Annotated in this window: 105 protein-coding genes (2 of these 105 only partly in view); 49 read left to right on the top strand and 56 right to left on the bottom strand. The window is 68.9% G+C overall.

What is annotated here, in order from left to right; all coding sequences use genetic code 11:
- From KEG38_RS26095 to KEG38_RS26070, 6 genes are all read right to left on the bottom strand, one after another.
- A protein-coding gene (locus KEG38_RS26095) for an acyl carrier protein (RefSeq protein ID WP_272422618.1) crosses the window boundary here: on the bottom strand, positions 1-20 show its start. The gene continues 232 nt to the left of window position 1, outside the view; 20 of the gene's 252 nt are visible here — the first part of the coding sequence; it begins with the start codon at positions 18-20; its stop codon lies beyond the left edge, outside the window.
- A gap of 3 nt (positions 21-23) precedes the next feature.
- On the bottom strand, positions 24-908 hold the full coding sequence (locus KEG38_RS26090; RefSeq protein WP_272422617.1) for a class I SAM-dependent methyltransferase: 885 nt from the start codon (positions 906-908) through the stop codon (positions 24-26).
- Positions 908-2,674 carry a fatty acyl-AMP ligase gene (locus tag KEG38_RS26085; protein ID WP_272422616.1) on the bottom strand — a complete coding sequence of 589 codons (1,767 nt, stop codon included), beginning with the start codon at positions 2,672-2,674 and terminating at the stop codon, positions 908-910. The genes KEG38_RS26090 and KEG38_RS26085 overlap by 1 nt, the downstream gene beginning before the upstream one ends.
- A 207-nt stretch (positions 2,675-2,881) precedes the next feature.
- Positions 2,882-6,262, bottom strand: coding sequence for a hypothetical protein (locus tag KEG38_RS26080; protein ID WP_272422615.1), 3,381 nt, complete (start codon positions 6,260-6,262; stop codon positions 2,882-2,884).
- A complete protein-coding gene (locus tag KEG38_RS26075; RefSeq protein WP_272422614.1) occupies positions 6,259-7,437 on the bottom strand; it encodes a hypothetical protein in 1,179 nt (392 codons plus the stop codon). The genes KEG38_RS26080 and KEG38_RS26075 overlap by 4 nt, the downstream gene beginning before the upstream one ends.
- Positions 7,438-7,502: 65 nt before the next feature.
- Complete coding sequence (locus KEG38_RS26070; protein WP_272422613.1) at positions 7,503-7,988, bottom strand: hypothetical protein; 486 nt, start codon at positions 7,986-7,988, stop codon at positions 7,503-7,505.
- A 240-nt stretch (positions 7,989-8,228) separates the two neighbouring features.
- Here KEG38_RS26070 and KEG38_RS26065 point away from each other — a divergent pair, with 240 nt between their 5' ends.
- From KEG38_RS26065 to KEG38_RS26055, 3 genes are read left to right on the top strand one after another with little or no spacing between them, the layout of a single operon-like run.
- Complete coding sequence (locus tag KEG38_RS26065) at positions 8,229-9,248, top strand: MBL fold metallo-hydrolase (RefSeq protein WP_272422612.1); 1,020 nt, start codon at positions 8,229-8,231, stop codon at positions 9,246-9,248.
- Between the two features lie 52 nt (positions 9,249-9,300).
- Complete coding sequence (locus tag KEG38_RS26060; RefSeq protein WP_272422611.1) at positions 9,301-10,845, top strand: benzoate-CoA ligase family protein; 1,545 nt, start codon at positions 9,301-9,303, stop codon at positions 10,843-10,845.
- 50 nt (positions 10,846-10,895) lie between these two features.
- Positions 10,896-11,789 carry a formylglycine-generating enzyme family protein gene (locus KEG38_RS26055; RefSeq protein ID WP_272422610.1) on the top strand — a complete coding sequence of 298 codons (894 nt, stop codon included), beginning with the start codon at positions 10,896-10,898 and terminating at the stop codon, positions 11,787-11,789.
- Between the two features lie 3 nt (positions 11,790-11,792).
- On the opposite strand, the gene KEG38_RS26050 is transcribed toward KEG38_RS26055, so the two are convergent.
- Positions 11,793-12,581 (bottom strand): hypothetical protein, encoded by a 789-nt coding sequence (locus tag KEG38_RS26050; RefSeq protein ID WP_272422609.1) that lies wholly within the window; start codon positions 12,579-12,581, stop codon positions 11,793-11,795.
- Positions 12,582-12,778: 197 nt separating this feature from the next.
- Between KEG38_RS26050 and KEG38_RS26045 the strand changes: the two genes are divergently transcribed.
- On the top strand, positions 12,779-13,627 hold the full coding sequence (locus KEG38_RS26045) for a metallophosphoesterase (RefSeq protein ID WP_272422608.1): 849 nt from the start codon (positions 12,779-12,781) through the stop codon (positions 13,625-13,627).
- 12 nt (positions 13,628-13,639) lie between these two features.
- Here the strand turns inward: KEG38_RS26045 and KEG38_RS26040 are convergent, their stop codons facing one another.
- The 4 genes from KEG38_RS26040 to KEG38_RS26025 all read right to left on the bottom strand — a co-directional run bounded on the left by KEG38_RS26040 (position 13,640) and on the right by KEG38_RS26025 (position 18,974).
- On the bottom strand, positions 13,640-14,371 hold the full coding sequence (locus KEG38_RS26040) for a TPM domain-containing protein (protein ID WP_272422607.1): 732 nt from the start codon (positions 14,369-14,371) through the stop codon (positions 13,640-13,642).
- Positions 14,372-14,380: 9 nt separating this feature from the next.
- Positions 14,381-15,004, bottom strand: coding sequence for a LemA family protein (locus tag KEG38_RS26035; RefSeq protein ID WP_272422606.1), 624 nt, complete (start codon positions 15,002-15,004; stop codon positions 14,381-14,383).
- Positions 15,005-15,087: 83 nt separating this feature from the next.
- Positions 15,088-17,802 (bottom strand): MYXO-CTERM sorting domain-containing protein, encoded by a 2,715-nt coding sequence (locus KEG38_RS26030; RefSeq protein ID WP_272422605.1) that lies wholly within the window; start codon positions 17,800-17,802, stop codon positions 15,088-15,090.
- 47 nt (positions 17,803-17,849) lie between these two features.
- Positions 17,850-18,974 carry a glycosyltransferase gene (locus tag KEG38_RS26025; RefSeq protein WP_272422604.1) on the bottom strand — a complete coding sequence of 375 codons (1,125 nt, stop codon included), beginning with the start codon at positions 18,972-18,974 and terminating at the stop codon, positions 17,850-17,852.
- A gap of 229 nt (positions 18,975-19,203) precedes the next feature.
- On the opposite strand from KEG38_RS26025, the gene KEG38_RS26020 reads away from it, so the two are divergent.
- The 9 genes from KEG38_RS26020 (at position 19,204) to KEG38_RS25980 (ending at position 27,409) form a co-directional block, all read left to right on the top strand.
- Positions 19,204-20,136 (top strand): hypothetical protein, encoded by a 933-nt coding sequence (locus tag KEG38_RS26020; protein ID WP_272422603.1) that lies wholly within the window; start codon positions 19,204-19,206, stop codon positions 20,134-20,136.
- Positions 20,137-20,211: 75 nt separating this feature from the next.
- Positions 20,212-20,571: a hypothetical protein gene (locus KEG38_RS26015; RefSeq protein WP_272422602.1), complete on the top strand. Its 360-nt coding sequence runs from the start codon at positions 20,212-20,214 to the stop codon at positions 20,569-20,571.
- On the top strand, positions 20,568-21,746 hold the full coding sequence (locus tag KEG38_RS55625; protein WP_272422601.1) for an ABC transporter permease: 1,179 nt from the start codon (positions 20,568-20,570) through the stop codon (positions 21,744-21,746). The genes KEG38_RS26015 and KEG38_RS55625 overlap by 4 nt, the downstream gene beginning before the upstream one ends.
- Before the next feature lie 2 nt (positions 21,747-21,748).
- On the top strand, positions 21,749-22,429 hold the full coding sequence (locus tag KEG38_RS26005) for an ABC transporter ATP-binding protein (RefSeq protein WP_272422600.1): 681 nt from the start codon (positions 21,749-21,751) through the stop codon (positions 22,427-22,429).
- 391 nt (positions 22,430-22,820) lie between these two features.
- Positions 22,821-23,918 (top strand): hypothetical protein, encoded by a 1,098-nt coding sequence (locus tag KEG38_RS26000; RefSeq protein WP_272422599.1) that lies wholly within the window; start codon positions 22,821-22,823, stop codon positions 23,916-23,918.
- A complete protein-coding gene (locus tag KEG38_RS25995) occupies positions 23,915-24,628 on the top strand; it encodes an SDR family NAD(P)-dependent oxidoreductase (protein WP_272422598.1) in 714 nt (237 codons plus the stop codon). Before KEG38_RS26000 ends, KEG38_RS25995 begins: the two co-directional genes overlap by 4 nt.
- Positions 24,625-25,185 carry a hypothetical protein gene (locus KEG38_RS25990; protein WP_272422597.1) on the top strand — a complete coding sequence of 187 codons (561 nt, stop codon included), beginning with the start codon at positions 24,625-24,627 and terminating at the stop codon, positions 25,183-25,185. The genes KEG38_RS25995 and KEG38_RS25990 overlap by 4 nt, the downstream gene beginning before the upstream one ends.
- Positions 25,158-26,669, top strand: a complete 1,512-nt coding sequence (locus KEG38_RS25985) for a radical SAM protein (protein ID WP_272422596.1) — start codon at positions 25,158-25,160, stop codon at positions 26,667-26,669. The genes KEG38_RS25990 and KEG38_RS25985 overlap by 28 nt, the downstream gene beginning before the upstream one ends.
- A complete protein-coding gene (locus KEG38_RS25980) occupies positions 26,666-27,409 on the top strand; it encodes an SDR family NAD(P)-dependent oxidoreductase (RefSeq protein ID WP_272422595.1) in 744 nt (247 codons plus the stop codon). The genes KEG38_RS25985 and KEG38_RS25980 overlap by 4 nt, the downstream gene beginning before the upstream one ends.
- A gap of 13 nt (positions 27,410-27,422) precedes the next feature.
- On the opposite strand, the gene KEG38_RS25975 is transcribed toward KEG38_RS25980, so the two are convergent.
- The 5 genes from KEG38_RS25975 to KEG38_RS25955 are packed head-to-tail and all read right to left on the bottom strand — an operon-like array spanning position 27,423 to position 30,348.
- Positions 27,423-27,827: a phosphopantetheine-binding protein gene (locus tag KEG38_RS25975; protein WP_272422594.1), complete on the bottom strand. Its 405-nt coding sequence runs from the start codon at positions 27,825-27,827 to the stop codon at positions 27,423-27,425.
- Between the two features lie 19 nt (positions 27,828-27,846).
- Positions 27,847-28,803 carry an aldo/keto reductase gene (locus KEG38_RS25970; RefSeq protein ID WP_272422593.1) on the bottom strand — a complete coding sequence of 319 codons (957 nt, stop codon included), beginning with the start codon at positions 28,801-28,803 and terminating at the stop codon, positions 27,847-27,849.
- A complete protein-coding gene (cutA, locus tag KEG38_RS25965) occupies positions 28,769-29,140 on the bottom strand; it encodes a divalent-cation tolerance protein CutA (protein WP_272422592.1) in 372 nt (123 codons plus the stop codon). The genes KEG38_RS25970 and cutA overlap by 35 nt, the downstream gene beginning before the upstream one ends.
- Positions 29,141-29,143: 3 nt before the next feature.
- Complete coding sequence (locus tag KEG38_RS25960; RefSeq protein ID WP_272422591.1) at positions 29,144-29,353, bottom strand: hypothetical protein; 210 nt, start codon at positions 29,351-29,353, stop codon at positions 29,144-29,146.
- Positions 29,350-30,348: an aldo/keto reductase gene (locus tag KEG38_RS25955; RefSeq protein WP_272422590.1), complete on the bottom strand. Its 999-nt coding sequence runs from the start codon at positions 30,346-30,348 to the stop codon at positions 29,350-29,352. The genes KEG38_RS25960 and KEG38_RS25955 overlap by 4 nt, the downstream gene beginning before the upstream one ends.
- A gap of 94 nt (positions 30,349-30,442) precedes the next feature.
- Here KEG38_RS25955 and KEG38_RS25950 point away from each other — a divergent pair, with 94 nt between their 5' ends.
- Positions 30,443-30,985: a GNAT family N-acetyltransferase gene (locus KEG38_RS25950; RefSeq protein ID WP_272422589.1), complete on the top strand. Its 543-nt coding sequence runs from the start codon at positions 30,443-30,445 to the stop codon at positions 30,983-30,985.
- Positions 30,986-30,988: 3 nt separating this feature from the next.
- Here KEG38_RS25950 and KEG38_RS25945 read toward each other — a convergent pair whose 3' ends face one another.
- The gene (locus KEG38_RS25945; protein WP_272422588.1) at positions 30,989-32,353 is read right to left on the bottom strand and encodes a M20/M25/M40 family metallo-hydrolase; all 1,365 of its coding nucleotides are present in this window, start codon (positions 32,351-32,353) and stop codon (positions 30,989-30,991) included.
- 86 nt (positions 32,354-32,439) lie between these two features.
- Here KEG38_RS25945 and KEG38_RS25940 point away from each other — a divergent pair, with 86 nt between their 5' ends.
- From KEG38_RS25940 to KEG38_RS25915, 6 genes are read left to right on the top strand one after another with little or no spacing between them, the layout of a single operon-like run.
- A complete protein-coding gene (locus KEG38_RS25940; RefSeq protein ID WP_272422587.1) occupies positions 32,440-33,030 on the top strand; it encodes a hypothetical protein in 591 nt (196 codons plus the stop codon).
- A 20-nt stretch (positions 33,031-33,050) separates the two neighbouring features.
- Positions 33,051-33,257: a hypothetical protein gene (locus tag KEG38_RS25935; RefSeq protein ID WP_272422586.1), complete on the top strand. Its 207-nt coding sequence runs from the start codon at positions 33,051-33,053 to the stop codon at positions 33,255-33,257.
- Positions 33,254-33,772 carry a 4-vinyl reductase gene (locus KEG38_RS25930; RefSeq protein ID WP_272422585.1) on the top strand — a complete coding sequence of 173 codons (519 nt, stop codon included), beginning with the start codon at positions 33,254-33,256 and terminating at the stop codon, positions 33,770-33,772. Before KEG38_RS25935 ends, KEG38_RS25930 begins: the two co-directional genes overlap by 4 nt.
- Positions 33,772-34,425: a V4R domain-containing protein gene (locus tag KEG38_RS25925; RefSeq protein WP_272422584.1), complete on the top strand. Its 654-nt coding sequence runs from the start codon at positions 33,772-33,774 to the stop codon at positions 34,423-34,425. The genes KEG38_RS25930 and KEG38_RS25925 overlap by 1 nt, the downstream gene beginning before the upstream one ends.
- A complete protein-coding gene (locus tag KEG38_RS25920) occupies positions 34,422-34,814 on the top strand; it encodes a hypothetical protein (protein WP_272422583.1) in 393 nt (130 codons plus the stop codon). The genes KEG38_RS25925 and KEG38_RS25920 overlap by 4 nt, the downstream gene beginning before the upstream one ends.
- Positions 34,815-34,823: 9 nt before the next feature.
- Complete coding sequence (locus KEG38_RS25915; RefSeq protein WP_272422582.1) at positions 34,824-35,738, top strand: STAS domain-containing protein; 915 nt, start codon at positions 34,824-34,826, stop codon at positions 35,736-35,738.
- A 17-nt stretch (positions 35,739-35,755) separates the two neighbouring features.
- On the opposite strand, the gene KEG38_RS25910 is transcribed toward KEG38_RS25915, so the two are convergent.
- On the bottom strand, positions 35,756-37,903 hold the full coding sequence (locus KEG38_RS25910; protein ID WP_272422581.1) for a hybrid sensor histidine kinase/response regulator: 2,148 nt from the start codon (positions 37,901-37,903) through the stop codon (positions 35,756-35,758).
- Between the two features lie 283 nt (positions 37,904-38,186).
- Between KEG38_RS25910 and KEG38_RS25905 the strand changes: the two genes are divergently transcribed.
- Together KEG38_RS25905 and KEG38_RS25900 are read left to right on the top strand one after the other, a co-directional pair.
- A complete protein-coding gene (locus KEG38_RS25905; RefSeq protein ID WP_272422580.1) occupies positions 38,187-38,573 on the top strand; it encodes a hypothetical protein in 387 nt (128 codons plus the stop codon).
- Positions 38,574-38,631: 58 nt separating this feature from the next.
- On the top strand, positions 38,632-39,480 hold the full coding sequence (locus KEG38_RS25900) for a response regulator (protein ID WP_272422579.1): 849 nt from the start codon (positions 38,632-38,634) through the stop codon (positions 39,478-39,480).
- A gap of 6 nt (positions 39,481-39,486) precedes the next feature.
- On the opposite strand, the gene KEG38_RS25895 is transcribed toward KEG38_RS25900, so the two are convergent.
- The 7 genes from KEG38_RS25895 to fabZ are packed head-to-tail and all read right to left on the bottom strand — an operon-like array spanning position 39,487 to position 46,089.
- The gene (locus KEG38_RS25895; protein WP_272422663.1) at positions 39,487-40,119 is read right to left on the bottom strand and encodes a nitroreductase family protein; all 633 of its coding nucleotides are present in this window, start codon (positions 40,117-40,119) and stop codon (positions 39,487-39,489) included.
- 29 nt (positions 40,120-40,148) lie between these two features.
- On the bottom strand, positions 40,149-40,904 hold the full coding sequence (locus KEG38_RS25890) for an SDR family NAD(P)-dependent oxidoreductase (RefSeq protein WP_272422578.1): 756 nt from the start codon (positions 40,902-40,904) through the stop codon (positions 40,149-40,151).
- Complete coding sequence (locus KEG38_RS25885) at positions 40,901-42,091, bottom strand: beta-ketoacyl synthase N-terminal-like domain-containing protein (RefSeq protein WP_272422577.1); 1,191 nt, start codon at positions 42,089-42,091, stop codon at positions 40,901-40,903. Before KEG38_RS25885 ends, KEG38_RS25890 begins: the two co-directional genes overlap by 4 nt.
- Positions 42,088-43,365 (bottom strand): beta-ketoacyl-[acyl-carrier-protein] synthase family protein, encoded by a 1,278-nt coding sequence (locus tag KEG38_RS25880; protein ID WP_272422576.1) that lies wholly within the window; start codon positions 43,363-43,365, stop codon positions 42,088-42,090. Before KEG38_RS25880 ends, KEG38_RS25885 begins: the two co-directional genes overlap by 4 nt.
- Positions 43,365-44,429, bottom strand: a complete 1,065-nt coding sequence (locus KEG38_RS25875; protein ID WP_272422575.1) for a beta-ketoacyl synthase N-terminal-like domain-containing protein — start codon at positions 44,427-44,429, stop codon at positions 43,365-43,367. The genes KEG38_RS25880 and KEG38_RS25875 overlap by 1 nt, the downstream gene beginning before the upstream one ends.
- On the bottom strand, positions 44,420-45,607 hold the full coding sequence (locus KEG38_RS25870; protein WP_272422574.1) for a beta-ketoacyl-[acyl-carrier-protein] synthase family protein: 1,188 nt from the start codon (positions 45,605-45,607) through the stop codon (positions 44,420-44,422). Before KEG38_RS25870 ends, KEG38_RS25875 begins: the two co-directional genes overlap by 10 nt.
- A gap of 14 nt (positions 45,608-45,621) precedes the next feature.
- Positions 45,622-46,089 carry a 3-hydroxyacyl-ACP dehydratase FabZ gene (gene fabZ / locus KEG38_RS25865; protein ID WP_272422573.1) on the bottom strand — a complete coding sequence of 156 codons (468 nt, stop codon included), beginning with the start codon at positions 46,087-46,089 and terminating at the stop codon, positions 45,622-45,624.
- A gap of 77 nt (positions 46,090-46,166) precedes the next feature.
- On the opposite strand from fabZ, the gene KEG38_RS25860 reads away from it, so the two are divergent.
- Both KEG38_RS25860 and KEG38_RS25855 read left to right on the top strand, forming a co-directional pair.
- Complete coding sequence (locus tag KEG38_RS25860) at positions 46,167-47,888, top strand: radical SAM protein (protein WP_272422572.1); 1,722 nt, start codon at positions 46,167-46,169, stop codon at positions 47,886-47,888.
- Entirely contained in the window at positions 47,885-48,628 is a 744-nt protein-coding gene (locus KEG38_RS25855) for an SDR family NAD(P)-dependent oxidoreductase (protein WP_272422571.1), read from the top strand. Before KEG38_RS25860 ends, KEG38_RS25855 begins: the two co-directional genes overlap by 4 nt.
- Here KEG38_RS25855 and KEG38_RS25850 read toward each other — a convergent pair whose 3' ends face one another.
- Complete coding sequence (locus tag KEG38_RS25850) at positions 48,629-49,486, bottom strand: STAS domain-containing protein (RefSeq protein WP_272422570.1); 858 nt, start codon at positions 49,484-49,486, stop codon at positions 48,629-48,631. It abuts the gene before it with no gap.
- A 49-nt stretch (positions 49,487-49,535) separates the two neighbouring features.
- Here KEG38_RS25850 and KEG38_RS25845 point away from each other — a divergent pair, with 49 nt between their 5' ends.
- Together KEG38_RS25845 and KEG38_RS25840 are read left to right on the top strand one after the other, a co-directional pair.
- Complete coding sequence (locus KEG38_RS25845; RefSeq protein ID WP_272422569.1) at positions 49,536-50,108, top strand: hypothetical protein; 573 nt, start codon at positions 49,536-49,538, stop codon at positions 50,106-50,108.
- A gap of 11 nt (positions 50,109-50,119) precedes the next feature.
- A complete protein-coding gene (locus tag KEG38_RS25840) occupies positions 50,120-51,166 on the top strand; it encodes an arginase family protein (protein ID WP_272422568.1) in 1,047 nt (348 codons plus the stop codon).
- A gap of 167 nt (positions 51,167-51,333) precedes the next feature.
- Here the strand turns inward: KEG38_RS25840 and KEG38_RS25835 are convergent, their stop codons facing one another.
- From KEG38_RS25835 to KEG38_RS25820, 4 genes are read right to left on the bottom strand one after another with little or no spacing between them, the layout of a single operon-like run.
- Complete coding sequence (locus tag KEG38_RS25835; protein ID WP_272422567.1) at positions 51,334-52,080, bottom strand: hypothetical protein; 747 nt, start codon at positions 52,078-52,080, stop codon at positions 51,334-51,336.
- Positions 52,081-52,125: 45 nt separating this feature from the next.
- Complete coding sequence (locus tag KEG38_RS25830) at positions 52,126-53,310, bottom strand: iron-containing alcohol dehydrogenase (RefSeq protein WP_272422566.1); 1,185 nt, start codon at positions 53,308-53,310, stop codon at positions 52,126-52,128.
- A 16-nt stretch (positions 53,311-53,326) separates the two neighbouring features.
- Positions 53,327-53,629, bottom strand: a complete 303-nt coding sequence (locus KEG38_RS25825) for an antibiotic biosynthesis monooxygenase (protein WP_272422565.1) — start codon at positions 53,627-53,629, stop codon at positions 53,327-53,329.
- Positions 53,630-53,641: 12 nt separating this feature from the next.
- Complete coding sequence (locus KEG38_RS25820; protein ID WP_272422564.1) at positions 53,642-54,145, bottom strand: hypothetical protein; 504 nt, start codon at positions 54,143-54,145, stop codon at positions 53,642-53,644.
- A gap of 219 nt (positions 54,146-54,364) precedes the next feature.
- Between KEG38_RS25820 and KEG38_RS25815 the strand changes: the two genes are divergently transcribed.
- Positions 54,365-55,732: a serine/threonine-protein kinase gene (locus KEG38_RS25815; protein WP_272422563.1), complete on the top strand. Its 1,368-nt coding sequence runs from the start codon at positions 54,365-54,367 to the stop codon at positions 55,730-55,732.
- Between the two features lie 295 nt (positions 55,733-56,027).
- Here the strand turns inward: KEG38_RS25815 and KEG38_RS25810 are convergent, their stop codons facing one another.
- A complete protein-coding gene (locus KEG38_RS25810) occupies positions 56,028-56,717 on the bottom strand; it encodes a hypothetical protein (RefSeq protein ID WP_272422562.1) in 690 nt (229 codons plus the stop codon).
- Between the two features lie 90 nt (positions 56,718-56,807).
- Between KEG38_RS25810 and KEG38_RS25805 the strand changes: the two genes are divergently transcribed.
- Both KEG38_RS25805 and KEG38_RS25800 read left to right on the top strand, forming a co-directional pair.
- Positions 56,808-57,830 carry a tetratricopeptide repeat protein gene (locus KEG38_RS25805; RefSeq protein WP_272422561.1) on the top strand — a complete coding sequence of 341 codons (1,023 nt, stop codon included), beginning with the start codon at positions 56,808-56,810 and terminating at the stop codon, positions 57,828-57,830.
- Between the two features lie 16 nt (positions 57,831-57,846).
- The gene (locus KEG38_RS25800) at positions 57,847-59,397 is read left to right on the top strand and encodes a hypothetical protein (RefSeq protein ID WP_272422560.1); all 1,551 of its coding nucleotides are present in this window, start codon (positions 57,847-57,849) and stop codon (positions 59,395-59,397) included.
- 32 nt (positions 59,398-59,429) lie between these two features.
- Here the strand turns inward: KEG38_RS25800 and KEG38_RS25795 are convergent, their stop codons facing one another.
- The 3 genes from KEG38_RS25795 to KEG38_RS25785 all read right to left on the bottom strand — a co-directional run bounded on the left by KEG38_RS25795 (position 59,430) and on the right by KEG38_RS25785 (position 62,969).
- Positions 59,430-61,019, bottom strand: coding sequence for a hypothetical protein (locus KEG38_RS25795; RefSeq protein WP_272422559.1), 1,590 nt, complete (start codon positions 61,017-61,019; stop codon positions 59,430-59,432).
- A 75-nt stretch (positions 61,020-61,094) separates the two neighbouring features.
- Positions 61,095-62,054 (bottom strand): PEGA domain-containing protein, encoded by a 960-nt coding sequence (locus KEG38_RS25790; protein ID WP_272422558.1) that lies wholly within the window; start codon positions 62,052-62,054, stop codon positions 61,095-61,097.
- A 21-nt stretch (positions 62,055-62,075) separates the two neighbouring features.
- A complete protein-coding gene (locus KEG38_RS25785; protein WP_272422557.1) occupies positions 62,076-62,969 on the bottom strand; it encodes a flagellar basal body-associated FliL family protein in 894 nt (297 codons plus the stop codon).
- Positions 62,970-63,165: 196 nt separating this feature from the next.
- Between KEG38_RS25785 and KEG38_RS25780 the strand changes: the two genes are divergently transcribed.
- Entirely contained in the window at positions 63,166-65,718 is a 2,553-nt protein-coding gene (locus KEG38_RS25780) for a DEAD/DEAH box helicase (protein ID WP_272422556.1), read from the top strand.
- Positions 65,719-65,760: 42 nt separating this feature from the next.
- Positions 65,761-67,170, top strand: a complete 1,410-nt coding sequence (locus KEG38_RS25775) for a DUF6986 family protein (protein ID WP_272422555.1) — start codon at positions 65,761-65,763, stop codon at positions 67,168-67,170.
- Positions 67,171-67,229: 59 nt separating this feature from the next.
- On the opposite strand, the gene uraH is transcribed toward KEG38_RS25775, so the two are convergent.
- The 9 genes from uraH to KEG38_RS25730 form a co-directional block, all read right to left on the bottom strand.
- A complete protein-coding gene (uraH, locus tag KEG38_RS25770; protein ID WP_272422554.1) occupies positions 67,230-67,580 on the bottom strand; it encodes a hydroxyisourate hydrolase in 351 nt (116 codons plus the stop codon).
- Entirely contained in the window at positions 67,577-68,077 is a 501-nt protein-coding gene (gene uraD, locus KEG38_RS25765; protein ID WP_272422553.1) for a 2-oxo-4-hydroxy-4-carboxy-5-ureidoimidazoline decarboxylase, read from the bottom strand. The genes uraH and uraD overlap by 4 nt, the downstream gene beginning before the upstream one ends.
- Positions 68,078-68,087: 10 nt before the next feature.
- A complete protein-coding gene (gene alc / locus KEG38_RS25760) occupies positions 68,088-69,083 on the bottom strand; it encodes an allantoicase (RefSeq protein ID WP_272422552.1) in 996 nt (331 codons plus the stop codon).
- A 14-nt stretch (positions 69,084-69,097) separates the two neighbouring features.
- Positions 69,098-70,462 (bottom strand): allantoinase AllB, encoded by a 1,365-nt coding sequence (gene allB / locus KEG38_RS25755; protein ID WP_272422551.1) that lies wholly within the window; start codon positions 70,460-70,462, stop codon positions 69,098-69,100.
- Positions 70,462-71,010 carry a DUF1232 domain-containing protein gene (locus KEG38_RS25750; protein ID WP_272422550.1) on the bottom strand — a complete coding sequence of 183 codons (549 nt, stop codon included), beginning with the start codon at positions 71,008-71,010 and terminating at the stop codon, positions 70,462-70,464. Before KEG38_RS25750 ends, allB begins: the two co-directional genes overlap by 1 nt.
- A gap of 22 nt (positions 71,011-71,032) precedes the next feature.
- On the bottom strand, positions 71,033-72,205 hold the full coding sequence (locus tag KEG38_RS25745; RefSeq protein WP_272422549.1) for a dipeptidase: 1,173 nt from the start codon (positions 72,203-72,205) through the stop codon (positions 71,033-71,035).
- A 1-nt stretch (position 72,206) separates the two neighbouring features.
- A complete protein-coding gene (locus KEG38_RS25740) occupies positions 72,207-73,505 on the bottom strand; it encodes a serine/threonine-protein kinase (RefSeq protein WP_272422548.1) in 1,299 nt (432 codons plus the stop codon).
- A gap of 134 nt (positions 73,506-73,639) precedes the next feature.
- Positions 73,640-76,726 carry an SUMF1/EgtB/PvdO family nonheme iron enzyme gene (locus KEG38_RS25735; RefSeq protein ID WP_272422547.1) on the bottom strand — a complete coding sequence of 1,029 codons (3,087 nt, stop codon included), beginning with the start codon at positions 76,724-76,726 and terminating at the stop codon, positions 73,640-73,642.
- 64 nt (positions 76,727-76,790) lie between these two features.
- The gene (locus KEG38_RS25730; RefSeq protein WP_272422546.1) at positions 76,791-78,251 is read right to left on the bottom strand and encodes a serine/threonine protein kinase; all 1,461 of its coding nucleotides are present in this window, start codon (positions 78,249-78,251) and stop codon (positions 76,791-76,793) included.
- A gap of 267 nt (positions 78,252-78,518) precedes the next feature.
- Between KEG38_RS25730 and KEG38_RS25725 the strand changes: the two genes are divergently transcribed.
- A complete protein-coding gene (locus KEG38_RS25725) occupies positions 78,519-79,259 on the top strand; it encodes a hypothetical protein (protein ID WP_272422545.1) in 741 nt (246 codons plus the stop codon).
- Positions 79,260-79,370: 111 nt separating this feature from the next.
- On the opposite strand, the gene KEG38_RS55620 is transcribed toward KEG38_RS25725, so the two are convergent.
- Complete coding sequence (locus tag KEG38_RS55620) at positions 79,371-81,881, bottom strand: lytic transglycosylase domain-containing protein (protein ID WP_272422544.1); 2,511 nt, start codon at positions 81,879-81,881, stop codon at positions 79,371-79,373.
- Positions 81,882-81,989: 108 nt separating this feature from the next.
- Between KEG38_RS55620 and KEG38_RS25715 the strand changes: the two genes are divergently transcribed.
- Complete coding sequence (locus tag KEG38_RS25715; RefSeq protein ID WP_272422543.1) at positions 81,990-83,165, top strand: urate hydroxylase PuuD; 1,176 nt, start codon at positions 81,990-81,992, stop codon at positions 83,163-83,165.
- A gap of 427 nt (positions 83,166-83,592) precedes the next feature.
- Here KEG38_RS25715 and KEG38_RS25710 read toward each other — a convergent pair whose 3' ends face one another.
- On the bottom strand, positions 83,593-84,144 hold the full coding sequence (locus KEG38_RS25710) for a DUF4276 family protein (protein WP_272422542.1): 552 nt from the start codon (positions 84,142-84,144) through the stop codon (positions 83,593-83,595).
- Positions 84,141-85,313, bottom strand: a complete 1,173-nt coding sequence (locus tag KEG38_RS25705) for an AAA family ATPase (RefSeq protein ID WP_272422541.1) — start codon at positions 85,311-85,313, stop codon at positions 84,141-84,143. The genes KEG38_RS25710 and KEG38_RS25705 overlap by 4 nt, the downstream gene beginning before the upstream one ends.
- 104 nt (positions 85,314-85,417) lie before the next feature.
- Here KEG38_RS25705 and KEG38_RS25700 point away from each other — a divergent pair, with 104 nt between their 5' ends.
- The 3 genes from KEG38_RS25700 to KEG38_RS25690 are packed head-to-tail and all read left to right on the top strand — an operon-like array spanning position 85,418 to position 87,434.
- Complete coding sequence (locus KEG38_RS25700; RefSeq protein WP_272422540.1) at positions 85,418-86,533, top strand: radical SAM protein; 1,116 nt, start codon at positions 85,418-85,420, stop codon at positions 86,531-86,533.
- Positions 86,530-87,033 (top strand): hypothetical protein, encoded by a 504-nt coding sequence (locus tag KEG38_RS25695; protein ID WP_272422539.1) that lies wholly within the window; start codon positions 86,530-86,532, stop codon positions 87,031-87,033. The genes KEG38_RS25700 and KEG38_RS25695 overlap by 4 nt, the downstream gene beginning before the upstream one ends.
- Positions 87,030-87,434: a hypothetical protein gene (locus tag KEG38_RS25690; protein WP_272422538.1), complete on the top strand. Its 405-nt coding sequence runs from the start codon at positions 87,030-87,032 to the stop codon at positions 87,432-87,434. Before KEG38_RS25695 ends, KEG38_RS25690 begins: the two co-directional genes overlap by 4 nt.
- Positions 87,435-87,440: 6 nt before the next feature.
- Here KEG38_RS25690 and KEG38_RS25685 read toward each other — a convergent pair whose 3' ends face one another.
- Positions 87,441-87,869: a hypothetical protein gene (locus KEG38_RS25685; protein WP_272422537.1), complete on the bottom strand. Its 429-nt coding sequence runs from the start codon at positions 87,867-87,869 to the stop codon at positions 87,441-87,443.
- 69 nt (positions 87,870-87,938) lie between these two features.
- On the opposite strand from KEG38_RS25685, the gene KEG38_RS25680 reads away from it, so the two are divergent.
- Positions 87,939-88,349 (top strand): hypothetical protein, encoded by a 411-nt coding sequence (locus KEG38_RS25680; RefSeq protein WP_272422536.1) that lies wholly within the window; start codon positions 87,939-87,941, stop codon positions 88,347-88,349.
- A 368-nt stretch (positions 88,350-88,717) separates the two neighbouring features.
- On the opposite strand, the gene KEG38_RS25675 is transcribed toward KEG38_RS25680, so the two are convergent.
- A complete protein-coding gene (locus KEG38_RS25675) occupies positions 88,718-90,034 on the bottom strand; it encodes a LysM peptidoglycan-binding domain-containing protein (protein WP_272422535.1) in 1,317 nt (438 codons plus the stop codon).
- Positions 90,031-90,507: a coiled-coil domain-containing protein gene (locus tag KEG38_RS25670; protein ID WP_272422534.1), complete on the bottom strand. Its 477-nt coding sequence runs from the start codon at positions 90,505-90,507 to the stop codon at positions 90,031-90,033. Before KEG38_RS25670 ends, KEG38_RS25675 begins: the two co-directional genes overlap by 4 nt.
- 98 nt (positions 90,508-90,605) lie before the next feature.
- Here KEG38_RS25670 and KEG38_RS25665 point away from each other — a divergent pair, with 98 nt between their 5' ends.
- The 7 genes from KEG38_RS25665 (at position 90,606) to KEG38_RS25635 (ending at position 97,210) form a co-directional block, all read left to right on the top strand.
- Entirely contained in the window at positions 90,606-91,148 is a 543-nt protein-coding gene (locus KEG38_RS25665; protein WP_272422533.1) for a hypothetical protein, read from the top strand.
- The gene (gene ruvA, locus KEG38_RS25660; protein WP_272422532.1) at positions 91,145-91,756 is read left to right on the top strand and encodes a Holliday junction branch migration protein RuvA; all 612 of its coding nucleotides are present in this window, start codon (positions 91,145-91,147) and stop codon (positions 91,754-91,756) included. The genes KEG38_RS25665 and ruvA overlap by 4 nt, the downstream gene beginning before the upstream one ends.
- Before the next feature lie 158 nt (positions 91,757-91,914).
- A complete protein-coding gene (locus KEG38_RS55615) occupies positions 91,915-92,955 on the top strand; it encodes an FHA domain-containing protein (RefSeq protein ID WP_272422531.1) in 1,041 nt (346 codons plus the stop codon).
- A 61-nt stretch (positions 92,956-93,016) separates the two neighbouring features.
- Positions 93,017-93,415, top strand: a complete 399-nt coding sequence (locus KEG38_RS25650) for a (deoxy)nucleoside triphosphate pyrophosphohydrolase (protein ID WP_272422530.1) — start codon at positions 93,017-93,019, stop codon at positions 93,413-93,415.
- Positions 93,416-93,583: 168 nt separating this feature from the next.
- Positions 93,584-95,554: a cytochrome C peroxidase gene (locus tag KEG38_RS25645; protein WP_272422529.1), complete on the top strand. Its 1,971-nt coding sequence runs from the start codon at positions 93,584-93,586 to the stop codon at positions 95,552-95,554.
- Positions 95,554-96,486 (top strand): hypothetical protein, encoded by a 933-nt coding sequence (locus KEG38_RS25640; RefSeq protein ID WP_272422528.1) that lies wholly within the window; start codon positions 95,554-95,556, stop codon positions 96,484-96,486. Before KEG38_RS25645 ends, KEG38_RS25640 begins: the two co-directional genes overlap by 1 nt.
- A gap of 49 nt (positions 96,487-96,535) precedes the next feature.
- On the top strand, positions 96,536-97,210 hold the full coding sequence (locus KEG38_RS25635) for a glutathione S-transferase family protein (protein ID WP_272422527.1): 675 nt from the start codon (positions 96,536-96,538) through the stop codon (positions 97,208-97,210).
- On the opposite strand, the gene KEG38_RS25630 is transcribed toward KEG38_RS25635, so the two are convergent.
- Genes KEG38_RS25630 through KEG38_RS25620 form a run of 3 tightly spaced genes read right to left on the bottom strand, consistent with a single transcriptional unit; the run spans position 97,207 to position 99,660 of the window.
- Positions 97,207-98,190 carry a FecCD family ABC transporter permease gene (locus KEG38_RS25630; protein WP_272422526.1) on the bottom strand — a complete coding sequence of 328 codons (984 nt, stop codon included), beginning with the start codon at positions 98,188-98,190 and terminating at the stop codon, positions 97,207-97,209. The two genes, KEG38_RS25635 and KEG38_RS25630, sit on opposite strands and share 4 nt — an antisense overlap.
- Positions 98,187-98,987, bottom strand: a complete 801-nt coding sequence (locus tag KEG38_RS25625) for a type III pantothenate kinase (protein ID WP_272422525.1) — start codon at positions 98,985-98,987, stop codon at positions 98,187-98,189. The genes KEG38_RS25630 and KEG38_RS25625 overlap by 4 nt, the downstream gene beginning before the upstream one ends.
- Positions 98,988-99,018: 31 nt before the next feature.
- Positions 99,019-99,660, bottom strand: a complete 642-nt coding sequence (locus tag KEG38_RS25620; protein WP_272422524.1) for an O-methyltransferase — start codon at positions 99,658-99,660, stop codon at positions 99,019-99,021.
- Between the two features lie 127 nt (positions 99,661-99,787).
- Here KEG38_RS25620 and KEG38_RS25615 point away from each other — a divergent pair, with 127 nt between their 5' ends.
- Positions 99,788-100,408 carry a hypothetical protein gene (locus tag KEG38_RS25615; protein WP_272422523.1) on the top strand — a complete coding sequence of 207 codons (621 nt, stop codon included), beginning with the start codon at positions 99,788-99,790 and terminating at the stop codon, positions 100,406-100,408.
- A 19-nt stretch (positions 100,409-100,427) separates the two neighbouring features.
- Here KEG38_RS25615 and KEG38_RS25610 read toward each other — a convergent pair whose 3' ends face one another.
- Positions 100,428-101,048, bottom strand: a complete 621-nt coding sequence (locus KEG38_RS25610; protein ID WP_272422521.1) for a hypothetical protein — start codon at positions 101,046-101,048, stop codon at positions 100,428-100,430.
- A gap of 279 nt (positions 101,049-101,327) precedes the next feature.
- Here KEG38_RS25610 and KEG38_RS25605 point away from each other — a divergent pair, with 279 nt between their 5' ends.
- From KEG38_RS25605 to KEG38_RS25590, 4 genes are read left to right on the top strand one after another with little or no spacing between them, the layout of a single operon-like run.
- Positions 101,328-102,050, top strand: a complete 723-nt coding sequence (locus tag KEG38_RS25605; protein WP_272422520.1) for a hypothetical protein — start codon at positions 101,328-101,330, stop codon at positions 102,048-102,050.
- Between the two features lie 48 nt (positions 102,051-102,098).
- Complete coding sequence (locus KEG38_RS25600; RefSeq protein WP_272422519.1) at positions 102,099-103,148, top strand: NAD-dependent epimerase/dehydratase family protein; 1,050 nt, start codon at positions 102,099-102,101, stop codon at positions 103,146-103,148.
- A 48-nt stretch (positions 103,149-103,196) separates the two neighbouring features.
- Positions 103,197-105,440, top strand: coding sequence for a glycosyltransferase (locus KEG38_RS25595; RefSeq protein WP_272422518.1), 2,244 nt, complete (start codon positions 103,197-103,199; stop codon positions 105,438-105,440).
- Positions 105,437-106,825: a DUF362 domain-containing protein gene (locus tag KEG38_RS25590; protein WP_272422517.1), complete on the top strand. Its 1,389-nt coding sequence runs from the start codon at positions 105,437-105,439 to the stop codon at positions 106,823-106,825. Before KEG38_RS25595 ends, KEG38_RS25590 begins: the two co-directional genes overlap by 4 nt.
- Here KEG38_RS25590 and KEG38_RS25585 read toward each other — a convergent pair.
- The 3 genes from KEG38_RS25585 to KEG38_RS25575 form a co-directional block, all read right to left on the bottom strand.
- Positions 106,742-107,767: a lysylphosphatidylglycerol synthase domain-containing protein gene (locus KEG38_RS25585; protein ID WP_272422516.1), complete on the bottom strand. Its 1,026-nt coding sequence runs from the start codon at positions 107,765-107,767 to the stop codon at positions 106,742-106,744. The two genes, KEG38_RS25590 and KEG38_RS25585, sit on opposite strands and share 84 nt — an antisense overlap.
- 40 nt (positions 107,768-107,807) lie before the next feature.
- Positions 107,808-109,778 (bottom strand): ATP-binding protein, encoded by a 1,971-nt coding sequence (locus tag KEG38_RS25580; protein ID WP_272422515.1) that lies wholly within the window; start codon positions 109,776-109,778, stop codon positions 107,808-107,810.
- An 84-nt stretch (positions 109,779-109,862) separates the two neighbouring features.
- Positions 109,863-112,129, bottom strand: partial view of a PAS domain S-box protein gene (locus KEG38_RS25575; protein WP_272422514.1) — the 3' portion only. 766 nt of this gene lie beyond the right edge of the window; only the last 2,267 of its 3,033 coding nucleotides appear in the window; the start codon falls outside the window, past its right edge — the gene reads right to left on this strand; it ends in the stop codon at positions 109,863-109,865.

Here is a 112,129-nt window from a genome sequence, read left to right as displayed (position 1 = left end):
AGATCGCGCTTCTCACTCATGTCTCAGCCAATCCTCTCGAGCTCCATCTGGACGAGGGAGCTGTAGTGGATGTCGAATGCGCGGACGCAGGTGGAGAGGTACCGGTCGTAATCCTCGAAGACCTTGTCGCCCCACTTCGCCCGGATCGTGGTCTCGTTCAGGCGGAGGCGCCGGAGCCACTCCGCCGTCGTGCGCTGGTAATGCTCGCGCCGCGTGTGGAGCGTCTTGACCTCCCACCAGGGATTGATGGCCTGGATGAGCTCCTCCAGCCGCGGATTCAGGCCGTTCGGGAAGATCTCCTTCGACGAGAACGAGAAATCTTCGAGGTCCTTCCGCGTATCGGCGGCGAGCGCGCCCCAGGGCCGCATCTTCGGCGTGCGATTGCGCAGGATCGCCTGGAAGCCGAACGAGGAGCCCGGCTTCGTGAGCTTCCAGCACTTCTCGAAATAACGCCGGTAGATGTCGACGGCCTTGCCCTGCCGCGCCTCCTCGAGCGAGCAGAGATGGTCGATCATGCAGATCGAGATGAGGCCGTCGAATGTCTCCGGCGTATCCCATTGCATGAAATCGGCCGCGACACACTCGACGCCCGGGATGTTCCGTTGATTGACCTCCGCGGCCATCGCGCGCGAGAGCGTGATCCCCACGGCACGGTCGACCTTGCGCGTCGTCGCGAGGTACTCGACACACGCGCCCCAGCCGCAGCCGATGTCGAGCACGGTCTTGCCCGGGCCGGCTTTCGCGAAATCGCTGAGGATGTGCAGCTTGTTGAGCTGCGCGGCTTCGAGTGATTGATCGGGCGACTCGAAGACGGCGCACGTGTAGTTCATGCGCTCGTCGAGCCAGAGGCGGAAAAACTCGTTGGAGACGTCGTAGCTGACCTCGACGTCCGCTTGGCTGGATCCCATCAGAGAGCTCCTCGGGTTTCGGTCTCCCGGGCGGGCGCGCGGGGAGAAGGGACGGCGGGGGAATCGAACGACGCGCTCGGGTCCTCGCCCTGCTCCCCCACGAGCTCGAGCTGCCCGTTTTCGAGACGCATCTTCGTCTCGCGGCGGCGCACCTTGCCGCTCGACGTCTTCGGTAGCGTGCCGCGCTTGATCAGCACGACCTCGGCGAGCTGCACGCCGAGCTCGGCCCGCACCGCGTGCGTGACCGCCTCGATGAGCGCGCGTTTCGCCTCGCCGAGGCGCCGCGACTCCGCCACGAGCACGGCTTCCTCGGCGCCGCTCGCGCCGCGCCGCGCGAAGGCCACGCATTGCCCGTCGCGGATGCCGTCGACCGTGGAGGCCACGCGCTCGATGTCCTGCGGGTAATGGTTTTTCCCGTTCAGGATGATGAGGTCCTTCGAACGGCCGCAGATGTAGACATTGCCGTCGGCACGGTATCCGAGGTCGCCCGTGCGCAGGTAGCCCCCGCCGAACGTCTCGCTCGTCGCCTCGGGATCGCCGAAATACCCCGCGGTCACGCTCGGCCCGCGCAGCCAGATCTCGCCGACCTTTCGTTCGCCGAGCGGCGCGCCGTCGGGGCCCGCGATCAAAAGCTCGTGCCCGGGGAAGGGGCGCCCGCACGAGACGAGCTCGAGCGCAGGCGTCTCGTCTTTCACGGGCTCGGCCTTGCCGTTTTTCATGGTGGCGAGGTCGATCCGGTCGGTTGCGAGCGGCTTGCCGAGATCGTGGAACGTCACGGCGAGCGTCGCCTCGGCCATGCCGTAGCAGGGCAGGATGCTCTCGGGCGAGAGGCCGTTTTTCGCGAACCGCGCGAGGAAGGCGCGCAGCACGTCGGCCTGGATCGGCTCGGCACCGCAGCCGAGCGCGCGCATACACGAGAGATCCCAGTTACCAGCCTGGCTGTCGGTCACGGCGCGTGTCGCCAGCGCGAAGGCGAAGTTCGGCGCGAACGTGATGGTGCCGCGGAAGCGGTGAATCGCGTCGAGCCAGAGCGAGGGCCTGCGGATGAAGGACATCGTCGGCAGGAACATCACCTGCACGAGCGCGTAGACCGGCGCGATCACGAAGCCGATGAGGCCCATGTCGTGGTAGAGCGGCAGCCACGAGACGCCGCGATCCTCGGGCGTCGAGCGCAGCCCGTCGAACATGATCGCGTGGCTGTTCACGCTCAGGTTCTCGTGCGTGACCATCACGCCCTTGGGGCGCGAGGTCGAACCCGAGGTGAACTGGAGGAACGCGAGATCCTCGCCGCGAACGTCGGGCAACGTGGCGTGCGCCGAGCCCGGATCGATCGCGCCGAGCTCGCGCTCCAGCACGAGCCGCGTGTCCGCGCTCTGCGTGCCGAGCAGGTGCTCCTGGATGAGCGGGCGCAGCGCGTCGTTCGTGACGACCACACGCGCGCCGGACGCCGCGAGCACGTGACGCACGGTGTCGCCGTAGGCTTCGAGCTTGGCGAGGGTCGCGGGCGGGTACATCGGCACGGCGACGAGGCCTGCCGTGAGGGCACCGATGAAGGAAAGGACGAACTCGTCGGGCTCCGGGAGGATCAGCGCGACGCGATCCCCCTTCGACAGGCCGAGCGCCTGGAGCGCGCGGGCGCGGCGGCTCGCCTCGGCCCAGAGCTCCGGATACACGACGCGGCGCTCCTGGCCGTTCGTGCGCACGAAAGTGACCGCCCGGTCAGCATGGACCGTGTTTTCGCGGAGAACATCGATGAACGTGCGCATGGCCCAGGAGGTACGTCCTGGCTACCCGGTCATGAATCGCCGGAAAGCCGAGACGCAGGCATAAGCGAATCCCGGACCAAATCAACCAGAAACGATAAATGCTGGAAATCGAAAGGAAATCCAGTGCTCGTTCGGGGTGGGTGTGTCGGATTTTCGACAGGTGCGATGCGTCAGAGAAAATCTGTTCGCGTATGCCAGTGCACCGAATCAGGGGGCCCAGACGTAGGTGCCGGGCTGGCTGTCGATGCCTTCGGGCACCTTGGCGGCTGGATCGAATCGGCAGGTCATCGGGCGGTACTCGATCGCGAGGGTCTGCGGCGGCGCGGGCTTGCCAGCGGTCGGGCTCGGCGGAGGCTTCGGCGTCGCGGGGCGGAAGACCCAGCTCTGCGCGAGGTTGCCCCCGAGGACGGCGATGGTCGGGATGCGACCGAGGCCGATCGCCTCCCACGCCGCGACACACGGCGATTCTTTGGTGCCGTGGAGGACGACGCCCGCCGTGAGCAAGGTCATGGGCTCGGTGAGCGGGGGTTTTCGTTCGGAGGATTCGCTTACGAGGACGGCGTGGCGCCGACCGGGGTACATGGGCTCGCGGCCGAGGAAGGCGTGCGCGGCGAAGCGGGGCGTGGTGCGGCGCTCGTCGGGTTTGCAGGCGCGCGGCAAGTCGGGGAGGTCGAACGGCGTGGGGATGGCGATGGCCGGGCCGAACGTGCCGTCGTTGCGGAATGCGTGGAACGAGGCCGCGGCGAAGCCCGCGCGCGGCTCGCTGTACACGACGAGGTCGCCGAGCGTCGTGCTGCCGATGTAGCTCCAGTCGCTCCGCGCGAGGCGCTCGCCGTCGGGCGACGTGCCCGGCGCGAGGGACATCCCGTTCGCGGACCAGGTGCCGCCTTCTCCCTGGCGCGCGAGGAGGAAGGTGAGGGGACCCGCGTCGTCATCGGAGAGCGTGGCGACGGCGAGGGGCTTGCCATCGGCGAGCACGGCATCCATGCGGAAGTCGGTGACGCCCTTCGGCAGAAACGTGGACCAGGTGGGATAGGGAAACGTCTTCTGTTTGCCCTTCGGATCGAGCAGGAACGTGAGGTCCTGGCGCGACTCGGGCGCGTGCGGCCGGAGGAACAGCGCGCCCGGCGTGACGGAGATGAGCGCCGTGTCGAGCTGCCACCGCGCGCCGTCGGCCTTGACGTCGCCGCTCGTGAACGCGCCCGCGTCGGGGAGGCGAACCTTGGCGGTCGTGCCCTCCATGAAGTTCTCCCACGCGAGCTCGACATCGCGCATGGGGCCCGTGGCGCGTGGACCTTCCGGCGATTTCGGCGGCGGCAAGCGCACGCGGGCGACGGCGTATCCTTCCGTCTGGTGCGAGACCTCCATCGCGACCTCGGCGCCTTGAGGCGCAGGTCCGAGGAGCGGACGCGTGATCACGCGCGCCTCGCCTTCGCCGCGCTCGGGGCCGAGCGCGGTCGTCACAGTCACGGCGTTCGTGCGTGGATCGAACGAGAGCACGGACCAGAGCGAGCGTCCCCGCGCGAGCTGATCCACGCCGGGGAGCCCGAGCGCGTGGATCGGATCGACGTCCTCGATGCGGGTCCAGTTCACGCGTGGATCGAGCTCGCAGACGATCGGCGTGCGCGGCGATGGCACGCGATGCGGCTCGGGCGGGCCCGCGGGCGGCGTGGTGAAGGGCTCGGCCTGCCCGTTCCAGCCGACGCGGCTCATCGTGTCGCCGACGAGGCAACCGGCGCCGCTGCACACGAGCGTCAGCGGGCCCGCTGCGATCTCGCGCGTGAGGCTTTGCGTCGCGGGGATCTCGGTCCACGTCGTGCCGCCGTCGAGCGACTCCCACGCGCCCATCGTCTGCTCGCCGTGCGGCCTGTCGGAGATGACCGAGAACGCGACCGCATGCCGGCCCGCGCCGCCGACGAGCCCCGGATCCGAGGGCGGTCGCGCCACGCCGAGCAAACGACCGTCGTCGTCCGTCGTGACATACGCGAGCCCGCGCGGCGTGAGCAGCGTGAGCCCCACAGTGCCATCGTCGCCCGGCCTGAGCGCGGCTTGATCACGCGGATCGAGGTCCGCATCGGCCTCCTCCGCGGGCACCTCGTCGCCCTCCTCGAACGAAGGTCCGTCATCGCGACGCGCGCGCGACACGTCGAGCGTGCGCTCGCTGAACGTCTCGCCGCCATCGTGCGACACGTAGAGCGCGAGCCTCTCGTCCTTGCCGCGCCGCGCGAGAAAATATGCCGAGCGGCCGTCGACGGAGAACGCCGGCGAGACCGGCGCGCCCGAGAGCGAAGGCGTCTCGGCGACCGTGGCCACGAGCTTTGCGCCCTCGCGGCGCACGAGCAGCGGAGAAGAACCCGTGCATCCGTTCGATGTCGCCGCGGCCCCGTGGGCCTTGCAGGCGCCCGCGACGAGTGTGCTTCCGTCGCTCGACACCACGAGCGAGGTAGACGCCTCGCCCGTCGAGAGCACGAGCGGATCGCTGAAGTGCGCGCCGTCGTCGTGGCTCGTCCGCACCTCGACGATGCCGCTGTCGTCGTCGCTTCGCTTCATGCAACCGAGCGCGACGTGTTTCTCGCGCGCGCCGAGCTTCAAGCTCGTGCATCCGCTCGTACCGGGCAGGCGCTTCTGCGCGAGCGGACCCTCGAGCGGACCCGTCAGCAAGGTGTAGTCCTCGCCGTCTTCGGGGAGCACCACCTCGAGGTAACGATCGCCGTCGAGCACCGCGCGACCTTCGAGCACCGAGCTCGCGGACGGCGCGTACGAAATCTCGAGCGCGATCGAACCCGGCCCCGTCTCGACGACCGCGTCCCGCCGCGTGAACGTCGCGCTCGTTCGTGGATCCCACACGAGCGTGCCCGTCATTCCTTGCGCGGCGAGATGTCCTTCCGCGGTGCGGCCGACGCGACGCGCGCCGATGGGCGCAGCACTGCTCGCCCGTTGAAACGTCTTCCCATCATCGCTCGTGAGCAGCGCCTCGGGCAGCGCGAGCGCGAGCGCCTGCCCGTCGTCCGACACGGCGACGTCGAACACGCGCTCCACGATCGCCACGCGCTTCCACGTCGGCCCCTCATCCAGATGGAACAGCTCTCCGCTCGCCGTCGCGCCGAGCACCGTGCGGCCTCCGCTCGCGACCTGCACGAACCGCGCGGGCGCGGCGATCGTTCGCTTGATCGGCGCGAGCGGACCTTCGGCCTCATAGATGCGCCCGCTCTGCCCCACGAAGAGCCACGACGCCTTTCCTTGCGGCGTGATCCCCACGATCGCCTCCGGGGCCACGTCCGGCGCGGCTTCGGCGCGCCCGCGGCACGTCGTCACGGCGCCGTCTTTCGTGGCCCGCGCCGCGCGGAAGCGATGTCCTTCCGCGGTGGTGATCAAGCAGCCGCCGTCCTCGAGCGCGAGCGTCGCCGTGGCCGACGCGGGCATCGGCGGGTGAAACGACCAGTGCGCGGGAGAGGCGACCTGCGGCGGCGCTTCGGCGGCGGGCGGTGGGGGCTTGGGGCGTGCGGCGTGCGGCGGCTCGCCGGCTCCGCATCCCGCGGCGAGGAGGCTTCCGCCGAGGAACGTGAAGGCGCGCGAGCGGACGGTCATTTCTCGGCGTCGACCCAGCGGGCCACGAACACGTTCGTCTCGCCGGGCGTCGTGCCGAAGCGGTTCGAGGCGAACACGAGGTACTTGCCGTCGGGCGAGAACATCGGGAACCCGTCGAACCCGTCGTAGAACGTGATCCTCTCGCTCGCGGGCGCGCCCGTCGTGGTCGCGGGCCCCTCCGAGTCGACCATGTAGAGCTCGAAGTTCGGCGCGCCGCGCAGCTCCGGCGGCGAGTCCATGTTCGACGAGAAGATCACGCGGCGCGAGTCGGGCAGGAAGTACGGCCCGAAGTTCGCGCGACCGTTCTTCGTGATGGCGCGCGCGTTCTGCCCCTCGAGGCCGCCCACGTAGATCTCGAGCTTCGTCGGCCGCACGAGCCCCTTCCCGAGGAGCGCGCGGAAATCTTCGAGCTCCTTGCCTTCCGGCCGGCTCGCGCGCCAGACGAGCTTCGTCGAGTCCGGCGAGAAGAACGCGCCGCCGTCGTAGCCGGGCGTGTTCGTGATCCGGCGGATGTCGGTCCCGTCCGGCTTCATCGTGTAGAGCTCGAGATCGTTGTCACGGCTCGACGTGAACACGATGCGCGAGCCGTCGAACGCCATCGTCGCTTCGGCGTCGTAGCCCGGACCGCCGACGAGGAGCTTCAGATTGGAGCCGTCGGGGTTCGCGACGTAGATGTCATACGGATCGAGCGGCCAGACGTAGCCGAGCGAGCGATCGGGCTTCTGCGGGCACGCGGCGCCTGCGGCCTCGGTCGTGCTGTAGAGGATCTTGTCGCCCTTCGGGTAGAAGAAGTACCCGCACGTCGTCCGGCCCTTGCCGCTCGACACGCGCTTCGTCTCGCCCGACTCGAGGTCGAGCACGAACTGCTGATCGCAGGCCGCGCCGTCGCGCGTCGACTGCAGGATCAGCTTCTTGCCGTCGGGCGACCAGTACGCCTCGGCGTTCTCGCCGCCGAACGTGAGCTGCCTGAGGTCGGCGAGGTGTTTTTCGCGTGGATCACTCTCCACGGGTTTTCCCGCGCGGATCGCGAAGGGGATCCACTCGGGCTTGGCCGTCGTGGTCGCGCTCGGGATCTGGCCGAGCGGCTCCTTCGGCTGCGGCTCGGGCGTGCAGGCCGCGGAAAACGCGAGGGTTACGGCGAGGAGGGGGAGGAGGGATCGGATCGTCGGGGTCACGGCGGCGCGCACTCTAGCGCGCTTTCGTGACGAGGGTGGGTGAGGATCGTGCGCCCCGCGCCTCGTCACGACGCGTGCGCCTGGACTTTTAGGCGCGCGGTGTCTACGGCGTTCCGGAGCTGATGGGCGCCGATCTCCGGCGCGAGCCATGCGCCGGCCGCGTCGAGGGAATGGAACACCCGGTGGGGGAACGGCAGCTTCGCCATCGTTTGCAACCCCGTCGCCACGCCCCGCACGAGCGAGCCGCGGAATCCCCCGCCCTCGAAACACACCGCCGACCGCCGCAGCCGTTTGCCCGCGGCGCCCACGGCCAGCGAGGCCAGCGCGTCCCGCGCCTCCTGCGAGGGCAAGGGCGCGTTCTCCGCCACGATCGTCAGGCACGTGATCCCGTCCGGGTATTTCCGCTCCAGCAAATCGAGCGCCCGCCGACAGGCCGCCACGGCCGAGAGGGTCGTCTCGCGCTCGAACACGAGGATCAGGATCCGGTTGAAGACGGCGACGACGTGATCCTTCGTTGCCTCGACGGTGATGATCGACAGCCCGTCCCGCATCAGGTTTGTCTAAGGGTATCGCCTGCGCGCCGCAACCCCGAGGTCGATTCACCGTGCGCAGAGCACGTACCAGGCACGATTTCGACCGTGGCAACTCTCGGTACCAGGGCCTCGCCTGCTGGCGTTTTCCCCCACCTTCGCGCAAGATCCGGGCATCCTATGCCCCGAGCTTCCCTTCCGTGCGAAACGACCGCGACCTCCGACCTCGCCCACGAGCGCGCCTATACGCGCCGGGCGCGCATGGAGAGAGCTCCCCACTTCATCGACGGCCGCTTCGTGAACCCGGCCGTCCTGCGCTCGCCGCGCGTCGAGTTTGGCGTCCTGCGCGAATTCCTCGCCCCCCGCGTCTCCCGCAGGCCGCCCGCGCCTTTGCCCATGGTCTCGCCGCTCGACGGCTGGCGCGACCCTCCGCGGACCGGCCTCCGCACCGCTTGGCTCGGCCATTCCACCGTCCTGCTTGAAATCGACGGCGCGCGGATTCTCACCGATCCCGTCTGGGCCGATCGCGCCTCCCCCACGCGCCTCGCCGGCCCCAAGCGCTTCCATGAGCCCCCCGTCGCCATTGCTGCGCTCCCGCCGCTCGACGCCGTCCTCGTCAGCCACGACCATTACGATCACCTCGACGCCGCTGCCGTCCGCCTCCTCGCGAGCACCACCCAGGCGCATTTCGTCACCGCGCTCGGTGTCGGCGCGCGCCTCGAAGGGTTTGGCGTGCCACACGAGCGCATCACCGAGCTCGACTGGTGGGAAGAGACCCTGATTCCCGGCACCGACGTCGCCATCGCCGCCACCCCCGCGCAACACTTCTCCGGCCGCGGCCCCTTCGATCGCAATACGACCCTCTGGGCGAGCTACGTCTTCCGCGGCCCTCGCCACCGCGTCTTTTTCTCCGGCGACACCGGCCCCGAGCCCACGCTCCCGCTCATTCGCAAGAAGTTTGGCCCGTTCGACCTGATCCTCCTCGAAGTCGGCGCTTTCCATCCTGCCTGGGGCGACATCCACCTCGGGCCCCAGCAAGCCATGGAGGCGCACCGCGCGCTCGGCGGCGGCCCCTTCTTGCCCGTCCACTGGAGCACGTTCGATCTCGCGCTGCATACGTGGGACGAACCCATTGTCGTCCTCGAAGAAGGCGCGCGTGACGGCGGCTTCGACCTTCCGCTCGTCGCCCCGCGAATCGGCGAGGTCCGCGACGTCCTCGACCCGGACGAAATCCGCCGCTCGCTCGCGCGCCTCGACGCGTGGTGGCGCGAGGTGCGGTAGAACCTGCGAAAGCGCTTGCTTGCCCGCGCCTCCTCGTCGCACCATCCCGCGCATGGAGCGACCCTTCGAGATCCCCGAAGACCTCAACATGGCCGACTGGTTCCTCCGCGCGCGCCTGCGCGAGGGCCACGGCGATCGTGTCGCCATCCTCGCGGGCGATCGGCGCCTCACGTACGCCGACGTCGATCGCCTCGCGGCTCGTTTTGGCCATGTTCTCCGGAGGCTCGGCGTTCATCCCGAAGAGCGCGTCATCGTCGCCCTCCCCGACATCCCCGAGTTCGCCGGCGCCTTCTTCGGCACGCTCGCCATCGGCAGCGTCGTCGTCATGGTGAATTGCCACCTCAAGACCGACGAAATTGCCTATTTCTACGAATACTCCCGCGCTCCCGTCGCGGTCGTCCACGCCGAGCACCTCGATGCGTTCGTCGAGGCCTCGAAGGGCGCGCGGCATCTCCGCCACATCCTCGTCGTCGGCGCTGAAAACCCGGCCCCGCATGCCTCGTTCGAGGCCCTCGCCGCGGGCGTACCGGACACGATCGACCTCTTCCCGAGCCACCGCGACGACGCCGCGATATGGATCTTCTCCGGCGGCACCACCGGCCGGCCCAAGGCTGCCGTCCAGACGCACGCCTCGTTCGTCAACACGACCGAGCTCTTCGCCAAGCGTGTCCTCGGATATGGTCCCGACGATCGCACCCTCTCCGTCCCGAAGCTTTATTTCGGGTATGCCACCGGCTGTAACCTCCTCTTCCCGTTCTCCGTCGGCGGGAGCTCGATTCTCTTCCCCGAGCGCTGTACCGCCGAGGCCCTCTTCCAGCAGATCCAGAAGCACCGCCCGACCATTCTGATCAACGTCCCCACCATGGTGAACCACATGGTCTCGCACCCCGACGCGGCCGCGCAGGACCTCTCCTGCCTGCGCGTCGCCACCTCCGCGGGCGAGGCTCTGCCGGTCGAGCTCTACGATCGCTGGAAAAAGGCCTTTGGCGTCGAGCTTTGCGATGGCCTCGGCACCGCCGAGATGTGGCATATTTTCATGACGAACCGCCCCGGCGAGGTTCGTCCGGGCACACTCGGCAAGGTCGTCCCCGGCTTCGAGGTCAAGGTCGCGGACGACGACGGCCGCGCATTGCCCGACGGCGAGGTCGGCTGGCTCTGGGTGCGCGGAAATTCCCGCGCGATCGGCTACTGGCACGAGATGGAAAAGACCAAACGCGCCTTCCGCGGCGAGTGGTACGTCTCCGGCGACATGCTCCGCCGGGACGCGGACGGATATTTCACCTACTGCGGCCGCGGCGACGACATGCTCAAGGTCGGCGGCAAATGGCTCGCGCCCGCCGAGGTGGAGAATTGCCTGCTCCGCCACCCGGCCGTCGCGGAGTGCGCCGTCGTCGGCGTCGCCGACGAGAATGGGCTGACGAAGCCGCACGCGTACGTCCTCCCGCGGGACAAAAGGCCGGGGCTCGAGGAGGAGCTCAAAACGTTCGTGAGGGAAAAACTCGAACCGTACAAGGCCCCGCGCGAGGTCTTCCTCGTCGACGCTTTGCCCCGCACCCACCTCGGCAAGATTGATCGCGGCAAGCTCCGTCGCGCCTGAACCGCGTCGTTTCCTTCGCACCCGGGGTGTGTTACACCACCCGCGCCCCGATGCCCCTCCTCTCGTCCGCGTACAGCCGAAGGCTCCATCCCCGCTTTGCGCCGCTCGCCTCGCGCGAGGGCCTCGATGCGCTCCAGCCCGACGCCCGGCTCGCCCTCGCATCCGAGATTGCGCGGGCCCTCGGACCTACCTTCGCGCCGGTCTCGCAGCTCATCGGCGCCGCGGGCCTGCCCTCCTTGCTCCACGGCCCCACGAAGATGCAATTCGTGGCCGTCCCCGGCGGCACGTTCGTGATGGGTTTGTCCGAGGCCGAGATTGACGAGATCGCCGCCCTGTATGCCCCCCTCGGCCGCGCCGACGAGGCGCGCGCGCTCGTGCGCTGGTCGACCCAGCCCCCGCGCCGCGTCCGCGTCCAGCCCTTCCTTTGCGCGCTCGAGCCCGTCACGGATCGCCTCGCCCACGCGCGGCTCGCGGATATGTATCCCGACGAGGACGAGGGATACGTCCCCTCGGATGCGCCCGTCCCGTTCGCCCCGCGCCTCGCCGCCGAGCTCCGCGGCGTCCTCGGCTTCCGGCTGCTCTCCGAGGCCGAATGGGAGTGGATTGCCCGCGAGGGAGGCGCCCGATCCTGGCTCCGCGAGCCACCGACATCCATCTCGCTCGCGCTCGATCCCGCCCGTGATCCCTCGCCGCACCCCAATGCTTTCGGCGTCGACCTGCTCCAGGCCGGCCTCGAATTCGTCGCCGACGCCTGGCACGAGGGGTACGCCGGCGCGCCCGCGGACGCGATCGCCTGGCAACCGCGCGCCATTCCCGACAACACGCGCGGCTGCCATGGTGGTTTTCAGGACGAAATCGAGGCCGTCCGCCTCCACGCCGGCGTCCGCGAGGGCCGGCACGGCGACGACCCGGCCGCCGTGCGATTCGCGATCGACCTTCCCTGAGGCTCAGGGCTTCACTTCGAGCGCCTGCACCATCCCGTCGAAGAACCGCTCGGGCGTACATTCCATCCCCGTGTAGAACTCGACGAACGTCGTTTTCACGTGGTGGATCTTCCAGTCCCCCACCTGCATCGTCCCGCCGCTCGGGATTTGCTCCTCTTGATTGCCGGAGACGGCGCTCACCGAATACAGCGTCCGGTACTCCGTCTCCGGACAATCTTTCTTCTGCTGATTCACACATTCGACCAGGATCGATAGCTCCGGCCCGCCGCCCGGGATCGGCGGCAACGTCGCCGGGACCTCTGCATTCGCGTACCGCATCGCCACGGCCTGCCCTTTCGCGCCGCTCACGAGGTACGATTGATTCTCCTGTTTGGCCGTCACCACATCCCCCACGGCGAACACCTCCCCGAGATTCGCGCCTTCCCAGGCGAACCGCGCGGGCATCCCTCCCGCATCGAATGCGAGCTCCATTCCGAGCGCATCCACCGCCGCCACCGTCGCCTGCGCGCCGCTCGTCAGATCCGGCGTCGGATCCTCGAACCCGAGCCACGGCCACGATCCGAGCACGAGCTCGTCCTGCTCCATCGTGCACGCCGGCCCCATCATCCCGCCGCCCGCGCCGCCGCTGCCGCCCGCGCCGCCGCTGCCGCCCGCGCCGCCGTTTCCGTCTCCGCCCGCGCCGCCGCTGCCGCCTGCGCCGCCGCTGCCGCTCCCGCCGCCGCCTCCGCAGGCCGCGAGGCACGTCGCCGCCGCAACCACGAGCCCTGCTGCCCAAGAAAATCGTCGTTCCATGACCCATGAGGGGCATGCAATACAAGCGGCGTCAATCCCTCAGAGGGTGTTCCACAGGCTGCTGCGCGGCTCGATGCGTCGGTCGGCCTCCCTAGCCTCGAGCCGCTCGCGACGCCTGTGGAACACCCTCTCAAAACTCCACCGAAGCGCCACCGTCCCTCCCCCCGACCTCCCGGGACGCGTGGTCTCCTCGGCGCATGCACACAGCCCCCGCCGGCCGCGGCCTCCATTACTCTGCTGCGCGTGGGGCCGTGGAATCGGCGCTCCGCGTCCTCTTCCGCGGCGATTGGCCTGCGCGCGCCTGGGGCCGCTTGCCCATCGCCTCCTCCGTGCGTGTCGTCCACCGCCGCATCCCGCTCCCCGCGCCGCGCCCTTCTCCCTTGCGCATCGCATTCGCCTCCGACCTCCACCTCGGGCCCACCACCTCGCCGCGTACCCTCGACGAGGCCTTTCGCCTCCTTTGCGCCGCTCGGCCCGACGTCCTCCTCCTCGGCGGCGATTACGTCTTTCTCGACGCCACGCCCGCCCGCGCCCGTGAGCTCGAAGCCCGCGTCCGCGACGTCCCTGCGCGCCTCAAGGTCGCCGTCCTCGGCAATCACGACCTCTGGACGAACCATTCCCTCCTCGAAGACGCCCTCGCCCGCGCCGGCGCCACCGTCCTCGTCAATGCCGCAGCCCGCATGGGCGACCTCGCCGTCGTTGGCCTCGACGACCCCTGGACCGGCATTCCCGACGGCGACCGCGCCTTTGCCGCGACCGAGGGCGCCGCGCTCGTCATTGCCGTTTGCCACGCGCCCGGCGGCTTCCGTCATGTCCGCGGCCGCGGAGCTTTGCTTTACCTCTGCGGCCATACCCACGGCGGCCAGGTCGCACTCCCCGGCGGCATTCCCGTCGTCGTCCCGGGCGGCCGCCTCGCGCGCCGATTCCCGCACGGCGTGCATGAAGTCGAAGGCACCACCCTCTTCGTCTCCCGCGGCGTCGGCGGCGTCGAGATCCCGTTCCGCGCCTTCGCGCCTCCCGATATCGGCATCTTCGACATCGGCTGATTCTCCACGAATTCACCAGCCGCCCCGCGCCCCGCCGCCTCCCGAGCGACCTCCGCCGCCGGAGAATCCGCCTCCGTCGCCTCCGCCGCCACCACCGCGACCTCCGCGCATGATGAACCACAAAATGGTGAGCGCGAGCGACGGATTCACCGCGAACAATACCAAAAAAACCGCGGCCACGATGCCGAGCCAGATGAGCTCATGCCCCCGCCGCGCCTCCGGCTGCGTCGTGGGCCCGGGCGCGGGCACGAAGGCGTGCCCCTCGATGGCCTCGAGCAATGCGGACACGCCCGCGTCGACGGCTCCGTTCGGATCGCCGGCCTGGAGCCGCGGGGCCATCACCTCCCGGATGACCCGCGAGGCGATCGCGTCCGGCACGCGATCTTCCAGGCCATATCCCACTTCGATGTCGATCTTCCGATCCTTGGCCAGGACGAACATCACGAGCCCGTCGTCGAGCCCCTTCCGCCCGACCCCCCACGCCTCGAACGTCCGCACCGCCCAATCCTCGAGCGCCGCGTCCCCGATTGTATCCCCGATCCACACCACGACCTGGTGGCCCGTCTGCCGCTCGTATTGTTCCAGGCGTTCGTCGAGCCGATTCCGCGTCTCGGGCGACAGGAACCCGACGGTATCCGTGACGTGGCGGGTGGGCGCCGGGGGAATGGGCGCGGCCTGCCCCCGCGCGAGTCCGACGAACGTCAGCCACGCGGCGAGGACGAGGAACGTGACGGCGCGAATCATGTTCGCCGATCAGAACTGCACGGCGGGCGGCCTGTCGGCGCCGACCGTGGCCCGGAAATACATCTTCTCGTCGAAGCGATCGCCGAACATGTCGGCGATGAGGGTCGTCGGGAAGCGATTGCGCGTGGTGTTGAACTCCCGCGCCGCCTCGTTGTAACGCATGCGCTCGACGGCGATCCGGTTCTCCGTCCCCTCGAGCTGCGCCTGGAGATCACGGAAGTTCTGCGTCGCCGAGAGCTCTGGATATCGCTCGACGACCACGAACAGGCGACCGAGCGCCGACGAGAGTTGATCCTGCGCGGCCTGGAATTGCGCCATCGCGGCGGGATCCTCCGTCGCATGTTCGTCCCCGGCCGCCGCCTGCGCGCCGCCGCCCGTCACGGCCTGGGCGCGGCTCCTCGCCTCGGCCACCTGGATGAACGTATCCCGCTCGAAATTCGCCGCGCCGCGGACGGTCTCGACGAGGTTCGGCACCAGATCGAGGCGCCGCTGGTAGACGTTCTCGACCTGCGCCCATTGCTGATCGACGGATTGATCGAGCGTGACGAGCCGATTGTACGTGCTGATCCCTGCGGCCGCGACGACGACCACCAGGATGAGGACGCCTGCGAGGACGAAAAGCGCCTGCTTCATCGAGACCCCCGTGCACACGGCCCATGCCGCGCCGCACGGGGGGATGCACGGATCGTGCTGGGCGCCCTTCTCGAAAAGACCGGTCAGCCCCTCCGCCTGCGCCGCCGGAGTGCCATCATCGCCATTGCGCCGAGCATGCCGAGTCCGCCCGCCGTGCCCGCCTCGCGCCCAGCGGCCCTGCATCCGCAGCCGTCCTCATCCGGCGGATTCGTCGGAACAGCGCCGCCGCTGCCGCCTTCGCCGCCGCTACCGCCCGCGCCGCCGCTTCCGCCTGCGCCGCCGCTTCCGCCTGCGCCGCCGCTGCCGCCGCTGCCGCCTGCGCCGCCGCTGCCGCCTGCGCCTCCGCTCCCGCAATCGGGAATCGGCACGTACTGGCAGCCCGCCTGCGGATCACACGAATCCACGGTGCACGGATCGCCGTCCACGCAGACCTTCACTCTGCCCGCGCAAACCCCGAAGGCGCAGGCATCGTCGAGCGTGCACGCATTCCCGTCCTCGCATGCGTCCGCGTTCGCCGTGTGCCTGCATCCGAGCTGCGGATCACAGGCGTCGTCCGTGCAAAGGTTCCCATCGTCGCAACTCGTGGCCATTCCGCCCGCGCATGCGCCGCCTGCGCAGGTCTCGCCCGTCGTGCACACGTCGCCGTCGGCGCAGGGCATTCCGTCGCTCGCGCCGGCGTCCTGACAGACGTCCTTCACCAGCACCTCGGCCCGCGTCATCTCGATCGGCGCGGCGCCCGGCACGTCCTTGTTGTGGTCCCAGAGCTGCCAGATCGTATCGCCCCAGGCCCGGAGCTGCCCGAAGAACGGATCCGTCTGCACGATGTACGCCTTCTCCTCGCCCGAGGGCGTGGGGCTCGTGAGCGTCGTCGCCCCGGTCCCGAGGATCTCGTCCCGCAAGAACTCCACGTATTCGCGGCTCGTCGTCTGGTAATAGAGCCGCACCTCCACGCGACTCCCGCCGGCCGGCAACGTCAAGCTCACGTCGTCGTAGCCGCCCGTGTACTCCTCCGTCGAGAACAGGTTTGGCGAGACCGACCCGTCCCAGACCGGCTCAGCCATGCGTTTTCCCGCCTCGGCGATCCGGAATCCCTTCGGCGGGATGCGGTTGTCCTTCGAGCGCTCCGTCCCGAGGATGAAGTGGAACGATTTCGTTTGCCCCGTGAACGAGCTCGCCATCTTCGCCTCGTAGACGAGCGCGTCGTCGTGCGTCTCGTTCGCCCCGAGCGGCGGGCTCGACGGCGCGTGCGCGGGATCGAGCCCGCGCAGCGTGCCCACGGCGTCGTCGTACGGGTTCACCTCGTGGAGCAGTTTGTTGCCGTCGAACACCCGCACGTTGAGGAACATGCGCCGTCCCTCGGGATACCCCGTGATGAGCTTGTGCCCCGTGTTGTTCCGCACCCGGAACGACGTCGCGCCGCTCAGCGGATCGTACGACAGCGAAAGAATCGTCGCCGCGCGGCCGAGCGTCCATTTCGCGCGGTTCGACCCCGCGAGCAGCGCCGCCGCGTCGAGCTTCGTCCCCTCGTCGAGCGACAGCGTCAGCGCCGCCGCGCCTTGCCCGAGCAGCGCCGCGTTCGTCGCGTCGTAATTCGGCGACGACGGCACCGTGCTTGCGAGCAGCCACGGCACGAATGCATTGCCGCCCGTGAGATCGTGCAAGGGTTGCCCGCTCGAAGGGTGCTCCGTACTCCCCGTCGGCCGGATGACGGACCCGACGATCGACGCGCCCGCGCCCACGACGTCCGGCATGTGGCAATCCTGGCACGACGCGATCGCATCCCCCGGCTGCCCCGTCTCGAATTCGCCCGGCGCGTACGGCCCCACCCCCGGCGTGCCGCCGGGCAGCCCGTAATCGCTCAGCATGAACTCCGACCACGTGCGCTCGACGTGAAAATACTCGGACGGCGATTGCGTCTCCGTGGGCAGCACCGTCGTCCCGTCGTTCGGCATCGTGCCCTTCGCCGACATGTTCGCCATGACCGGGTTCGACACGTCGTGGCACGTCCCGCAGTAATACTTGCTCTTGTGGTAGCGGCTGTACTGCATCGGGTGGAACGCCTGCGCGTCCGCGAACGAACCGCGCCGCTCCGCCTTGTCGCTCACGTAATACTGACCCGCCCCGTTCTCATGGTAGGTCGGGCTCACGGGCCTGTGATCCGCGCCGTACATCGGGCTGCCGTTGAAGAGCGTGTGCGACTGCGATTGCAGGATGTCCGCCTCGCGCGTCTTCTCCGCCGCGACCGACGACATCATCCCGCTCATGTTCGTCTCGTCCCAGTATCCCGCCCAGTCGCTCCCCTCGCGCGTCCCCTGGAACGTGTCCTCGAAGAACGGATCCACCATGCGGTGGCAAAAATCGCATTGCACGCCGTCGAAATCGGCGTCGCCCATCGCCTGGCCGTTCGTCGGATCACTCCGGAGCTCGAGCCACCCCTTTGGCATGTGGCAACGCAGGCAGATGTCCGACCCGTTCGGGTTGCCGAGCGCCCAGATCGAGTCCTGCGCGGCCACCGTCAACGCGGCCCAGAAGAACGGATCGCGCGCCGCCTGCCCCATCATCGACCCTTTCCAGCCGAACCCCGGCTCGATCGCCGGCGCATACCCTGCGTGACAGCCGAGGCACTGCGAGGGCGGCTCGATTGCATTCTCCGCCCGCGGCTGCGTCCCCGGCATGCGGATCAGCGGATCGTATTGTACGATCATGGGCTCCCAGGCCCACGCGAGGGCGGGCGCGGCGGCGAGCGCGAAGGCGAGGAGGGCAGGGGTCTTGATCCGGGGGCGAGCACGTTTCGTCATGGCCAAGCTCCGATGCCGGCCATGCTCGCACGACGCCGCCCTTTCCGCTACCGTGAAGGCTTGCGCCGCCGATCCACGTAGAACGCGAGGTTCTGCTCGAGCCGCGCGTCGTTCGGCCGCGCCTTCACGGCCTTCTGCGCGGCCGCCTCGCCCACGGCGAACTCGCCGAGGAAGTATGCGGACGAGGCCACGAGATCGGCCATCTTCCACGTGTACACCTCCTCGTCCACGAACAGCCGATCCTGCACGGGCAGCGGCAGCTCGTAGCCGCGGCGCGCGTAGAGGTACGTGAGCGCGTGTTCCTTGCGGGTATTGTGGTGCAGCGCGATCGCATACAGCGGCTCGGCCCGGTGCGGCGCCGCGAGGTGCGCATCGAGCCAGCGCGAGAGCACCCGCGGCCAGGGCAGATTCAGCCCCACCCCGCACCGCGCGATCCCGATTTTCGACTCGTACACCTCCTCGGCCCATCCCCCCATGGCGATTCGCCGCGCGAATGCGGCCTCGGCCTCCTGGAATCGGCCGAGCCAGAGCAGCGTCTGGGCGAGGTAAAACGCCGCGCGCGCGTTCGTCTTGTCCTCGGCGAGCGCTCGTTCGAGCAGCCCCACGTCGCGCTCCCAGCGCTTCCGGCTCCGCTCGGCCGACACCTCGCCGCGGTGGTGCTGGATCAAAACGTCGGGCACGCGGATGCTCGGCGGCGGACGATCGTCGTGCGTGAGCACCTCGTGCACCACGCCGCGGAACCGCCAGCCCGCCCGGCGCCGCACGATCCGCGGCGAATCGAACTGAATCCCGAGCGCGACCCGCACGTAATACGCCTCGTGCTCGGGCCCCTCTGCCGCCCGCTCCCGTTCGAGGAACGCGCGCAGCGCCTTGCCATTTTCGAGCTCGTCGTCCGCGTCGAGCCAGAGGACGAACTCCGTCGCCTCGCCCGCGAGATCGAGTGCACGATTTCGTGTCGTCGCGAAATCGACGAACGGCTCCTCGAAGAGCTCGCCGGGGACCCCTTCCATTTCGCGACGAACCACCTCCTGCGTGCCGTCGGTCGAGCCCGTGTCGAGGATCACCCACCGATCGACGAAGGGTTTGGCGCTCTTCAGCGTGCGCGTGATCGTCGCCGCCTCGTCCTTCACGATCATCGACAGCGTGAGCAGGCTCCCGGGCTTGTTCGGCATGGCCGACCCATGAAACGCCTGGAAGCGGGGGGATTGTCAAGCGGGGAGGGGGAACTGTGCGCCTCCAAACGTGAGGACGGGAGCCCTCGGAATCCGGGTGGAAAATGAGGGAACGACGCCTCACCCATCACGTTTTCCCGCCGAAAATCAGCCGTATGTCCTTCACAACTCCTGGCGCGCAAGTTGCTGCCCGCGCAGAGTCGCCGACTTGGCCCCACAGGAGTCCTTCATGCCTCGCCTATCCCGCACGTTCGCGTGGGTCCTCCTCTCCCTCGCTTTGATCGCGTGCTCCGACGACGAACGGGCGTCCCTCTCGCCTCCGACGTACGCGCCCGATTTCATCCAGATGTCGTACGAGGCCATGCCCGGTGTGGGCTTCATGGTCGATTACACCGATGATCCCTACGCTGAGCGCGCCGCCTTCACGGCAGAGCTCCGGGCCGATTTCGTGAAGGATGTCCTCGCGGCCGTGAACGTCGACGACGTGGCCACCGAGGACGCGCCGGGCGGCTACCAGAACGACACGAATCCCTCGATCCAGACCCGCCTCCCCGAGGCGTGGCCGGACGCGACACGCGCCGCGGCGGCCATCGGCGTGGTCATGCTGCAATGGAGCGTGCTGCTCGCCGATTTCACGCCCAAGGAGGGCGGCGCGACGAGGTTCGGCGTCGTCACCTTCCCCGACGGGAGGCTCGACGAGGCGCTCGCCGCCGATTTCTTCACGCACGCCGCGAACGTCGACGCGGGCCTCGGCGGCGGCTTCTTCGCCTTCGGCGACGCGATGTACTTCCTGAACATCGGCGACTCGCAGGGCGCCCCTTTCTCGGGCCTCGACGACGACGCGTTCGTCGCGAAGCTCGGCGAAGCGGCCGGGAGCTTCGCCGCCGTTCCGGCCGAGCTCACGCAATCGGGCCAGTGCGACGCGCGCTTCGTGGACAACGACTGGAACGCGTTGCCCGAGGGGGATTCGTACTGGGAGGCGCTCGGCATCGACGAAGCCGGCAAGGCCGAGCTCGCCGCGCTCCAGGATGAGTATCGTTCGCTCTTCCAGCAAGCCGTGACCAAGTACGGGTGGGACATGGCCCCGGACCCGATGCCGAAGACGTCCCCGTCCCGCGGATTCTGGGGCGGCTATCGCTTCGGCCGCGCCGCGTCTCGTTGACCCGACGCCGCGCCTCGCGAGCCGGAATCGCGCATGGCTCTTGTCGTCCGGGGCGGTTTCTGCTTTCCTCGCGACATGCGTAAATTCTTGTTTGTCCTGGGTATCCTCGCGCCGCTTGCTCTCTCCCTGCCCGCCAGCGCCGACCTTCCCCCCGCGACCTCGTCCGGGAGCGGCGGCGCAGGCGGCACCGGCGGCAACGGCGGCAACGGCGGCAACGGTGGCAACGGCAACGGCAACGGCGGCAACGGCGGAAGCGCCGGCGCCACGAGCTCGACGGGCGGCTCCACCGAGCAGCCGAAAGACGACGAGAGCGGCTGCGCGGTCGCAGCCCCCGGCGCCATGACGTACGGTGCCACGGGCGCCTGGATCCTCGGCCTCGGCGCGCTGCTCTACAGCCGCAGGGCCCGCCGCGGCGCGCCTCGTCGTCGCGCGTGAGGGTCCTCTTTTACCTCGCGTATCGCACGCTCGTCCGCAGCCGGGTCTCGTTCGTCCTCCTGCTCGCTGCGGTGACGGCGGGGCTCGGCTTTCAGATCCCGAACACCGCCAACATCGAAGGATACACCGCGGAGCTCCGCGAAAAGGGCCTCTCGCGCGACACGGGCCACGTCCGCGTCACGGCGAAGTCCGGCGGCACGTTCGAAGGCGCCGAGGCCCTTGCCGCGCGGATCACCCAAGAACCCTTCGTCCGCGCCGCCACGATCCGGCTCGTCCACGTGGGCTCTTTTTTCCACGGCGAACGCACGACCTCCGCGAGCATCGCGGGCATCGATCCCGTCGCGGAAGACCGCGCCGCCGGATTTTGCCAGGAGCTCGCGGAGGGCCGTTGCATGGCCGCGGGCGACGAGCGGCCCGCGGTCCTCGGTGCCAAGCTCGCCGAGCAGCTCGACGCGCACGTCGGCTCCTCGATCAAGGTCGCCTTGCCTTTTTCGGCCGGCGACGACGTTCGAATGGTCTCCGCCGTCTTCCGCGTCGTCGGCGTACTCCGCGGCTCGGGCGGCTTCCGCGCCGATTACGAGCTCTTCGTCCCCCTCGACGCCCTGCGCGACCTCTTCGGCAAACACCGCGTCTCCAGCGAGATCCGCGTCTTCTCGACGGACGACGCCCGCGCCGGCGAATGGGCGAAGCGCATCGCCGAGCTCGCGCCCGATCAGAAGGTCGAAACCTGGTGGGAGGCCCAGACGTTCGTCAAGAACGCCATCGACGGCAACCGCGCCCTCTCCGCCATTTCGACCACGATGGTCGTCGTCGCGGTCATGATCCCCGTCCTCGCGCTGCTCTACATCCACGTCCTCCACGAGCGCCGCCGCATCGCCACCATCGCCGCGCTCGGCTTCAGCCGGCGCGAAATTTTTCTCATCCACCTCTTCGAGGCCCTGCTTGTCGGCGGGATCGGCACCGTCCTCGGCAGCGGCCTCGGGTATGCCCTCTGCAGGTATTTCCAGGACAACCCCATTTTCTCCCACCAGGGGTTCGTCGTCCTCCCGAGCATCACGCTCCGCTCGTTTTTGATCCCGGCCCTCGTCCTCTTCGCCACCACGCTCCTCGCGGGCATCGTCCCGGCCATTCTCGCCTCGCGCGCCGAGCCGGCCGTCGAGCTCCGGAGGGAATGACCATGGCGAATGCGCCCGTGCTTTACGAGCTCGCCTCGGTCACGCGGACCTTTCGCACGCCGGCCCTCGACGTCCGCGCCCTCGACGACGTCTCGTTCACGCTCGCCGAGGGCGAGCTCGCCGCCATTGCCGGCCCGAGCGGCTCGGGTAAGAGCACCCTGCTCGCCGTCCTCGGCCTGCTCGACGCGGATGTTTCGGGCGAGGTCAGGATGCGCGGCAAGAGCGTCCGGCGCATGAGCCGTCGCGAGCGCGCCCGCGCGCGCCTCGAAGGCATTGGCCTCGTCTTTCAGACCTTTCACCTCCTGCCGGCGCTCGACGTGCGCCACAACGTCGCGCTCCCGCACTGGAAGCTCCACGGCCATCACGGCCGGGCCCTCGCGCGGGCCGAGGCCCTCCTCGCCGAGCTTGGCCTCGAAGCGCGCATGCGGCACGACGTCACGCGCCTCTCGGGCGGTGAAATGCAGCGCGTCGCCATCGCCCGCGCGCTCGTCAACGACCCGGCCGTCGTGCTCGCCGACGAGCCCACGGCGAACCTCGACGAGGCCAGCGCCGCGTCCGTCGTCTCGCTCCTCGGCCGCGCGAACGCCCGAGGCGCAGCCGTCGTCGTCTGCACGCACGACACGGACCTGCTCGCCTCGTTCCCGCGCGTCCTCCGCCTGCGGCATGGTAGAATGGTCCTGTGAAGGCCTCGCCACGCCGTTCGAGCGTGGCATACCGCGTGGACGCGCCTTCGAGTCGCGTGGACGCGCCTTCGAGTCGCGTGGACGCGCCTTCGAGTCGCGTGGACGTGTTCTTCCCCTCACGTAGACGCGCCTTCGGGTCGCGTGGACGCGCCTTCGAGCCGCGTGGACGCGCCTTCGAGTCGCGTGGACGCGCCTTCGAGTCGCGTGGACGCGCCTTCGAGTCGCGTGGACGTGTTCCTCCCCTCACGTGGACGCGCCTTCGAGTCGCGTGGACGCACCTTCCGGTCGCGTGGACGCGCCCTTCCGGTCGCGTCGTCGCCCTCGGCGACCGCGTCGCTGGGACGCGCGAAAGCTCGAATGGGGCTCACCTTCGCCGTGGTAGGCTGGTCCCGTGAAGGCCGGATGGATCGGGGGTCGCCGCTTCGACCTCGCGTTTTTCTTCGGCAGCGCGCTCCTCGCCGCGCTCGTCGGGGCCTTCGCGCTCGCCGTCCCGCGGGCGATCGTACCCCTCTTCGTGGCCTTCCTCGTCCTCGTCGACGGCCCGCACCTCGCGGCCACCTGGGCCCGCACCTACCTCGACCCGGGCTTCCGCGCGCGCCGCGGCCGCCTGCTCGTCCTGAGCCTCGCCTTTCTCCTGCCGGGCCTCGCCGCGTGGTCTCTCACGCGCGTCACGGGCCTGCGCGCGCCGATGGATCTTTTCCTTCTCGTCGCGGCGCTCTGGAGTTTTCACCATGCCGTCCGGCAATCGTACGGCGTCCTCGCCATCTACCAGCACCACGCGCGCACCGCGCTCCCGGCACGCAAGACCGATCGCCTCTTCTTGCACGGCGCCCTCTGGCTCGCGTTTGGCCTCTTCTCGTTCGGCCACCCGCAAAATCGTATCTTCCTCGGTTTGCCCGCGGAACCGCCGCGCTTTCTCGCCCTCCTCGGGCTCGCTCTCCTCGGCCTGCTCCTCGTCGCGACGATCGTGTATGGCATTTACCGACGAACCCGCTTCCGCGACGAGGACGAACGTCCGCTCCTGTATTTGCTCGGCCCAGCACTCGGCCTCCAGCTCTTTGCGCTGTTCGTCGTCGGCTCCTTCGAGCCTCTTGTCCCGCGCCCCGAGGACCCCGAGCAGGCGTTCATGGCGTCCACGGTCGTCGGGGGAATCGTGCACGGCGTGAATTACCTCGGCATCATCGCGGCGGTCTCCCGGCGCCGTTTCGAGGGCTCTGACGCGCGCTCGCTCGCGGCCCGATTCGGCCGCCGCCCGCTCGTGGCGTATGCCGCGTTCGTCCTCGTCTCGCTCGGATACCTCGCGCTCAACGCGGGCCGTGGCGTCCTCCCGAGCCTCGCGCCCGTCTCGCGCGGCGCCGCGCTCCCCGATCTTTTCCTCGTGATGTACTGGGGCATTTTCTTCCACCATTACTACATCGATCAAAAGATCTGGCACGTGCGCGAGGATCAAACGCTCAGGTTCGAGCTCGGCCTGGAGGCAGCGTCGTGACCGACGTCCGGCGCGCGCTCGTGCTCGGGGGCAGCGGATACGTGGGCCGCGAGGTCGTGCGCGCGCTCGCGGCCGCGGGGGCCCGCGTCGCGTTCACGTACCAGCGCGGCGCCGCCATCGCAGAATCCCTCGCCGCCGAGACGGGCGCGCGGTCTTTCCGGACGAACCTCGCCGAACCCGCGGCGATCCGCGCCCTCTTCGACACGCTCGACGCCGAGGACGCCGCGCCCGACCTGCTCGTGCATTCCGCCGTCGTCTCCGACGCGGGCGCGCTCGCGGATGTCACCGACGCGCTCTGGGACGAGATGCACGCGGTCAACGTCCGCTCCGTGTACGTCGCGATGCAATCGTTCGCGGCGCGGCTCGCAGGTCGGCCCGGCGACGTCGTCCTCACGGCGGCGCTCGACGGCATCGCGAAGATCCCCTCTGGCGTGCATTTCGCCGCGACCCAGTCCGCGCGGCTCGGTATGACGCAGGCCCTCGCCAAGGAGCTCGGCCCGAAGAATGTCCGGGTGAACCTCGTCCTCCTCGGCGCGCTCGGCGGCGGCATCTCGGAAAGCCTCGATCCGGCCCGCCTCGCCGATTACAAGCGGTACAGCGCGCTCCAGCGCGTCGGCACGCCCGTCGAGGCGGCCCGCGCGATCACCCGCCTCGCGCTCCACAATCGCTGGATGACCGGCTCCGTCTTGCCCATCACGGGGGGCCTGTGACGCCGCGCTGGGTCGGGCTCCTGCTCTTCGTCGTCCTCGTGCTCCACGCGGTCATCGAGAAAATGCCGAACGGGCTCCTGCCCGAGATGCTCTACGCCTGCCACGTGGCCACGGCCGTCCTCGCCGTCGGCGTGCTCCTCCGCAAACCCGCGCTCATCCACTTTGGTTTTTCCTTCCATATCGGCGCCGGCCTCTGGGGTTACCTCTTCGACCTCTGCGAGACCCGCACGACTTCCTGGACCTCGGTCCTCGTGCACGTCACGCCGCTCGTCGTCGGTGCGCTCGAGGTCCGCCGCTCGGGCCTGCCGCGCTGGGCGCCGTGGGCCTCGTTCGCCTTCCTCGCCGCGATGGTCGTGCTCGCTTATTACGCGACGCCGCCCACGCTCAACGTGAACCTCGCGCACCGGCCGTTTCCGCCCGTCGCGCGATACACCCCGGCCCTCTGGGCCACGTGGGTGACGAACCTCGTCTTCGGGTTTTTCCTCATCCACACGACCGATTTCGCGGTCCGGAAATGGCTGAAGCGGCAATGGCGGACGGAACAGACGAAGGCGTGATCCTCGGCGCCACGATGGGCCTCTGCGGGACGTGCAAGCGCACGGTTCCGGCCGAGACCGTGCGCGCCTCTGGCAAGATCGTCCTGCGCAAGCGCTGCGAGCTGCACGGACCCGAAGAGGTACTCGTATCGAACTCCGCCGACTGGTACGAGGACACCGTCCGGCACGCCTCCGTCCTCGAACGCCCCGCCTCGCCGCGCCCCATCTCCGCCGGCTGCCCCTACGATTGCGGCCCCTGCGAGCAGCACGAGCAACGCAATCACCTCCCGGTCGTCCCGATCACCTCGAAATGCGACCTCGATTGCCCCATTTGCTACACGCATAACAAAAACGAGGGCGCCTACCACATGTCCGAGGGGGAGCTCGCGGCGATCCTGCGGCACCTCGACCACGTCGCGCCCGGGGGGGTCGGGGGCGCAGCTCCGCTTGTCGGAGCGAAGCCCCCGAGCGTCAACCGCCGCATCATCAACATCACGGGCGGCGAGCCCACGCAACACCCCGAATTCGAGCGCCTCGTCGAGATGTGCGTTTCGGCCGGCGTCCGGCGTGTCACCATCTCCACGCACGGCCTGCGTTTCCTCCGCGATGAAGCGCTGCTCGAACGCCTCGCCCGTATCGACGCCCGCGTCATTCTCTCGTTCGACTCCTTCGAGCCCGAGGCAAACAAAAAGATGCTCGGCGGCCACCACCTGAATGCCAAGCTCAAGATCCTCGATCTCCTGGAAAAACACGCCGTGGCCACGACGCTCCTGCCCGTGCTCGCGCGTGGCGTGAACGACCACGAGGTCGCGGCCTTCATCGACCTCGCGCTCTCGAAGGATTTCATCCGCTCCGTCGAATTCCACCCCATGACGTTCACGGGCCAGAGCGGCGCGAGCTTCGAGCGCAGCGCGCGCTACACCGCGTTTGACGCGCTCTCCGACATCGAGCGCCAATCGGGCGGCCGGATCGCGGTCCGCGATTTCGTCCCGTCCCCGCTCGCGCATCCGCTCTGTTACCAGATTGCCTATCTGCTTCGCTTGAAGGACGGCCACTGGCTCCCGTTCACCCGCTTCATGAGCCGCGACGACCTGCGCAGCCTCCTCTCGCAGGAGCTCTACATCGTGCCCGGCCCCGAGATGGAGCAGATCCTCGTGGACGTCTTGAATCGCCTCTGGGCGGGCGACATCGAATGCGAGGAGACCGACGCGGTGCTCGCCGCCCTGAAGGACCTCGTCGAGCGCATGTTCGCGCCGGGCACGGACGAGGCCATTCGCATGCGGATCGCCGAGATGCACACGAAGGCCATTTACGTACACACCCACATGGACGAGGAGACGTTCGACACGGATCGCATTCGCCGCTGCTGCGTCGGCATGCCCGGCCCCGACGGCTCGAACGTCCCCTCCTGCGCCTACAACGTCCTCTACCGCGAGCGCGACGCGCGTTTTTCCCCGCGTCCCGCAACGCCGCTCGTGCAGCTCGGCCGCGGGAGGACCCGATGAGCGCGCGTCTTTCGGGAAAACGTTGCCTCGTGACGGGCGGTTCGAGAAACCTCGGCCGCGCGATTGCATTGGCCTTCGCGCGGGAAGGGGCGCGCGTGGCGTTCACGTACCGCGAGCGCGACGACGCGGCCGAGGAAACGCGCGCGCTGCTCGAAGCTGCGGGCGCGGCGCCGCTCGTGCTCAAGGGCTCGGTCTCGGACGCCGCGCACGTGACGGCCGCGGTGAAGGCGGTCGAGACGGCGTACGGCGGCATCGACGTGCTCGTGAACAACGCGGCGCTCACGCAGGTCCTCCCGATCGCGCTCCTGGAGGAGGCGGAGTGGGACGCGGCGATGGATACGAACGTGAAGGGCCCGTATCTGTTCTCGCGCGCGGCGTTGAAATCGATGATCCGGTCCAAAAAAGGCCACATCCTGAACGTTGGCTCGTTCGGCGCGGACCGCGTCCTCGACGCGCCTGTCCACTACGCGGCCTCGAAGGCGGCGCTCGTCGGGTTTTCCCTGGCGCTCGCGAAGGAGGTCGGCCGATATGGAATCGCGGTGAATTGCCTGGTCCCAGGCCTGCTCGAAACGGGTTTGTCCGCGCGATTGCCCAAGCACCGCGTCGAGAGTTACGTGGCGCAGGCGGCGCTCGGCAGGCTCGGCACGGTGGAGGAGGTCGCGGATCTCGCGGCGTGGCTCGTCTCGGACGAAAACTCGTTCATGACGGGCGGGCAGGTGGTGATCGACGGGGGGCTTTGACCCGCTCCGTTTGTCAGACCACCACGCCCCGCTTCTTCGCTTCCACCATGTTCACGAACGTCTGCACCGAGAAGAGCCCCAGGATCTGCACGGGCCTGAGCCCCGGAACGATGCGGTCCTTCGCCTCCGGCATCAGCTCGCGCAGCCGTTCGAGGCCCTTCTCGCTGACGACGCCGCCCGGCGCGAACTCCTCCTCGCTCATGTCGCCACGCGCGGCCTTTTGCATCTCGCCCCGCGTGATCTGGATGCCGAACGTCCGCTCGATCTTGAACACGATATCGAGATAATCGAGCGACTCGGCGCCGAGATCGGCCATGAGCAAGGATTCGTTCTTCACCGTGGCCGGATCGAGGGCAAGGGCCTCGGCGACGATCTGGCGGACTTGCGCGGCGATCTCGGGGTCGTTGGCTGCGGACATCGAGCGCGATCCTACGCGATCACCAGTCCCACATCAATCCGGGTGGCAGCGAATCCGAGACCACCCGCCCGATCCGATCGATTTCCGCGAGATCCGCCGCGCCGAGCGTAACATCACCCGCGCGTGCATTCTCCCTCGCCTGCGCCTCGTTCCGGGCGCCCACGATCGCGCACACGCCTTTCTGCGCGACGAGCCACGCGAGCGCGAGGTTCGCCAGGGTCACGCCGTTCCTCGCGGCGATCGGCCGGAGCTCCTCGAGTGCCGCGAGCGCCTTCTCGAACGTCTCGCCCCTGAAGAGCCGATTGTCCACGCGGTTGTCGCCCTCGGCGAACACGTGCCCGCGCCCGAACTTGCCCGTGAGCAGGCCCTGGGCGAGCGGCGAATACGCGAGCACCGAGATCCCGTTCTCCTGGCAATACGAGAACGTGTCCTCCACCGCCTTCCGGAAAAACAGCGAATGACAGGGCTGCAGGCTGTCCACCCGACCCACGCGGCTCGCGGCCTCGATCTGCGCTCGATCGAAGTTCGAAACGCCAATCGCCCGGATCTTCCCCTGCGCCTTCAGATCCACGAGCGCGCCCATCGTCTCCTCGATCGGCACGACCTCGCTGCCGAAGCTCCCGGCGGGCCAGTGAATCTGGTAAAGATCGATCCGGTCCGTCCCGAGGTTTTTCAGCGAGCGCTCGCACGCCTCGATCACCTTCTCCCGACGCAGGTTGTTCCAGGACACCTTCGTCAAGATCACGATTCGCTCGCGCTCGCCGGCAAGCGCCTTCGCAAGGATCCGCTCGCTGTGCCCGGCTCCGTATTCCTCGGCCGTGTCGAACGTCGTCACGCCCGCGTCGAGGGCCACGCGGTGCGCGGCGATCTGCGCGTCGTCGTCGATGCCGACCCACGACTCCTTGCCCGCCTGCCAGCCGCCGAAAATGACGGCGCTCACCTCAATCGATGTCGTCCCGAGCTTCTTGTACCTCATCGCTCTCTTGCTCCAGCGCGCGCGTGTTCTCGTCGATCCAGGAGAGGAACTCCGGCAGGCCCAGGGCGATGGGCGTCGCGACGATCTGCGGCAGCTCGTAGGAATGGTTCGCCCGGACGAAGGCGACGATCGCGTCCCAGAGCGCCGCGCGCGAGAAGAACGTCACGCGGTGCTCGGGAGGGGCGTGGATCGCGCCTTTCCACCGGTAATGGCTGGTCGTGATCGGCTCGACCTGGGCCGAAGCGGCGAGCCTCTGCGCGACCATGGCGGCGCCGAGCGCCTCGGCCTCCTCGGCTGAACCTGTCGTGACGTGGACGAGGATGTGCTCGGATTGCATGGTTCAGCCCCCGAAGCCAGGATCCCAGCAGATCCCCTCGACGCAAAAGTTCGTGGCGCAATTGCAATCGGCCGGCGTCGCGTTGTACACCTCGCCCTCCTCGCACGTTGCGAGGCGCAAATCCGGCTCGATTCCGAGCACGACCTGACATCCGCCGAGCAAGCCGAAGGCAATGAGGGGCGCGGTGCGGAAGAAGCTGGGCCTCATGCTCATGCCTTGAAATACGAATATTCGTCGGCCCGCGGCGCGAGCCTCCGCTCCAGCGCCGCGAGCGATTCTTTCGTTGGCGGCGCGAGCGCCCGCCCAATGGCGAGATTCTGCCGCACCTCGGCCGGGCTCCGCATGCCCACGATCACCGTATCCGCAAAATGGGCACCATACCCGATGAGCTCCTCGGGCGTGGCGGCGCCGTCCGCGAGGATCCGCCCCGCGGCCATCACCTTCATGCCAATCACGCCCATTCCGCGCTTCCGCGCCTCGGGCACCACCGTCGTCAAAAACGGGAGCCGCGCCGGATCGGCAGGATTCACCGCGCAAAGCACCGTGTCGAAATCGTACCGCTGCATTGCTTCGACCAGGATGGCCGGATCGTGATGCCCGGTGATCCCCACGAAACGGATCCGGCCGTCCTTCCGCGCCGCCTCGACGGCCTGGATCGCGCCGCCCTTGCCGAAGATCTCGTCGAGATCCTCGCGGGTGCGCAGATCGTGGAGCTGCCAGAGGTCGAGGCGGTTCGTCCCGAGCCGCTTCAGGCTCTCGTCGAGCAGGCGCAGGCTCCCGTCGCGGCTCCGCTCGTGGGTTTTCGAAGCGAGAAAGACCTGATCGCGCGCCCCCGGAGGCGCTTGCCGGAACGCCTCGCCGTAATAATCGAGCGAGCCCGCGTAGGCCGGCGCCGTGTCGCAATACCGCACGCCGAGTCGCAGGGCTTCGAGGATCATCGGTACGGCCTCGCGCTCGCGGTTCCACGTCCGCAAGATCCCCTCGCCGCCGAGCGACACCGGCTCGACGGGCGCGCCCGTGCGTCCGAGCGTCCGCGTGCCCGCGGAAACCGGCGTCGCAGCGATGGACGGTGATGCAGGGGCCGGCGGCGCCGCGCTCGTCTCGCCTGCGCCTGCCGTGGTCCCGCTGCTCGTGGTTTTGCAACTCGCGACCGCTGCCGCAGCGGCCACGACCTTGAGCACGCCCCGCCTCGAAAGCTCGTCCGCCATCGTGTGTCTCGCTCCCCGAAAAAGGATGGACCGGAACGACCGCCGCGGGAAGACCTTCTCGACGGTCGATCTCGCGCGAGGCACAATACTTTTCATGACGTTCGAGACGTCGAGGCTCCTCGCACGGCCGCTCGAGGTGAGCGATCAAGGAGCATTCCACCGTATCTGGGGCGACCCCCGCGTCATCTGGTGGGGCGCCATGCCGGATGCCGCCGCGAGCGCGCGCAAGCTCGACGAGATCCTCGAGCGCGTCCGGAACATGCCCGCGGGGCAGGGGTGGTTTGCCGTCGTCGAGAAGGCCTCCGGGGTCATCATCGGCGACGTGGTCCTGGCCCCGTACATCACAGCGTCCGACCTCGAGCTCGGCTGGCATTTCGCCTTCGATTCCTGGGGCCAGGGGTATGCGACGGAAGCCTCGCGTGGCCTCGTGCGGTACGCCTTCGAGCGCGTGAATGCGCATCGCCTCGTGGCCGACATCGTCCCGGGCAACCTGCTCTCGATGCGCCTCGCGGCGCGGCTCGGCATGCACCGGATCGGCGACCGCGTCCGCGCCACCTTGCCGCACGTGGTGCTCGCGCTCGACCGCGGCGAGGCCGAGGCCGCGCCGTGGTGGCCGGACGCGCTCGTCTCGCCTTGAGTTTTACTGGCAAAACCTGCGCACGACGTCGAAAAGGACCTCGGTCCCCCATTTCAACCCATCGACCGGGATGCGCTCGTCGTGGCCGTGGAAGAGCTCGGCGAAGCGCAGGCCCTTCGGCATCTTGACGGGGGAAAACCCGTACCATTTCGCGCCGAGCCTCGTGAAGTACTGCGCGTCCGTGAAACCCGGGATCATGTAAGGCACGACCGTGGCCCCGGGCTCGCGGTCGAGGATCGCCGCGCGCATCGCGTCGAAGAGCGGAGAATCGACGGAGTCGATCGCGGTGGCCGGCGCGCTCCGGATGACCTCCAGCGAGACCTCGGGCCCGAGCACCGCGCCGAGCTCGCGCAGGAAATCGGCCTCGGTTTGTCCGGGCAGCGTGCGCCCGTCGATCTCGGCCTCCGCGAAGCCGGGGATCACGTTCACCTTCGCGCCCGCACGCAGGATCGTCGGCGAGGCCGTGTTCGAGAGCATCGCGCCGAAGCTCCGCGCCATCGAGCGATCGGGCAGGGCGCGCAGGACGTGCGGCGCGATCGCGGGGTGGAGGAGCCGGCGCAGGAGGGAGCGGAGCGGCGCGGGTTGCTTCGAGGCGAGGCCGTCCACGAAATCGCGGATGTAGGGCGTCACGTGCACGGGCAGCGGTTTTTCGCCGAGCCGCGCAATGGCGTTCGCGAGCTTGACGACAGCCGAATCCTCGCGGGGCATCGAGCCGTGCCCGGGCTCGCCGCGGACGCGCGCGCGCACCCAGCAGATGCCCTTCTCCGCGACCTGGATCGGGTAAAACGTGGCCTTGCCGAGGTGGAGCGTGTAGCCGCCGCTCTCGCCGATCGCGTACTCGGCGCGCACGAGATCGGCATGGTTCTCCACGAGAAAACGCGAGCCGTGGTCGCAGCCCGCCTCCTCGTCCGCGACGGCGGCGAAGATCACGTCGCGGCGCAGGCGCGGTTTTTCCCGGGCGAGGCGCGCGAGGATCGCGACCGACATCGCGGCCATGTTCTTCATGTCGATCGCGCCGCGCCCCCAGAGGCAGCCGTCCGCGACGACGCCCGAGAACGGCGGATGTTTCCACGCCGAGGCCTCGGCCTCGACGACGTCGAGGTGCGCCGTGAGCAGGATCGGCGGCAGCTCGCCCGTGCCGCGCAGGCGCGCGACCACGTTCGTGCGCTCGGGCGCGCTCTCGAGCGTGATCGGATCGAGCCCCGCGGCCGCGAGCTCGCCGGCGACGACCTCCGCGGCGGCGCGCTCGCGGCCCGGCGGGTTCGTGGTGTCGATGCGGAGGAGCGTCTGGCAGAGTCGGAATGCGTGCTCGCCGATCTCACGATCTGGCATGTGCGGGGAGGGATCCTGCGTGGAGACGGACGTCATGGCGGCGACATCTTAGCAACCACGCAGCGCGCGAGGGTAGGGCTTTTCGGACGTCTTGCCGAGGGCCTGCCCGAGCGCGTATTCTCGTGGTGCAGAGGCGCGAGATCATGCACGGCAAGAAATGGCGCATCAGCACGCTCTCGGACGTCGTATGGATCGTGCCGCGCCTCGGCGCCGGCGTGGTGCCCGAGGACGCGTCGCCCGTCGCCCGGAGCCTCGCGGCGTGGCTCGTCGAGGGATGGTTCCCGGACGAACCCCGCATGCGCCCCCTCGTCGCCGACATCGCGGCCTTCCTCGCGGGCCCGCTCGGCATGCGGGAGGGCGCGTCGTTCGTCGGGCAGCGGGCGCAGATTCGGCGGGCGCTCGAGAGCGGCGAGCTTCGCGCGTTCAAGATGGAGATGCAGTTCGTCCTCGCGGCGGGGGGCCGCAAGGAGGAGCCCACGGGCGAGAAGGTCCTAGCACGGGAGGAAAAAACCTGGTTCGGCATCGAGCTCGTGGACGACGACGATCCGCCGAAGCCCGTGCCGTTCAAGCGCTACCGTATCGAGCTTTCGGACGGGGCGACGCGCGAGGGCATGCTCGACGCGAATGGAAGGGCGCGGATCACGGGGATCGATCCGGGCACGTGCAAGGTCTCGTTCCCCGATTTCCACGGCGAGGATTGGCGCCGGCTCTAGCCGGCAGACGGAGACATGGCGTGGGCAAGGAGCTCGTGCAGGTCGTGGAGTTCGTCCGAGGGCGCGCCCGCGGCAACGCCGTGGTGGAGCTGGCGCGCTTGAATTTGCTGGTCGGGCGGGCCTTGTCACGCAACGCGGAGTCGATCCCGGACGACCCGGAGCTCGTGGCGCGGGCATGGGTTTGCGCGCGCGAGATCCTGGAACACGAAAGGAAGGCAAAACGATGAGCTTTCACCTCGCTCCGAAGGCGGACCTCGAGCGCGGCATCACCACGCTCGGCGGGCGCCGGCTCGTGTTCCACTGCCACCATTACAACGTCTTCCTCCAGCGCACGATCGAGGACGCCCTGCAGGAGCGGGCCCCGGCGCTGCTCGTGGCCGCGGGGATGGAGGCGTCGCGATCGATGCTGCAAGGGCTCGAAAACGACGCGAACAGCGGCTCGGCCGCGGATGCGCTCAGGCGCGCGGCGGACATTTTCGCGGCGCAGGGGTTTGGCCGGATGGACGTGAGCGACCTCGGCGTGGGCGGCGGCCTTGCGACGCTCGAGCATTCGCATTATGCGGTCGGCTGGGTCTCGCGCTGGGGCAAACGGCCCACGCCGGGGTGCTTCTTCGTCGCGGGTTTCCTCGCCGGCGCGGTCGCGGTCGCGTGCCGGCTCGCGCCCGAGCGCGTCACGAGCCGCGAGACCGAATGCGTCGCCGCCGGGGGCGAGCGGTGCTCCTTCCGCGTGGAGGTGTGGTGATGGCCATCGACGAACGCGTCATCGTCGAAACCGTCACCGGCATGGGCCTCGCCGGCAACGAGGAGGGCCTCATTCCGGCTTTTGGTCTGTACCTGACGAACCATTACGCGGATTTTTACAACCGCATCTCGTTCGGCGTCCTCGGCGCGCTCGTTCGGGAAAACCCCGAGCTCACGGAGGACGCGATCGCGCTCCTCACGGAAGCCGCGCACGTTTGCGCGTTCCACACGTTCGGCGGCATCATGGTGTCCGTCGAGTGGGACGCGCTCGTGCAGCCCATGATCGAGAGCCGCGAGGACTGGGTGCACGGCATGATCGCGGTGGTGAACGCCCTCGGCTGGGGCCGTTTCCGGGTCGCCGAGCTCCTGCCCGGCGAGCGGCTCGTCGTCGAGGTGCGGGATAGCTACGAGTCGCGCGGGTACCTCGAATCGTATCCGCGGGCCGACGGGCCACGTTGCTACCTCGCGAACGGCGGGCTGGCCGGGCTCATGAACCTCCTCTACCAGGGCGACATCACACGCAGGCCCTCGCTCACCGAGGAGCTTTATCGCGAGGTGTTCAGCCATCCGCGATCCTTCCGCTCCCGCGAGCATCTTTGCGCCGCGAAGGGCGATTCGCACTGCGAGTTCGTCGTGGAGCGAATGCAGGGATGAACGTGGAGGTCGCAGAGGACCGGCGGAGCTTTGCTTCGTACGGGGAGATCCTTGACGTCATCGATGTCGGCCGCGTGCGGATCACGCGGCGCTACGGCTGCATCCGGCGTGATCAGTTCGAGCTCGTGACGAAAGAGCCATTTCCTTCGGCTTTTCGTGATTGGCTCGCGTCTCGCGGGGAGCTCCGCGAGCGGCCCGCGCTCTACGTGATCGAGGTCCCGGGGGCTTATCAGCTCACAGTCGCGCCGCGCGCGGGTCGCGCCATTTTGATGCCTCGCCTTGCAACGGACCTCACGTGGCAAGCGCGGGCCGCGCGCGAGATCGCCGAGACCCTCGACCGTATGTTGAACCAGGGCTCCTGCCTGGCCATCCCGCCACAAGCGGGGTAGAAGTCCGATGTGGACGTCGTGGAAATGCAGGCGCGGATCGCGGCGCTCGAGGCGCGGCTCGCCGAGGAGATGCGGGCCCGGCAAGCGCTCGCCGAGGAGGTCGACCTGCTACGGGCCGTGATCGACGAGATGCCCGTCGGGGTGATCGTCGAGGACACGTCGGGCCGGCATCGAATGTACAACGCCCACATGCGGGCCATCGCGGGCGAGCCCGGGTCGCGGGGTGTATTCGTTTCGGATGGCGTTTCGCCGGCGCCCCCGGAGCGTGATCCGACGCGGCGGGCGCTCGGCGGCGAGGGGGTCGACAACCTCGAGAGCCTGCTCGCCCCGACGGATGAAGAGGGCCGCTGCACGTGGATCTCGCAGTCCTCGCGCCCGCTCCTCGACGCAAACGGCGTTGTGCGCGCCGCGGTGACCGTGACGCGCGACGTGACCGAGCACAAGGACATCCTGCGCGAGCTCGACGAGGCCATCGTGGCGAGCGACGACGAGAAACGCGCGCTCATCGATCGGCTGGAGGAGGGGATCGACGCGCTCTCGACGCCCATCATCGAGGTATGGGACGACGTGCTCGCGCTCCCCGTCATCGGCGCGGTGGACGATCGGCGCGGCGCGGAGATCACGTCGCGGCTGCTCGACGCGGTCGTATCGAGGGGATCACGCTTCGTGATCATCGACTGGACCGGCGTCGATACGATGGACACGAACAGCGCGCGCCATTTGCTGGATCTCGTCCGCGCCGTGGAGCTCGTGGGCGCCGAGTGCATCCTCACGGGCATTCGCCCGGCCGTCGCCGTTTCTTTGCTTCACCTCGACGTGCGGTTCGAACACCTCCGTCTCCTGCGGAACGTGAGATACGGCCTGCGGCATTGTTTCGCCCGTCTCGGTCGGCGCGCGGCAATGCCGGGGCGCGGCGCGGGGTAAAACGATCGCGGCGGAGATCAGCGGGGCCGTGTCGTCGGTCGCGCCGTCACGTCCGCGATCGGCACGCGCATGACGAAGACGGCTCCCTTGCCGTTCCCCTCGCTGTGCGCCGTGATCGTGCCGCCGTGCAGCTCGACCAGGTGCTTGACGATCGCGAGGCCCAGGCCGAGCCCGCCGTGCGTGCGGGTCATTCCGCTGTCGGCCTGCCGGAATTTGTCGAAGACATGCGGCAGGAAGGCCGGCGAGATGCCTTGCCCGTTGTCGGTGACCGAGAGCTCGAGCGACCCATCCACGCGGCGGAGGTGCACGCGCACGAAGCCTCCTTTCGGCGTGAACTTGATCGCGTTGCCGAGCAGGTTCGTCACGATCTGGAGCAGCCGGCCCGGGTCGCCGTGGACGCGGTCCTGCGTTTCGACGAGGCCCTCGACGCTGATCGATTTCGCCTCCGCCGCCGGGCGGACGGCGTCGATCGCCGATTCGACGATGCCCGCGAGCTCGAGCGACTGGATGCTGTTGAGCTGCAGTTTGCCCGCGACGATACGCGAGACGTCGAGCAGGTCCTCGATGAGCGCGACCTGCGCGCGGATGTTTCGCTCCACCGTGACGAGCGCGCGCTCGCGTTTCTCGGCGGGGAGGATGTTGTCGCGGAGCATCGTCGTCCAGCCGAGCGAGGCATTGAGGGGGCTGCGCAGCTCGTGGCTGAGGAGGGCGAGAAACTCGTCTTTCGCGCGATTGGCGGTCTCCGCCTCGGCGCGGGCCCGGGCCTCGGCGTCATAGAGGCGCGCGCGTTCCATGGCTTGCGCGCAGAGGCGCGCGAGCGTCGTGAGCTGCGCCCGGTCCGCCTCGCTGAAGGCCCGGCGCTCGTCGAAGGAGAGAACCAGGACCCCGAGCCCGCGTTCTTCGAAGAGGAGGGGCACGGCCGCCAGAGCCTCGTGGCCGAGTGACCGCAACGACGAGATTTGGGGATATCGGTCGGCCGCCGCGGCCGCCGACTCGAAGAAGAGCGGGCGCTGCTCCCGGACCGCGTCCGTCATGGGGAGCGGGTGCGTGAGCGGCACGTAGGGCCACGGCGAGAGCTCCGTCTCCTCGAACCCGACCGATTGCAAGATCGCGAGCTCCGCCCCGTCCTCCGTCAACACGCCGAGGACCGCGCGCTTCGCGCCGAGGCTCGCGCGACCCTGGGCGACCGCGATTTCCGCGACCTGCTGGCTCGTGTGCGCCTCCGACAGGGCCGCGGCCACGCTCATGAGCCGGTGCAGGTTCTGGCGCTTCGTGGCGGCGCGCGCCTCGGCCGCGCGCAGGGCCGTCACGTCGACGACGGTCATGGCCACGCGCGCGACGCGGCCCTCCACGCGCACGGGAAAGTAGCTCGTGAGCGAGTACCGATGCCTCGATCCCCCGGGGACGGGCCGGGCGACCTCCAGGTTGAGCAGCGGCTCGCCCGTGTCGAAGACCCGCTCGAGGCGCTCGATCGTGGTGGCGGTCTCGGGCCCCTCGGGCAGCGTCTCGGCCAGCGTGCGTCCGACCTGGGCATCGGCGGGCACGCCGTGCATCTCGGCGAGCGCGGCGTTGATGCGCTCGCAGCGGAGGTGCACGTCGAAGATGGCGATCCCGATGGGCGCGCCCGCGATGACGGCGTCGAGGACCGCGGCGCTGTTCGCTGCCTCGGCCTGGGCGCGTTTTTCGCGGGCGACGAGCTCGGCCCGCTCCCGTTCGAAGAGCATGGCTTCGCGGACGCGGAGGTTCTCGGCGCGGCGCCAGAGCTCCGCGAACGCGGCGACCTTCGCGCGCAGGATGTCGGGATTGAAGGGTTTGGGCAGGTAGTCCACGGCGCCGTGGGCATACCCCTTGGCTTGGTAGGTGTCGTCGCGGTGAAACGCGGAGATGAAAATGATCGGGATCTCCCGCGTGCGCTCGAGCCTCCGCACGAGAGCGGCCGTCTCGAACCCGTCCATGTCCGGCATGTTCACGTCGAGCACGATGACCGCGAACTCGTTGCTGAGCAGTTGCCGGAGCGCGTCTCTGCCCGAGCTTGCGCGCATCAAATGCAGGCCGAGGGGCTCGAGCACCACCTCCAGGGCGAGCAGGTTCGCGGGGTGGTCATCGACCAGGAGCACGCAGGGGACAGCGGATGGGGAGGACGGCGGGCAGATTTCCTGGCTCATGAGGTCAGGGTCGGCACACGGGGTGGTACGTCGTCGCGGCGCAGAGTGTAAAACGTTTGGGAATTCGAATGGTAACCGATTCGAAAAAATGTTGGATGATGGCTCGAATGTCGCGAGGACTAGTATGCCAATCTAGTGTTCTGGAGGTTTCGTCCGTGACAAAGGGTGGCTATGCGACGTGGATCCTCCAATGTCTGAATGACGGCGGGAAGATCCCGACACGTGACTGGGGCATGGTCCGCATGGATCAGGCGTGTGTCCGTGGTTTATCGTCGGACTCGGAATGAAGGTGCTTCCCGTGGGCGACGGGTCTCTCACGAGCGGGCTCATGCGCGTCCTCGAGGCGTCGCTCACGGGTCCGCTCGCGCATGCCTTTCGCAATACGCGTGTCCCCGATCCCGTGGTGCTGGTCTTGTGCAAAGACGGCGGACCGGACGCGGAGAGCATCGAATGCGCCGTCGAGTCGACGGAGCGCGCCACCCAGGTGCTCGTCGATATGGCCGCCGCGCGTGGGGACGACCTGCCTGCCCGGGTCGCGCGGGTGCTCCGTACCCTGGACAGGCCCCTCGGGTTCGTTCCGTGCGTCGCGGGCGCCGACGACAAGATTGTGCTCGTGCTCCTCGAGCTGGCCGCCCTCGAAAACAGGGGGGCGAACAACAATGCTTTGTAATGAGCCGCCTCGAACGCATGCGCCGAAGGGTTGTTCATGAGCAAGGAACCTAGCCCCCATGACACCGCACTCCCTCGTCCCCAGCATCCTGCTCGTCGATGACCATCCCTCGAACCTGCTCGCTCTGGAGGCCGTGCTGGAGCCCCTCGGGATGCACCTCGTGCGGGCGAGCTCGGGCAAAGAGGCGCTGACGCATCTCTTGCGCGAGGAGTTCGCGGCCATCGTGCTCGACGTGCAGATGCCGGACATGGACGGGTTCGAGGTCGCAGGGCTGATCCGAAGGCGCGAGCGCACGAAGGAAGTGCCGATCATCTTCATCTCGGCGATCCATCGCGACGACACCTATCACGCCAAAGGGTATGCGCACGGCGCGGTCGATTACATCCCCAAGCCGTTCAGCCCCGACATCCTGCGGGCAAAAGTGTCGACGCTGGCCGACCTCTGGCGCCGCGGCGAGGTCACGCGCCTGCGCGAGGCCATGCAATTCGAGCGGGAGCGGGCCGAGCTCGTCGCCCGCGAAAAGCGCGCCCTGGCCGAGGCCGCGAGGACGGCCGCGGTGCTCGAAGCGGTGGTCGGGCGGTCGCCGATCGGGCTCGCCATCGTGGATGCGGACCTGCGCTGCGAGCGCATCAATGCCGCGCTCGCCCGGGCGATGAACTGCGCGCCCGCCGAGGCCCACCTCGGCCTCCCGCTGGCCGAGATTCTCCCCGAGGGACCGGACACGATGGCCCTCGCCGAGCACGTTCGGAAGGTCTTCGCTACGGGCGAGCCGCTTTTCGACGTGGAAGTGGCCTGGCAAGCGCACCGCCGCGCGCTCGCGAGCTTCCATCCGGTGTGCGTGGAGGGCCGCGTCGAGCGGGTCGCATTGACGGTCGTCGACGCGAAAAGCCGCCGCGTCGAGGGATAGGGCTCGTCAGTCCTCCACCCATTGCACGACGCGATCGATCGGCTTTCGCCCGGGCGGCGGCGCGTCGCCCACGGGGTATCCGAGCGCCACGGCGCCGACCATCCGGAACGGCTCCCGGATGCCGAGCAGCCCCTCGATTTCGGGCTTCGCGATCATCGGGCCCGCCATCCAGCAGGCGCCGAGGCCCTCGGCGTGCGCCTGGAGGAGCATCGCCATCACGGCCGCGCTCGTCGAGCAGAGCTCGGCCTGCATGCTGCGAGCCGTATGGTACTGCGAAGGATCCCCGCCGCCCGAGGTGATGAGGTCGGCGATGAGGTCGGGGTAATCGCGCCATTGTGGCACCACGATGGCCGCGGCGCTCTCCAGCGGCTCGTGGAAAAAATCGCCGTAGTTGGCAAAATCCTCGGCATGGTGGCCACGGTGGATGATCGCCTTGATCTCCTCGGCCCGTGCCCGCACGGCGGCGGCGATTTGCTTGCGTTTGTCCGGGGCCGTGACGACCGTGAACCGCCACGGCTGCCGGTTCGTGTTGGAGGGCGCGGTGATCGCGGCTTGCACGAGCCGGGCGAGTACCTCCTTCGGCACGGGCGTGTCCTCGAATTCTCGGCGCGATCGCCGCGTTTCGAGCCACGCCAGCATTCCCGGGCCCCCGATCCCGCCCGGGCCGCTCATTCCAGCTTGAATCCGCCGTCCACGTTCCATATCTGTCCTGTCACGTAGCTCGCCTCGTCCGAGACGAGGAAAGCGACGACCGCCGCGATTTCCTCGGGGCGGCCGACGCGCTTGAGCAGGATGCGTTTCGCGAGTTCCTCCGGCGCGATGGCCCGGAGCTCGGCCGTCATGTCGGTCTCGACGAGGCCCGGCGCGACGGCGTTCACACGCACGCCGCGCGGCGCAAGCTCGACCGCGAGCGCGCGGGTGAACGACTCGACGGCGCCCTTCGAGGCGGCATAAAGCGATTGCCCGCGGCCCGGGCGCTGCGCGGCCACGCTGGAGACGTTGACGATCGCGCCGCGCCGCCGCGAAATGAAGCGCCGCGCGGCCTCGCGGCAGCAATGCACCACGCCCGCGGCGTTCGTCTCGAAGACGTGATTATAATCGTCGTCGGTGCTCGCCCCGAGGAGGCCGTCGCGCGTGACGCCGGCATTGCAGACGAGCGCGTCGAGCGGCCCGAGCGTGTTTTCGGCCTGCTCGAAGAGGGAGGCGACCTCCGCGGGGCGCGAGACGTCGGCGCGGAGAGCGACGGCCCGCGCGCCGAGCGCCTCCACGGCGGCCACGGTCTTTTGCGCCGCGTCCTCGTCGTTTCGATAATCGACGGCGACGGCATATCCGCGCCGACCGAGCGCCTCCGCAATGGCGCGTCCGATGCCGCGCGAGGCGCCCGTGACGAGCGCGACGCGGGATCGCTCCTTGGTGTCGCTCATGGAACCTCCACGCGCAGGGCGCCCGCGAGCCCCGGCATGCCCGCCGAGAGGGCCAATGCCGAGCGAGAGCGTGTCTCCTCGGCGCGCACGAGCGGGCGGAGTGGGCCTTCGGCGGGACGATCGAGGCCCGCGATGGGCGGCAGCGTGCCCGCGCGGAGCGCCTCGGCGAGCAGGATCGCCTGCACGACCGCCGTCGCGCCGCCGAGCTGGCCCGTGGAAGCGGTCAACGCGAGGAGCGTGGCCGAGGGGCCGAGCACGTCGGCGAGGGCCGCGCGTTCAGCCGCGTCGCGCACGGGCGAGGCGAGCGCGGCGCCGTCGACGATCGTGTCACCCGCGGAGAGAGCGGCCGCGAGGGAGGCGATCGCGCGCGGGGTGGGAAAGTCCACGGCGCCATCGGCCGTTGCCGCGGCCGAGACGAACGAAATCGCTCGCTCTCCTGCATCCTCGGGCCGCTCCAGCACGACGGCCGCGGCCGCCTCGCCCGGCACGATCCCCGCCGCGCGCTCGTCGTACGGGGCCACGACCGCCGCGGGCGTGGCCGCCTTCGTCGCGGCGCCCGACACGCCGAGCGACAGAATCGTCTCTGGCTCGACGAGCGAGTCGTACGCGAAGACGAGCGCCGCATCGACGCTCCCCATGGCGAGGGCGACGATGGCCGAGCGGAGCGCCTGCGCCCCCGCATTCGAGCCCGCTGTGGTCGTGCCGTCGCCCTTGCTGTCGACGTCGATCGACAGGAGCGCGTGCGCGTTGTTCGACAGGTGAAACAACATCCAGAACGGGTGCAACAAGGAAAAACCCTGCGCCCATGCGCCCGTCGCACGCGCGTCGCCCGCCTGCCGTTCGAGCACGGGCATCAGATCGTCCCAGTGCGCGCGCAGGCCTCCATAACCGCAAAAAAGCCCGAGCCGCGCGCCTTTCGCGGGTGCGCCCGAGCGGGCGAGGGCCTCGGCCCCGACCTCCATGCCGAAGAGCCCCATCCGTTTGACGAATTTGCGGTGCTTCGTCGGCCGGGGAGCCCCGGGGATCGTGGCGGCGAGGCGGCAGGCGTAGGTGCTCGCGTCGAAATGGGCGTTCGGGGCCGCCGCGCGCTCGCCGGCGAGGAGCCTCCGGAGCACGGCCGCGGCGTCGTCACCGAGTGGGGTGCGCAGGGCAAACCCCGTGACGGCCATGCGGCCCGCGTGGTTCACCGGGGTCTCCCGAGGACCACGCTCACGTTTTGCCCGCCAAACCCGAACGAGTTCGAGAGCACGTAGTCGACACGTTTGCCGAGGGGCCTCGGGCCGATCACGTTGATCGGGCACTCCGGATCCGGCTCCTCGAAATGCGCCGTCCCGGGGAGCAGATCCCGCGTGAACGCGAGCAGGCACGCGGCGAGCTCGATCGCGCCCGCGGCGGCCATCAGGTGGCCGACGGCGCCCTTGATGCTCGACGTGGGCACGTCGCCGAAAAGCGCGCGGATCGCCTTGGCCTCGGCCGCATCGTTGAGCGGCGTCCCGGTGCCGTGGGCATTGACGTACCCGATGTCCGCAGCAGTGAGGTTGGCATGACGAACGGCGCGCTCCATGGTCGCGAGCGCGCGGGATCCGTCGGGGCGGGGCGCCGTCGCGCGGTAGGCGTCCTGCGTGGTCGCGTAGCCGGCAATGGCCGCGAGCGGCTCCGCGCCGCGCGCGCGCGCTCGGGATTCCTCCTCGACGACGAACATCGCCGCGCCTTCGCCGACGACGAGCCCGTCGCGCCGGCGATCGAACGGCCTGCACGCCGAGGCCTCGGCGCGCGGCGAGGGGGCGCCGAGACGCGACATGCCGCCGATGCCGAGCGGGTTGACCATCGAGTCCGCCGCGCCGCAGAGGACGACGTCGACCGCGCCCCGCTCGATGAGCGAGGCCGCGTGCGCGACGGCCATGCCGCCCGCCGCGCAAGCCGAGGCGTGCACGGCGACGCGGCCCGAGAGGCCCACGACAGCGCGGATCTTCTCGGCCGTGAGGTCGACACGCGAGCGGAACCGAACGCCCTCGCCGCCCGCGAGATCACCAGCGCCGACGCGGAGCTCGCCCTCGTGGAGCTGCTCCGCGAGGTCCTCCAGGAACGCCTGTTCGAGCCCGAGGCCGATGGAGAGCGTGCCCTTGCGCTCGGCCGTCCCGCATCGCGCATGGCGCCACGCCTCGGCCGCCGCGACGACGCCGAAGCATACCTTGCGGTCGCGGAGGAGGCCCGCGTCTTCCCACGTCCCGGCCTCGCCGACGTGCAGCAGGACGCCGCGGTGTTTTTCCAGGAAGACCGCGTCCGTCTTCTCGATCGGCACCTCGCCCGCCACGCGCGTGGGGAACGTGCGCGCGTCGAAGCTGCGAATCGGACCAACCGCGCTGCGGCCCGCGGCGAGGCCGTTCGCGAGCGCCTCGTACCCGACGCCGAACGCGCTGACCGCGCCGACGCCCGTGATCACCGCGCGACGCGCGCCCATCACGCGCCCCCTTTCGCGAGCACGACCGCCCCGAGATCCCCGTCCGGGCCCGCCGAGAGGACGAGCGCACGAGGTTTGTCGAAGTGCACGAGCAGATCGAGCGCGAGCGCCCAGGCGAGCGCCGGCGTCGCGGCCAGGGATTCGCCGAGGGAGAGCGAGGTGTCGACCGAGACCTCCGTTTCGAGCACCTCCGGCAGATCCATGAGCGCCTCGCGCGCGGGCGCGCCCCAGGGCGCGAGCACGACGACGTCGCAAGGCTGATCCTCGAGCGCGTCGAACGCGGCAGGCACGGCCGCGTCGCGCAACACGCCCGTGCGGGGTACGAGCGCGCCGCGGGGGCGATCGACCGTGAACACCCGCACGGCCTCCACGTAGCCGAGCGGCGCCTCGGCCGTGGCTGCGAGCGCGAGCGCGGCCGCGCCTTCGGCCGGTGTGAGCCCTTGCCGCAAGAAGCCTTCGCGTTCGAGCTCGGCCGTCGTGACCGGGTGCAGGGCCGTGTCCGCGCCGCCGACGAGCGCGCGCTCACACGCACCCGACGCGATCGCGGCGCACGCCTCTTCGAGCGCCGTCACCGTGCCCGTGCCGCGCGAGAAAAACGCGGCGTTCGGGCCGGCGAGGCCCTCGAGGATCGCCCCGTGGCAGAGCGTGAAGTTGTTCATGATCTGGAACGCGAACAGGGGATTGCACACCTCGAGGCCTTCGCGGCCGCAGCGCGCGAGCGAGAACCGCCCGTCCTCCATGCTCGCCGCGACGAGCCGGGCGACCTCGTCCATCTCCGCGCCCGAGGCGCCGACGCCGAAGAACGCGCCGATCTCGGCGCGCCCTTCGTCCCACCGCGCCTCGGCGAGCGCGTCGCGCATGACGAGCGCGGAGAACCACGCGGCGCGCGACATGAGCTTTTTTTGCCGGACGTCCTCGGGCCGCGACGGCACGGGCGTGGCGATCTCGCACGGCAGAGGGAGGTTCTTCTCGAGCACGCGACGGCCGAGGCCGCGGCCCGCGAGGCCCGCCGTCGTCAGGGTCGAAAGGGCGACGATGGGAAGGCCTTTTCCGTCTAGGCGCATCGGCTCACCACGAGGCTCGCGTTCGCGCCGCCGAACGCGAAGGCGTTGACGAGAGCCGCTTCCACAGGTTTTCGCAAAGCCGCGCCAACGACGTGCGGCAACACGCAGGCGGGATCGGGCTCGGTGAGGCCCGCTGTCGGCAGACAGAGGCCCTCCTCGACGGCTTCGAGCGCGCACAGAAAACCGATCGCACCGGCGCCCGCGATCCAGTGCCCGACCGCGCCTTTGACCGAGCCGACGTGCACGTCCGGGAGCGCGTCGCCGAGGACCCGCCGGATCGCCGCGGCTTCGACGGCGTCGTTGAGCTGCGTGCTCGTGCCGTGCGCCTGCACGTAGCCGATCTTCACGTGGCCCGCGTCCTCGATCGCGCCGCGCATGGCCCGCTCGGCCCCATCGCCCGTCGGATCGGGCGCCGTGAGGTGATGCGCGTCGAGCGTGCGCATCGCCCCTCGGATCTCGGCGCGTGGCTCGTCGCCAGGAGACGCCGAGAGCACCACGAACGCCGCGCCTTCGCCCACGACGAAACCGTCGCGCCGCACGTCGAACGGGCACGAGACGCCACGCGCGCTCAGCGCGCCGAGCAACCCGAATCCTACGAGCATGAACGGATCGACGTCCGCGCCCACGCCGCCCGCGAGCGCGACGTCGCAAAGCCCGAGCCGGATCGCCCGCGTGGCCGAGACGATCGCAGCCGCGCCGGAGGCACAGGCGAGGGAGATCGTTTCCACGGGCCCCTCAGCGCCGATCCGCGCCGCGAGCGCCGACGCGACCGCGGCCGGCGAGACCGCGGCCGCGTGGACGGACGTCGCGAGGCCCCGCGCATCTTCGCCGAAGCGCGCGTGATCGAAGCACGCGCCGCCGCCCGCCGCGCGGGAGAGCGCGAAGATCGTTTCGTACGTGGCCCGGCCGCTCTCGGCGCCAACGAACACGCCGATTCGCGAGGGCGCGGCGTTCTCCTTTGCCTCGGCCCACGCCTCGTCTGCGGCGCGCCGCGCGAGCGCGAGGCGGCGATCTTCGGCTTCTTCGAGCGGGAAGGAAACACCCGCCGCGACCTGCGAGGGATATCCTTCGACGTCAAAATGTTTGACGGGGCCGACCGCGGATCGGCCCTCGGCGAGCGCGTCCCTCGACGCGGGCCAGGAATCGCCGAGCGGGGTGATCGCGCCTCGACCGCGCACGAAAACGCGCCTTCTCAAGGCTCCTCCGCCGCTCCGGTCAGCCATATGTCGAGCACCTCGCGCCGACGCGCGAGCACCTTGGGGTTCGTCACGCGCGCGAACGCGAAGCCGAGCTCGGCCGTCGCCACGACCTCACCGTCGACCCGCGCCGTGCCTTTCACCTGCCCGCCTTCTTCACGCGCGAGGATCGTCTCCGCTTCGAGCTCGAGTTTGTCCCCGGGCCTCACGATGCGCCGGAAGCGCGCGCGATCGACCATCGTGAGCAGCGCGTGCACGTCCTCGTGTCCCTCGGCGCGCCGGCTCGCTTCGAGCAGCACGCCGCCGAGCTGCGCGAGCGCCTCGATCACGAGCGCACCGGGCATCACGGGGTGGCCCGGAAAGTGGTCCGCGAAGGTGTCGTCCGAGAGCGACACACACTTGACACCCGTCGCGAGGCGCGGCGGTTCGAGCTGCGTGATCCGATCGAGGAGCAGGTAACGCACGTGCGGCCGAGGATAGCAGTTCGAATTGACGGCAAAGGTGCCCAGAGTGGAGAATGCGTGCTCACGAGGGGAGCGCCATGGATTGCGTTAGCTGTATCACGCCGACACGACAGGACCGTCCGCATACGTTTTTCCACCACGAGCGTGCGGCATGTCCGACGTGCCGCGAAACGCACGAGGGCCGCGTCGTGCTGCGCGGCGATAGCCCCATGCGGCTCCTGCTTTGCCCCACGTGTGGACCTTCGGAAGAAATTCTTCCCGGCACTGCAAAAGATTATGTCGACCGTTTTCTCGCGCGTGGCGAGGTCCCCGAGGGGGTCGAAGGGGAGATCGAGTTCAAGGAGACGACGTCCACCTGCCCGGGCTGCTTGACGCTCTTGCCTGCGAAGGTCGTGATCCGCGAAGGCCGCGTGTATTTCAAGAAAAACTGCGCGGCGTGTGGGCCTTCGGAGGCGCTCGTTTCAGAGGACGCGAAATATTACGTGCGCGCTTATGCGTACGCGCGCGCCGGCACCGAGCCCTTGAAGTTCGCCACGAAGGTCGAGCACGGCTGCCCCACGGATTGTGGGACCTGCAATGATCACGAGCAGCACACCTGCCTGCCGATCATCGAGGTCACCGATCACTGCAACCTCGAGTGCCCGATCTGCATCGTCGACAACCAGTACTCGAACCACATCGATCTCGACACATTTACCCGCATGATCGACACCCTCGTGGTGAACGAGGGGCAGTGCGAGTCGGTGGCGCTCTCCGGCGGCGAACCCACGAGCCACCCGCAAATCCTCGACCTCGTGCGCATCGCGAGCCGCCCCGAGATCGGACGCGTCGTGGTGATCACGAACGGCATCCGCCTCGGCAAGGACCGGGCCTTCGCGAAGGCGCTCAAGGAGAGCGGCGCGTACGTGGGTCTGCAGCTCGACGGCTTCACCGCCGATACACACGAAAAGATCCGCGGCCGCGACCTCGTGAAGGAGAAGGATGCCGCGCTCGCGGCGCTGCGCGAGCTCCAGATCCCGACGCAGATCATCTTCGTGGCCACGCGCGGGGTGAACGACGATCAGATCGGAAGAGTCGTCGAGCTCTTCCTCTCGGAAACCCATTTCCTTTCGCTGAACTTCCAGCCCGCCGCCTACACGGGCCACGGCGGCGGCCTCTTCGGGCACGATCCGATGGATCGGCTCACGATTCCGGGCGTCGTGCGGCGCGTCGACGAGCAGACGGGCGGCAAGCTCAAGGTGGAGGATTTTTTCCCGCTGCCGTGCTCGCACCCGCAATGCGTGTCGCTCACCTATCTGCTCCGCCTAGACGACGGGACGTTTTTGCCGTTCTCGCGGTTCGTCGATTTCACGAAACACGGCTCGCTCCTCCGTTCGAGCGCGACGCTCCCCGCGACGCCGGAGATGGAGCAGACGCTCCAGGACGTGCTGTACGACGTCTATGCGCGGCAAGACGAGATCGAGCGGGGGCCGGAGATCCTCGCGGCGCTCAAGCGCACGCTGAAGGTGATGTTCCCGGATCGGCCGATGACGCAGAAGGAGAGCCTGCTCATCGGCGAGCAGCAGGCGAAATCGATCTTCTTGCACCATTACATGGACAGGCACGATTTCGATCTCGAGCGCCTGCGCAAATGCTGCCACCATTATCCGCAGACGGACGGGCGGATCATGCCGGCGTGTGGCTTCAACATGTTCCACCGCGGCGCGGCGAAAGGGCCGGGGACCGTGACGCCGTCCTGGGGCAAGAAGCCCTGGGTGAAGGAAAACGGGACGACGCGTCTCTCGATCGTGAGTACATGACGAAGCTTTGCGAAGGGCACATCGCCCTGGTGACGGGCGGATCCAAGGGCCTCGGGCGGGCGATCGCCGTGACGCTCGCCCGCGAAGGGGCGCACGTCGGGTTCAACTGGACGAAATCGGAGGTCGAGGCGAAGGAGACGCTCGCCGAGATCGAGGCCCACGGGGTGCGCGGTTTTTCCTTTCGAACGAGCGTGCTCGACAAACAGGGCCTCGCCGCGGCCGTGAAGGAAATGGAGGCCGCGGTGGGGACCGTCGACGTGCTCGTGAACAACGCGGGCGTGTCCGACGTGGTTCCGCTCGCGTTGATGGACGAAGAGGACTGGGACCGCGTGATGGATACGAACGTGAAAGGCACGTTCCTCGCCACGCAGGCCGTCCTTCGGGGCATGGTCAAACTTCGGCGCGGGCGTATCCTCAACATCGGCTCGCTCGCCGGGGTGAAGATGATGCAAGCGCCGGTGCATTACTGCACGGCAAAAGCGGCCATCAAGGGTTTTACGGAGGCGCTCGCCAAGGAGATCGGGCGGTATGGGATCACGGTGAACAACCTCGCGCCCGGGGTGCTCGAGGGCGGGGTCAGCGTGAATTTGCCGAAAGGGCGGCTCGACGAGTACCTGCGGCACACGGCGCTCGGGCGGCTCGGCACGTTCCAGGAGGTCGCCGAGATGGCGGCGTTTCTGGTGTCGGATCGTTCGTCGTACGTGAATGGAGCGACCATTCTGGTGGACGGCGCCGTCTGATCACCGCCGCGCGCCGAGCGCGTGCGCCACGCCTTGCTTGAGCGTGGCGAACGTGACGAGACTCCCGAGATCATGGCCGAGCGTGACGAGCGTTCGCGCCACGTCCGCGCGAATGCCCGTGAGCAGGACGCGCGCGCCGAGGAGCGCCGCCGCGCGCGCGCACGTGACGAGAAGATTCGCGACTTGCGTGTCTAGCGCCTCGACGCCCGTGACATCGAGGATCACGAAACGCGCGTCGTGCGCCACGATGCCCTGCGTGAGCGTGCCGAGCACACCGCTCGCGCGGTCCTCGTCGATGACGCCGATGAGCGGGAGCAGGAGCGTGCCCTCGGCGATGGGCAAGAGCGGATTCGAGAGGCGCACGAGGAGCTCGGTCTGCAATTGCATCGTCTCCTCGACCACGGCGGCCGTGCGGACCACCTCCGCGGCGAGCTTCTCCGCGGTCGCGTCGGCGAACGTCGCGATCCGGATCGTGCGCCCATCGCGTTCGAAGTTCTGCGCGCGGATGCGCGCGACGAACGTGGAGCCGTCCATCCGCAGGAGCGTGGCCTCGTAGGGCTCGACGGAGCCTCGGCGCTGGTGCTCGGCGACGAGCGCGTGCGACTCGGGCGCGACGAACTCGAACGCGTGCTTGCCAATCGCATCCTCGCGCTTGCCCCGGAACATCACCTCGAACTGCGGGCTCGTGTCGATCACGACGCCGTTCTCGAAGACGGTGAGCGTCTCCTGGGTGACCTCGAGCATGTGCCGAATGCGCCATGCCTCACGTTCGAGGCGTGTTATCGTGGCTTGCGCTTCGGCGAGCTCCCGCTCGACGGCCTCGAAGCGCGAAGGGTCGAGTGCAACGCCGTTGCCCACGGCGCCATCGTAGCGTGGTCGAGGGCGTGTAAAGAGAGGAAAACGCGCGGTGGAACCCGAGAAGACGAAGCGCAAGAAACGGAGTGAGCCAAAGATCCAGATTCCGTTGCGTAAGCCCTACCGGCAGCTCGTCCCCGGCTTGATCCTGTTCGGCGCCTGCGCCGCGTTTTTCTTCCACCGTTCGAGCGTCAACGATCGGGGCCTCATCTTGAACGGCCTCTTCCACTTCGACCCCGACGGGGCGGACGTGTTTTACGCGGTGCTGGGCGTGCTCTCCGTGGGCATGAGTGTGATGGCCCTGCTCGGCATCCTTCGCTTCGCCAAGCTCGACCCCTTCGAGCTCGTCCTCGGCGCCAAGTCCTTGTCGTTCCCCGTGGGACGTCCGATGTCGATGCAGGTGATCTCGGTGCCGATACGCGAGATCGTTTCCGTGGGGTTGCAACCGCCGGAGTCGCCGAAATCGATCATCGTGCAGGTTCGTGACGGCAACGTGTACTGGATCCCGAGTAACTGGCTACCGAAGGAGTGGACCGTGCAGGACCTCAATGCGGCGCTCGTGGAGCGTCTGCGGCAGCAAGAGGACGAGAGCGCGCCCCCTGCGTCGAACGCTCGATCGTGCTAGAGGCTGCCGTCATGACCGTTCCGTTTGATCCCAACGCGCCCGCGGCCGCCGACTCCGGCATTTATGGATTGCCTTTCACGGAGGACGACGCGGCCGTCGTGCTCGTCCCCGTCCCGTGGGAAGTGACGACCTCGTACGGCGGCGGCACGTCGGGCGGCCCCGCGGCGATCCTCGAGGCGAGCCGGCAGGTGGACCTCTACGACCTCGACGTGGAAAAACCTTATGCGCCCGGCATTTTCATGCAGGACGAGGCGGAAGAGATCGCCCGGTGGAACGAGGAGGGGCGGGCGCTCGCGCAGAAGATCATCGAGGTAGGCGGCGTCGTCGAGACGGACGAGCTGCGCGCGGCGCTCGCGCGGGTGAACGAGCTCGGCGGGAAGCTGAATGCACACGTCGCGGCCGAGACGGAGCGGCTCGTGGCGAAGGGAAAGATCGTGGGAATCGTGGGCGGCGATCACGCGGTGCCGCTCGGCGCGATCGAGGTGCTCGCCCGGCGGCATCCAGGGCTCGGCGTGCTCCATTTCGACGCGCATTCGGACACGCGCCGCGCTTACGAGGGTTTTACGTTCTCGCACGCCTCGATCATGTACAACGTGCTGTCGCGCGCGGCGGGCGTCGGAAAACTCGTCCAGGTCGGGATTCGCGATGTGTGCGAGGAGGAAATGGACTACGTCGCCTCGCAGGGCGAGCGCGCGCGGGTGTTTTTTGATCGCGACCTCGCGCGGCGCAAGCTCGGGGGTGAGACGTTTGCCGCAGTCGCGCGGGAGATCGTGGATGCGCTGCCGCGCGAGGTGTGGGTGTCGTTCGACGTCGACGGGCTCGATCCGCGGTATTGCCCGCACACGGGCACGCCCGTGCCCGGCGGGCTCGATTTTCACGAGGCGGTGTACGTGATCGGCGAGGTGGTGCGATCCGGACGAACGATCGTGGGGTTTGATCTGAACGAGGTCGCCCCGGGGCCGGACGGCGACGAGTGGGACGCGAACGTGGGGGCGCGGCTGCTCTACAAGCTGATCGGATTCACGCTCGCCAGCCAGGGCAAGGCGAAGCTGCGCTGAATCGATTCAAAGGGGATTCCACAGGCTGCTGCGCGAATCGTTGCATCGACCGCACCGCGGTCGATGCACCCGAGGTCCAGGGCTGTGCCCTGGTTCGGGTCCAGGGGCGAAGAGCCCCTGGTCGGGTCCGGGGTGAAACCCCGGCGCTACGCTGTGGCAGCACCCTCTCAGGGGACCTTCGCGGGCTTGGGCACGGTCGTGCCGGTGCGCACGGCTTCGACGACGAGATCGTTCAGCGCTTTATCGGCCTTCTCGCATTTCGCGGAGACCGCGCCCATCGTCGCGCCTTTGCATTCCTTCTTGCGCTCCGTGGCCACGTTCGCGAGCGCCTCGTTTTTCTTGAGCGCCTCCTGGGTCGCGTCCTCGAGGATGCGCCACGGAATGATGGCGTGCTTGGGCTTCGACGGGGCCTGGAAGCGGACCTCCTCGGTCGAGAGGGTCGCGCAGGTGCCGTCCCAGCGGAGCACGTCGACGCTGCCCGACGCGCCGCTCACCTGCATGCCGCCCGTGTCCGCCTTCATCTGGTTGAGCACGAGCAGCTCTTCGTCGAGCGTGAGCTTCTCCTCCGCGCTCGGGCCGCCGAGCCCGTTGAACGGCGCGACCTCCTTCGCGGAGACGTAGGCGCGGCGCCAGGGCGAGCTCTTCTGGAAGAGATACAGCGCGAGCTCCGGGTAGACGCCGCTACAGAGGCGCTTGACGAAGCCCTTCGGCATGACACACGCGGCCTTGTCGTCGCCCGCGCAGGCCTCGGGGATCGATTTGCTGTCTTCCTCGGCCTTGGGCGCGTCGGCTGTCTCGGTCTTCGTCTCCGTGGAAGCTTCCGCCTGGGTCTCGGGCTTCGGCTCCTCGGCTTTCGGGGCGCTCGAGCCACAACCAGCGAGGACGAACAGGATCAGGGCCATCGAGTATCGCATGGCCGAACCCTACCAAAGACCCGTGGCAGCCGTGAAGCCCGATGATCAGGCGAGCGGCGGGCCGAGCGAGCGCGCGAGGATCGCTTCGAGCTCGGGGTCCGTGAGGTCGATCGGATTCGAACGCATGCTGCCCGCCCGCGAGCCGGCGATGATCGAGGCGAGGTCGGTCTCGGAGACGCCGTACGATCGGAGCGACGGGACACCGAGTTTGTCGCGTAAACCTTGAAACGCGTCGGCGGCGCGCTCGGGGCTGCGATCGGGGGCGTCGGGGGGCAGGAGGAGGTCGGCGACCTCGTGGGCGCGGGCGAGAGCCGGGTGGCCGGGCGCGCGGGCGCGCAAGGCGGCGACGTTCGTGGCGAAGGTGGCGGGCAAGAGGCAACCGCAGCCGGCGCCGTGCGGGACGCCGCAGAGGCCGCCGAGCGGCGCGACGAGGCCATGCACGGCGCCGAGGCCCGCATTGGCGAGCGCAATGCCGCCCCAGAGCGCCGCGAGCGCCATGGCCTCGTGCGATTCGTCCGTGGCGTGATCCTCGGCGAGCACGACGAGCGCGCGATAAGCGAGCGTGATGCCGGGGACGACGAGGACGTCGGTCATCGGCTGCGCGCCCTTCGAGAGATAGGCCTCGACGAGGTGCGTGAGCGCGTCGAGCCCGGAGGAAGCCGCGACGCTCTTCGGCGCCGTGGCAATGAGGGAAGGGTCCACGAGGGCGACGCGCGGGACCATGAGATCGCTGCGAATGCTGCGCTTGACGCGGAGCTCGGGGACACGAAGGACGCTGTTTTTCGTGACCTCCGAGCCGCTGCCCGCGGTCGTGGGGACGGCGACGAGCGGCAAAGGCGTCTTTTCGATCGTGCGGCCCGCGCCCACGGCTTCGACGTAATCGATTGCGGAACCCTCGTTCGTCGCGAGCGCGGCCGCCGCTTTCGCGGCGTCGATCACGCTTCCGCCGCCGATCGCGAGGATGACGTCGTGGCCACCTTCGCGGGCGATGCGGGCGCCTTCGTCCGCGACCGCGAGGTCGGGCTCGCCGTCCACGCAGAATCGCGCCATCGATACGCCCCGCGCGCGGAGGCCCTCTTCGATCGCGGCGAGCTTGCCGGAGCGTTCGAGCGAGCTTTTGCCGGAGACGAGGAGGCAACGCTTGCCGAAGCGGGCCACGGCGGCCGGAGCTTCGCCGAGGGTGCCCGCGCCAAACTGGATCTCGGGCGCCGTGCGGAACGAGAACTTCACGGGATCACGCGGTTCGTCAGGCCCAGGGCTCGGGGAATACGGAGGCGTATTTCTCGGAGGCGCGTGGCGCGGCCATCATCGGCGCGACGCGCTCTTTCCAGCGGAGGTAATGCGCGGTCTGCTGGTGGGCCTTGAAATCGGCCTCGGTCTGGTAGACCTCGTACAGGAAAAACCGCGTGGGATCGTCGTTGGCGCGGAGGACGTCGAAGCGGGCGTTGCCCGGCTCGGTGCGGGTGCCGCGGGCGTTGTCGAGCGTCGCCTCGAGGAAGGCGTCGACGTGATCGGCGAGCACGGAGACCTTGACGCAAACAACGTACATGACGAGCTCCCTTCAGCGTTGCGGCGCGACAAGCAGCGGCATGAGGCCGTCGAGCTCCGCCGGAGAGAGCAGGGGGCGGAGCGCTTTGATGAGCTTCTCGGCGACGACGGGATCGTCCACGCTCGAAGAATCGAAGCTGCGGAGGTTGACGCCGGTCACGAGGATGAGCCGCGAGATGAAGAACGATCCGTGCTTCTGATCGAGGAGGCGCACGGCCTGGTAGATGCCGCCCTTGGTACGACGAACGCCCGAGCTCGGTTGGCCCGACGCAGGGGTGCTCGAAGGACCACTCGTCGGCACGGTCCCCGACGAAGGCGGGAGGCGACTCGACGGCACGCTCGGCGGCGTGGACCTGTCCCCCCGCACGGAGATGGGCACGGCGTCGAAGCCGCGCGCGATCACGCCCGAGAACGATGTGGACGTAGGCGGCTGGCTGTCCGGTCCCGTGCGCGGATCATCGACGCCCGGATCGCTCCGGCGAGGGCCACGATCCGGAGGTCTTTGTGGATTGCTCACGGCTGCGATTTTCGGACAACACGGGACCAAAGTCCATGAGGAACCGCCAGGCGTGTGCGTGAGGGAGGACACGGAACATGCGGGTGACGTTCGGAGCGCCGGGGATGTCCCGTGTTGGGTGGAGACAAACCGAGGCGACAACCGCCGACGTTCGCGAGGGCGAACAGGCGAGGCTCCACGTTCTTGACTTGCCGTACGAGTCGGCTGAGATGGCGCTTCATGAGCCAGATGCCCGTCAAACCCGGCGATCTCCTGGCGCGGAAGTATCGCGTGGAGCGCGTGCTCGGCTCGGGCGCGATGGGCGTCGTCGTGGCCGCGAGGCACGTGGATCTCGGGCAGCTCGTCGCGGTGAAGTCACTCCTCACGGGTCGCGTCGTGAGCCCGGAGCAACGCGAGCGGTTTTTGCGCGAGGCGCGCGCCGCGGTGCTCTTGAAGAGCCACCACGTGGCGCGTGTGCTCGATGTGGGGGCCGACGAGAACGACGCGCCGTACATCGTGATGGAGTACCTCGACGGGCAAGACCTCGCCGCGACGCTGAAGGCGCGGAGGCAACTGCCGTTCGAGGAGGCGGTGGAGCTCGTGCTGCAAGCGTGCGAGGCCGTCGGGGAGGCGCACGCGGCGGGGATCGTGCACCGGGATCTGAAGCCGGCGAACCTGTTCCTGACGCAAGACGTGAGCGGAGCTCCGTGCGTGAAGGTGCTGGACTTCGGGATCTCGAAGCTCATGGGATCCGACGTGGCGCTGACGCACGAGTCGCAGATGCTCGGCTCGCCGCTCTACATGTCGCCGGAGCAGATGAACACGCCGAAGAGCGTGGACGCGCGGAGCGATGTGTGGGCGCTCGGGATCATTCTGTACCAGCTCGTCTGCGGGAAGACGCCGTTCCATGCGGAGACGATCCAGGCGGTGTGTGCGCTGGTGATCGCGGGGCAACCGACGCCGCTGCGGCAGTACCGAGCGGACGCGCCGGCAGGGTTCGAGGCGGTGATCCTGCGGTGCTTGGCGCGGAATCGGGAGGAGAGGTTTCGCGATGTCGGGGAGCTGGCAGCGGCGCTCGCGCCGTACGCGCCGGCGCATGCGCGGGTGTACGTGGAGCGGGTCGGGCGGGTGGTGGCGTCGCGGGGATCGCGAGGGGGGTCGTCGGCGGAGATCGTGGTGGCGGCTGTGACGGCGGCCGAGGCGACCGTGCCGCTCGCGGCATCTCCGGCGCCCGTGGTGGCGAGCTCCGGGCGCAAGAGGCCGGTATCCGTGGGCGTGTTGATCGCGTCGGGTGTCCTCGCGGCCGTGGTGGCGGGGCTGCTCGTGGTCTTCGTGCTCATGAAGCGCCCGGCGGTCGCGGAGCCGGAAGCGCGAGCGGAAGCGAGCGCAGCGGCGGGAGCGGTCGCGAAAGCACAACCGGCGATGGTCGCCGAAGCGGTGGCCGTGGATGCGGGGGCGGACGCGGCGGACGAGCCTGCCGCCCCGCCGCTCGTCTCGCCGGCGCGTGACGTCAGCCCGGTGAAAGTCGCTCCACCTCCGAAGCCGCTCACGCCGGCCAAAGCGGCCCCACGGCCCGCGAAGCGCAACGACGATCTCTACAATCCGTGAAGCAACCGCTTGCCAGGCGGCCCGCGATGGTGCGGAGACGTCCGCAAGCGGCTTGCGAGCCCGGGCGGGATGGCGCCGGAGCGTCTGCAAACGACGGAAACCTGTTCCGCACCGTCGCGGCGCGTGCCGGGAGCCGTTTGCGAAGGGTCCTGCATCGAAGCGGGAGCCGCCCTCAGGCGCCTGCAGAGGTCTCCGCACCATCGCGCGAACGTCTTGCAGCCGTTTGCAGACGCTTCCGCGCCATCGCAGGTGCGTTTTCCGACGCTTGTGGCGCCGCCTGCGCCTTCGTCGGGGTTCAGGGCGTGGCGTCTGCCTCGGTCGTCTCCGTCGCGGCTTCGGACTTGCGGGTCTTGCGCCACGGGATCGTGAACAGGACCGTCTTCTCTCGGTCCTTGAGGATGTTCTGGATCGCGCCGAGCTCGGCTTCCCGCGTCTGCGAGAGCTCGGACTTGTAGAGCGTGAGCGCCACCTTTCCGCTCTGGAGGGCGAGGCGCGTCGCGTCTTCTTTCTTGTCGGCGTCGTTGAACTCGGCGAGCTCCATTTCGAGTTTTCCGACGAAGGCGAGGCGCAAGGGATCCGCCTCGGGGAGCGCCTTCAGATTCGAGAGGGCGGCGCCCGCTCGCTCGGCGAAGGTCGCGGCGGTCGCGCGGCGGAGCACGGAGGGGGCCTCGGGCAGGAGGGTGAGCACCTCCTTGGGGTTCTTGACGGCCATCGTGCGGCGAAGCTCCGTGTAGACGTCGATGACATCGAGCTTCTCGGCGTCCTCGATGGCGCGGGCGCGAATCTGCTCGTCCTCGGCTTTTCGCAAATCCGACAGGCGAGAATCGAGCTGCCCGACGACGGCGTCGGCCTCGGCGCCAATGGCAGCGAGCCCCGGATAACGCTTGGCGAGCGCGCCGCACATGGCGCCGCGGCGAATGAAATCGTGGCGATAGATGTCGATCGGCGTCTCTTCGATGTACGTCTGATAGGTATTGTTTGCCATACGGGTGGGTCGGAGGGTATTTCCGTGCGGTTACGGCCGTCAAGCGGCATCCCTCATCCCTCGCGCGTGTGCTGACGAGCGGCGCGGGCCTTGGTAAAGTGGTCGGTGATGGGCTCGAAGTCGTCGTGGATCGGGGTTGTTTTCGCCGTGAGCCTGTGTGTCGGGCCAGCGCATGCCGGGCCGGCGGAGGATCGCGCGGCGGCAGATGCGTTGTTCCAGGAGGCGCGGGCGCTCGCGAAGGAGGGGCGTCACGCGGAGGCATGCCCGAAATTCGCCGCGAGTCAGAAGCTGGATCCACGGCCGGGGAGGTTGCTCGCGCTGGGAGATTGTTACGAGACGGCGGGGCAAACGGCGAGCGCATGGGCGACGTTTCGGGAGGCGGCATCCGCGGCGCAGGCGGCAAAGGACGAGCGGCGGACGGAAGAAGCAGTGCGACGGGCCGGGGAGCTCGAGCCGAAGCTCGCGAAGCTGGTGGTGGAGGTAGCGCCGGAGGCGAGGGTCGCGGGGCTCGTGGTGAAGCGGAACGGGAAGGTGGTGGAGGCGGAGGTGTGGGGATCGGTGGTGCCGGTGGATCCGGGGGAACAGAGGATCGAGGTGACGGCGCCGGGGAAAAAGGCGTGGGCGGAGAAGGTGGTGGCAGGGGAGGGGGCGGTGACCAGGGTGAAGGTGCCGGCGCTGGGGGATGAGGTGAAGGTGGAGCGAGTGGCGTCGGCGAAGGAGGAGGGCGCGGGGAAGAGTTGGGCGCTCCTTGCGGTGGGCGGCGGTCTTGCCCTCGCCGGGATCGGGACGGGGATTGGGCTTCTCGTTGCTGCGAATGGTGCGGACGAGGAAGCCGACGCGCTCGACGCCTCGATGCCGGACGCGGCATGCGATCCCGCACACCCGGAGCACGCTGCGAACAAGGCGACGTGCGCGACATTGCTCAGCACGTTGCAGCGGAAAGATACGTTTTTCAACGTTGGCACGGGGGCCCTCGTCGTGGGTGGCGTCCTCGCCGTGGGCACGGTGCTCTATGCGTTGTGGCCCGCGGAGAAGCGCACCACGACTGGACTCACCTTCGTGCCCACGGTGACGACCACGTTTACGGGGATCGCGGCGAGGGGCCAGTTCTGAACGAGGAGACATGCTCATGCGCACACGTCACGCGGCCCTTGCCTCCCTGGGTATCCTCATTGCCGCGAGCTTCTGGCAGATGGCAGGTTGCTCGCTCGCAGCGGATGATTGCAGCCGTAACAACACCTGCGCGGAGGACGGCAAGCCGTACCAAGGCGGCGCAGAGGTTCCGGAAGAGTGCAGGGCGCTTCCGAGCGCAGAGCCATCGGTCATCAAGGATGAATGCGGGGTCTTCGTGAGCGCGTTGGCGGCGGATGGCGGCGATGGGACGAAGGCCAAGCCGTTCAAGAGTCTGCAAGCGGCGGTCGACAAGGCCAGGACGGTGACGGCTCGGATCTATGCGTGCGCGGACGGCGACTATGCCGAGCGCGTCGACGTGCCGGCCGGAGTCTCCATCTTCGGCGGGTTCGATTGCCAAGGCGCCGAGTGGAATTATGACACGACCAAGAAGGCGAGAATCAACCCGCCGGAGCCTGCGTCCCCGGATGAGGTGCAAGCATCCCTGCGGGTCGTCGGGGCTCAGACGACTCGGCTCGAGGATCTTCGTATCGAGGCGGCGAATGCGACGTTGAAAGGGGGTTCGGCGATCGCCCTGATCGTCGACGGCGCGACCGTGAATTTCGTGCGGACCGAGCTCATCGCCGGGAACGGCAATGACGGCGCGCAGGGGGTGACGCCAACGGACGACATTGGACCCTCCGATCCCGATGATCTCAACATCCGTGGCAACAGCGGCCAAAACGCTTGCATGGGCGGGGCCGGCGGGAACCCTGGGGGCGCCGCCAAGGCCAATCCGATTTGCAACGAATCGAGCGGCGGCAAAGGTGGCAACGGCCAGGAGACCTCGGGCGACGTGGGAGGGGATGGCATTCCCGCTCCCAACCCCAATCCGAACAACCGGGGGGTCGGCGGCCTTGGAGACACCGGTGCGGGGGATTGCGAAACCGGTCAGCCTGGCGCCAATGGAACGATTGGCAGCGACGGAGCGGGAGGCATGAACGACGGAGCGCTCGATGCCAGCAAGGGGCACATCGGCGTGAGCGGTCAGCCCGGTGGAAAGGGTACGATTGGGCAGGGCGGCGGTGGCGGCGGTGGTTCGAAAGGCAAGTCGGGCTGCTTTGGCGCCAGCGGCGGGGGCGGTGGGGCCGGCGGCTGCGGCGGAAACGGCGGGTTCGGAGGGATGGCCGGTGGTTCGAGCATCGGAATCGTGAGTATTGGCGCCACGCTCTCCTTCCAGATGGTCGGCATCACGACGGGCGCCGGGGGCTACGGTGGGGATGGCGGTTTCGGTCAGGCCGGCGGAAACGGCGGGAACGGCGGGAACGGCGGGAGCGGTGCAACCATGGGAGGCGCAACTCCCTACGGCTGCAACGGCGGTCCCGGGGGCAATGGCGGAGACGGCGGCACCGGCGGCGGCGGCCGCGGTGGTCATTCGCTCGGGATCGCGTACAGGGGCGGGAATGTCTCGGAAGCCGGTGCCACGATCACGACGGGCACTGCGGGGCCGGGAGGAATGGGCGGAGGGGCTATGGGAGGTGTTCAAGCCCCCCTGCACGGGTTTCCTTGATCCGATGCAGGCGCGACGAGGCGCCTCCCCTATCAGAACGCCACCAGCTCGCCCGTCGTACCGTTTGCCCCGGCGTTGCTCATGATGCCGCCGCCGAGGCCTCCATTGCCGGGGGTGCCCGGGGTGATCATCGTGCTGCCCCTCTTCTCGGGCGCTTTGCCAACGTGGGCGATGCCAACCGACGGCCCACCAGCACCACCGCCGCCGGGGCCACCATTGCCGCCCTCACCGCCGGCCCCGCCGGCGCACGCGCTGTTGGACGAACCCGACTTCAGGCCTCCAGACGCACCCGTACCACCGCCACCGCCGGTCTGCCCATCCCCCCCAGTACCACCACTCCCACCGGCCGCGGACTTCAATACACAATCCGAGAGCACGACCGATGCGTTGTAGCTCAGCAGCGCAATGCTCGCGCCGCCTCCAAATCCACCGCCGCCGCCTCGACCACCGCAGCCTCCGGTGCCCCCGCTCCCCCCGCTCGCTCCAGCGCGCGTGGTCCCACCGCAAACGCCCTGAGCCCCCCTGGCTCCACCACCACCGCCGCCTCCCTGGCCAGGCTTGCCGTACTCGCCCGCCATCCCTGATGTCGGGACATAACCAGTGGCATCAATCTTACCCGCGGTCGCGCCGGCGCCGGGCCCTCCCTTGTCGCCGGATTGTCCCGGCGTCCCATTGCCATCGTTCGCGCAACTCCAGGCGCCCGATTCGAACTCTCCAACTCCTTTTTGCCCGGCCGAGCCCGCCGGAGCGCCATCCGCTCCATCGCCTCCCGCGAACGCCATGAAGGACGGCGAGGTCTGAACGGTGCCGCCGTCCCCACCTTCGCCGCCAACGCTGGTCGAACCGTCCGGGCACATCTTCGTCATGGCTGCCCCGCCGGGGTTGTCCGCACCGGCCTCGCAGATCCCTTTGCCGGGATTACCAGACGACCCATTCAGTGTGTCGGGGTCATCGAGCGGAGTTTCTCCTTCCGCTCCGCCCTGCGCATTGTTGCCTTCCATGTTGCACCGCGAAAAATCCACGGTCGCTTCATTGGCGAATACCGCAATGGACGACTTCGCAGGCTGCATGGCGTCGGGGGGCAGCCCACTGTAATCCGGTGCCCGCGCCACGATGTCTTGGACCAGAAGGTCTCCTCCGCCGCTCACCCGCAGCGGAACCCCATCCTTCGGCGCGATGATCGCACGTTTTGCCGAATCGACCACATACGCCCAACCATTCGCACAGTCGAATCCGCCGAAGAGGGACACGCTATCGGCCTTGGCTTCTTCTGCGTACGTTTCCGCGCAAGCATAGACCCGAAATTTTGCACTCTTGGCCGCGTCGAGCCCCGCTTGAAGCGACTTGAATGGCTTGGCTTTGGTCCCATCTCCGCCATCCGCAGCGGATGAGCTCACGAAGATGCCGCACTCGTCCTTGATGACCGAGCTGTCTTCGCTCGGGAGCGCTTTGCACTCGGGCGAGACCTGTCCACCGCCGCGATATTCGTCGCCGTTTCGCAGGCAAATGCCATTCTCGCTGCAATCGCTGGAATACGAAGCACATGCCGCGAACTGCCCCATCGCGGCACATACCAGAACTCCGAGATACGCAAGGGACTTGTGTAGGGTGCGCATCGGCATGTCTCCTCACTTGCTGGAAGCCAAGGGAACGCGTCGATCTCGAAGGGATCGACGAACGAGACGCGGGCGGTCTCCTCAGAAGCGCCCGGACGCCGACAAACCTGCGAACGTGGGTGCCACGATCGGAAGCACGTCGAGCCCCGTCGTCGGGGACTTCTTCTTGGGCCATAGCGCGTAGGCCACGGTTCCCGCTGCGATCACCCCGCCGGCGATGGCCACACCCACGCCGACGTTGTGAAGGGTATCCGTCTTGCCGAGTTTGTCCTTGAGCTCGCTGCACTGGGCCGTGTACGTGCCGTGCTGCGGATGCGCGGTGTTGCAGACCGCCTCGGGGATCGAATCGCGAAGCGCGCGCGCAGCGGTCAGCTCGCTCTGGCCTGCCACGATCAGCCCAATCCCCGTCCCAATCCCGATCACCCCAAGCCCCGCGCCCACCGCGATGAGCGCCACACTCTTCCCCCCCGGCGTCCCCCCAATCTTCGGCGCCAGCACCAGACTCACTTCCTGCGCCTGCGCCTTCTCCACATCGACCGTCTTCAGCACGTCATCGTGCCCGGGCAGCTTCGCCTCGATCACCCGCTTGCCGGGATCCACGAAGACCGCCTTCGCCAGCGGCGCCTGACCCACGAACCGGCCGTCCACGTAGATCTTCGCGCCGCCGATGTTCGTGCCGATCGTCACCGTGCCGACGTGCTTCTTCGCCTCTTCCAGCCGCTTCTGCAGCGCCTCGCGCACCTCGGGTTTCCCGCCCGCCGGGAACTCCTCCAGCGCGTACGAAAGATGCTCCGCCGCGTCGCGGTGCTGGCCCAGCGTCATCTCCACATCGCCCAGATTTCCCGCGAGATCGAAGCTCTTTCGCAGATCCCACGCGGCCTGGTACGACGCCTCTGCCTCGGCCCACTTCTGCTCGTCGAAGAGCTTGTTGCCCTTCTCGAAGAGCTCCGCCGCCCGCGTCGCGTCGTCCGCGTAGGCAGGCGATGCACCCGCGACCAGGAGCGCGAAGCTCATCGTCGAAAGCAGTGCCTTGGTTCGCATGCTCATCCCTCCCGAAGCTCCCTAGAAAAGTCGCCGCGGTGCCGAAGCCGTCGTGGTCGGCGCGGCCGTCGTGGTCGGCGCGGTCTTCGTGGTGGTGGTCGTCGTCTTGCGTGGCGTCGTCGCGACCGGCTTGACCCCCGGTTGCGCAGGCGCCGTCGTCGTGGGCTCCGCCGCCGGCTCTTCCGCGGGCGTAGGCTCCGCCGTCGCCGCGGGCTCGGCAGGTGTGGGCTCGGCAGGCGTGGGCTCGGGCGCCGCTGGCTCCGCGGTCACGGGAGGCATCGGGATCTTGCCGGGCGTCGTCGGCACCGTGACGGCGATCGGCGCGCTCGACGAGACGCCCGCCTCGTTGCTCCCGCTCGACACCCTGCCGCGCAAGAGATACGCCGCGCCGCCGCCGAGCAGCGCCGCGACGACCACCACGCCGATCCAGATCCCGATGCTGCGCCCGCCTTCGTCCTCGTCTTGCGACGCTTGCGGGGCCGCGGGGCGCGAGCCCGGCACGGGCGCTGCGGGGCCGAGTGACGCGGAGGGGAGCATCGAGCGATCGATGCCGGCGCTTGCCGTCCACGGGCTCGAGTTCGGGTCCGCGATCTCGGCTTGCGGGGGCGGCGGCGGTGGACGGAGGCCGCCGGGGGGCAGCTCCATCTTCGTCGTGGGCATGTGCCGCGAGTCCATGACCTCGACCTTCATGTCGGCCGCGATCCGCACCTTGGCCATGTCCATGGTCTTCAGGCGCTGCCGTCGCTTCGGCACCTCGATCGGCGCGACGTAGGCGCGTGCTTCGCGCTCGCCGTGCGAGGTGATCACGTTCTCGCCTTCGGCCGCCGGCGCCGCGGACGGCGCTGCGGGCGTGCCCGCGTCTGCTTGCGGGGCTCCGCTCGGCGGCTGAGCTCCCTCGCGATTGTCGGCGCTCACGCGCTCCCTCCCGGGCCTTTCACGATCCAAGTGCTCCGCCGGACCATGATGCCTCGGATCGCCGCGTCAGCGCCACCTTCCGATCGTTCGTTCACGTCGCTCGTCTGGCCGTCGCGCACCTTGACGGGGGTAGCTCAAGCGACCCCCTGACGCCAAGGGCGATCTCCGACGCAAGCCCTCAGAGCTCTTTTATGGCATGACGCTCGCCGTGCCCACGCCCCTGGCCAGCCGTCTTCCCGCCCCGGACGATGTCGATCCGACGCTCGTCTTCGACAGGTTCCTCGACTACGTCGCCGAGAAGGAGCTCGAGCTCTACCCCGCCCAGGAAGAGGCGCTGCTCGAAATCGTCGGTGGCAAGAATGTGATCCTCAACACTCCGACGGGGTCGGGGAAATCGCTCGTGGCCACGGCGATGCACTTCCTTGCGATGTCGCAGGGGAAGCGGTCGTTCTACACGTGCCCGATCAAGGCGCTCGTCAGTGAGAAGTTCTTCGCGCTCTGCCGGGATTTCGGCCCGGAGAACGTCGGCATGATGACGGGGGACGCGTCCGTGAACCGCGACGCGCCGATCATCTGCTGCACGGCGGAGATCCTCTCGAACATCGCGCTGCGCGAGGGGGAGCGCGCGGATGTCGATTACGTGATCATGGACGAGTTCCATTACTACGCGGACCGCGACCGCGGGGTCGCGTGGCAGGTCCCGCTGCTCACGCTGCCGCAGGCCACGTACCTGCTCATGTCGGCGACGCTCGGGGGCGCGGACGCGTTCGCCAAGATCCTCACGAAGCTGAACGGCAAGGAGACCGCGCTCGTGCGCTCGCGCGAGCGGCCCGTCCCGCTCGACTTCGAGTACAGCGAGAGGCCGCTGCACGAGGCCGTGCACGACCTCGTCCAGAAGGGGCGCGCGCCGATCTACATCGTCAACTTCACGCAGCGCGCCGCGGCCGAGGAGGCGCAGAACCTCATGAGCCTCGACTACGCGTCGAAGGACGACAAGCGCGCGATCGCGAAGGCGCTCGAAGGCGTGCGGCTCGACAGCCCCTACGGCAAGGAGTTCAGCCGCTTCGTGCGCCACGGGATCGGGCTGCATCACGCGGGGCTCTTGCCGAAGTACCGGCTGCTCGTGGAGAAGCTCGCGCAGAAGGGGCTGCTCAAGGTGATCTGCGGGACGGACACGCTCGGCGTGGGCGTGAACATCCCGATCCGCACGGTGCTCTTCACCAAGCTCTGCAAGTACGACGGCCAGAAGACGGCGATCCTCAGCGTGCGCGACTTCCAGCAGATCGCGGGGCGCGCGGGTCGAAAGGGCTTCGACGATCGCGGCACCGTGGTCGCGCAGGCGCCCGAGCACGCGATCGAGAACCTCCGGCTCGAAGCGAAGGCGGGCAACGACCCCGTGAAGAAGAAGCGCATCGTGCGCAAGAAGCCGCCCGAGAAGGGCTACGTGCACTGGGATCGATCGACGTTCGACCGGCTCATCGCCGGCGAGCCCGAGCCGCTCGTGTCGCGCTTCTCGGTCTCGCACGGGATGCTGCTCAACGTGCTCGGGCGCGAGGGCGATGGCTGCCGGGCGATGAAGACGCTCCTCAACGACGTGCACGAGACCCCGGCGCAGCGGCGCATCCACAAGAAGACGGCGCTCTCGATGTTCCGCTCGCTCGTGCGCGGCGGCGTGATCGAGCTCGTGCCGCTCGCCGAGCGCGACGAGACGGGCCGAAAGGTGCGCGTTAACGCGGACCTGCAGGAGGACTTCACCATCAACCACGCGCTCGGGCTCTGGCTCGTGGAGACGGTGGAGCAGCTCGATCGCGACAGCGACCTGTACGCGCTCGACGTGCTCACGCTGGTCGAGAGCATCCTCGAGAACCCCGAGCTCCTCTTGATGAAGCAGCTCGACAAGCTGAAGCGCGAGAAGATGATCGAGCTCAAGGCCGCCGGGATGGAGTTCGAGGACCGCGTCGCGGAGCTCGACAAGATGGAGTACCCGAAGCCGAACGCGGACTTCATCTACGAGAGCTTCAACGAGTTCGCCAAGAAGCACCCCTGGGTCGCGCGCGAGAACATCCGGCCGAAGTCGATCGCGCGCGAGATGTTCGAGGGGCTCTGGTCGTTCTCGGACTACGTGAAGGAGTACGAGCTGCAGCGGAGCGAGGGGCTTCTCCTGCGCTACCTCTCCGACGTCTACAAGGCGCTCGTGCAGACCGTGCCCGATCGCGAGAAGACCGACGAGCTCGACGACGTGGAGATCTTCCTCGGCGCGATCGTGCGGCAGGTCGACAGCTCGCTGCTCGAAGAGTGGGAGCGGATGAAGAACCCCGACCGCGTGATGGCGGTGGTCGAGGGCAAACCCGAGCCGAAGGAAGAGCAGTTCGACGTCACCACCGACACGCGCGCGTTCGTGGCGCTCATCCGAAACGAGGTGTTCGCGCTGGTGCGCGCGCTCGCGCGGAAGGACTACGTCGAGGCGACGGAGCTCGTGGAGGCCGGCGGAGAGGACTGGACGCCGCGGCGCTTCGAGGACGCGCTCGCGCCGTTCTGGGAAGAGTTCGCGGAGATCCGCACCGATCCGAAGGCGCGCAGCCCCGAGAACACGCAGATCCGGCAGTGGCCTTTCATCTGGGAGTTTTCCCAGGTCCTCATCGACGAGGAAGGCGAGAGCAGCGGATGGGCGCTCGAAGGCGTGATCGATCTCGACAAGTCGCGTGACGCGAACAAGCCCGTGATCTCTCTGCGCCGGATCGCTTCGTAGCTCGCGCTTCCGTACGTCCGGGGAGTGCTCCACAATGGCGCCGTGAAGACCTCCCTGACTTCGGAGAACCTCCCCCACGCCACGCTCGCGCGGCTCGCCCAGGCGAACCGCGACTTTGTCCAGGCCTTCCCCGGCGAGCCCTCGCGCAGGCAGCCGGTGCACACGGTCTACGGCGGGGCGCACCTCTTCAAGGCGCGCACGTGTCAGCGATCCGGCGAGGTCGCGCTCGACGTGATGCGCACGTACGCGCCCGATCCCGTGACGTTCGCCCGCGCGCTCGGCCTCTCGTTCGCGAGCGCGTTGCCCGACGATCCGGCCGCGCTCAAGGATGCGCCTGCTGGCTCGCCGGGATACCTCGCGCGCGTCGTGCACGAGCGCGTGCTCGAGAAGCTCACGCGTGAGCCCGTGGAGGACTTCCGCATCGACTTCGAGGACGGCTACGGAAACCGCCCGGATGCCGAGGAAGACGGGCACGCCGTCGCGGCGGCGGAGCAGGTCGCGGAGGCCGTGACGAGCGGGACGGCGCCGCCGTTCATCGGGATCCGCATCAAGCCACTGAACGAGGAGCTACGCGGGCGCAGCGTGCGGACGCTCGATCTGTTCGTGACGACGCTCGTGACCCGACTCGGCGGACGTTTGCCCGAGGGGTTCGTCGTGACGCTGCCGAAGATCACGGTGCCCGAGCAGGTCGAGGCGCTCGTGGCGCTGCTCGAATCGCTCGAAGCCGCGCTCGTGCTCCCGCCGAAGTCGCTCCTGTTCGAGGTGATGGTGGAGACGACGCAGTCGATCTTCCTGCCGGACGGGCGCGTCGCGCTGCCGCACCTGATGGCGCTGGCGAAGGAGCGATGCACGGGCGCGCACTTCGGGACGTACGACTACACGGCCGGTTGCAGCATCACGGCGGCGCACCAGCACATGGCGCATCCAGCGTGTGATTTCGCGAAGCACGTGATGAAGGTGTCGCTCGCGGGGACAGGCGTGCTCCTGTCGGACGGCGCGACGAACGTGATGCCCATCGGTCCCCACCGCGCGACGGAGGGAGGGACGCTCGGTGCGGCGGAGCTCGCGGAGAACCGCGCGGTGGTGCATCGGGCGTGGCGGCTCGCGCACGATCACATCCGGCACTCGCTGGTGACCGGGTTTTACCAGGGATGGGATCTGCACCCGGCGCAGCTCCCGGCGCGGTACGGCGCGGTGTACGCGTTTTTCCTGGAGGGTCTCGAAGCCGCGGGCGCGCGCTTGAAGGCGTTCCTCGACAAGGCCGCGCAGGCGACCTTGCTCGGCGACGTGTTCGACGACGCCGCGACGGGGCAGGGGCTCCTGAACTATTTTCTCCGCGCGATCGCCTGTGGAGCGCTGACCGAGGCAGAAGCCGAGCAGATGACCGGGCTCGGCTCGGCAGACTTCGCGACGCGTTCGTTCGTGAAGATCCTCGCGGCGCGGAAGGGCTGAGCTGAACGAGTCCCTCACCCCCAGCCCCTCTCCCTCTCGGGAGAGGGGAGATGGGTGGGTCAGCTCCCGCGGTAGGTCGAGAAACCGTACGGGTTCAAAAGAAGGGGCACGTGGTGGTGCTCCTCCGGCGCGCGGAGGAGGAACGTGATCGAGACGGTCGGGTAAAACCCTGTCGTGCCCTGCGCCGCGTAGTAGGCGCCCGTATCGAAGGTGATGCGATACGTGCCCGGCTTCGGGCGCGGCTCGGGCGGCAGGAGGTCGCGCAAGCGGCCGTCCGCGTCCGTCTTGCCGCGCCCGAGCACGACGTATTCGCCGCTGTCTTCGAGGCGCTCGAGCACGATGGAGACGCCCTCCGCGGGACGGCCGCGGCTCGTGTCGAGGACATGCGTGGTGATGGGGCTCGTGCTCATGGCGAGAGGATCTTCTCCAGGCGAAGACGAGTGATCTTTTCTTGTTCGCCCACGGCGACGCGGAGCTCGGTCTCCGCGTCGTTGCCGAGCCGCGCGCGCAGGATCGCGAGCAGCTCCTCGCCCGTCTTGCCCGTGGCGCAGACGAGGTAGATGCGACCGAACTTCGCCTCGTAGGCGCGGTTTCCCTCGGCGATCGCGGCGCGCACGTCGTCGGCCGATCGCGCGGCGCCGGCCTGCTCGTTCGCGGCCCATGCAGCCGTGGACTTCGAGGCCGCGGAGGGCTCGCCGATGCGGGGATGGTGCGAGAAGGCCTCGTCCCAGTCGGCGACGTCGAGCGCGTTCCAGTGCCGCGACGCCGCTTCGAGGAGGTGGGCGCGGCTCTGGAAAGGCCGCTCGTGGAGCATCCGATCGACCCAGCGGGCGCTGCCGCAGCAGCGCGTGAGCGCGACGCGCGCTTCGTCGCCTTCGAGGTCGTTCAAGGCGCGGCACTCGTCCACGGTGATGTCCTCACGTGGTGAGCGGCGCGCCGTAGAGCCGCAGCCGTGCGACGCCGCCGTCGGGGAAGATGCGCAGGCGCACGTGGCTCACGGGCTCGCTCGCCTGCAGCGAGAAGACGTGCCGCGTGTGCGCTTCGAGCTTCGTGCGCGGCAAGAGCTCCTTCCACGCGGCTGCTTCGAGCGCCTCGGGCGAGTCCTCTCCGCGGAGGAAACACCCTTCGAGCGAGCAGCTCTCGGGGTAGTTGCCCTTGAAGTGCGTCGTGTCGATGTCCGTGCGCACGAGCGTGCCTGCGCGGCCGAGGCGGACGATCGCCCAGTCGTGCCCCGGGCCGCGGCGCCTCTTGCTCTCCCAGCCGTCGCCCATGTCGCGCGAGGGGCCGGGCAAAAGGAGGTTCCGTCGATCCGAGAAGAACTCGTCGCTCGCGGCGATGACCACGCCGCCGTGCTCGACGGCTGCGAGATCGAGGACGCGGTGCTCGGAGAGGAGCAGGGCCCAGTCGGGCTTCACCGTGCCGTAGACGCGCAGGCGCGCGACGCCGCCGTCGGGGTAGATGCGGAGTTTTACGTGGGAGTAGGTCCCCGCGTCCGTGATCACGAAGAGGTTCTGCGAGCCCGGTTTGACCGCGGAGGGCGGCAGGATCTCGGTCCATGCGACGTCCGACCCGAGCAGCGCTTCGAGCGGCCGGTAGCCGGGCACGGACGTCGCCTCGATGGAGACGCGCGCCGGGGCGTTGCCGAGGAAGTGGCTCGTGTCGACGTCGAAGCCCGCGATGCGACCTGCGAGGCCGAGGCGCACGATGCACGCGTCCTCGCTGCCGACGCGACGGCGCCGCGACTCCCAGCCGTCCATCCACTTGCCCTGCTCGGTGTACTTGCCCGGGATGAAGACGGCCTTGCCGGGCTTGAGCAGGTTCTCCTTCGGCGCGAAGAAATCGTCGGTCGCCCAGATCGCCGCGCCGCCGAGGCGCTCCGACGCGAGATCGACCATCGTCTCGAAATCAGCCATCGTTTCCTCTTCGTTCACGCACCACGCCCCAGGAGCGGGACGCCGAGGGGCTCGTCACGGACGACGCCGTCCTCGTACACTGTTTGACCACGAAGGATCGTCGTCTTCACCTCGCCGCGCAGCGTTCGCCCGAGGTAGGGCGTCACCTTGTGGCGATGACGCAGGATCGAGGGCTCGACGACGAACGTGGCGTCGGGATCCCAGACGACGAGATCCGCGTCGAGCCCGGGCGCGATGCGGCCCTTCTTGTGCGAGAGGCCCGCGAGCCGCGCGGGCGCCTCGCACATCCACCGCGCCAGATCCGAGAGCGTCGCGCCGCGCTGGCTGGCCTCGGTCCAGATGAGCGACAAACCGAGCTGGAGCGAGGCGATCCCGCCCCACGCGCGCAGGAAGTCGCCTTCGTCCGGCAACTTGAGCCGCGGCGTGCACGGCGAGTGATCCGAGACGACGAGATCGATCGCGCCGGAGACGAGCGCCTTCCACAGCCGCTCGCGGTTGTCGCGTTCGCGGATCGGCGGCGCGCACTTGTACTCGGTGTGCCCTTCGGGGACTTCCTCGGCGGCGAGCAGGAGGTAGTGCGGGCACGTCTCGATCGAGAACGGCAAGCCCTCGGCGCGCGCGCTCGCCACGTCGTCGAGCGCGCCTGCGGCCGAGAGGTGCACGACGTGCACGGGGCCGCCGAACGTGCGGCAGAGCTCGACCATCCGGCGCACGGCGCGCTCCTCCCACGCCGGCGGGCGCGAGGCGAGGTACGTGGCGTAGCTGCGCGGATCCCCTGCGGCCTCGGGCGCTTCGCCTTCGAGCTCCGCGTGCACGAGCAGGGGCACGCCGAGGCGCGCGAGGATCGGCATCGCGCGGCGCAGGTCGCCCTCTTCGGCCATCGGGAAGTCGTCGATGCCCGAGTGCACGAGGAACGCCTTGAAGCCGAGCGCGCCGGCCTCGACGAGCGGCTCGAGCTCGCGCTCGTTGCCCGGCACGACGCCGCCCCAGAAGCCGTGATCGACCCACGTTTTACCCGCGGAGGCGCGGCGCTTCTCCTCCAGCGCCGCGCGTGTCGTGGTCACGGGGATCGAGTTCAGCGGCATGTCGACGACCGTGGTGATGCCGCCCGCGGCGCACGCGCGCGTGGCCGTCTCGAAGCCCTCCCACTCGGTGCGCCCCGGCTCGTTGACGTGCGCGTGCGTGTCCACGAGGCCAGGCATGATCACGCGGTCGCCCGCGTCGATCGTGCGCACGCCCTGCGGAACGGCCGAGGGATCAAGCACCGCGGCGATGCGGCCGCCGGCGATCGCGATCGCGGCTGCGCGCACGCCGTCGGGCAAGACGACGCGGCGGCTCTTCAGCACGAGGTCGAACGGGGCGGGATCGTGGCTCGTCATCAGGCAGGCAGCTTCGCCGAGAGGAAGGACTGGAGCTTGACGATGTTCTTCTCGTCGCGGGAGAAGCTCGGCGCTTGGTAGCTCTGTGCCCAGCCCGCGACCTCGTTCAGGAAGGCCGTCCGCGTGCCGTCGTCCTCGAGGATCTCGTCGACCGTGCGACCACGCGCGGCGCCGCGGGTCAGGTCGCGGACGTACCTTTCGAGGCGATTGTAGTCCTTGCCGAGCAACTCGACGATGAGCGCCTTGTCGGTCGCGAGCCTCTGGAGCGCGGGCGCCTCGGCGCGCACGGCCGGGTTCTCGTCGATCGCGAGCGAGGCCGCGACGCGCAGGACGAACGCGTCGTCGAGGTAGCCGAGATCCTCGATGCCATCGGGGATGAGGTCGAGCGACTTGAACAGGTAGTTGAGCCCCGCCGCGACGTAGCGCCGCGCCGAGAGGGGCGCCGTCGTCGACGCGAGGAGCTGCGCGACGTCGTGGGCGTCGGCGGCGAGCGTGCGCAGCCACTCGGGGAACGTGTTCAAGCAACGGGTCTCGAGCTCGGTGGTCATGAAAGGTCCTTTCTTCTCTCGGTCACGGGGCCTTCGGCTCGTTCGTTTTCGGCGGGGGTTCGGGGGCAGAGCTCGGCTCTGCCGAGCGGAGCCCCCGAGGTGGCGCGGGTTCGGGGGCAGAGCTCGGCTCTGCCGAGCGGAGCCCCCGAGGTGGAGAAGGACGCCAGCCGAGCACGCGCAGCGCGTTCAGCGAAAACAGCTTCAGGATCTCGTCGTCCTTGCGGCCACGCTTGGAAAGCTCGCGGGCGAGCGCGGGCAGGTGCGAGGCGTCCTCCATGCCCTCGGCCGGCTTGATGTCGCCGTCGAAGTCGCTGCCGATCGCGACGTGATCGATGCCTGCGACGGCGATCATGTGCTCGGCCTGGGCCACGACATCCGCGAGTGTGACCGCGCCGTCGGCCTTCACGAACAGCGAGTGGAAGTTCAGCCCCGCGACGCCGCCCGTACGACCGATCGTGCGGAGCTGTTCGTCGGTGAGGTTGCGCGGGACGTCGCAGAGCGCGCGCGCGTTCGAGTGCGTCGCGACGATGGGCGCGCCGTGCGCCTCGGCGATGGGGACGAGATCCCGGAAGCCCGCGTCGGAGAGGTGCGAGACGTCGACGAGCGCGCCTTTTTCGTAGATGCGCGCGGCGAACTGCTTGCCGAGGTCGGTCAGGCCGTAGTTCGCGCCGCCGCCGGTCGCCGCCGAGGCGAGCTTGTTGTTCCTCGCGTGCGCGAGGCTCACCAGGCGGACGCCACGATCGATGAAACGATCGATCGCGGTGATGTCCTCGGCGAACGCGCCCGCGCCTTCGATCGCGAGGAAGGTGGTGATGCGATCGGGCTCGGCGACGCGGGAGCGGAGGGGCAGGAAGATCGAGCTCGCTTCGACGATCGAGACGGCCGCGCGGTAGATCGCCTCGGCGTCGTCGATCTTCGGGCCGCCCTTGATCTTGTCGGAGATGTAGATCGGCAGGACGACGCCGCCGTAGCCGCCCTTTTGCAGCGCCTCGATGCGCGCTTGCCCTTCGGTGAGCTTGGGCGAACGGCCCTTGCCGTGGACTTGCCAGGGGACGTCGACGTGCAGGTCGACGACCATGAAATGTGGCGCAGGCTCGGCGGCGGCAGCGCCGCGCGGGCTCGCGAGGCTCACGACCAGCGACGCGGCGAAGGCGATCGTCGCGGCAAAGCGGGCCGTGAGCAGGAGCGGAGCCACGTCACGAGCCTCCCGCGAGGTAGCCGATCAGGATGCCGAGCAGGAGCGTGCCGATCGCGATTGCAAGGGCGATCGGCACGGGCACGCCGCCCTTCTGCTGCGGCAGGGGCGGCGGGGGCACGATCGCCACCTGCGGAGGCATGCGGGCCGCGGCCGTGGCGCCACGCGGCTCGGCGCTCATCTGCGTGCCGCCCGCGGGTTGCGGCGGGTAGAGCACGGCGGCGGGCGCGGGCGCGCCGTGGCGCGGCGAGGCTGCGGGATCCGTATCGGCGACGGCGAACGAGCCCGACACGGGCGCCATCGGCGGCGGCGTCTGGCCCGTCGGCAGGATGTCGACGACGGGCATCGCGGTCGTGGCCGCCGAGGCCAGCGTCGCGGCGCTCTCATGTTGTGGCTTCCAGCCGCCGTTCACCACGACCTCGGGCGCCTCGGCGCGCGCGAGGGCGGCGAGGACCTGGGCCATCTCCTCGGCGGTCTGGAAGCGCTTGTTCGGGTCCTTCGCGAGGGCGCGATCGAAGAAGGGCGTGAAGCGATCGAGGTGCGGGGCGAAGACCGTGATCGGGGTCGGGTGGCCGACGATGACGGCCGTGAGGCGCGTGAAGTCGTTGTCGGCGTCGAACGGAAGCTGGCCCGTGAGCATCTGGTAGAGGATCGTCGCGACGGACCAGAGATCGCTGCGCGGGTCGACGTTTTTCGCGCTCTTGATCTGCTCGGGGCTCATGTACCCGGGCGTGCCGATGAGCGCGCCGGTGCGGGTCTTGTTGCCCATGCCGCCGGCGGCATCCATGACCTTCGCGATGCCGAAATCGAGGATCTTCACGACCTCGTTGCCGCCCGGATCCTTGGCGACGAAGACGTTGTCCGGCTTGAGATCACGGTGGACGACGCGCTGCCCGTGAGCGGCGGAGAGGGCCGCGAGGATCTGGCTCGTGATGCGATAGGCCTCGGGCACGGGGACGATGACGCCGCCGTCGAGCTTGTCGCCGAGCGACTGGCCGCGGAGCAGCTCCATCACGAGGTAGGGCGAGCCGTCCTCGGCGACGGCCGATTCGAGGATCGGCACGACGTTCGGGTGCACGAGGTTCTTCGTGGCGGTGACCTCGGCGAGGAAGCGGTCGCGGACCTCGGGGATGCGGGTGAACTCCTCGTGGAGGAGTTTTACGGCGCGCTTGCCTTCGCCTTGCACGCTCTCGGCTTCGTAGACGGCGCCCATGCCGCCTTCGCCGAGCAGACGCACGAGCCGAAAGCGCCGGTTGAGGGTCGCGCCGACGAGCTTCTCGGCCGGGCTCGAAGTGGTCATGCGGGGCGAACCTTACCAGAACCGCTCCCGGAGTCGGAGTGGGCAGCAGATCCTCCGCCGTCTCCGGACATGGGGGGGTTCGGTTGGGCGAATCGCGCGTCCTCGTCTCCGCCCGAGGAGGGGCGGGATGCCGGCTACGGCTTCGAAGCGGGGGGAGGCGGAGCGGGTTTGTCCACTGGTGGCGGTACGAGGGCCGGCTCCGAGCCGTTCACCGCGGATGCAGCCGGCGTGGTCTCCGGCTTGGACCCGCTCCCCGGCTCATCCTCGATGAGCTTGGCATCATAAACGCATCGGAATCCCTGCTCCCAGACCTCACGCGCGCCGGCCCGGATCGTCCCCTCGTAAGCATTGAAGTTCTGACCGAGCACGCTGCTGAAGTTCAGGCCGATCGTCCCCTTCTTGTCCCCACGAAGGACCCACTCCGACACGTTTCCGAACATGTCGGAGAGCCCATTTTTCGATACGTCGTCCTTCCTCTCACCATCGCAGCAGGGGAGCCCTTTCCCTATGCACAAGGCTCCTTTCGCGGGGAGGGTGCCGTCCCAGGCATACCCTGCTCCCATGGCGACACGCAGGGCACGACGCCACTCGTCTTCGGTGGGCAGGCGCCCGCCTTTCCAGGCGCAGTAACTTTGAGCCTGCTGGCCGTTCACGCAGTTGATGGGGCATTCAGCCCGCACTTCGCATTCCCCCATGCCGGGGTATCCGCGGTGTGTGCACTGCTTTTGGCTGATGCATTCCTTGTAACCCTTGGCCGTGACCTCCGTCGGGTCGATGCAGAACGCGCCGCTCCCTTCTGCCGGGACTTCCACTTCGATGAGCACGCCACGCTCGCAAACGCTCCGCTGGGTCTTGGGCACGGTCGGTTGCGGCGACGGCGCAAGAGGTTCCGGCGGAGCCATGGTCGCCTGCAGCGGTGCCGTCGGCTGCTGTTCCGGCGCGACCTGGCTCGGCGTGTTTCCCCGTGCCGTCACGGTGAGCGAAACCACGAGCACGAGCGCGGTCAATGCTCCTGCCGCGATCGAGGCCCCACGCCATCGTTTGCTGGTCCGCTCGTGCTGCTCCGCGAGTCTTTGAAGCTCCTTGATCACCTCGGCCTTCGATGTCGAGCTCGTCTCCAGGGTACTCTGTTCGTCCTTGAGCCTTTGGAGCTCGTCTTCCAGCTCCGCCATTCTGCCATGCGTGTCGAGCAACTTCTGTCGAGCCTGCTCGGCGAGACCACGCAGCTCTTTGGAGCTCTCCTGCATGGCCTGGAGCTGCGTGAAGGTGTCCTTCAGCGCGGCCTCGGCGCTTTCGCGTTTCTCGCGCTCGTTCGATAGCTCTGCGGCAGCCCGCGCGCTCTCGCTCGACCCGGCGGCGGCCTTCTCCCGTATCGTCCTGAGTGTGGCCTCGAGTCGCGCGTGCTCCGCCTGGAGTTCGTCCTTCTCCTCCTGGAGCCGCCGTGAGCGCCCCATCAAGGTCTCGCAATGGGCTATCGTATCGTCGAGACGCGCCTGCAGTGCGTCCTTCTCCTCCTGGACCCCGCTCGCGGAGCTCAGCTGGGATAACTCTGCGTTCAGGGACGCGCATGTGCGTTCGAGCTCGTGGCACCTCTCGCGAAGCGCGTTCGTCTCTTTTGCAACGTCATCGGCCTCCCTGCGGGCGACGTTGAATGCGTCTCGTATGCCCTCCAGCTCGACCCTGTGGTCTTTCTGCAGGAACTCCAGGAACTGGCTCTTGGTTCTGTGCAGGAAATAGAGCTGGTCATGCGCATTGGCCAGGTCACGGGCTGCTTTGGCCGCCCCGCGCTCGTAGCCCGTCGAACGCGCCGTCGCGTACGCCCCCTCCACCCGCATGAGGCATCGCAGGATCACGTCGATCACCAGGTACCGGATCTCGTCATCCTGCGGCGTGGAGGGGAGGGGCATCTTCCCGAGCACGCCCATGTACGTCTTGCCGTTCCGGAGATTGGACAGCGCGTCCTCCATGGAACGGTTCTCCGACGCTGCGAATTGGGCCGCGTTACGAAGCTGCTGCACCACCAGCTCGTTCCCATCCGTGAGCAGCCATGCGGCGACACAACCAAACGAGAAAAGATCCGCGGGCGGACGGACCGCCTGGTTCGCCCAGAGCGCCCGTGTCCCCTGGGGCGACTTCGACGTGCCGAGGACGCGCAGTCGATAACGCCGCTCGACCGCCTCCTCTCGTTGCGCGGTCCCGCCGCCGGGGGGCTGCTGGTCGTCCGCGTAGCCGAGCACCTCATAGGCCCCACCTTGACCATCCCACACGTAATCGCCCTCGGCGAGCTCCGTTCTGCAGGCGATCTCGCACTCTTGACCCTCGACGAGCGACCCACTCGCGAGGATCCGCGCAGACGACTCGATGGCGTTGTTGACGCCGGTCACCTCGGGCGCGACGAAATGATGCCGTCCATGAATGACGACCGTCTCCCGCGGCAGCATGACGCGGCGGGCTTGACCGAAATCGATGACCGTCGGGACCTGGACCTGCGCCGCCTCCTCGTCGAGTCGCGACGAGAGCGAGACCATGACGTTCTCGGGGGCGATGTCGCTGTGAACATGACCGAGCCTGTGGATCTGCTCGAGCGCCTCCGCAATCTTCACGAGGCACGTGAGGCGCATGAGGAAGGTCTCTCGTAGCCATTCGTCCCTCTGCCGCTCGGGGTGGGCCAGCGTGAAGATGTCCCGGCCGCGATATCCTGGCCTGCGGCGCGCCAGCAGATCCCCGTATTCGCGGAGATTGACGTGCAGAAGCTCCAGGTAAATGCAGGGCCTGAACAGGAAGTTCACGGTGTCGCAGGGGCCGCGGTGCTTGCATGGCCGGCGGCCGAGGAGACGCCCGAAGGACTCGTCGGTCTTCTGGAACGTGTGATTGTCTCCTCCGCAGTGCAGGATGACGCGGTTTCGCATCCCCTCGGAGATCTCGCCTTCGTTGAACAAGGGCGCTTCGCACTCGGGACAACGTTCCACGACGAACACGTCGCCGCATTCCCCGCAGACGAAGGTGGGCGGTCGACGCCGTTCGACCCCCCGCATGCTCACGATGTTCCTGCGGCCCCGCAGATGGTCGAGCAGCTCGACCTCGCGCTCGAACGCGATGTTCGCGTCTTCCGGCGTGACATCGAGGAAGATTTTCGCCACGACATCCGATCGGACGGATCGATCTTCGCTGACGATGACCTCTTCCGCCTGGACGACCTGCGCATACGCGCCCTGGCCCATGCGAACCACCTGGAAGGCAGGGTCGCCATTGGGGGCTTGAACCGATCGGATATCATATCGTATGCTATGCGTCATGCTGACCTCGGGCAATACAGAAAATAGCCGCTCGATCCGGAGCTTGCGTCCGTAGTCCGACCAGAAGTCCTCGATATTCTGTGGGGGCCCTCAACGTCCCGAAGGGGCCAAGCTCGACTTCCAGCCCCGTCTGCGTGGCTTGCCCGCCATGCAGCCACAAATCGATCTCTCGCCCGCCTGCGCGTCGGCGAACGGTCCCTGACCATTTCGTGTTCTCGTGGATGATGAAGCTGAACATCGGTCCACGACCCGAGATGTTCAGCACGAATTCCTGGTCCACCTTCAAGGTTCGATTGCGCAGAATCTTGAGGGGCGGACCGTCCGGGGACAGACCTTTCCACGTCATCGTCCCATCGGGGGCCGGGTATACGATGTCGATGGTTTTTCCGCGGTGTTCGAGTGTGGTCATCCGCCTTTCGAGCTCCCCGCCGATGGCCCGGCCATCCACACGCGTCGACGCGCGTGCCTCGCGTCCTTCGGGGGTCCTTGCCAATGCATCTTCGAGCGCCATCATGCCTGGGTATCGAGCCTCGAGCGGGCGTGCCATCGCCCTCATGATCACGCTATCGAGCTCCTCGGACATCTCGACCCGCGTGCGCGGTGGCCGGGGCTCCTGCGTCATGCGTGCGCGTAGCGTCGCCGTGCGGCGGTCCTCCCCCGTCGCCTCGAAGGGGAGCTTTCCGGTGAGGAGATCGTAGAGGGAGACGCCGAGCGCAAACACGTCCGCTCGCTCGTCGAGGGGTCCCCGGAAGAATTGCTCGGGCGCCATGTACTCCGGGGTGCCCGCCATGCCGACCCACGTGCCCTTGCGGCACGCAATGCCGAGATCGATGATCTTCACGACCGGATCGGCGGTACCGGGGCCATCCACCGGGGATGGCGCGTGCAGGAACATGTTGGCGGGCTTGACGTCGCGATGAACGAGGCCGGCCGCGTGCACGGCATCGAGACCTCGACAGGCTTGCATCACCATGTGAACGCATTGCGTTGCCGATAGCTGTTCCTCGTGCTGGAGGTCCCCGAGATCTTTCCCGCGGAGCATCTCGTAGACCAGATAGCGCCCTCCCTCCGGGATCGTGCCGGCGTCGAAGATCTGGAGGACATGCGGATGATGCTCGATCTGCGCCGTGCTGATGCCGTCCTGCCGGAAGACCTCGATCGCGGCCTGCCAGCGGAGCTCGTCGACGCGCATGTCGTCGAGGATGAGCTTCATTGCAAATGGTTTGTGCAATTCCTCGTGCATGACGAGGTATACTTTCCCGTGCCCACCCGACGAAAGATGGCGGAGGACTCGGTATCGGTCGGTGATTTTTTGCCCAACGAGGGAGTCACTCGCATCGAAAGGTACGACGTATCGTTCGATTGCTTGGAATGCCGTTCCATCGAACGGGCACGGCCGCAGATCACTTCTCGAGACCGCCCCACATCGAACGCATACGGAAGTGGTCATGCGCGGGAGAGATAGTCGAGCTTTGAATATGTATGCAAGTTTGCGGACGATTTAGGTAAAACCCTCGGTTTTTCCGCGGAGAGCCTGCCGCCGCTTGCCATTTCAGGGAGGCCGTTGGGCGCGGCTTCGGTTCGGCCGAGCCACGCGGACCCGCCAGGGTCCTATCGATCGGCACGAACTGCGAAGATGCCGGACGCCGCTGTTCGCGAAGAGCAACTTCTGTCAGCCTGTCGGACGGCATGTGCCGAAAGCCCGGGAGGAAGAGACGTGCCCAACGGCCACGTTCACTACGAAGCAGCTGATCAGCTCCTCTGGAAATTCACGGAGCAGGGATACCCGGAGTTCCGCATCGACCGGTATCACTACAGCCAGATCGTGCGGGTGATCCATCTGCGCGGCGTCCGGGGCTACGCGCCGGATCCTCTCTGGAACACGTTTCAGCCGCCGGAGTACTGGTTCGGCAAGGAGGCGAAGCGCGGAGAGATCGAGGACATGGCGGCAAAGTACGTGAAGGCCTTGCAGGCACTGCTCACGTCGAACCCGAACGACGCGCTACACCCCGGCGTGCGCAGCGCCTCCATGGCGTGGTTCTCGTTCGTGGTGGGGTGGGCCGTCGTGATCGGCGACTACTCCCTGTACATGCGCGCCGGCGACGAACCTTTGCGCGAGATCGAGAAGCCCATCCCCGGACTCCCGGCCGACATGGAGCTGACCGACGAGATGCGAGCGCAGTTGAACCACTACAAGGGGATGTTCGCGACCGACGTCGGCGTGGACGGGCTGCGGGTCCTCAGGCCCGAGGACTGCGTGCACGACCTCCGCGGCGTGACCGAGCTGCTCTGCTCGACCACGCCGCTGCACGAGTCTCCGGGATGGCCGCGTATCGCCGCCGCGTCCGTCTTCAGCGCAGAGAGCGCAGGGCACGTCGCGGAGGCCATGCGCGCGCACGGCGTCCACCGCGAGAACGATCAGCTCACCCTGCGATGGAGACGTCCCGCGGGGGAGTGAGGTTTCCTCACCCCCAACCCCTCTCCACTCCGTGGAGAGGGGCGAAGAGACCGTCTCTCTCCCCTCTCCACGGAGTGGAGAGGGGCCGGGGGTGAGGCACGTACAGCTAACTTACGGCGCCTTCGCCGCCAGGGCAGCCCGCGCCGCCGGGCTCGCCCAGAGCGGCGCTGCGAGCGCTTCGCCGGACTTGCCTTTGCCGTAGAGGAAGTCGTACGCGGCCATGCTCGTCATCACGCGCTTCGTGTAGTTCCGCGTCTCTTCGTAGGGGACCTGCTCGACCCAAAGATCGAAGTCTTCGTTCGGCCGCTCGTCGACCCAGTCCTTCGGCTTCCCGCCGCCGGCGTTGTAGCCGGGGATCGCGAGGAGCGGGTTGTCCTGGAACTTCGCGCGGAGGACCGAGAGGTAGCGGCAGCCGAGCGCGATGTTGATCTCGGGGCGCTTCAAGGACTCCGCGTCGCCCTTCAGCTTGAGCGGCTTCGCCATGCGCTGCGCTGTGGGCACGATGAGCTGCATCAGGCCGACCGCGGCCGCGCTCGAGACGACGCGCGGATCGAAGGCGCTCTCCTCGCGCATGATCGCGTACGCCAGGGACTCGGGGATGCCGCTGCGTTGCGCCTCGGCCCCGACGACGGTCACGTACGGGCGCGGGAAGGCGATCTCCCAGGCCGAGCGCCAGTTGCCCGCAGGGTAGTGATCGGTCCAGTCCGTGAGCTCCGCGCGGCCCGAGGGGATTGCGTTCGTCGCGGTGCGAAGGATCTGGTGCGCTTCCTTCGGCGAGCCGGCGCGCGAGAAGAGCAGCGCTGCGGCCCAGAGGACCTCGGGCGGCGCGGTGCGAGCGCCGACGCCGAGGCGGTCGAGCTCGATGCGGGCGAGCCTCGACTCGCCTTGCCGCGCGAGCGCGAGCGCGCGGAGGAACTCGGGCTTGCCGAAGGAAGCGCTCTTCGGCGGCGGCAAGGGAGCGGTCGCGCCTTCGCGTGCAAGCGCCTCGTCGAGCGCCCGATCGGCCGCGGCGCGGTCCTTGTCCGCGAGGCGCGCGTAGGCGAGGGACATGTAGAACGAGAGCGGGTAGTCGCGGATGACGCTGGCGAGCAGCTCCTTGCCTTGATCGATCGCGCCGGTTTCGAGACGCGCACGACCGAGGTAGTAGGGCAGGCGGCCGGCGGCGTAGTAGACGCGCTCGCGTGGCGCGCGGGCGAGGGCGCGCTCGAGTGGAGCGACGGCGCCGGCCCAGTCGCGCTTCGTCATGCGCGCGAGGGCGAGCTCGAAGAGGCCGTCGGTCGACATGTCGCCCTGCGGATAGTCGTCGGGCATCTTCGTGAGCATCTGCGTGAAGCGCACCTCGTCGCCGAGCTCGCGCGCGGCGAGGGCGCCCTTCAGGCGCGCGTCGTCGGCGAGCCTGTGCGACGCGAACTCCTGTTCGAGCAGGGCGTACCGTCGCATGGCTTCGCCGTGGCTGCCGGCGCGGGCGGAGGCCTTGCCGCCGTTCCAGAGCGCCTCGACGCGGCGGGGCGTGCCGGCGCAACGCTCGATCGCCGTGCCGAAGCCGCCTTCGGCCTCGGGCTTCTTCTTCATCCGCGCGAGGGCCTCGGCGCGGACCATCCATGCGCCGCAGCCGAGGTCGCCGGGGTTTGCGGCGAGGGGATCGGCGATGAGGCCGTCGGTCGTGCGCAGCGCTTCGCGGTTCTGGCCGGCGTCGAGCTGGCGCTTGGCCTGCGAGAGCAGATCGTCCTGGCTCGGGGTCTCGAAGGCCTTGCGACGCGGGAAGGGCAAGCTGCCGAGCGCGTCGGTCTCGATCGACTTCGCCTCGCCGTTGCCCGCGCCCGAGGGCGCCTCGTAGAGGACACGCCGCGCGAAGCCGATGGCTTCTTCGGCGTGCTCCTCGGACGGCTTTTGCAAGAGCGCGCGGGCGACCTTGAGCGAGATCTCGACCCAGCGCGGCGGGTGCCCCGTCTTGCCGAGGTAGGCGCGGTAATGCGGCAGCGCCGCGTCGAGGTCGCCTTTGCCGAGCAGGGCGTCGGCGCGGAGCAGGCCCACGTCGGAGGTGACGGGCAGATCGGCGGGGACCTTGTCGAGGTGGCGGAGGGCTTCGGCGTGCTCGCCCGCGCGGATGGAGAGGTCCGCGGCCTGGTAGCGGGCGTATCCTTCGAGGGGCCCGCCGATTGCGGCGGCTTCGCCGTACGCGCGGGCGGCGCCGAGCGGATCACCCGCGAGCGCGCGGAGCCGTCCGAGCTGGTACCGGAAGGCGTGCTCGTCGTCCTTCGAGGGGCGCGGCTCGGCGGCGAGGACGGCGTCGAGCTCCTTCACGGCCTCGACGTAGGCCTCGCGGATGACGGCGGCTTTGACGGCGGCGAGACGCGCGTCGTCGAGGAGGGGCACGGCGGCGTCCGGGTCGAAGGCGACGCTCTCCTCGGACGCGGAAGCGGCGGCGGCTGGGGCGGCGGCGGCTGGGGCGGCGGCGGACGCGGAGGCTGGGGCGGCGGCGGCCGCGACTGCGGGCGCGGGGGGTGTGCCGGTGGTCAGGCGCGGGGCGGTGGTGACGGCGGCGCAGCCGAGGGCGACCAGGGCGGTGAGGCCGAGCCCCCAGACGGCGCTGCGCCGGGAAAGGAACGAACGGAGAGCCACGGGCGGAGTTTAGCCCGAAAAGAACGGATCGGCCGGAGAAAGCTGCCGTACCGAGCGCGCTCGTCGACGTCTGCGTGTGGCCGGGGTATAGGGGCGCGGAGCGGCACGATGATGGCGGTATTCCAGGACTGGGTCACGATTCTGCTTCGCTGGCTCCACCTCATGGCGGGGATCGCGTGGGTGGGGACGTCGTTTTATTTCAATTGGTTCGACCTGTCCGTACGGCCGCCGAAGGGCAAGGTGCTGAAGGAGAACATCCGGGGCACGCTCGACGAGATCCACGGCGGCAGTTTTTACTATCACGAGCAATACTGGCCGAACGCCCACCCCGAGCGCCTTCTCGTCCACGCCTGGCCGGCGAAGACGACGCTGGTCACGGGGGTGCTCTTGCTCGCGGGGATCTACTGGTATGGCGCGCGGACATACCTCATCGACCCGAGCGTGGCGGACATTGGCCCGACGGCGGCGGTGGGCATCAGCATCGCGTCGATCCTGGCGTGCTGGTTCTTCTACAACGAGCTGTGTTTCTTCGTTGAAGACAATCGAGTGGTCCTTTCGGTGATGGCCGTGTTCGTCGGGCTTGCGGCGTACGGGTATCAACACGTCTTCAGCGGGCGCGCTGCGTACATTCACGTGGGGGCGATGCTCGGGACGTGCATGGGGCTCAACGTGTGGACGTCGATCGTGCCGCACCACATCGCCATGCGAAAACAGCTCAATGCCGGGCAGCCGCTGGATCTGCATCACGGCGAGCAGGCGAAGCGGCGATCGCAGCACAACAACTATTTCACGTTGCCGGTCACGTTCGCGATGATCAGCAACCATTTCGCGCTGGCCTACAATCACCACCGCGCGTGGCTGATCCTGTGGCTCTTGATGGCGGGAGGCGTGTCGATCCGCCATTACTTGAACGTCTCGTTCAAGCACGACCGGAAAGAGAAGTCGCTGCTCGTGGCGGTGGCGGCGGCGTTCGGGGGGGCGATGGGGCTGAGCTTCATGCGGCCCGCGCCGCCGCCGGTGGTGGGACCGGTGGATACGGCGACGGCGATGGCGATCGTGCAAAAGCGCTGCGTGCCGTGTCATTCGCAGAAACCGACGCACCCGACGTTCGTGGCGCCGCCGTCGGGGTTCCTCCTGGAGACGCCGGAGCAGGTGTTGGCAAAGGCGGAGAAGGTGGTGCAGCGTACGAGCGTGACCCGGGATATGCCGCTCGGGAACGCGACGGCGATGACGGATGAGGAGAGGGCCCAGCTCAAGGTGTGGATCGAGGGACAGGGGAAGTAGAGGCGGGGGCGTTTCGAGGAGAGGTGGGGGCGTCGGTCCGAGGGGCGGGGTCGAGTCTCCGGGGACACGAGGTCGAGGGATCGAGAGGCGACGTCGAGTCTCCGGAGACTCTAGGCCGCAGGGATTCGACGTGGGTCGTCGGTTGGAGAGACGGTGCCGAGTCTTCGGAGACACGAGGCCGAGGGGTAGGGAGGCGAGGTCGAGTCTCCGGAGACACGAGGCCGCAGGGATTCGACGTGGGGTCGTGGCTTCAGGGGACGAAGCCGAAGCGCTCCGAGGTGGGCTCGTCGGTCGGGGGGACGAGGTCGCGGCTTGGAGGGGCGAGGTCGTGAGGGTCAGCGGGCGGGGCAGATGGCGAGGAGATGGTCGAAGAAGCGAGCGGCCCAGGGAGAAGCGGCGCAGACCTTGGCGGGATCGATGAGGCCGATCAGGGCGAAGCCATGGTGCTTCGTGTAGGACCCTTCGTCGTGTTGCGTGAGGCGTGGGCGAGTGATTTCGCCAGCTCCTGCTTGGGGATGTTCTCGACGTCGGGGCGCGCCGGGAGCGCGCTGGGCTGGAAGTCCTTGTCATAGAAGCGCGCCAACGCATCGCGGTCCGCGAAGAACCAGGCCTCCATGGCCTGGACCATCAGGTGGAGCTGGTCGTCGGTCGTGCCTTGCGGTTTGCTCCAGTGGGTATCGCCGGTGCGTGCTTGCAAGCAAGCCCAGGGAGCCGCGCCCTCGGGGACGGTGCCTTCGCTGTCGACGAGCAGCAGGGAAAGCTTCTCGGGGTTGGTCTTGAGCGCGCGCTGCCACTCCCTGAACGCCTGGTCGCGTCCACCGCTGGCGATGACGCTCGGCTTACGGCGCGTCCCGAGCGCCTTGGTGAAGAGGTCGGAAAAGCCGAGGCGAAGGGCGGCCTGCTCCTCGCGCGTCGATCCACCACCTTCCACGAAGATCCACACCTCGGGCGTGGAGGGCGTGGCCTTGCCTCGGCTCACCACCGATTTCCTCCGAGGATGCCTTTGGACCAGAGTTGGCCGAGGGAGTAGTCCTGGAGCCACTCCGCGAGCTGCTCACGATCGAGCCGCCGCATCGTCGTCGATCCTTCTCGACGTTCGCAGACGAGGACGTCCTCAGGCGTGTGTCGGAAGGCGTCGACGAGCGCCTCCGAGTGCGTGGTGATGATGAGCTGCATCCGCTCGGAGGCGTCCTTCAGCAGACGCGCGAGGGGGGTCATCAGGTCGGGGTGCAAGCCGAGCTCGGGCTCCTCGATGCAAACGAGGGGCGGGGGCTTGGGATCGAGAAGGATGGCGAGGAGCGAAAGCCAGCGCATCGTGCCGTCGGAGAGGCGTGAGGCGGGGATCGTCCAGCGCTCCTCTTCCAGGAAGATCTGGACGGTGCCACCCTCGACCTGGACAGAGAAATCCGTGACACCCTCGAAGATGTTCTTGAGTGCCTCGATGAGCGCCTTTTTGGTGGGTACGTCGCGACGAAACTTGTTGAGGATCAGCCCCAGGTTCTCCGTGCTCTCCATCAAGTGGTCCGTGGGCAGGTCCGCGGGCTGGGGTCTTCGAGGAGGGGAACGACGCCCAAAGTTGAAGTCACGATAGAGGCGAATGGACTCGTAGAAGGCGCCGAGCACATCGAGCGCGGGATAATCGGGGCCCTTCACCTGCGACACCACCGATTGGCCCCTATCCCAGGGTTGAAGTTCGCGAGTTTGCCCATCGATAAACAGATTCGCACCACCCATCCATTCGGCGTCGAAGTACACCTCAGGGCGTCGTGCTTCACCGGTGACGACGATCTCTTCAAGCTTTTCAATGCCGATCATCGCCCGGTGGTCCGCATCGAACAGGGTCAACCGATGTCTCATCGGGGGCTGGAACCGGTTGTGCCTGGTGGGGGCACCGTAATCGATCTCCGCGACTATTTCTGCCGTCTTTCCCGGCGCTCCTTGCCAGATCCACGCCCCGATGCCTCCACCTTCCCGGATCGGCACCGCAAGATCCTTCGGCGTCGCCTTCAAAAGCCCGATCGCCTCGATGAAATTCGACTTCCCCGACCCGTTGGGCCCGATCAGCACGTTCAGCGGCCGCAGCTCGACCGCCTCCGCGTCGGGCCCGAACGAGAGCAGCCGGTTGAGCTTCAGGCTTCGCAGGAACATCGCCCGCGAAGGTTCGAGCACCCCGCTTTCCCCGTCAAGCGCACGCCCCCGCTCGTCCGTCCCCGTGACGCCCGCGCCCGTCCGCACTAGACCGCTCCATCCCCATGCCCCCCTGGTCCCGCCCCGAGCCCTTCGGCGCGTGGGTTCGTCTCGATGATCGAACCCTCGTCGCCGTCGATCACGCGCTCGCGGCGCGGCTCGGCGTTCCCTCGGGGCACCCCGCAGACGCGTCCGCGCCGCCGCGCCCGCTCGAAGTGCATCTCGCGGTGAACGCGCGTTGCCACGCGCCGTGCGCAGACTGCTACCTCGACGCGCGGCCCGACGGCGCGGAGCCTTCCCTGGAAGAGCTTCGCGGAAGGCTCACCACCGCGGCCGAGCTCGGCGCTTCGACCGTGGCCTTCGGCGGCGGCGAGCCGCTGCTTCGCGAGGACCTCGGCGAGCTCGCGGCCTACGCGCGTTCGCTCGGGCTCGTGCCCGTGATGACGACGAGTGGGTTCGGGTTGCGAGAGGAGCGCGCGAAGGAGCTCCGGGCGTTCGCGCAGATCAACGTGAGCCACGACGGCGTGGGCGGCGCGTATGCGGCCGTGCGCGGGTTCGACGGCGCGCGCGTCGCCGAGCGGGCGATCGAAATCCTCGCGCGCGTCGGGATCCCCGTCGGTGTGAACCTCGTGCTCACGCGGCGATCGTTCGAGCATCTCGATGCCACGGCCGAACGTGTCGCCGATCTCGGGGCAGGGGAGCTCCAGCTCTTGCGGTACAAGCCGCAGGGACGCGCGGCAGGGATCGGCTACTTCGAGGCACGACTCGGGGCAGCGCAGCGAGAGGCGCTCTGGCCTGCCATCACGGCGATCGTTCACCGGCGGCGCCTCTCGGTGCGGATCGATTGTGCGCTCGTGCCGCTGCTCTCGGAGGCGCTCACAGAAGAACCTCGGGCGGCCGACATGCTCGCTTCGCTCGGCGTCTTCGGCTGCGAGGCCGGCAGGCACCTCGGCGGGCTCGACGTCGCGGGGCGCGCCGCGCCGTGCAGCTTCTCGCCTTCGTCGAACGAGGAGATCGAGCGCTTCCGCGCGTATCACGCAGCGCCGCCCGAGCCCTGCGCCTCGTGCAAGCTCTTCCCCGTCTGTCGCGGCGGTTGCCAGGTCGTCTCGCGCCACGCGACGAACACCTTCCGCCCCGACCCCGAGTGTCCGCGCGTGCGACGAACCGAGGCTTCAACGTGATCGACCCTTGCGCGCCTCCCGAGACGGAGGCCGTGTTCCTCTACGGAGCGCGGCGCCTGCTCATGGTGCTGCATGCCGCGGGCAGCATCGTTCTCGTCGGCGCCTCGACGCACCACGCGCTCACGATGCGCCACTACCTGCGCGAGCGGTTCATCCGCGTCGCGACCGAGAAGACCTGGGCGAAGGTCGTCGCCGTCGCGTACGTCTTCACCTTCGCCGTGGGCGCGCTGCTCTACCCGACGTACCGCTACCACGTGCGCGGCATCTACCTCGATCGGTACGCGCCGCTCTACGCCGGATTGTTCGACGTCAAAGAAGTCTACGCCTCGCTCACGCTCGTCGTGGCGCTCGGGCTCGGCGCGCTCGCGTTCACGCTCCGGCCGTCGGAGGAGCGCTGGCTCGTGCGTATCTACGCGGTGATGAGTTTCATCGTGTGCGGCGTGGTGTGGCTGAACGTGACACTCGGCATCCTCGTCGCGTCGGTGCGGGGGATCGGATGAGCGAGACGAAGTCGCCTTCGCCCTCGGCGCGACTCTTCCTCGCGTTCCTCGCGGCGCGGCTCGCGTACGGGCTCGCGTTCCTCGTGAGCGCAGCGCGCAAGTCGCCCGTGCCCTGGTACTTGCCGCTCGAACGAAGGTTCGTCTTCGCGTCGCGGCCCGCGGGACTCGGGATGGACTGGTACGGGCGAACGGCGGTGGGGCTCGTCTTCGCGCTCGCCGCAGGCGCAGCGGTGTACGTGCTCGCGCAGCGTGCGCGCTGGCTGTCGCGGCCGAGCGCGGTGATGGCCGTCGCGCGCGCGGGTGGGCTCGTACTGCTCGTGGACTTCGTCTACTTCGGCTGGGCGCTCATGACGCAGACGCCGAACCCGTGGCCGCTGCCTTCGTGGTACTGCCCGCGCTGACGCGGTTCACTCCTCCGAAGCAGAGGCTTGCTGCTGGACCTTGCGTTCTTCGAGCTTGACGTCGAACTTGCACGGCTGCCTCAGATACACGCGGTGCGTGAGCTGATTCGAGAGCACGCACGTGGGCACGACGCCGTCGTCCGGATTGCCAGAGGGAGACGCGAGCATGATCCGACCGCCCGGCATGAGCGTGGTCGAGAAGTGCGCGTTGCCGTTGGGGACCGTGCTGCACTTCTCGACGAGCTTCTGGATCGCGGCGTGCGCAGCCTTCGCGTTCATGGTCTTCGAATCCGGACACGTCTCGACGACCACAGTCGCGTCGACGACGCCGATGTCGGGGCCTTTGGGCTCAGGCGTCGTCCCGCCACAGCCCAAGGGCATGATCGTGTAGAGAGCAAGGAGAGCGAGACCGAGCGGAAGGGCCGCACGCTTCATGGTTTCTTTGTTTACCACGACAGCCGTACGGTTGGTTCGTGGTATGGCGGAATCTTCCGCGCGGACGCGATGTACCCCCTCGCCTGGCTCCTCTGCGTCGTTTGGCTCCTCGCCGCGGTCCTCGTGGCCGTGTTCCGAGGCGTGCATGGCGCACGCCAGGGCCGCGCGCACCTCGCGGCGCAGCGCATCAAAAGCCCGACCATCTACCTTTTCTCGGCCTACCTGCTCGTCGCCGCCCTCGTGACGCCGAAGTCCCCGGGCGAAACGACGTCGCCACTCCTCTGGCTCGCGTTCACCATTCCCCTCGCCAACGCGTTGGCGGCAGCGAGCTCCGTCGGACAAACGCAGCCGAAAGGCCTGACGCGGGCCGCCCTCGCGCTCCTCCACGGCGGGGCCGTGCTCGCAGCCGCCGCATGCATTTTGGCGCTTGCCTCGCCGCAGTTCGTTCCGGTCTGGCTCGGTGGACCGGGCGCGCCTTAGAGGGGGTTCGGCAGCGTAGCGCCGGGGTTTCACCCCGGACCCGACCAGGGGTTGTCCACCCCTGGACCCGGACCAGCGCAAGCGCTGGACCCGGGGTCGATGAACTGCGCATCGCGCAGTTCATCGAACAGGCCGAGGCAAGACCGGCAACGACCTTGCCCGTCAAAGCCGCAGCACCGACGTGTCTGCTCGAGGCTGAGGCAGCGCTGCCGCCTCGGCTGGAACGCCGCTCGTGGTCTTGCCACGGGCCCGTCGGAGAAACTGCGCATCGCGCAGTTTCTCCGCCCTCGGTCCAGGCCGTGCCTGGTCCGGGGTGCAGGGGGCGGATAGCCCCCTGCTGGGGTGCGGGGCAACGCCCCGCGCGCGCCCTAATACCCCTTGCGTGCCGTCACGAACGAGCCGCGCTCGATCTCGTGCGACGAGGCTGTCACGAGCGCCGTTGCCGTGTGTTCGCGGACCTTGACTACGCGCAGCTCGGCGTATGTCTCGTCGGGGAAGAGGTTCTCGTCGCCGGGTGGGGCGAAGTCTTCCGTTTTTGCGGGACGATCGTCCTCGATGACGGGACGCACGGTTGCGAACTTGCCTGCGCCGCGCAGCGTGTGGCGCCAGCGATCGCCGCGGCGCAACGCGAAGAAGCGCATGCCTGGCTTCACGCCTTCCTTTTCGCCCTTGTCGAGGAACACGATCTGGTTCTGCCCGTAGAACGCGTGCGGATAGAGCGCTGCCACGATCTTCGCCTCGATGTCGTCGGCGCTCGTCACGGGCGGGATGACCACAAAACTTCGGTCGACGGGACCGACCTTTGCGCCTCGCTCCACGGTGTCGAGGGACTCGACCACGCGGCCGCGGATCATGCGCGTCTGCGTGTTGATCCGGTCGACGCGCAGCGTGCCGCGGATCGAGACGAGCTGGCCCTTCTGCGCGGCGTCGCCGCTCGTCACGAGCGGTCGGAAGATCGTGAGGAGCTGGCCGACGGCGACCTCGTGGTTCTCGTCGAGCTTGACGTACACGTCGTCGCCTGCGCTGAGCAGCATCTTGTCTGCGGGGCTCCCGTTGATCTCGCCCCAGACGTCGTCCTTCTTGTCGTCGAGCCAGCCTGTGTCGCGCAGGAAGATCGTCTGCGGCGCGACCTTGCGCCGGCCGGAGGCGATGCGCTGCATGGCTGGCAGGCCGACGTCGCTGGCGTCGCGCAGCCGCACTTGATCACCGGGGTAGATCCAGTGCGGGTTCTGGATCTGCGGGTTCTGCGCCCAGAGACGCGGCCAGCTGTAGGGGTTCTTGTAGTAGCGGCTCGAGATGTCCCAGAGCGTGTCGCCGTTGCGCACGCTGTGGATCTCCGGCACGTGTTGCCCTTCGAGCACGAAGCCGCCGTTTGCCGTGCCGCGCACGGTCTCGCTCGACGCCGGATCGGGCAGCAGATCGAAGCCGTCTGCGGAGCGCGACGTGTCGGACGACGAGCGCGAGCTCGAAGGCAGATGCGCGTCGGGATTGAAGCCCGGCTGCGGGTAGCCTGGCACGACGACCTGCGTCTGTGGCGGCGCTGCCTGCGGCACCTGCACGACCGTGACCTGCGGACCGTTGCCCGGCGCGGGCGCGGCTTCGGAACCCTCCTGTGCGCCTGCGTGGCCCGCGGCTGCGACGGAGAGGAGGACGAGGGCGGGGGCGAGGGCGCGTGTGTCCTTCATGGTGCCGTTCTCGGGGGGCTCGGGAGGGGGCGCTTGCCCTTCGCGGGGCTCGCCGGCGCGGGAGCTGCGGATTGCGTGATCACCTCGCCCCGGGTCGTGGAGCGCAGGACCGGGCGAGGCGCGTCGTCGGGCTCGTTCGATGCGCCCGGGTCGTCATCGTTTTGTGCTGCAGCGATTGGCGCGAGCGACGCTGCCGTACCGCCTTCGGGGGTCGGCGCGAGGTGCACGACGTCGAGCGCGGGTCGATCGTCCTCGGCGCTCTTCGGGGTGCTCGCGGGCGCCTGATTTCGCGCGGAAAGCTTGGCGTTCGCGAGCTCGAGCGTCTCGACCCGGGCTGAAAGGATGTTGTTGTCTGCACGGACGCGTCCCACCTCCTGGCGCAGCGCCTCGATCTCCTTGCGGAGGGCGTCTTGCCCCCCACCGGCGCAGCCGGATGCGAAGAGGACGAAGGCGAGGGCGCAGAGGGACCGCATGCCGCACCGATGGTAGTGCCCAAGGCGTGCGTGGGCCAAGCGATGAGCGGCCTATCTCCCTAGCTGTCTCGGCGCGGAATTCTGGTAGGGTCGGGGCCATGTCGAAGCGCTCGAACAAACTCGTATCCTTGACGATTGCTGCTCTTGCCTCCCTCGCTGCGCTCGCCTTCGGCGTGGCAGGTTGCTCCGACGAAGGAACCGCGGACGATACTTGCTACGACTATGGATCGTTCGACAAGGCGGCCCCCGCGGTGACGTTCTCCGGTGACGTGCTCCCGATCTTCCGCAACTCCTGCGGCCTCGGCGGCGCGTCGTGTCACGGCGCCGTCGCCGGTCAGCCCGGTCAGCCTTACCTCGGCCCGGCGAACAGCGGGACGGCCCCGACCCAGGCGGAGATCGACGCGATCTTCGCGCAGAACGTCGGCGTCGCCGCCACGAAGGCGACGGGGATGAAGATCGTCGAGCCGAACAGCCCCGAGACGAGCTTCCTCATGCACAAGATGGACGGCACGCTCACGTGCAGCGCCGTCGTCTGCGACGCGGCGTGCGGCGGCACGATGCCGCTCACGGGCGACCTTCTGCCGCAGACGGCGCGCGACACGGTTCGTCGCTGGATCGCGCAGGGAGCGAAGAAGGATTGATCGGCAGGCTTTCGGGCCGCATCGTCGAGGACTCGGCCGAGGGCGTCGTCGTCATCGACGTCGGAGGGGTCGGCTACGAGGTCACGGTGCCGCTCGGCGCGCTTGGACGTGCGTCGCGGGAGGGTGACGGCGTGGTCACCCTCTATGTGCACACGCACGTCCGGGAAGATACCTTCGCCCTCTACGGCTTCCCGACGCTCGACGATCGCGCGGCGTTTCGCTCGCTGATCGGCGTCTCCAGCATCGGACCGAAGATCGCGATGTCGATCCTCGGCGCGCTGCCGGCGGGTGAGCTCGCGGCGGCGATCGCGCGCGGCGAGGCGTCGCGGCTCGTGGCCGTGCCCGGGGTCGGCAAGAAGACTGCGGAGCGGCTCATCCTGGAGCTCAAGGGCAAGCTCGCGGCGGCGCCGGTCGTCGCGAAGGGCACCGAGGCGAAGGCGCCCGTCGCGCCCGAGGGCAAAGCGGAGCTCTTGCACGGCGCGCTCACGCGGATGGGTTTCCGGCCGGCCGAGGCCGAGCGTGCGGTGACGGCGCTCGGAGCACGCGTGCAGACCGAGCCGCTCGGGGATCTCGTGCGCGAGGCGCTCGCGCTCCTTTCCTCCAAGTAAATCGTTCTCCGGGACGAACGACGACGCGCCCCCTCGGCGCGACGTACGAGCGGCGCGCCGCGACGCCGCGTGAGAAGCCTCGACAAAAAAAATAGGCCCGAATATGCTCGGCGCCGCGGTCCGGTTGGGCCGGTGTCGGCAATGCCCGAGGAGGCGGCGTGATTACCTGTCCCAAGTGCAACAAGGAGAACCAGGACCACTACAAGTTCTGCCTCGGCTGCGGATCCGAGCTGCCGCGGGACGCGTCTCCGAAGAAGTTCGCGGCGGGCGGGACGCCCCCACAGGGCATCCCCGCCGTTCGCCCCGGAGCCGTGACGGACGACATGGGCGTGAAGGGCGCGGTGGCGCAATTCCCGCCGACGCCCGCGGCCGTGCATCCGCCGATCGCAGCGCAGGCCACGCCGTCCGTGGGGCCGGTGGTGTGCAAGGACTGCGGGCACACGAATGCGCAGACGAACCGATTCTGTGCGTCGTGCGGCGCGAAGCTGACGCTGCCGAAGCCCGGCAGCGTGCCGGCGATGGCCTCGCCCGCGGCGCCGCCCGTGGCCCCGAACTCGAGCGCGATGACGGTCGTCTTGACGGCGCTTCGTGCGGACGGCTCGGAGGCGGGCTCGTACACGCTCCCGTCGGCGACGTTCACGATCGGCCGTGATGTCGGGGCGATCTTCGCCGGCGACAACTACCTCTCGCCGCGGCACGCCACGTTCGTGTCGAAGAACGGCAAGCTCTCGGTGCGCGACGAGAGCTCGCTGAACGGCGTCTACCGCAAGCTGCGCCGTGACGAGCCGATCGCCGTGATGATCGGCGACGTGTTCCGCATCGGCCAGGAGATCGTCCGCTTCGAGGCGCTCTCGGCGATGCCGGCGACGGCCGACGGCGTGGAGCGACTCGGCAGCCCGTCGAAGGGCTACGTGGGTCGCATCGCGCTCATCATCGGCCGGGACGCGACGGGCAACTCGTTCCCGATCCCGGAGACTGGCCTGCACCTCGGCCGCGAGCGTGGGGACGTGCTTTTCCCCGAGGACGGTTACGTCTCGGGTCTGCACTGCCGCATCAGCTACGAGCGGGGCCAGCTCTTCGTCACGGATCTCGGCAGCTCCAACGGCACGTTCACCCGGATCTCGTCGGAGGTGGATCTCGTCGACGGGGACGTCCTCCTGATGGGCCAGCAGCTCTTCCGGATCAACATTCAGTTCTGAGACGGTTCTCCGGGCGAGCGGCTTCTGGCGCCGCTCGTCCCGGCGGGGGAGAATGTCGGCCATGGAACCGCCGCGCACGATTCGCGTTGTTGCTGCCGTCATCGAGCACGAAGGGCGTTACCTCATCACGCAGCGCCGTCCGACGGCCTCGTTGCCCTTGCTGTGGGAGTTCCCCGGCGGGCGCGTGGAGGACTCGGAGACGGACGCGGAGGCGCTCAAGCGTGAGGTCCGCCATCGGCTCGGGGTCGAGGTCGAGCCGGGGCAGCTCATCTCCTTCGTGAGCCATCCGTACGAGCGGTACGTCGTGGACCTCTACCTCTACGAGTGCCGCATCACCTCGGGCGCGCCCGCGCCGCTCGCGGTGAATGCGTTCAAGTGGGTCACGAGCGCCGAGTTCGATCAGCACCCGTTCACGCCCGCCGACGAAGCCAGCATGAACAAGCTGCTCGGCATGGGCTGAGGGTGTCCCCCAGGCTGCTGCGCGGCTCGCGACGCCTGGGGAACACCCTCCGCGCAGCTTTTTTTCGCGATGCGTAAATCAAAAGACCGGGCCGCTCGTCCATAGTCCCTCCGCGGGCGCCGGCGTCCGGCTGGGAATGTGAGTGTCTCCCGCGGAGGTTGAGGCGCCATGCGAAAGAGCGTTGCGGTCATCGGTCTGGTTGCTGCGGCGACGGCGGGTCTCGCGGCGGGGTGTGGGAGCACGGGACGAGGAGGCGCCGAAGCAAAGGCGCCGGGCGTCGGGGAGAGGAGCTGCGGGCGCGTGCGCCCGGGCGTAGGCGCGAAGCCGCTCGCCGGCGCGCGGCAGGGCGGCGTGGTCGCGCTGGCGAAGGCCGGAGACAAGACGATCGCGTACGTCGCCGACGAGGATGACGGCAACATCCACACGGTCGACGTCGCGACGGGGAAGGAGCTCGGGACGACGCAGCTCGGAGGGACGCCGTCGCAGCTTCTCGTGGCGGCCGATGGTCGCGTCGTGGTGGCGCTCCGGGACAAGGCGGCGGTCGAGGTGCTCGAGCCCGAGGCGGATCCTTCGCAGCCGCTCGCATCGCTTTGCACGGTGCCCACGCCGGTCGAGCCGGTCGCGCTCGCGACGACGCTCGACGATGGGACGCTGCTCGTGACGAGCGCCTGGGGCGCGGCGCTCACGGCGTATGACGTGGCGAGCATGGGACGCGCGTACGAGGTGCCGCTGCCGCGCGAGCCTCGGTCGCTGGTGATCTCGGACGACGGCAAGAAGGCGTTCGTCGCGCACGTCGTGGGCTCGCGGATGAGCGTGGTCGATCTCGCGGACAAGCGCGTGCGACCGGTGGACGTGGGCGGGATCGAGGAGGGCGGGTTCCGGCGGAAGGTCACCCTCTTCGGCGGCGGCGAGGAGATCGAGCGGCGCGCGTGCCAGGGCTTCGCGCTCGCGAAGTCGACGGATCTTTCGGGCCGCATCTTCGCGCCGCAGGTGCTCGTGGATCCGGGGCGCGCCGAGGAGCGCTCGGAGGGATACGGCAGCGGCGGGATGAACCCGCCGGAGGTCGCGTCGGTCGCGGTCGTCGACGAGGACACCGAGCAGCCGATCGGCGAGTCGGTGAACGTGAAGCCGGACGTGCGGCAGATGGTGGGCATGGTGCGGCCTCGTCCTGCGTGTCTGCTCCCGCGGGCCGCGGCGATCGATCCGGCATCGCGCTCGCTCTTCGTCTCGTGCCTCGGCATCGACACGGTCATCGAGTACGACGCGGCGGCGGCCGATCCGCAGCGGGCCGAGCGGCGTCGCTTCGCGGTCGCCGCGGGGCCGACGGGGCTCGCGGTGGATCCGGAGGGCCGGCGGCTCGTCGTGTGGTCGCAGTTCGATCGCACCCTCCAGGTTGCGCCGCTCGGCGCGAAGGATGCGGCAAACCAGGCGGACGCGCCTGCCATCATGCGCGTCGGACTCTCACGCAAGGCGCAGACGGCGGCGACGGCCGATCTCGAGCTCGGCCGGAAGCTCTTTCACGCAAGCGGAGATGCGCGCATCTCGAACGACGGCCGCGCCTGCGCGAGCTGCCATCCCGATGGGCGTGACGACGCGCTGACGTGGGCGACGCCGGAGGGGCCGCGACAAACGCCGATGCTCGCGGGCAGGCTGGCGAAGACGGCGCCGTATGGATGGACGGGCCGCGGCGACAGCGTCGAGGCGCACCTTTCGGAAACGTTCGGTCGGCTCGGCGGCGCGGGGCTCGCGCGGCGCGAGATCGACGCGCTGATCGCCTTCGCCACGAGCCTGCGGCCTCCGCAGGCCGAGACGCGGAACGACTCGAACGACGTGCTCGTTCAGCGCGGCAAGGCGGTCTTCCACTCGGCGCAGACGGGCTGCGGGACCTGTCATCGCGACGAGGGCGCGTGGACCGATCACACGGCGCACGACGTTTCGAGCCGCGCCGATGCCGACGTCGCGGCCACGTTCGACACGCCCTCGCTGCGCTTCGTCGGCGGCACGGCGCCGTACTTCCACGACGGCCGTTACGCGACCTTGCGTTCGCTCCTGGTCGATGCCGACGGCAAGATGGGCCACACGAAGCACCTCTCGAAGGACGAGCTCGACGCGCTCGAGGCCTACATGAGGAGCCTGTGATGCGCGGCCTCGCAAAGAGCTCGTGTGTGGCGATCGCGGCGGCGTCGCTCGCGCTCGTGGCGGGCGCGCCGGCCGAGGCCGCGGGGTCGCCGAGCTTCTCGTCGGTGCCCGAGGCGCGCGTGCCGGAGATGCTGCATCCGAAGGACGCGCCGGACGCGATTCCCGCGGGCGAGCGCATCGACAGCGTGCGCGTCGACGAGAACGCGATGAGGGTGCAGCAGTCGTTCGCGACCGTGGTCGCCGACGGCGGCCGTTGCGTGGCGGTGGGCGCGATTCCGCCGGGTGTGGCGCCCTCGGGCGTCGCGCAGACGAGCATCCGCGTGGGCGCCGTGCTCCCGATGCGTGTCGAGCGTCTCGTCGAGCGCAAGCCAGGCGAGGCGGAGCTCGAGATCGTCGACGCCTGGCTCGACGCGCGAACGTCGAGCATCCGGCAAGTGGTGACGACACGCGTGTCGCTCACCACGCTCGCGAAGGGGCCCGCGAGCTACACGGTGTACGGGTTTCGCAAGGGCAGCGAGCTCCAGGTCGTGATGCCTTCGCAGGAGAGGATCGGGTACGTGGATCCGCGCGGCCAGATCGGGTTCACGCAGTGCGGGCACCTCCGCATCGGGCTCGACGGGGCCGCGAAGAACGGCGCGATGATCGTCGCCGCCGGGCGCATCCGGACGAACCGCGCGCCCTCGCCGCGCAGGCCCGCGCCGTTGTTCCATCCGCAATTCGTCATGCCGCAGAGCCAGGCGCTCCCGGCCGACATGATGATGCGCGTGGTCCAGGTGAGCGTGAGCATGAGCCGCACGAAGCGCGACCGTGAGCCGCTCCTCAGCGTGTCCGTGGGCTGGGCCGAGGACGACGAAGGCATCACGGCGAGCGCGAGCACCGTCGACATGGGCGAGGACTTCGAGGTGCCCATCGCCGAGCCCGCCGAAGAGTAAGAACCCCTCTCCAAAAAGCCTTCCCGAACCCCCCTTGCCGCGCGCGGCCGTGTCGGACACGCTCGGCGGCGGCGCCATGCGCGCCCAGGGAGGAAGGTCGATCGCGATGGATCTCAAGTTCTATTACGCGCCCATGACGAGCGCGTCGCGGGTGCATTGGGCGCTCGAGGAGCTCGGCATTCCGTACGAGAAGTTCAAGCTCGACCTCGCGGCCGGTGATCAGAAAAAGCCCGAGTACCTCGCGCTCAACCCGAACGGCAAGGTGCCGCTGCTCGTCGCCGAGGGCCGGCCGATCTTCGAAGGGCTCGCGATCCTGCTTTATCTCGGCGAGCGTTTCGGCGCGGACAAGGGCCTCTTCCCGCCGCCGAATCCCGATCGCGCCGAGGCCTTCAAGTGGATGGCGTGGGGCGCGGTGACGTTCGGCGAGGCGCTGCAGCGGTACCTTCGCAACAGCTTGGATCGTTTCCCCGAGGATGAGCGGAGCCCGAAGGCCGCCGAGGCCGCGAAGAAGGATCTCGCGTCGCATCTTGCGATCCTGAACGAGGCACTCGAGGGCAAGGAATACCTCGTGGGCAACACGTTCTCGTTCGTCGACATCTCCATCGCGCCGGCGATCCCCTTCCTGGGGCGCTTCGGCATCGACGTGAGCCCGTTCCCGAACGTGAACGCGTGGGTCGCGCGGTGCATCGCGCGGCCGGCGTTCGCGCGGGTGATGCAGGGTTAACCGCCCGAGCGACGCAGGAGCACGAGGAATGCTGGGCCGCCGATCAGCGCCGTCACCGCGCCGACCGGCGGCTCGGTGCCGAGCGAGCGGAACGAGAGGCGCGCGACGAGGTCGCAGCCGATGAGCATCGTCGCACCCGAGAGCAGCGAGACGGGCAGCACGCGGCGCTGATCGGGACCGATGAGCCGGCGCACGGCGTGCGGGACGACGAGGCCCACGAAGCCGATGAGGCCCGTCAAGCTGACGATCGCGCCGACGACACACGAGGACGCGATGAAGGTGCGTCGCTCGAGCGCGCGCACGTCGACGCCGAGTGTGCCGGCCGTCTCGTCACCGAGCACGAGGACGTTGAGGCGCCCCGCGTCGAGCAGGAGCACGAAGCACCCGACGCCCACGTACACGAGGGCCGCGAGCAGCGACGAGACGTGCGGCAGGTCCACGAAGCCGACGAGCCAGCGCAAGAGCTGCTGCGCGCGTGACGGCGGGACGAGCGCCTTCAGGAAGGTGATGAGCGCGGCGGCCATGGAGTTGACCATCACGCCGGCGAGCAGGATCGCCGTGCCCGAGGCGCCGCCGCGCATGCCACGCGCGACGGCGTAGACGAGCGACGTGGCGACGAGGCCGCCGAGGAGCGAGGCGGCGGGAATCAGCGCGGCGCCGAGGAGTGTGGTCGCGCCGAGGCCGAGCGCGATGGCGGTCGTCGCGCCGAGCGCGGCGCCACCCGAGACGCCGAGCACGTACGGCTCGGCGAGCGGGTTTCGCAGGAGCGCCTGGAACGCGGCCCCGACGACGCCGAGGCCGGCGCCGGCCATGGCAGCGAGCGCGACGCGCGGCATGCGCACGTCGAGCAGGATCGTGCGTGCGAGGCCGGGCTCGGCGAGGGCGTTCGAGAGGGAGATCGGCTCGGTGCCGAAGGCGAGCGCGAGGGCGGTGACGAGGACGAGGAGCGCGGCGGCAGGCAGGATCGGACGGCGGATCAAGCGCCTTCGGCCCTCGCGGACGCGCGCGGCTCCTGCGCGTTGCGCTCGTAGAGCAGGCGCAGGCCCGTGAGCGTGAGGTTGTCGTCGACCTCCTCGATGGACTCGGTGAGCGGCGCGATGAGCCGCGCGAGGCCACCCGTGGCGACAATGCGGCACGTGTAGCCGAGCTCGGCCACGAGGCGCTTGCACAGGCCGTCCACGAGGCCCGCGTAGCCGTACACGATGCCCGATTGCATGCTGTGCACCGGGTTTCGCCCGACGACCTTGGGGGGCAAGGTGATCTCCACGCGGGAGAGGCGCGCGGCGCGGGAGAAGAGCGCCTCGGCGCTGATCTGCACGCCGGGCGTGATCACGCCGCCGAGGTACTCGCCCTTCGGCGTCACGCAGTCGAACGTCGTGGCCGTGCCGAAGTCGACGACGATGACGGGGCCCTTCGCCCACTCGTAGGCGGCGACGGCGTTCACGATGCGATCAGCGCCGACCTCGCGCGGGTTCTCGTACAGGATGGCCATGCCCGTCTTGATGCCGGGGCCGACGACAAACGGCTCGCGGCGGAAGGCGCGGCGCACGAGCTCGATCATCGTGTCGGTCAGGGTCGGGACGACGCTCGCGATGATGGCGTGATCGATGAGGTCGGGATCGACGCCGCGCAGCGCGAGCATCTGCCGGACGAGCACCGCATACTCGTCGGCCGTGCGGCTGCGCGCGCTCTCGGAGCGCACGTGGTGAAGGAGTTTCGTCCCCTCGAACACGCCAAACGAGATGTTCGTGTTGCCCACGTCGACGACGAGCAGCATGGGAGAACCTTTACCACTTCCGCGGGGTGGGTCAGAGCTTCCGCGCGAGCATCATGCCGTCGCGGATGGAGAGCAGGACGTTCTCGACGCGCGGATCGGCGTTGACCACGTCGTTGAAGCGGCAGATGCCGTGGTCGGAGGGAGCCTTCGGCGAGAGGACGTTGCCGCTCCAGAGCGTGTTGTCCCCGACGATGAGGCCTCCCGTGCGGACGAGCGGAAGAACGGCCTCGTAATAATCGACGTAGCGCTCCTTGTCGGCGTCGATGAAGACGAGGTCGAAGGGGCTGCCCGGCGGCAAGGTGCGTAGGGTCTCGAGGGCGTTGCCGAGCAGGATGCGGATCTTCTTTCCGTGCGGGCTGCGATCGAAGAACGAGCGGGCGATCCGCGTCGCCTCGGGGTCGATGTCGAGCGTGAGTAGCTCGCCGTCGTCGGGCAACGCCTCGGCCATGCAGAGCGCGGAGAAGCCGGTGAATGTGCCGATCTCGAGCACGCGACGCGCCGCGACGAGCGCGCAGAGCGTCTTCAAGAACGTGCCCTCGACGCGGCCGACCTGCATCTGCGGCGACGTCATCGAGGCGTACGTGGCCTCGCGCAGCTCGTCGAAGAGCGGCGGACGGGGGCGGGTATGCGATTCGATGTAATCGTCCAGCTCGGGCGAAATGATGGGCGTCATGGGTCCTCCACGGCCGTCGCATCGACGTGCGCGGCGAGGTTCGTCTACCACGCCGTACCACGACGTCATCGTCGGTGAAGCTTCCACTCGCGGGAAAAACGGGTGAACATCGCGGCGGAGGTTCGTCGTGAGCACGAAGCGGCTTGGCTTGGTTGTGGTGGCGCTCGGGTTCGGGGCGTGGCTCGGCAGCGGTTGCGCGACCGCGACCCAGCCAGGGTTCGGCGAAGGCGGCGAAGGCGGCGAAGGCGGCGAAGGCGGCTCGAGCGGTCCCAGCGGCATGGGCGGCGCGTCGAGCAGCAGCAGCTCGTCGAGTAGCAGCGCGTCGAGCAGCAGCGCGTCGAGCAGCAGCTCGTCGAGCAGCACGAGCTCGGGCGGGCAAATGTGCGGGGCGATGGAGCATGCCTGCGCCGGTGTTTGCGCGGGCAACACGCCCGCGACGGGGTGCTTCACGTCGACGACGTGCACGCCGTGCCCGGCGGTGCAGAACGGCGCCGCGATCTGCAACGCGACGGGGCTCTGCGACGTGAGCTGCAACTCGGGGTACGTGAAGAACGGGTTCGCGTGCGTCTGCCAGTCGCAGTGTTGCTCGGACGCGGATTGCGCGGCCGGTCAGACCTGCATGGGCGGCACGTGCTCGGGTGGCAGCACGGGTGACGGCGGCGTCGCGTGCAACCCCTTCGCGTGCGTCTTCGACTGCGCGTTCCAGAACCTCGAGTGCGTCGATCCCTTCACCTGCACCTGCGGCTAGAGCACCGGCGCGGGCGGTTCTAGAAAGAAAAACCCGCGCCGCTCGTCACGCTCCGCTCGCCGAGCGGGATGATCTCCGCGAAGACGTCGAGACCGATCGGCAACGTGGCCACGAGGCCGAGGCCGAGCTGGAACTTGTAGCGATCGGTCCCCTGTCGATCCTCGCCGTCGACCTGCCAGAAGATCGGGCCGCCGAACACGCGGGCGACGGCGTAGGGGCTGAGCACGTCGTAGAACGTCTTTCCCGCGACCGCGCTGAGGCGGAGATCGCCGGCGTAGTACGGCACGGCGGGCGCGTCGCGGCGCGCCTCGCGGGTCTCCGCGCCCGCGAAGGCGAGCGAGGCGCCGAGGATCACGAAGGGAAAGCGATCACGGCCGTCGAGCAGGCGGTAGGACGTGGCGACGGAGGCGGACCAGCCGGGGCCGAAGTCGTAGCGTCGCGCGCCCTCGCGCAGGCTGCCCCAGAGGATGCCGCCCGCGCCGAGCTGCAGCGTCCACCTGGCGCCGAGCCTGCGCTCGAACGTGGCGACGGCCGCGCGCCGATCGATGGCGACGTCGTACTTCCCTGCGAAGACGAGGTTTGTCCAGGCGGAACCCACCGTCGCGCCGACGCGGTAGAGCCGCGGGCGTGGCTTGACCACGGGCGCGCCCGGCAAGCTCCGTGGAAGGGGCGCGTCGAGGTCTTCGCTGCAGGAGGGGATGCCCGTCGGACCGACGGCCGGCGCGACGCCTCAGGCCCGCGCGTCGCGCGTCGTGCCGAGGATCGAGGTCAGGGTCGCGGCGGCCGCGAAGGCCACGCCGAGCACGTTTTTGATGGGTCGCATAGGTCCTCGCGAAGGGCGTGAAGGCGCCATTTCGGCAGGCGGACGCTACCACGGAAGGCAAGCTCACCGCCCGAAAACGGTTTATGCTGGACGGCGATGATCGAGCTCGAGACGCCGTATCACCTCGTGGAGACGGATGGCTCGGGGCACATCCTCATCATGCGCAGGACGCCGCGGGATTACCCCGACACCTGGATGATGGAGCAGGACCTCGAGGCGGTGATCGCTGCGTTCGACGAGATCGGGCGCGATCGGAAGAAGCTGCTCGTGGATCTCCGCGAGGGGCCGCGGCGCAACGATCCGCAGTTCGAGGAGACCATGCGGCGCTTTCGGCCCCGGCTCTTTCGAGGGTTTCGCGGCGCCGCGATCATCGTGAAGACGGCGGTCGGCGCGCTGCAGGTCAAGCGTCACCTGCGCGAGGACGGCGCGGGCGCCGAGGTTTTTCACGACGAAGCCGAGGCGCTCGAGTACCTGCGCGGCCAGAGCGTGCGCGGCGAAGCGCCGCCCGTGAGCCTCGCGCCGCGCAGGCCACAGGCGCTCGAGTCGCACCGGAGCGATCGCATCTCGTCGTTGCCGACGGCCACGCCTTTCCGGTCTTCGCAGGAGCCTCCGCGCAGGCCCTCGGAGGTCGGTGATCCGCCGCGTCGGCCCTCGGAGGTCGGTGATCCGCCGCGTCGGGCCTCGGAGGTCGGTGATCCGCCGCGTCGGGCCTCGGAGGTCGGTGATCCGCCGCGCAGGCCTTCCGAAGTGGGCGAGCCCCCGCGCACCGAGCGGACGTCGAGCGTGCCCGCTCCGACGACGCGTCCATCGCGGCACTAGCCGCGCTGCGGCTGGAAGGCCGCGGAGACGCGTGCCACCCTCGGCGCCATGAAGATCGCGGCGACGGGCGTCACGAGCGGCGTCGGGCGAAGGCTCTGCGAGATCGCTCGGGAAGCAGGGCACGAGGTGACGGGGCTCGTGCGGGATCCGGCGCGCCTCGACGCGCGCGCGCTGTCGCGAATCGGCGTGCGTGTCGTGGGCGGAGACATCGCGGATCGGCGAGCGCTCGCGGACGTGCTGCACGGCGCGGACGTGGTCGTGCACGCGGCTGCCATGGTCGGCGAGCCGACGGACGCGGCCGAGATGGAGCGCGTGAACGTGGGCGGGACACGCGCGGTGATCGAGGCCGCCGCGGAGGCGCGCGTGCCGCACGTGGTGCATGTCTCGTCGGTGGCCGTGTACGGCAGGCCCGACCACGGGCGCGTGACCGAGGCATGGCCGACGCGCACGAGCGGTTTGCCCTACGAGGACACGAAGACGCATGCCGAGCGGCTCGCGCACGAGCGGGGGAGCGCGCTCGGGCTCTCGGTGATCGCGGTGCGTCCGCCCATGATCTACGGCCCTCACGATCGGAACTTCCTGCCACGCGCGCTCGCGACCTTACGCAAGCGGATGATGCTCCTCGTCGACGGCGGGCGCGCGCCGCTGAACGTCGTGTGGGTCGATCACGTGGTCGACGTCGTCCTGCGGGCCGCGGAGCGGCGAGATCTCGGCGGCGAGGCGTTCAACGTGATGGACGAGGTCGACGCGCGTCCGCCGAGCGTGCGCGAGGTGTTCGAGGCGATCGCGCGCGCGGCCGAGCTACCTCTGCCGCGCCTCTCGCTCCCGTATCCGGCGGCGATGGCGGCGGCGAAGTCGCTCGCGGCGGTCTTCTCGCTGGCAGGCCGAAAAGAGACGCCGCCGCTCACGCCCTTCGTGGTGAAGCTCCTCTCGCGCGACGTCGTGTACGACGCGTCGAAGGCGGTGCGCGAGCTCGGCTGGACGCCACGCATGCGCGCGCTCGAAGGGATCAGCCGGTACGCCGCGGAACTCGCGGGCAAGGCGCCCGCGTATCAACAAGCCTCCCGCGCGGCTTCCCCGGGCAGCGTCGTGGAGTAGACTGCGCGGCGCATTTCGCGTTCCCGAAGGCCGAGGATCTGCTCTCCGATGACCGAACAAGCGCACCCCGTTCCCGAATCGCCGATCGAGCTCAGCGTCATCGTCCCGTGCCTGAACGAGGAGCTCAACCTGCGCGAGCTCGCGGCGCGCGTGCTTCGTGTCTTCGAGGTCGGCGGGCTCGTCGGGGAGCTCGTGCTCGTCGACGACGGCTCGAAGGACGGCACGGCGGCGGTAATCCGCGAGCTCTCGGCCGCGTCCGAGGGCCGGATCGTGGGCTGCTTTCACCCGGAGAACCGGGGCATCGCGGCGGCGTGGCGAACGGGCGTGGGTGCGTCGCGGGGCAAGCTCGTCGCGACGATCGACGCGGATCTGCAGTACCAGCCGGAGGATCTCCTGCGGCTGCGGCGCGCGCTCTACGACCACAGCGTCGACGTGGTGCAGGGCTTCCGCAGCGCGGTCGGGCGTCGCAAGGACCAGCGATATCACCTGAGCCGCGGGCTCAATCACCTGCTCAACGGCGTGTTCGGGATGGAGCTCTCGGACAACAAGAGCGGGTTCGTCATGTGCGCCCGCGAGGTGATGCTCGACCTGCTCACGTACCGCGGGACCTATTTTTACTGGCAATCGTTCATCATGGTCGCCGCGCACGCGAAGGGGTATTCGTACAGGGAGATCGAGACGATCTTCGAGCAGCGGCGGCAGGGGACGAGCTTCCTCGAAAAGACGGCCGTGCGGGCGAGCGTGCTCTCGCTCGTCGACATCGGAAAGGCGGCGTGGGAGTACCGCGTGAGCCGCCCGCCGCCGGACGCCGCGCACCAGTTCTTGCGGCGCCATCCGGTCGCGGATCGCACGCCGCCGCGCACGCCCGTGCAGGAAATGCGCTGGCGCTCGTATCTCGCGGCGTTCGACAGCACGCACTGGATGATCACGCGGGACGTCGAGCATTACTACGAGACGCTCTGCAAGACGCAATGGCTCGGCGTCGCGGAGACGCGGGAGCTCCAGGACGAAAAACTCCGGCGCCTCGTCCGGCATGCGTACCGCAACGTGCCGTATTACCGCGCCCGCATGCAGGAGCGCGGGCTCCGGCCCGAGGACGTGCGGGGGCAAGCGGATTTGCACAAGTTGCCGCTCCTCACGAAGGCCGACATCCGCAAGCACCTCTACTTCGACATCATGTCGGAGAACCACGACAAATCGCAGGTGTTGCGCATCGCGACGAGCGGATCCACCGGCGAGCCGTTCGTCTGTTACGCCGACCGCGTGCAGCTCGAATCGCGCTGGGCGGCGACGCTCCGGGCCCAGGAGTGGACGGGGTATCGCTTCGGGGATCCTTGCGTGCGGCTCTGGCACCAGACGATCGGCATGTCGAAGAGCCAGATCCGGAAGGAGCGCGCGGACGCGATTCTCTCGAATCGGACGTTCGTGCCGGTCTTCGAGATGAGCGAGAAGAACCTCGCGGCGATGGTCCGTACCATTGCGGAGGCGGAGCCCGTCTTGCTCGACGGGTATGCCGAGGCGCTCGATTTCCTGGCGCGGTACCTGCGGGCGCACGGAGATCTCTCGGTGCGGCCGCGGGCCGTGATGTCGAGCGCGCAGACGCTCCCGCTCCCGAGCCGGCGCGTGATCGAGCAGGCGTTCGGGTGCGCGGTGTTCGACAAATACGGGAGCCGCGAGTTTTCGGGCATCGCTTACGAATGCGAGGCGCACGCGGGGCACCACGTGGTCGCCGAGGGGTACATCGTCGAGATCTTGAAGGGCGGCGAACCGGCGAAACCCGGGGAGATCGGCGAGGTCGTGATCACCGACCTCACGAACATGTGCATGCCGTTCATCCGGTATCGAATCGGCGACCTCGCGGAGGCCATGGATCCGCTCGCGCCGTGCACGTGCGGGAGGGGCGCGCCGCGGATCGGGGCGATCGAAGGGCGCGTGCAATCGATCATCCAGGGCACGGACGGGCGGTTCGTGCCGGGGACGTTCTTCGCGCATTACCTGAAGGAGTACGATCACGCGATCAAGCAGTTCCAGGTGGTGCAGGAGGCGCTCGGGGCGATCACGTTCCGGGTCGTGAAGGGCGGGCGTTATTCGGACGACGTGCTCGACGAGGTGCTGGCGAAGTTCCGCGAGGTGCTCGGCGAGGACCTCGGGATCTCGGTCGAATTCGTGGACGAGGTGGCGATGGTGCGCACGGGCAAGCGCGTCGCGGCCGTCTCCAAGCTCGGGATCGATTTCCAGCGCAGTTCCGCTTCGGTGCGGCCGAGCGTGGACCGCGAGGCGAATCGCGCATGACACAGGCGTCCTCGGTCGCGATCGTCTCCCGCCCGGGGACGACGTACGCCGCGGGCGGCGTGCCGCCGTTCGATCCGCCGAACCCGATCTACGCCATGGTGGAGGCGCTTTTCCGGGAGCTCGCGCTCGACGCGGCGCGGGCCGGGACGCCGGAATGGAACCCGCTCGGCGATTTGATCCGGCCGGGCGATCGGGTGATCGTCAAGCCAAACCTGGTCTCCTCGAAAAACCTCCACGAGAAGATCACGGGCGAAAAGCTGTGGGCTTCGAGCACGCACGGCGCGCTTCTGCGGCCCGTCCTCGATTATGCGCTCCGGGCCGCGGGGCCGGCGGGCTGCGTGCGGGTCGTGGATTCGCCCGTGGAGGGCTGCGAGATCGAGAAGGTCGCGGGGCCGCTCGGGATCTTCGCGGTGATCGATCACCTGCGTCGGGGCGGCGCGGACGTCGATTTCGTGGACCTGCGGTATTTCCGGGTCGCGCCGTATTTCGCGCTCGACGACGTGCGGCGCGGGGGCCTCTCGTACAACCTCGGCCTGCTCGTCCGCACGAAGCTTCCGGGAGATCCGCGCGGGTATCGGGTCGTGGATCTCGGCGATCGGAGCGCGTTTGCGCGAAGCGAAGCTCCGCCGGGCGAGCGGCTCCGGTTTCACCGCAGCCATTACGAGACGCCGGTCCCGCACCACACGGGCGGGAAACACGAGTACAGCCTGCCGCGCACGGTGCTCGACGCGGACGTGGTGATCAACCTGCCGAAGATGAAGACGCACAAAAAGACCGGCGTCACGCTGGCCTTGAAGAGCGTCATCGGATTCACGAACGAGAAATACTGGCTCCCGCATTTCACGGCCGGGGACCCTTCCGTGGGCGGCGACGAGTTCGACCGGCCGCGAGGTTTGGCGGAGCGGATCGAGGACAAACTCTCGCGTTTCCCGCTGCCCGGCGACCATTCGCTGGTTGCGCGCCTCGCGCGCCTCGGGGCGCCGTCGAAGGTGATCGACGGGAGCTGGGAGGGCAACGATACGCTCTGGCGAACCATTCTGGATCTGAACCGGATCCTCTTTTTCGTGGATCGCGACGGCGTTTTGCACGACGAACCCGTGCGTCGTTACCTCGCGCTCGTGGACGGGATCGTGGCGGGGGAGGGGGAAGGGCCGCTCGGGGCGACGCCGGTGGTTGCCGGGACGCTCGTGGGCGGGTTCGATCCGGCGATCGTGGACGCGACGGCCGCGGAGGAAATGGGGTTCGACCCGGCGCGGATGGCGATGATCCGGGAGGCTGTGGGAATGGTGTCGCGGGCCGATCTAGCCGCGAGGATCGTCCGGCGCGACGGGCTGCCCTTCGGGAAGAAATTCCGGCCGCCCCGGAGCTGGCCCAGCCTCGGATAACGGAGCGCTCGTCGTCGTCGGAATCGGCGTCACGAAGCGGAGCAGCAAAAGCGCGAAGACGATCTCGATCAGCGTGATGGCCACGCCCCACGCGGTGGTCGAGGCCGCGATGGCCGCGAGGCGCTCTTCATGCGTGGGGAACGGGGCAAAGGGTTCGAGCAGCGTGGCCGCGAGGACGTCGCGCGTGCCAAACCCCTGCGGCGTGATGGGCAAGGTGACCGCGACCATCAGGACGGGAATGAATGCAAACGCGGGCGCCGGGGGAATGCGGACGTCGAAGAACCAGAACGGAACCCACGTGCCGACGAAAAGGACGACGAGGTGCGGGAGGCGCGCGAAGAGGGCCCAGAGGTGGCCTCGCACGCCAGCCTCGAAGAGGGGCGCGAGGACCCGAAGAGAGGAAAGGCGCGCCGGGCGAATCGCGAGGAGCGCGAGGTAAAGAGAGCCCGCGCCGAGGGGCACGGCGAGCCAAAGAAGGGGCTTGTCGCCGAGGACGATGGCGACACACGAGAGGCCCAGGATCGAGCCCATCCAGGAGGCGTACACGAGCAGCGTGGCGCCGGCGACGCGGGCGAGGGGGACACCGTGGATGCGGGAAAGGGCGACGGTGAGGAAGGCCTGGCCGACGTGGTGGTTCAGGAGCGAAGGCAGGTAAGAGGCGCCGCGGAGGATGAAAAAATCACGAAATCGAATGGGCGCGACGGACCGGCGATAGACGAGCACGGTCGCCAAGCTGTCGGCGGCGCAAAGCGAGACCACGAAGACGGCCGCGAACGCGAGGAACGAGGGCGCCGAGACGCGCGCGAGTTGCTCCTGGAAAGCCTTGAGATCGAGGCGCGCGAGGACGAACGCGACGAGGGCGATCGAGACGACGAACGGCAGGACGGCGCGTACGAGGGATCGAGGGTGCTCGCCTTCGGGGCGGGGAGGCGCTTCGGCCATCGGCGCGACGTTACCAGATCTCGGCAGAGGAGCAGGTCGATCAGCCGGCCCGCCGCACGGCTTCGGGGGAGGCGAGGCGAGCGGCCATCACGCGGCCCTCGGAGGCGAGCGGGAGCTCGACGGTGAAGGTCGCGCCGCGGCCCGGGCCCGCGCTCTCGGCAACCACGCGGCCGCCATGAAGGTCGGTGATGTGCTTGACGATGGAGAGGCCGAGGCCGAGGCCGCCGTAACGCCGGGACGAGGAGGCGTCCTCCTGCCGGAAGCGCTCGAAGAGGTGCGGCAAGAACTCGGGCGCGATGCCCTGGCCGGAGTCACGGACGACGATGACGGCGCGGCCCCGCTGCGGGCGCACGACGACCTCGACGCGGCCGCCCGTCGGCGAGAACTTGATCGCGTTCGAGAGGAGGTTCCAGAGGAGCTGCTCGATGCGAGCGTCGTCGCCGAGGAGGGGCTCGCCGATCGGCGTGACGCTGACGTCGAGCGCGACGCCCTTCTGCTCGGCGGAGGGGCGCACGGTCTCGGTCGCGGAGGCGACGACGGCGCCGAGATCAAAGGGCGCGACGTCGAGGTGGATCTTGCCCGTGACGATGCGGCTGACGTCGAGGAGATCGGAGACGATCTGCGAGAGGACGCGGGCGTTGCGCTCGATGACCTCGAGGCCCCGATGGGGTTTGTCGCCGCCGTGGGGCGAGCGCGAGAGGACCTGGGCCCAGCCGAGGATGGAGGTGAGCGGCGTGCGGAGCTCGTGCGAGAGCGTCGCGACGAACTCGTCCTTGAGGTGGCTCACGCGCTCGGCCTCGGCGCGCGCGGCGCGCTCGCTCTCCTCGATGTTGCGGCGTTCGGTGATGTCGAGGGTCAAACCCGCGGCGCGCACGACGTTTCCTCGTTCGTCGCGGTGGACCTGTCCGAGGGCGGCGATCCAGCGGATCCCGTGCGCGCCGCGGGCGACGCGGAGCTCGAGGCGGAAGTGCTCGGCGCCGCTCGCGAGCATGCGCTCGGACTCGTCCACGATGCGGGCGCGATCGTCCGGGTGGATGGCTTCGATCCATCGTTCGACGGTCGCGACGCACCTCGGATCGACGCCGTAGAGCTCGTAGTTGCGCTCGGACCAGACGAGGTGGTTCGTCGCCACGTCCCAGGCCCACGAGCCCGCGCGCGCGGCGTCGAGCGCGAGGCGGAGGCGGGCCTCGCTCTCGCGTAGGGCCTGCTCGGCGCGGCGGAGGCGCGAGAGATCGACGACGTAAAACATGCCGGTGAGGTCGCGCCCGTCGCGGCCGAGGACGACGGCGCCGCCGATCAAGGCCGGGACGCGGCTGCCGTCTTTCCGGAAGAACTCCTTCTCGTAAGGCGCGCAATAGCCCACCGTCCGGAGCTGCCGGGCGGCGAGGTCGTCGGCGCCGCGGTGCTCGGAGGGCGTGAGCTCGCTCCACGTGAGCTTGCCGTCGAGCTCGGCGAATTCGTGGGAGCTCCAACCAAGAAGGTCGAGGAAGGCGGGATTCGCATCGACGATCGCGTCGCCGCGGAAGGTGGCGACGCCGAGGGTGCGGGAGGCGACGAGGGTGCGGAAATGCTGGGCGTTCGTCGCGCTTGCCTGGGCACGCTCGGCGATGATGCGCTCGGCCTCGCGGCTGCGCGCGACCTCGCGATGCATGCGGCCGCTCACGGCGCTGATGGCGACGCCGATGCAGGTGAAGAGTCCGATCCGGGCGAGGTCGGCGGGGCTCGTCAGCGTGGGCGCGTGGACGGGCTCGATGAAAAAGAAGTAACCCGCGCCGAGTGCGCAGATCGTGGCGAGGATGCCGAGCCAGAAGCCGCCCAGCGCGGCGCAGATCGTCACCGGCAGGACGAACGCGAGCATGGGCGAGGACGCGCCGAGCAGCGGTGCGAGGCTCTCGCGCAGCACGACCGTCCCACCGACCGTGCCGAGCACCAGGAAGAGGCCGGCGGGTGAGTTCGTCCCGTGCCGCGGGCCTTTCCACGTTCCCGGGAGGAAGTCGACACGAGACGGCATCCGTGCCGCTCCATAAAACCTCGGTCGTCGTAGCGGGAGCCTGCGGATGAGGGGCGACGCAAAAGCGAGCGTCGTCCTTGGCGCCTAGCCCACCCTCCTCGGAGGCATGCTGCCCGAGGCGAGCGCGGAGACCAGCGCGCGAAAGCTTTCAGCCTCGAACGGTTTGAAGAGGAGCCGATCGCCGACGTCGCCCACGAACGACCGGACTTCGTCGGTGCACGCGCCGCCCGTCAAGAAACCCACGCGGCACTCGAGCGCGGGATCGAGCTCGAGCAGGGAGGCGTAGAGCGCGACGCCGCTCGTGCCGGGCATCATGAGATCACAGAGGACGACGTCGAAACGTTCGCCCGCGCGGACGAGCCCGAGCGCCTCCTCGGAGCCGCAGGCGCAGACGAGATCCATGTCGCGGCCGAGGATGCGGCGTACGGCGGTGCAGACGTAGGGCTCGTCGTCGACGAAGAGGACACGAGGCCTGTCGCCGCGCCCCGAGGGGCGGAGGCCCCTGCGCGAGCGAGGTGTGAGCTCGGCGGGCCGGAGGATCACGCGGAAGATCGAGCCCGTGCCAGGCGTGCTCTCGACGAGGAGCTCGCCGCCGAAGGACGTGACGATGCTGTGACAAACCGAGAGGCCGAGGCCCATGCCCTCGCCGACGGGCTTCGTCGTGAAGAACGGATCGAAGATGCGCGTGAGGCGGTCGGGCGGGATGCCGACGCCGTTGTCGACGACCTCGACGAGGACGCGGCCGTCGATCGATCGGGTGACGAGGCGGATCTCGTTCTCCGACTCGGGGCGATCGGGCATGGCCTGCGCGGCGTTGGCGAGGAGGTTGACGAAGACCTGGCCGAGCCGCGCCTCGTTGCCGATGACCTGGGGCACGTCGCCGAACGCGCGCGTGACGCGGGTGCGGTGGCGCAGGGCGTGGTGGGTCATGCGGATGGACTTGTCGAGGACGGCATGCACGTCGATGGGGCCGCGCTCGGCGGCATCGCCGTCGGCGCGGGAAAACGTGCCCATGTCGCGCACGATGGCGCGCATGCGCTTGGCGCCTTCGAGGGCCTCGTCGAGGGCTTGGGTCGCGGCCTCGTACGTGTCGGCGTCGGGAGGCGCGGCGCGCAGGGCCTCCGCGACGAACTCCAGGTTCGCGAGGACGAACGAGAGGGGGTTGTTGATCTCGTGGGCGACGCCGGCGGCCATGGTGCCGAGGGAGGTGAGCCGATCGGCGAGGAGCAGGCGCGCCTCGGCGTGCCTGCGCTCGGTGACGTCGCGGCAGAAGGCGACGACGGCGCGCGTCTCGGCGCCGTCGCGGATGGGGAAGAGGATGGTGTCGAAGACGAGGCGCGCGCGCGAGCTGCTCCAGGTGTTGCCGTAGATGTCGAGGTTCACGTCCTGGCCGTGGATCTCGACGACCTCGCCCGCGTAGGCGCGCGCGAAGCATTGGTCCATGCCGGTGCTCACGTGGAGAGGATCGGTGAGGGCGTTGAAGACGCCGACGCCGTAGGTCTTGCTGGGCAGGCCGAGCTGGTTGCGGTGCGCCTCGTTCATCTGCACGGAGGTGCCGTCGGGGCCGAAGATCTGGATGCCGACGGGGGCGTTCTCGAAGACGGCCTGCGCGAGCCGCTCGCTCTCGCGCAGCGCGAGCTCGACGCGGCGACGCTCGGTGATGTCGGTGGAGACGCCGAGCGCGCCCGTCACTTCGCCCGAGGCGTCGCGGAGGGGCCAGGAGACGTGCTCGAACCAGACACGGCCGATCGCGACCTCGCCCATGTAGGCCCGTCCCGCGAGGGGCTCGCGCACCTGCGGCAAACTACTGCCGGGAACCGTCGGGAGGTTGAAGGCCGAGGTGCCGATGAGCTCGCCTGGCCGGAAGCCGAGGTGCGCGAGACCCTTGCCTTCGGCGAAGGTGATGATGCCCTCGCGATCGACGGCCCAGAGGACCACGGGGGCGTTGTCGAGCAGCGCGCGCAGGCGCGTCTCGTTCTCGCGGAGGAGGGCCTCCGAGTGGCGGAGCTCCGTCACGTCGCGGCTCAGGATCAGCGCCTCGCCGCGGGGCAGGGCGGCGACGCGGACTTCACGGAACATGGGGGCTCCGTCGGTGCCCAGCGTCTCGTATTCGAGCGAGACGACGTCGGTCGTCCCGCGGACCTTCTTGATGGCGTCGAGGACCTCCGGCGCCCGCAGCGGCTGCAGGATCTCGGTGAGGTTCTTGCCGACGAGCGCGGGGAGCGATTCGACGCTGCGGCGCCGCTGTCGCCGGCCGAAGTGCGCTTCGAGCACGGTGCCGTCTTCGGCGACGCGGAAGATGTTGTCGGGGAACGCGGCGAGCAGGGTGTGGAGCTCGTCGTTGGCCCGCG

The sequence above is a fragment of the Polyangium jinanense genome (genome assembly GCF_028435265.1).
Taxonomy (GTDB): Bacteria; Myxococcota_A; Polyangia; order Polyangiales; family Polyangiaceae; genus Polyangium; species Polyangium jinanense.
Note: the sequence above shows the minus strand (reverse complement) of the source record. Positions and strands in the feature narration are given on the sequence as shown.

What these genes read in the sequence shown, in the direction of transcription:
- KEG38_RS26090 (WP_272422617.1), bottom strand. Translation starts at nt 908, where the DNA reads ATGGGATCCAGCCAAGCGGACGTCGAGGTCAGCTACGACGTCTCCAAC.
- KEG38_RS26085 (WP_272422616.1), bottom strand. Translation starts at nt 2,674, where the DNA reads ATGCGCACGTTCATCGATGTTCTCCGCGAAAACACGGTCCATGCTGAC.
- KEG38_RS26080 (WP_272422615.1), bottom strand. Translation starts at nt 6,262, where the DNA reads ATGACCGTCCGCTCGCGCGCCTTCACGTTCCTCGGCGGAAGCCTCCTC.
- KEG38_RS26070 (WP_272422613.1), bottom strand. Translation starts at nt 7,988, where the DNA reads ATGCGGGACGGGCTGTCGATCATCACCGTCGAGGCAACGAAGGATCAC.
- KEG38_RS26065 (WP_272422612.1), top strand. Translation starts at nt 8,229, where the DNA reads ATGGAGAGAGCTCCCCACTTCATCGACGGCCGCTTCGTGAACCCGGCC.
- KEG38_RS26060 (WP_272422611.1), top strand. Translation starts at nt 9,301, where the DNA reads ATGGAGCGACCCTTCGAGATCCCCGAAGACCTCAACATGGCCGACTGG.
- KEG38_RS26055 (WP_272422610.1), top strand. Translation starts at nt 10,896, where the DNA reads ATGCCCCTCCTCTCGTCCGCGTACAGCCGAAGGCTCCATCCCCGCTTT.
- KEG38_RS26050 (WP_272422609.1), bottom strand. Translation starts at nt 12,581, where the DNA reads ATGGAACGACGATTTTCTTGGGCAGCAGGGCTCGTGGTTGCGGCGGCG.
- KEG38_RS26045 (WP_272422608.1), top strand. Translation starts at nt 12,779, where the DNA reads ATGCACACAGCCCCCGCCGGCCGCGGCCTCCATTACTCTGCTGCGCGT.
- KEG38_RS26040 (WP_272422607.1), bottom strand. Translation starts at nt 14,371, where the DNA reads ATGATTCGCGCCGTCACGTTCCTCGTCCTCGCCGCGTGGCTGACGTTC.
- KEG38_RS26035 (WP_272422606.1), bottom strand. Translation starts at nt 15,004, where the DNA reads ATGAAGCAGGCGCTTTTCGTCCTCGCAGGCGTCCTCATCCTGGTGGTC.
- KEG38_RS26030 (WP_272422605.1), bottom strand. Translation starts at nt 17,802, where the DNA reads ATGACGAAACGTGCTCGCCCCCGGATCAAGACCCCTGCCCTCCTCGCC.
- KEG38_RS26025 (WP_272422604.1), bottom strand. Translation starts at nt 18,974, where the DNA reads ATGCCGAACAAGCCCGGGAGCCTGCTCACGCTGTCGATGATCGTGAAG.
- KEG38_RS26020 (WP_272422603.1), top strand. Translation starts at nt 19,204, where the DNA reads ATGCCTCGCCTATCCCGCACGTTCGCGTGGGTCCTCCTCTCCCTCGCT.
- KEG38_RS26015 (WP_272422602.1), top strand. Translation starts at nt 20,212, where the DNA reads ATGCGTAAATTCTTGTTTGTCCTGGGTATCCTCGCGCCGCTTGCTCTC.
- KEG38_RS26005 (WP_272422600.1), top strand. Translation starts at nt 21,749, where the DNA reads ATGGCGAATGCGCCCGTGCTTTACGAGCTCGCCTCGGTCACGCGGACC.
- KEG38_RS25985 (WP_272422596.1), top strand. Translation starts at nt 25,158, where the DNA reads ATGGCGGACGGAACAGACGAAGGCGTGATCCTCGGCGCCACGATGGGC.
- KEG38_RS25980 (WP_272422595.1), top strand. Translation starts at nt 26,666, where the DNA reads ATGAGCGCGCGTCTTTCGGGAAAACGTTGCCTCGTGACGGGCGGTTCG.
- KEG38_RS25975 (WP_272422594.1), bottom strand. Translation starts at nt 27,827, where the DNA reads ATGTCCGCAGCCAACGACCCCGAGATCGCCGCGCAAGTCCGCCAGATC.
- KEG38_RS25970 (WP_272422593.1), bottom strand. Translation starts at nt 28,803, where the DNA reads ATGAGGTACAAGAAGCTCGGGACGACATCGATTGAGGTGAGCGCCGTC.
- cutA (WP_272422592.1), bottom strand. Translation starts at nt 29,140, where the DNA reads ATGCAATCCGAGCACATCCTCGTCCACGTCACGACAGGTTCAGCCGAG.
- KEG38_RS25960 (WP_272422591.1), bottom strand. Translation starts at nt 29,353, where the DNA reads ATGAGCATGAGGCCCAGCTTCTTCCGCACCGCGCCCCTCATTGCCTTC.
- KEG38_RS25955 (WP_272422590.1), bottom strand. Translation starts at nt 30,348, where the DNA reads ATGGCGGACGAGCTTTCGAGGCGGGGCGTGCTCAAGGTCGTGGCCGCT.
- KEG38_RS25950 (WP_272422589.1), top strand. Translation starts at nt 30,443, where the DNA reads ATGACGTTCGAGACGTCGAGGCTCCTCGCACGGCCGCTCGAGGTGAGC.
- KEG38_RS25945 (WP_272422588.1), bottom strand. Translation starts at nt 32,353, where the DNA reads ATGACGTCCGTCTCCACGCAGGATCCCTCCCCGCACATGCCAGATCGT.
- KEG38_RS25930 (WP_272422585.1), top strand. Translation starts at nt 33,254, where the DNA reads ATGAGCTTTCACCTCGCTCCGAAGGCGGACCTCGAGCGCGGCATCACC.
- KEG38_RS25925 (WP_272422584.1), top strand. Translation starts at nt 33,772, where the DNA reads ATGGCCATCGACGAACGCGTCATCGTCGAAACCGTCACCGGCATGGGC.
- KEG38_RS25920 (WP_272422583.1), top strand. Translation starts at nt 34,422, where the DNA reads ATGAACGTGGAGGTCGCAGAGGACCGGCGGAGCTTTGCTTCGTACGGG.
- KEG38_RS25910 (WP_272422581.1), bottom strand. Translation starts at nt 37,903, where the DNA reads ATGAGCCAGGAAATCTGCCCGCCGTCCTCCCCATCCGCTGTCCCCTGC.
- KEG38_RS25905 (WP_272422580.1), top strand. Translation starts at nt 38,187, where the DNA reads ATGAAGGTGCTTCCCGTGGGCGACGGGTCTCTCACGAGCGGGCTCATG.
- KEG38_RS25900 (WP_272422579.1), top strand. Translation starts at nt 38,632, where the DNA reads ATGACACCGCACTCCCTCGTCCCCAGCATCCTGCTCGTCGATGACCAT.
- KEG38_RS25895 (WP_272422663.1), bottom strand. Translation starts at nt 40,119, where the DNA reads ATGCTGGCGTGGCTCGAAACGCGGCGATCGCGCCGAGAATTCGAGGAC.
- KEG38_RS25890 (WP_272422578.1), bottom strand. Translation starts at nt 40,904, where the DNA reads ATGAGCGACACCAAGGAGCGATCCCGCGTCGCGCTCGTCACGGGCGCC.
- KEG38_RS25880 (WP_272422576.1), bottom strand. Translation starts at nt 43,365, where the DNA reads ATGGGCGCGCGTCGCGCGGTGATCACGGGCGTCGGCGCGGTCAGCGCG.
- KEG38_RS25875 (WP_272422575.1), bottom strand. Translation starts at nt 44,429, where the DNA reads ATGCGCCTAGACGGAAAAGGCCTTCCCATCGTCGCCCTTTCGACCCTG.
- KEG38_RS25860 (WP_272422572.1), top strand. Translation starts at nt 46,167, where the DNA reads ATGGATTGCGTTAGCTGTATCACGCCGACACGACAGGACCGTCCGCAT.
- KEG38_RS25855 (WP_272422571.1), top strand. Translation starts at nt 47,885, where the DNA reads ATGACGAAGCTTTGCGAAGGGCACATCGCCCTGGTGACGGGCGGATCC.
- KEG38_RS25840 (WP_272422568.1), top strand. Translation starts at nt 50,120, where the DNA reads ATGACCGTTCCGTTTGATCCCAACGCGCCCGCGGCCGCCGACTCCGGC.
- KEG38_RS25835 (WP_272422567.1), bottom strand. Translation starts at nt 52,080, where the DNA reads ATGCGATACTCGATGGCCCTGATCCTGTTCGTCCTCGCTGGTTGTGGC.
- KEG38_RS25825 (WP_272422565.1), bottom strand. Translation starts at nt 53,629, where the DNA reads ATGTACGTTGTTTGCGTCAAGGTCTCCGTGCTCGCCGATCACGTCGAC.
- KEG38_RS25815 (WP_272422563.1), top strand. Translation starts at nt 54,365, where the DNA reads ATGAGCCAGATGCCCGTCAAACCCGGCGATCTCCTGGCGCGGAAGTAT.
- KEG38_RS25810 (WP_272422562.1), bottom strand. Translation starts at nt 56,717, where the DNA reads ATGGCAAACAATACCTATCAGACGTACATCGAAGAGACGCCGATCGAC.
- KEG38_RS25800 (WP_272422560.1), top strand. Translation starts at nt 57,847, where the DNA reads ATGCGCACACGTCACGCGGCCCTTGCCTCCCTGGGTATCCTCATTGCC.
- KEG38_RS25795 (WP_272422559.1), bottom strand. Translation starts at nt 61,019, where the DNA reads ATGCCGATGCGCACCCTACACAAGTCCCTTGCGTATCTCGGAGTTCTG.
- KEG38_RS25790 (WP_272422558.1), bottom strand. Translation starts at nt 62,054, where the DNA reads ATGCGAACCAAGGCACTGCTTTCGACGATGAGCTTCGCGCTCCTGGTC.
- KEG38_RS25780 (WP_272422556.1), top strand. Translation starts at nt 63,166, where the DNA reads ATGACGCTCGCCGTGCCCACGCCCCTGGCCAGCCGTCTTCCCGCCCCG.
- uraH (WP_272422554.1), bottom strand. Translation starts at nt 67,580, where the DNA reads ATGAGCACGAGCCCCATCACCACGCATGTCCTCGACACGAGCCGCGGC.
- alc (WP_272422552.1), bottom strand. Translation starts at nt 69,083, where the DNA reads ATGGCTGATTTCGAGACGATGGTCGATCTCGCGTCGGAGCGCCTCGGC.
- allB (WP_272422551.1), bottom strand. Translation starts at nt 70,462, where the DNA reads ATGACGAGCCACGATCCCGCCCCGTTCGACCTCGTGCTGAAGAGCCGC.
- KEG38_RS25750 (WP_272422550.1), bottom strand. Translation starts at nt 71,010, where the DNA reads ATGACCACCGAGCTCGAGACCCGTTGCTTGAACACGTTCCCCGAGTGG.
- KEG38_RS25740 (WP_272422548.1), bottom strand. Translation starts at nt 73,505, where the DNA reads ATGACCACTTCGAGCCCGGCCGAGAAGCTCGTCGGCGCGACCCTCAAC.
- KEG38_RS25735 (WP_272422547.1), bottom strand. Translation starts at nt 76,726, where the DNA reads ATGGGCCAGGGCGCGTATGCGCAGGTCGTCCAGGCGGAAGAGGTCATC.
- KEG38_RS25730 (WP_272422546.1), bottom strand. Translation starts at nt 78,251, where the DNA reads ATGACCACTTCCGTATGCGTTCGATGTGGGGCGGTCTCGAGAAGTGAT.
- KEG38_RS25715 (WP_272422543.1), top strand. Translation starts at nt 81,990, where the DNA reads ATGATGGCGGTATTCCAGGACTGGGTCACGATTCTGCTTCGCTGGCTC.
- KEG38_RS25705 (WP_272422541.1), bottom strand. Translation starts at nt 85,313, where the DNA reads ATGTTCCTGCGAAGCCTGAAGCTCAACCGGCTGCTCTCGTTCGGGCCC.
- KEG38_RS25700 (WP_272422540.1), top strand. Translation starts at nt 85,418, where the DNA reads ATGCCCCCCTGGTCCCGCCCCGAGCCCTTCGGCGCGTGGGTTCGTCTC.
- KEG38_RS25690 (WP_272422538.1), top strand. Translation starts at nt 87,030, where the DNA reads ATGAGCGAGACGAAGTCGCCTTCGCCCTCGGCGCGACTCTTCCTCGCG.
- KEG38_RS25685 (WP_272422537.1), bottom strand. Translation starts at nt 87,869, where the DNA reads ATGAAGCGTGCGGCCCTTCCGCTCGGTCTCGCTCTCCTTGCTCTCTAC.
- KEG38_RS25680 (WP_272422536.1), top strand. Translation starts at nt 87,939, where the DNA reads ATGTACCCCCTCGCCTGGCTCCTCTGCGTCGTTTGGCTCCTCGCCGCG.
- KEG38_RS25675 (WP_272422535.1), bottom strand. Translation starts at nt 90,034, where the DNA reads ATGAAGGACACACGCGCCCTCGCCCCCGCCCTCGTCCTCCTCTCCGTC.
- KEG38_RS25670 (WP_272422534.1), bottom strand. Translation starts at nt 90,507, where the DNA reads ATGCGGTCCCTCTGCGCCCTCGCCTTCGTCCTCTTCGCATCCGGCTGC.
- KEG38_RS25665 (WP_272422533.1), top strand. Translation starts at nt 90,606, where the DNA reads ATGTCGAAGCGCTCGAACAAACTCGTATCCTTGACGATTGCTGCTCTT.
- KEG38_RS25650 (WP_272422530.1), top strand. Translation starts at nt 93,017, where the DNA reads ATGGAACCGCCGCGCACGATTCGCGTTGTTGCTGCCGTCATCGAGCAC.
- KEG38_RS25645 (WP_272422529.1), top strand. Translation starts at nt 93,584, where the DNA reads ATGCGAAAGAGCGTTGCGGTCATCGGTCTGGTTGCTGCGGCGACGGCG.
- KEG38_RS25640 (WP_272422528.1), top strand. Translation starts at nt 95,554, where the DNA reads ATGCGCGGCCTCGCAAAGAGCTCGTGTGTGGCGATCGCGGCGGCGTCG.
- KEG38_RS25625 (WP_272422525.1), bottom strand. Translation starts at nt 98,987, where the DNA reads ATGCTGCTCGTCGTCGACGTGGGCAACACGAACATCTCGTTTGGCGTG.
- KEG38_RS25620 (WP_272422524.1), bottom strand. Translation starts at nt 99,660, where the DNA reads ATGACGCCCATCATTTCGCCCGAGCTGGACGATTACATCGAATCGCAT.
- KEG38_RS25605 (WP_272422520.1), top strand. Translation starts at nt 101,328, where the DNA reads ATGATCGAGCTCGAGACGCCGTATCACCTCGTGGAGACGGATGGCTCG.
- KEG38_RS25600 (WP_272422519.1), top strand. Translation starts at nt 102,099, where the DNA reads ATGAAGATCGCGGCGACGGGCGTCACGAGCGGCGTCGGGCGAAGGCTC.
- KEG38_RS25595 (WP_272422518.1), top strand. Translation starts at nt 103,197, where the DNA reads ATGACCGAACAAGCGCACCCCGTTCCCGAATCGCCGATCGAGCTCAGC.
- KEG38_RS25590 (WP_272422517.1), top strand. Translation starts at nt 105,437, where the DNA reads ATGACACAGGCGTCCTCGGTCGCGATCGTCTCCCGCCCGGGGACGACG.
- KEG38_RS25585 (WP_272422516.1), bottom strand. Translation starts at nt 107,767, where the DNA reads ATGGCCGAAGCGCCTCCCCGCCCCGAAGGCGAGCACCCTCGATCCCTC.
- KEG38_RS25580 (WP_272422515.1), bottom strand. Translation starts at nt 109,778, where the DNA reads ATGCCGTCTCGTGTCGACTTCCTCCCGGGAACGTGGAAAGGCCCGCGG.